At 36.0% G+C, this 113,353-nt stretch carries 142 protein-coding genes, 1 pseudogene and 1 other annotated feature (2 of these 144 running past the window's edge); of the genes and pseudogenes, 88 read left to right on the top strand and 55 right to left on the bottom strand.

Translation table 11 applies throughout. The features are described from left to right. From serS to guaB, 3 genes are all read right to left on the bottom strand, one after another. Positions 1-313: the 5' portion of a serine--tRNA ligase gene (serS, locus tag BN999_RS13735; protein WP_096272263.1), read on the bottom strand. Its footprint begins 962 nt before the window's first position; the window shows 313 of its 1,275 coding nt (coding positions 1-313); its start codon is at positions 311-313; the stop codon falls past the left edge of the window. Positions 314-363: 50 nt separating this feature from the next. Continuing rightward, positions 364-579: a binding site (T-box leader), on the bottom strand. Between the two features lie 408 nt (positions 580-987). Further along, the gene (locus tag BN999_RS13730) at positions 988-2,322 is read right to left on the bottom strand and encodes a D-alanyl-D-alanine carboxypeptidase family protein (protein WP_096272261.1); all 1,335 of its coding nucleotides are present in this window, start codon (positions 2,320-2,322) and stop codon (positions 988-990) included. A gap of 131 nt (positions 2,323-2,453) precedes the next feature. Continuing rightward, positions 2,454-3,932, bottom strand: coding sequence for an IMP dehydrogenase (gene guaB / locus BN999_RS13725; protein ID WP_096272259.1), 1,479 nt, complete (start codon positions 3,930-3,932; stop codon positions 2,454-2,456). 188 nt (positions 3,933-4,120) lie between these two features. Here guaB and BN999_RS13720 point away from each other — a divergent pair, with 188 nt between their 5' ends. Further along, positions 4,121-5,083: a YaaC family protein gene (locus BN999_RS13720; protein ID WP_096272257.1), complete on the top strand. Its 963-nt coding sequence runs from the start codon at positions 4,121-4,123 to the stop codon at positions 5,081-5,083. A gap of 11 nt (positions 5,084-5,094) precedes the next feature. On the opposite strand, the gene BN999_RS13715 is transcribed toward BN999_RS13720, so the two are convergent. The 8 genes from BN999_RS13715 to dnaA all read right to left on the bottom strand — a co-directional run bounded on the left by BN999_RS13715 (position 5,095) and on the right by dnaA (position 15,645). Further along, complete coding sequence (locus BN999_RS13715) at positions 5,095-6,192, bottom strand: HD-GYP domain-containing protein (protein ID WP_096272255.1); 1,098 nt, start codon at positions 6,190-6,192, stop codon at positions 5,095-5,097. Positions 6,193-6,266: 74 nt separating this feature from the next. Beyond that, a complete protein-coding gene (gene gyrA / locus BN999_RS13710; RefSeq protein ID WP_096272253.1) occupies positions 6,267-8,795 on the bottom strand; it encodes a DNA gyrase subunit A in 2,529 nt (842 codons plus the stop codon). Positions 8,796-8,905: 110 nt separating this feature from the next. Continuing rightward, positions 8,906-10,825, bottom strand: a complete 1,920-nt coding sequence (gene gyrB / locus BN999_RS13705) for a DNA topoisomerase (ATP-hydrolyzing) subunit B (protein ID WP_217988484.1) — start codon at positions 10,823-10,825, stop codon at positions 8,906-8,908. Positions 10,826-10,855: 30 nt separating this feature from the next. Next, on the bottom strand, positions 10,856-11,134 hold the full coding sequence (remB, locus tag BN999_RS13700) for an extracellular matrix regulator RemB (RefSeq protein ID WP_096272250.1): 279 nt from the start codon (positions 11,132-11,134) through the stop codon (positions 10,856-10,858). Positions 11,135-11,163: 29 nt separating this feature from the next. Further along, positions 11,164-12,276 (bottom strand): DNA replication/repair protein RecF, encoded by a 1,113-nt coding sequence (gene recF / locus BN999_RS13695; RefSeq protein WP_096272249.1) that lies wholly within the window; start codon positions 12,274-12,276, stop codon positions 11,164-11,166. Between the two features lie 20 nt (positions 12,277-12,296). Continuing rightward, a complete protein-coding gene (gene yaaA, locus BN999_RS13690) occupies positions 12,297-12,518 on the bottom strand; it encodes a S4 domain-containing protein YaaA (RefSeq protein WP_096272247.1) in 222 nt (73 codons plus the stop codon). Between the two features lie 461 nt (positions 12,519-12,979). After that, the gene (gene dnaN / locus BN999_RS13685; RefSeq protein ID WP_096272245.1) at positions 12,980-14,116 is read right to left on the bottom strand and encodes a DNA polymerase III subunit beta; all 1,137 of its coding nucleotides are present in this window, start codon (positions 14,114-14,116) and stop codon (positions 12,980-12,982) included. A gap of 188 nt (positions 14,117-14,304) precedes the next feature. Next, positions 14,305-15,645 (bottom strand): chromosomal replication initiator protein DnaA, encoded by a 1,341-nt coding sequence (gene dnaA / locus BN999_RS13680; protein WP_096272243.1) that lies wholly within the window; start codon positions 15,643-15,645, stop codon positions 14,305-14,307. A gap of 1,192 nt (positions 15,646-16,837) precedes the next feature. Here dnaA and rpmH point away from each other — a divergent pair. The 14 genes from rpmH to BN999_RS13610 all read left to right on the top strand — a co-directional run bounded on the left by rpmH (position 16,838) and on the right by BN999_RS13610 (position 28,703). Then, positions 16,838-16,972: a 50S ribosomal protein L34 gene (rpmH, locus tag BN999_RS13675; RefSeq protein ID WP_026908473.1), complete on the top strand. Its 135-nt coding sequence runs from the start codon at positions 16,838-16,840 to the stop codon at positions 16,970-16,972. Positions 16,973-17,183: 211 nt separating this feature from the next. Then, entirely contained in the window at positions 17,184-17,528 is a 345-nt protein-coding gene (gene rnpA, locus BN999_RS13670) for a ribonuclease P protein component (protein ID WP_096272241.1), read from the top strand. Between the two features lie 110 nt (positions 17,529-17,638). After that, a complete protein-coding gene (spoIIIJ, locus tag BN999_RS13665; RefSeq protein WP_096272239.1) occupies positions 17,639-18,403 on the top strand; it encodes a YidC family membrane integrase SpoIIIJ in 765 nt (254 codons plus the stop codon). Next, positions 18,400-19,014: an RNA-binding cell elongation regulator Jag/EloR gene (gene jag / locus BN999_RS13660; protein ID WP_096272237.1), complete on the top strand. Its 615-nt coding sequence runs from the start codon at positions 18,400-18,402 to the stop codon at positions 19,012-19,014. Before spoIIIJ ends, jag begins: the two co-directional genes overlap by 4 nt. Positions 19,015-19,118: 104 nt before the next feature. After that, a complete protein-coding gene (locus BN999_RS13655; protein WP_096272235.1) occupies positions 19,119-19,370 on the top strand; it encodes a hypothetical protein in 252 nt (83 codons plus the stop codon). Between the two features lie 26 nt (positions 19,371-19,396). Beyond that, positions 19,397-19,621, top strand: coding sequence for a YozQ family protein (locus BN999_RS13650; RefSeq protein WP_096272233.1), 225 nt, complete (start codon positions 19,397-19,399; stop codon positions 19,619-19,621). Positions 19,622-19,744: 123 nt separating this feature from the next. Further along, entirely contained in the window at positions 19,745-20,350 is a 606-nt protein-coding gene (locus BN999_RS13645; RefSeq protein WP_096272231.1) for a hypothetical protein, read from the top strand. A gap of 345 nt (positions 20,351-20,695) precedes the next feature. After that, on the top strand, positions 20,696-22,075 hold the full coding sequence (mnmE, locus tag BN999_RS13640; protein WP_096272229.1) for a tRNA uridine-5-carboxymethylaminomethyl(34) synthesis GTPase MnmE: 1,380 nt from the start codon (positions 20,696-20,698) through the stop codon (positions 22,073-22,075). Between the two features lie 89 nt (positions 22,076-22,164). Further along, entirely contained in the window at positions 22,165-24,051 is a 1,887-nt protein-coding gene (gene mnmG / locus BN999_RS13635; protein ID WP_096272227.1) for a tRNA uridine-5-carboxymethylaminomethyl(34) synthesis enzyme MnmG, read from the top strand. A gap of 73 nt (positions 24,052-24,124) precedes the next feature. Continuing rightward, on the top strand, positions 24,125-24,841 hold the full coding sequence (rsmG, locus tag BN999_RS13630; protein ID WP_096272225.1) for a 16S rRNA (guanine(527)-N(7))-methyltransferase RsmG: 717 nt from the start codon (positions 24,125-24,127) through the stop codon (positions 24,839-24,841). A 299-nt stretch (positions 24,842-25,140) separates the two neighbouring features. Beyond that, positions 25,141-25,998, top strand: a complete 858-nt coding sequence (noc, locus tag BN999_RS13625; RefSeq protein WP_096272223.1) for a nucleoid occlusion protein — start codon at positions 25,141-25,143, stop codon at positions 25,996-25,998. A 168-nt stretch (positions 25,999-26,166) separates the two neighbouring features. Beyond that, positions 26,167-26,940 (top strand): ParA family protein, encoded by a 774-nt coding sequence (locus BN999_RS13620; RefSeq protein WP_096272221.1) that lies wholly within the window; start codon positions 26,167-26,169, stop codon positions 26,938-26,940. Beyond that, positions 26,921-27,757, top strand: a complete 837-nt coding sequence (locus tag BN999_RS13615; RefSeq protein WP_096272219.1) for a ParB/RepB/Spo0J family partition protein — start codon at positions 26,921-26,923, stop codon at positions 27,755-27,757. The genes BN999_RS13620 and BN999_RS13615 overlap by 20 nt, the downstream gene beginning before the upstream one ends. A gap of 241 nt (positions 27,758-27,998) precedes the next feature. Beyond that, positions 27,999-28,703: a DUF554 domain-containing protein gene (locus tag BN999_RS13610; RefSeq protein ID WP_096272217.1), complete on the top strand. Its 705-nt coding sequence runs from the start codon at positions 27,999-28,001 to the stop codon at positions 28,701-28,703. Between the two features lie 95 nt (positions 28,704-28,798). On the opposite strand, the gene yyaC is transcribed toward BN999_RS13610, so the two are convergent. Then, positions 28,799-29,416, bottom strand: a complete 618-nt coding sequence (gene yyaC / locus BN999_RS13605; protein WP_255247474.1) for a spore protease YyaC — start codon at positions 29,414-29,416, stop codon at positions 28,799-28,801. 162 nt (positions 29,417-29,578) lie between these two features. On the opposite strand from yyaC, the gene BN999_RS13600 reads away from it, so the two are divergent. The 6 genes from BN999_RS13600 to rpsR all read left to right on the top strand — a co-directional run bounded on the left by BN999_RS13600 (position 29,579) and on the right by rpsR (position 33,418). Further along, positions 29,579-30,595: a YkvI family membrane protein gene (locus BN999_RS13600; RefSeq protein WP_096272215.1), complete on the top strand. Its 1,017-nt coding sequence runs from the start codon at positions 29,579-29,581 to the stop codon at positions 30,593-30,595. Positions 30,596-30,674: 79 nt separating this feature from the next. Then, positions 30,675-30,872 (top strand): DUF951 domain-containing protein, encoded by a 198-nt coding sequence (locus tag BN999_RS13595; protein WP_096272214.1) that lies wholly within the window; start codon positions 30,675-30,677, stop codon positions 30,870-30,872. A 212-nt stretch (positions 30,873-31,084) separates the two neighbouring features. Further along, positions 31,085-32,185 carry a redox-regulated ATPase YchF gene (ychF, locus tag BN999_RS13590; RefSeq protein WP_096272212.1) on the top strand — a complete coding sequence of 367 codons (1,101 nt, stop codon included), beginning with the start codon at positions 31,085-31,087 and terminating at the stop codon, positions 32,183-32,185. 163 nt (positions 32,186-32,348) lie between these two features. Beyond that, positions 32,349-32,639, top strand: a complete 291-nt coding sequence (gene rpsF, locus BN999_RS13585) for a 30S ribosomal protein S6 (protein WP_096272211.1) — start codon at positions 32,349-32,351, stop codon at positions 32,637-32,639. 15 nt (positions 32,640-32,654) lie between these two features. Then, positions 32,655-33,134, top strand: coding sequence for a single-stranded DNA-binding protein (ssb, locus tag BN999_RS13580; protein WP_096272209.1), 480 nt, complete (start codon positions 32,655-32,657; stop codon positions 33,132-33,134). A gap of 50 nt (positions 33,135-33,184) precedes the next feature. Beyond that, positions 33,185-33,418 carry a 30S ribosomal protein S18 gene (gene rpsR / locus BN999_RS13575; RefSeq protein WP_026908452.1) on the top strand — a complete coding sequence of 78 codons (234 nt, stop codon included), beginning with the start codon at positions 33,185-33,187 and terminating at the stop codon, positions 33,416-33,418. Positions 33,419-33,629: 211 nt separating this feature from the next. On the opposite strand, the gene BN999_RS13570 is transcribed toward rpsR, so the two are convergent. Further along, complete coding sequence (locus BN999_RS13570) at positions 33,630-34,112, bottom strand: DUF1189 family protein (RefSeq protein WP_096272207.1); 483 nt, start codon at positions 34,110-34,112, stop codon at positions 33,630-33,632. 218 nt (positions 34,113-34,330) lie between these two features. Between BN999_RS13570 and BN999_RS13565 the strand changes: the two genes are divergently transcribed. From BN999_RS13565 to BN999_RS13510, 12 genes are all read left to right on the top strand, one after another. Beyond that, entirely contained in the window at positions 34,331-35,269 is a 939-nt protein-coding gene (locus BN999_RS13565; protein WP_096272206.1) for a YybS family protein, read from the top strand. A 48-nt stretch (positions 35,270-35,317) separates the two neighbouring features. Beyond that, positions 35,318-37,291, top strand: coding sequence for a DHH family phosphoesterase (locus BN999_RS13560; RefSeq protein WP_096272204.1), 1,974 nt, complete (start codon positions 35,318-35,320; stop codon positions 37,289-37,291). Then, on the top strand, positions 37,288-37,734 hold the full coding sequence (gene rplI / locus BN999_RS13555) for a 50S ribosomal protein L9 (RefSeq protein ID WP_096272203.1): 447 nt from the start codon (positions 37,288-37,290) through the stop codon (positions 37,732-37,734). The genes BN999_RS13560 and rplI overlap by 4 nt, the downstream gene beginning before the upstream one ends. Before the next feature lie 38 nt (positions 37,735-37,772). After that, entirely contained in the window at positions 37,773-39,143 is a 1,371-nt protein-coding gene (dnaB, locus tag BN999_RS13550; protein WP_096272201.1) for a replicative DNA helicase, read from the top strand. Positions 39,144-39,346: 203 nt separating this feature from the next. Next, positions 39,347-40,642 carry an adenylosuccinate synthase gene (locus BN999_RS13545; RefSeq protein ID WP_096272199.1) on the top strand — a complete coding sequence of 432 codons (1,296 nt, stop codon included), beginning with the start codon at positions 39,347-39,349 and terminating at the stop codon, positions 40,640-40,642. 721 nt (positions 40,643-41,363) lie between these two features. Beyond that, positions 41,364-42,839 carry a M23 family metallopeptidase gene (locus tag BN999_RS13540; RefSeq protein WP_096272197.1) on the top strand — a complete coding sequence of 492 codons (1,476 nt, stop codon included), beginning with the start codon at positions 41,364-41,366 and terminating at the stop codon, positions 42,837-42,839. 223 nt (positions 42,840-43,062) lie between these two features. Next, the gene (gene yycF, locus BN999_RS13535; RefSeq protein WP_096272195.1) at positions 43,063-43,767 is read left to right on the top strand and encodes a response regulator YycF; all 705 of its coding nucleotides are present in this window, start codon (positions 43,063-43,065) and stop codon (positions 43,765-43,767) included. Positions 43,768-43,773: 6 nt separating this feature from the next. Then, entirely contained in the window at positions 43,774-45,594 is a 1,821-nt protein-coding gene (gene walK, locus BN999_RS13530) for a cell wall metabolism sensor histidine kinase WalK (protein ID WP_096272194.1), read from the top strand. Then, on the top strand, positions 45,594-46,919 hold the full coding sequence (locus BN999_RS13525; protein WP_096272192.1) for a YycH family regulatory protein: 1,326 nt from the start codon (positions 45,594-45,596) through the stop codon (positions 46,917-46,919). Before walK ends, BN999_RS13525 begins: the two co-directional genes overlap by 1 nt. A 2-nt stretch (positions 46,920-46,921) precedes the next feature. Further along, complete coding sequence (locus tag BN999_RS13520) at positions 46,922-47,845, top strand: two-component system regulatory protein YycI (protein WP_096272190.1); 924 nt, start codon at positions 46,922-46,924, stop codon at positions 47,843-47,845. Next, on the top strand, positions 47,842-48,627 hold the full coding sequence (locus BN999_RS13515; protein ID WP_096272188.1) for an MBL fold metallo-hydrolase: 786 nt from the start codon (positions 47,842-47,844) through the stop codon (positions 48,625-48,627). The genes BN999_RS13520 and BN999_RS13515 overlap by 4 nt, the downstream gene beginning before the upstream one ends. Before the next feature lie 112 nt (positions 48,628-48,739). Further along, positions 48,740-49,114 (top strand): hypothetical protein, encoded by a 375-nt coding sequence (locus BN999_RS13510; protein WP_096272186.1) that lies wholly within the window; start codon positions 48,740-48,742, stop codon positions 49,112-49,114. Between the two features lie 57 nt (positions 49,115-49,171). Here the strand turns inward: BN999_RS13510 and BN999_RS13505 are convergent, their stop codons facing one another. Next, positions 49,172-50,074 carry a nuclease-related domain-containing protein gene (locus BN999_RS13505; RefSeq protein ID WP_096272185.1) on the bottom strand — a complete coding sequence of 301 codons (903 nt, stop codon included), beginning with the start codon at positions 50,072-50,074 and terminating at the stop codon, positions 49,172-49,174. Positions 50,075-50,209: 135 nt separating this feature from the next. Between BN999_RS13505 and BN999_RS13500 the strand changes: the two genes are divergently transcribed. After that, the gene (locus BN999_RS13500) at positions 50,210-51,400 is read left to right on the top strand and encodes a S1C family serine protease (RefSeq protein ID WP_096272184.1); all 1,191 of its coding nucleotides are present in this window, start codon (positions 50,210-50,212) and stop codon (positions 51,398-51,400) included. A 283-nt stretch (positions 51,401-51,683) separates the two neighbouring features. Here BN999_RS13500 and BN999_RS13495 read toward each other — a convergent pair whose 3' ends face one another. Then, a complete protein-coding gene (locus BN999_RS13495) occupies positions 51,684-52,058 on the bottom strand; it encodes a DoxX family protein (protein WP_096272182.1) in 375 nt (124 codons plus the stop codon). Between the two features lie 223 nt (positions 52,059-52,281). On the opposite strand from BN999_RS13495, the gene BN999_RS13490 reads away from it, so the two are divergent. Continuing rightward, positions 52,282-53,997: an ABC transporter ATP-binding protein gene (locus tag BN999_RS13490; protein WP_096272180.1), complete on the top strand. Its 1,716-nt coding sequence runs from the start codon at positions 52,282-52,284 to the stop codon at positions 53,995-53,997. Between the two features lie 50 nt (positions 53,998-54,047). Here BN999_RS13490 and BN999_RS13485 read toward each other — a convergent pair whose 3' ends face one another. From BN999_RS13485 to BN999_RS13470, 4 genes are all read right to left on the bottom strand, one after another. Further along, on the bottom strand, positions 54,048-54,881 hold the full coding sequence (locus BN999_RS13485; protein WP_096272178.1) for an alpha/beta fold hydrolase: 834 nt from the start codon (positions 54,879-54,881) through the stop codon (positions 54,048-54,050). A gap of 11 nt (positions 54,882-54,892) precedes the next feature. Beyond that, positions 54,893-55,351: a DinB family protein gene (locus BN999_RS13480; protein ID WP_096272176.1), complete on the bottom strand. Its 459-nt coding sequence runs from the start codon at positions 55,349-55,351 to the stop codon at positions 54,893-54,895. Between the two features lie 75 nt (positions 55,352-55,426). Further along, a complete protein-coding gene (locus BN999_RS13475; RefSeq protein WP_096272174.1) occupies positions 55,427-56,173 on the bottom strand; it encodes a class I SAM-dependent methyltransferase in 747 nt (248 codons plus the stop codon). A 2-nt stretch (positions 56,174-56,175) separates the two neighbouring features. Next, complete coding sequence (locus tag BN999_RS13470) at positions 56,176-57,165, bottom strand: phosphotransferase (RefSeq protein WP_096272172.1); 990 nt, start codon at positions 57,163-57,165, stop codon at positions 56,176-56,178. 270 nt (positions 57,166-57,435) lie between these two features. Between BN999_RS13470 and BN999_RS13465 the strand changes: the two genes are divergently transcribed. After that, positions 57,436-57,963, top strand: coding sequence for a GrpB family protein (locus BN999_RS13465; RefSeq protein WP_096272170.1), 528 nt, complete (start codon positions 57,436-57,438; stop codon positions 57,961-57,963). A 40-nt stretch (positions 57,964-58,003) separates the two neighbouring features. Here BN999_RS13465 and BN999_RS20690 read toward each other — a convergent pair whose 3' ends face one another. Then, positions 58,004-58,162 carry a hypothetical protein gene (locus tag BN999_RS20690; RefSeq protein ID WP_176481989.1) on the bottom strand — a complete coding sequence of 53 codons (159 nt, stop codon included), beginning with the start codon at positions 58,160-58,162 and terminating at the stop codon, positions 58,004-58,006. Between the two features lie 316 nt (positions 58,163-58,478). Between BN999_RS20690 and BN999_RS13460 the strand changes: the two genes are divergently transcribed. Continuing rightward, positions 58,479-59,327 (top strand): MBL fold metallo-hydrolase, encoded by an 849-nt coding sequence (locus BN999_RS13460; protein ID WP_096272168.1) that lies wholly within the window; start codon positions 58,479-58,481, stop codon positions 59,325-59,327. A gap of 96 nt (positions 59,328-59,423) precedes the next feature. Here BN999_RS13460 and BN999_RS13455 read toward each other — a convergent pair whose 3' ends face one another. From BN999_RS13455 to BN999_RS13425, 5 genes are all read right to left on the bottom strand, one after another. Beyond that, positions 59,424-59,717 (bottom strand): hypothetical protein, encoded by a 294-nt coding sequence (locus BN999_RS13455; protein WP_096272166.1) that lies wholly within the window; start codon positions 59,715-59,717, stop codon positions 59,424-59,426. A gap of 71 nt (positions 59,718-59,788) precedes the next feature. Continuing rightward, the gene (locus BN999_RS13450) at positions 59,789-59,974 is read right to left on the bottom strand and encodes a hypothetical protein (RefSeq protein WP_096272164.1); all 186 of its coding nucleotides are present in this window, start codon (positions 59,972-59,974) and stop codon (positions 59,789-59,791) included. A gap of 54 nt (positions 59,975-60,028) precedes the next feature. Then, entirely contained in the window at positions 60,029-60,283 is a 255-nt protein-coding gene (locus BN999_RS13445; protein ID WP_255247473.1) for a PF20097 family protein, read from the bottom strand. Positions 60,284-60,304: 21 nt separating this feature from the next. Continuing rightward, positions 60,305-60,577: a hypothetical protein gene (locus BN999_RS13440; protein ID WP_096272160.1), complete on the bottom strand. Its 273-nt coding sequence runs from the start codon at positions 60,575-60,577 to the stop codon at positions 60,305-60,307. A gap of 912 nt (positions 60,578-61,489) precedes the next feature. Further along, entirely contained in the window at positions 61,490-62,014 is a 525-nt protein-coding gene (locus BN999_RS13425) for a hypothetical protein (RefSeq protein WP_096272154.1), read from the bottom strand. A 209-nt stretch (positions 62,015-62,223) separates the two neighbouring features. Here BN999_RS13425 and BN999_RS13420 point away from each other — a divergent pair, with 209 nt between their 5' ends. The 23 genes from BN999_RS13420 to BN999_RS13330 all read left to right on the top strand — a co-directional run bounded on the left by BN999_RS13420 (position 62,224) and on the right by BN999_RS13330 (position 73,750). Beyond that, positions 62,224-63,174, top strand: a complete 951-nt coding sequence (locus BN999_RS13420; RefSeq protein WP_096272152.1) for a S41 family peptidase — start codon at positions 62,224-62,226, stop codon at positions 63,172-63,174. A gap of 236 nt (positions 63,175-63,410) precedes the next feature. Further along, on the top strand, positions 63,411-63,542 hold the full coding sequence (locus BN999_RS21060) for a hypothetical protein (protein WP_255247472.1): 132 nt from the start codon (positions 63,411-63,413) through the stop codon (positions 63,540-63,542). Positions 63,543-63,617: 75 nt separating this feature from the next. Continuing rightward, a complete protein-coding gene (locus BN999_RS20685) occupies positions 63,618-63,755 on the top strand; it encodes a hypothetical protein (protein ID WP_176481988.1) in 138 nt (45 codons plus the stop codon). Between the two features lie 74 nt (positions 63,756-63,829). After that, positions 63,830-64,264, top strand: a complete 435-nt coding sequence (locus tag BN999_RS13415) for a hypothetical protein (protein WP_096272150.1) — start codon at positions 63,830-63,832, stop codon at positions 64,262-64,264. An 11-nt stretch (positions 64,265-64,275) separates the two neighbouring features. Beyond that, entirely contained in the window at positions 64,276-64,770 is a 495-nt protein-coding gene (locus tag BN999_RS13410; protein ID WP_096272148.1) for a DinB family protein, read from the top strand. Positions 64,771-64,890: 120 nt separating this feature from the next. Beyond that, positions 64,891-65,094, top strand: a complete 204-nt coding sequence (locus tag BN999_RS13405) for a hypothetical protein (protein ID WP_096272146.1) — start codon at positions 64,891-64,893, stop codon at positions 65,092-65,094. Positions 65,095-65,207: 113 nt separating this feature from the next. After that, positions 65,208-65,492 (top strand): ArsR/SmtB family transcription factor, encoded by a 285-nt coding sequence (locus BN999_RS13400; protein ID WP_096272144.1) that lies wholly within the window; start codon positions 65,208-65,210, stop codon positions 65,490-65,492. 103 nt (positions 65,493-65,595) lie between these two features. Then, a complete protein-coding gene (locus tag BN999_RS13395) occupies positions 65,596-65,982 on the top strand; it encodes a VOC family protein (protein WP_096272143.1) in 387 nt (128 codons plus the stop codon). A gap of 190 nt (positions 65,983-66,172) precedes the next feature. Beyond that, complete coding sequence (locus BN999_RS13390; RefSeq protein ID WP_096272141.1) at positions 66,173-66,454, top strand: hypothetical protein; 282 nt, start codon at positions 66,173-66,175, stop codon at positions 66,452-66,454. A gap of 137 nt (positions 66,455-66,591) precedes the next feature. Then, a complete protein-coding gene (locus BN999_RS13385; protein WP_096272139.1) occupies positions 66,592-66,840 on the top strand; it encodes a PepSY domain-containing protein in 249 nt (82 codons plus the stop codon). 208 nt (positions 66,841-67,048) lie between these two features. Beyond that, a complete protein-coding gene (locus BN999_RS20680; protein WP_176481987.1) occupies positions 67,049-67,210 on the top strand; it encodes a hypothetical protein in 162 nt (53 codons plus the stop codon). Between the two features lie 60 nt (positions 67,211-67,270). Next, on the top strand, positions 67,271-67,759 hold the full coding sequence (locus BN999_RS13380) for a hypothetical protein (RefSeq protein WP_255247471.1): 489 nt from the start codon (positions 67,271-67,273) through the stop codon (positions 67,757-67,759). Positions 67,760-67,825: 66 nt separating this feature from the next. Further along, the gene (locus BN999_RS21055) at positions 67,826-68,017 is read left to right on the top strand and encodes a hypothetical protein (protein WP_255247470.1); all 192 of its coding nucleotides are present in this window, start codon (positions 67,826-67,828) and stop codon (positions 68,015-68,017) included. Between the two features lie 42 nt (positions 68,018-68,059). Continuing rightward, entirely contained in the window at positions 68,060-68,368 is a 309-nt protein-coding gene (locus BN999_RS21235; RefSeq protein ID WP_096272137.1) for a TIGR04104 family putative zinc finger protein, read from the top strand. A 72-nt stretch (positions 68,369-68,440) separates the two neighbouring features. Continuing rightward, positions 68,441-68,821: a hypothetical protein gene (locus BN999_RS13370; RefSeq protein WP_096272136.1), complete on the top strand. Its 381-nt coding sequence runs from the start codon at positions 68,441-68,443 to the stop codon at positions 68,819-68,821. Positions 68,822-68,884: 63 nt separating this feature from the next. Then, complete coding sequence (locus tag BN999_RS13365) at positions 68,885-69,349, top strand: NUDIX domain-containing protein (protein ID WP_096272134.1); 465 nt, start codon at positions 68,885-68,887, stop codon at positions 69,347-69,349. A 74-nt stretch (positions 69,350-69,423) separates the two neighbouring features. Then, positions 69,424-69,960, top strand: coding sequence for an ATP-binding protein (locus tag BN999_RS13360; protein ID WP_096272132.1), 537 nt, complete (start codon positions 69,424-69,426; stop codon positions 69,958-69,960). 95 nt (positions 69,961-70,055) lie between these two features. Beyond that, positions 70,056-70,553 carry an RDD family protein gene (locus BN999_RS13355; protein ID WP_096272130.1) on the top strand — a complete coding sequence of 166 codons (498 nt, stop codon included), beginning with the start codon at positions 70,056-70,058 and terminating at the stop codon, positions 70,551-70,553. A gap of 60 nt (positions 70,554-70,613) precedes the next feature. Further along, complete coding sequence (locus BN999_RS13350; RefSeq protein ID WP_096272128.1) at positions 70,614-70,895, top strand: hypothetical protein; 282 nt, start codon at positions 70,614-70,616, stop codon at positions 70,893-70,895. Between the two features lie 42 nt (positions 70,896-70,937). Continuing rightward, positions 70,938-71,585 (top strand): Type 1 glutamine amidotransferase-like domain-containing protein, encoded by a 648-nt coding sequence (locus tag BN999_RS13345; RefSeq protein WP_096272126.1) that lies wholly within the window; start codon positions 70,938-70,940, stop codon positions 71,583-71,585. 192 nt (positions 71,586-71,777) lie between these two features. After that, positions 71,778-72,482, top strand: coding sequence for a DUF5694 domain-containing protein (locus BN999_RS13340; RefSeq protein ID WP_096272125.1), 705 nt, complete (start codon positions 71,778-71,780; stop codon positions 72,480-72,482). A gap of 169 nt (positions 72,483-72,651) precedes the next feature. Continuing rightward, positions 72,652-72,816, top strand: coding sequence for a hypothetical protein (locus BN999_RS20675; RefSeq protein ID WP_176481986.1), 165 nt, complete (start codon positions 72,652-72,654; stop codon positions 72,814-72,816). A 556-nt stretch (positions 72,817-73,372) separates the two neighbouring features. Continuing rightward, the gene (locus BN999_RS13330) at positions 73,373-73,750 is read left to right on the top strand and encodes a hypothetical protein (RefSeq protein WP_096272123.1); all 378 of its coding nucleotides are present in this window, start codon (positions 73,373-73,375) and stop codon (positions 73,748-73,750) included. A gap of 44 nt (positions 73,751-73,794) precedes the next feature. On the opposite strand, the gene BN999_RS13325 is transcribed toward BN999_RS13330, so the two are convergent. From BN999_RS13325 to BN999_RS13305, 5 genes are all read right to left on the bottom strand, one after another. Further along, positions 73,795-74,301: a GNAT family N-acetyltransferase gene (locus BN999_RS13325; RefSeq protein WP_096272121.1), complete on the bottom strand. Its 507-nt coding sequence runs from the start codon at positions 74,299-74,301 to the stop codon at positions 73,795-73,797. A 54-nt stretch (positions 74,302-74,355) separates the two neighbouring features. Then, positions 74,356-74,760, bottom strand: coding sequence for a GNAT family N-acetyltransferase (locus BN999_RS13320; protein ID WP_096272119.1), 405 nt, complete (start codon positions 74,758-74,760; stop codon positions 74,356-74,358). Between the two features lie 81 nt (positions 74,761-74,841). After that, on the bottom strand, positions 74,842-75,423 hold the full coding sequence (locus BN999_RS13315; RefSeq protein WP_096272117.1) for a histidine phosphatase family protein: 582 nt from the start codon (positions 75,421-75,423) through the stop codon (positions 74,842-74,844). A 19-nt stretch (positions 75,424-75,442) separates the two neighbouring features. Continuing rightward, positions 75,443-75,658 carry a hypothetical protein gene (locus BN999_RS13310; RefSeq protein WP_255247469.1) on the bottom strand — a complete coding sequence of 72 codons (216 nt, stop codon included), beginning with the start codon at positions 75,656-75,658 and terminating at the stop codon, positions 75,443-75,445. A 108-nt stretch (positions 75,659-75,766) separates the two neighbouring features. Continuing rightward, a complete protein-coding gene (locus tag BN999_RS13305) occupies positions 75,767-76,324 on the bottom strand; it encodes a GNAT family N-acetyltransferase (protein WP_096272115.1) in 558 nt (185 codons plus the stop codon). A gap of 100 nt (positions 76,325-76,424) precedes the next feature. Here BN999_RS13305 and BN999_RS13300 point away from each other — a divergent pair, with 100 nt between their 5' ends. From BN999_RS13300 to BN999_RS13235, 14 genes and pseudogenes are all read left to right on the top strand, one after another. Further along, positions 76,425-76,724: a TIGR04104 family putative zinc finger protein gene (locus tag BN999_RS13300; RefSeq protein WP_096272113.1), complete on the top strand. Its 300-nt coding sequence runs from the start codon at positions 76,425-76,427 to the stop codon at positions 76,722-76,724. Positions 76,725-76,754: 30 nt separating this feature from the next. After that, entirely contained in the window at positions 76,755-77,255 is a 501-nt protein-coding gene (locus BN999_RS13295; RefSeq protein WP_096272111.1) for a DinB family protein, read from the top strand. Between the two features lie 66 nt (positions 77,256-77,321). Then, the gene (locus BN999_RS13290; RefSeq protein WP_096272109.1) at positions 77,322-77,978 is read left to right on the top strand and encodes a hypothetical protein; all 657 of its coding nucleotides are present in this window, start codon (positions 77,322-77,324) and stop codon (positions 77,976-77,978) included. A gap of 41 nt (positions 77,979-78,019) precedes the next feature. Continuing rightward, on the top strand, positions 78,020-78,553 hold the full coding sequence (locus BN999_RS13285) for an HAD-IIIA family hydrolase (protein WP_096272107.1): 534 nt from the start codon (positions 78,020-78,022) through the stop codon (positions 78,551-78,553). Positions 78,554-78,587: 34 nt separating this feature from the next. Continuing rightward, the gene (locus BN999_RS13280) at positions 78,588-79,145 is read left to right on the top strand and encodes a GNAT family N-acetyltransferase (RefSeq protein WP_096272105.1); all 558 of its coding nucleotides are present in this window, start codon (positions 78,588-78,590) and stop codon (positions 79,143-79,145) included. Positions 79,146-79,159: 14 nt separating this feature from the next. Continuing rightward, complete coding sequence (locus BN999_RS13275; protein ID WP_096272103.1) at positions 79,160-79,690, top strand: GNAT family N-acetyltransferase; 531 nt, start codon at positions 79,160-79,162, stop codon at positions 79,688-79,690. 9 nt (positions 79,691-79,699) lie between these two features. After that, positions 79,700-80,317: a protein kinase gene (locus BN999_RS13270; RefSeq protein ID WP_255247468.1), complete on the top strand. Its 618-nt coding sequence runs from the start codon at positions 79,700-79,702 to the stop codon at positions 80,315-80,317. 81 nt (positions 80,318-80,398) lie between these two features. Next, complete coding sequence (locus BN999_RS13265; RefSeq protein WP_096272102.1) at positions 80,399-80,884, top strand: hypothetical protein; 486 nt, start codon at positions 80,399-80,401, stop codon at positions 80,882-80,884. Positions 80,885-80,918: 34 nt separating this feature from the next. Continuing rightward, positions 80,919-81,461: a DJ-1/PfpI family protein gene (locus BN999_RS13260; protein WP_096272100.1), complete on the top strand. Its 543-nt coding sequence runs from the start codon at positions 80,919-80,921 to the stop codon at positions 81,459-81,461. A 40-nt stretch (positions 81,462-81,501) separates the two neighbouring features. After that, positions 81,502-82,110: a hypothetical protein gene (locus BN999_RS13255; protein ID WP_096272098.1), complete on the top strand. Its 609-nt coding sequence runs from the start codon at positions 81,502-81,504 to the stop codon at positions 82,108-82,110. Positions 82,111-82,151: 41 nt separating this feature from the next. Further along, a pseudogene (locus BN999_RS13250) lies at positions 82,152-82,877 on the top strand (DJ-1/PfpI family protein); the annotation flags it as partial. Position 82,878: 1 nt separating this feature from the next. Beyond that, the gene (locus BN999_RS13245) at positions 82,879-83,262 is read left to right on the top strand and encodes a VOC family protein (protein ID WP_096272096.1); all 384 of its coding nucleotides are present in this window, start codon (positions 82,879-82,881) and stop codon (positions 83,260-83,262) included. A gap of 181 nt (positions 83,263-83,443) precedes the next feature. Continuing rightward, positions 83,444-84,079, top strand: coding sequence for an MOSC domain-containing protein (locus BN999_RS13240; protein ID WP_096272408.1), 636 nt, complete (start codon positions 83,444-83,446; stop codon positions 84,077-84,079). Positions 84,080-84,125: 46 nt separating this feature from the next. Beyond that, positions 84,126-84,674 carry a flavodoxin family protein gene (locus tag BN999_RS13235; RefSeq protein ID WP_096272094.1) on the top strand — a complete coding sequence of 183 codons (549 nt, stop codon included), beginning with the start codon at positions 84,126-84,128 and terminating at the stop codon, positions 84,672-84,674. 272 nt (positions 84,675-84,946) lie between these two features. On the opposite strand, the gene BN999_RS13230 is transcribed toward BN999_RS13235, so the two are convergent. From BN999_RS13230 to BN999_RS13135, 20 genes are all read right to left on the bottom strand, one after another. After that, on the bottom strand, positions 84,947-86,383 hold the full coding sequence (locus tag BN999_RS13230) for an MFS transporter (RefSeq protein ID WP_096272092.1): 1,437 nt from the start codon (positions 86,381-86,383) through the stop codon (positions 84,947-84,949). Positions 86,384-86,786: 403 nt separating this feature from the next. Then, entirely contained in the window at positions 86,787-87,551 is a 765-nt protein-coding gene (locus BN999_RS13225) for a MerR family transcriptional regulator (protein ID WP_255247467.1), read from the bottom strand. A gap of 19 nt (positions 87,552-87,570) precedes the next feature. Further along, entirely contained in the window at positions 87,571-88,389 is an 819-nt protein-coding gene (locus tag BN999_RS13220; protein WP_096272090.1) for a VOC family protein, read from the bottom strand. A 206-nt stretch (positions 88,390-88,595) separates the two neighbouring features. After that, positions 88,596-89,075 (bottom strand): hypothetical protein, encoded by a 480-nt coding sequence (locus BN999_RS13215; protein ID WP_176481985.1) that lies wholly within the window; start codon positions 89,073-89,075, stop codon positions 88,596-88,598. 86 nt (positions 89,076-89,161) lie between these two features. Beyond that, positions 89,162-89,470 carry a hypothetical protein gene (locus BN999_RS13210; RefSeq protein ID WP_096272086.1) on the bottom strand — a complete coding sequence of 103 codons (309 nt, stop codon included), beginning with the start codon at positions 89,468-89,470 and terminating at the stop codon, positions 89,162-89,164. A 62-nt stretch (positions 89,471-89,532) separates the two neighbouring features. Continuing rightward, positions 89,533-89,874, bottom strand: coding sequence for a hypothetical protein (locus BN999_RS13205; protein ID WP_255247466.1), 342 nt, complete (start codon positions 89,872-89,874; stop codon positions 89,533-89,535). Between the two features lie 168 nt (positions 89,875-90,042). Next, on the bottom strand, positions 90,043-90,561 hold the full coding sequence (locus BN999_RS13200) for a Pr6Pr family membrane protein (RefSeq protein ID WP_141249070.1): 519 nt from the start codon (positions 90,559-90,561) through the stop codon (positions 90,043-90,045). A 190-nt stretch (positions 90,562-90,751) separates the two neighbouring features. Continuing rightward, positions 90,752-91,366 carry a cysteine peptidase family C39 domain-containing protein gene (locus BN999_RS13195; RefSeq protein ID WP_096272082.1) on the bottom strand — a complete coding sequence of 205 codons (615 nt, stop codon included), beginning with the start codon at positions 91,364-91,366 and terminating at the stop codon, positions 90,752-90,754. A 55-nt stretch (positions 91,367-91,421) separates the two neighbouring features. Beyond that, positions 91,422-91,790, bottom strand: coding sequence for a phosphoadenosine phosphosulfate sulfotransferase (locus BN999_RS13190; RefSeq protein ID WP_141249069.1), 369 nt, complete (start codon positions 91,788-91,790; stop codon positions 91,422-91,424). Between the two features lie 131 nt (positions 91,791-91,921). Further along, entirely contained in the window at positions 91,922-92,110 is a 189-nt protein-coding gene (locus BN999_RS13185) for a hypothetical protein (RefSeq protein ID WP_096272078.1), read from the bottom strand. A gap of 34 nt (positions 92,111-92,144) precedes the next feature. Further along, a complete protein-coding gene (locus tag BN999_RS13180) occupies positions 92,145-92,813 on the bottom strand; it encodes a DNA alkylation repair protein (protein ID WP_096272077.1) in 669 nt (222 codons plus the stop codon). A 103-nt stretch (positions 92,814-92,916) separates the two neighbouring features. Further along, a complete protein-coding gene (locus BN999_RS13175; RefSeq protein WP_096272075.1) occupies positions 92,917-93,222 on the bottom strand; it encodes a hypothetical protein in 306 nt (101 codons plus the stop codon). 71 nt (positions 93,223-93,293) lie between these two features. Next, a complete protein-coding gene (locus tag BN999_RS13170) occupies positions 93,294-93,770 on the bottom strand; it encodes a GyrI-like domain-containing protein (RefSeq protein WP_096272073.1) in 477 nt (158 codons plus the stop codon). 287 nt (positions 93,771-94,057) lie between these two features. After that, positions 94,058-94,222, bottom strand: coding sequence for a hypothetical protein (locus BN999_RS20670; protein WP_176481984.1), 165 nt, complete (start codon positions 94,220-94,222; stop codon positions 94,058-94,060). Positions 94,223-94,322: 100 nt separating this feature from the next. Beyond that, positions 94,323-94,529, bottom strand: a complete 207-nt coding sequence (locus BN999_RS13160; protein ID WP_096272069.1) for a hypothetical protein — start codon at positions 94,527-94,529, stop codon at positions 94,323-94,325. A 28-nt stretch (positions 94,530-94,557) separates the two neighbouring features. Further along, positions 94,558-94,923 carry an NIPSNAP family protein gene (locus BN999_RS13155; RefSeq protein ID WP_096272067.1) on the bottom strand — a complete coding sequence of 122 codons (366 nt, stop codon included), beginning with the start codon at positions 94,921-94,923 and terminating at the stop codon, positions 94,558-94,560. 14 nt (positions 94,924-94,937) lie between these two features. Further along, positions 94,938-95,387, bottom strand: coding sequence for an NUDIX hydrolase (locus tag BN999_RS13150; protein WP_096272065.1), 450 nt, complete (start codon positions 95,385-95,387; stop codon positions 94,938-94,940). Between the two features lie 18 nt (positions 95,388-95,405). Further along, entirely contained in the window at positions 95,406-96,056 is a 651-nt protein-coding gene (locus tag BN999_RS13145; protein WP_096272064.1) for a hypothetical protein, read from the bottom strand. Positions 96,057-96,107: 51 nt separating this feature from the next. Beyond that, positions 96,108-96,578, bottom strand: coding sequence for a GNAT family N-acetyltransferase (locus tag BN999_RS13140; RefSeq protein WP_096272062.1), 471 nt, complete (start codon positions 96,576-96,578; stop codon positions 96,108-96,110). Between the two features lie 22 nt (positions 96,579-96,600). Further along, positions 96,601-97,521 (bottom strand): DUF2268 domain-containing putative Zn-dependent protease, encoded by a 921-nt coding sequence (locus BN999_RS13135; protein WP_176481983.1) that lies wholly within the window; start codon positions 97,519-97,521, stop codon positions 96,601-96,603. Positions 97,522-97,827: 306 nt separating this feature from the next. Between BN999_RS13135 and BN999_RS13130 the strand changes: the two genes are divergently transcribed. The 3 genes from BN999_RS13130 to BN999_RS13120 all read left to right on the top strand — a co-directional run bounded on the left by BN999_RS13130 (position 97,828) and on the right by BN999_RS13120 (position 98,871). Next, positions 97,828-98,034 carry a helix-turn-helix transcriptional regulator gene (locus BN999_RS13130; RefSeq protein WP_096272059.1) on the top strand — a complete coding sequence of 69 codons (207 nt, stop codon included), beginning with the start codon at positions 97,828-97,830 and terminating at the stop codon, positions 98,032-98,034. Then, entirely contained in the window at positions 98,031-98,429 is a 399-nt protein-coding gene (locus tag BN999_RS13125; RefSeq protein ID WP_096272057.1) for a hypothetical protein, read from the top strand. The genes BN999_RS13130 and BN999_RS13125 overlap by 4 nt, the downstream gene beginning before the upstream one ends. A 250-nt stretch (positions 98,430-98,679) precedes the next feature. Continuing rightward, entirely contained in the window at positions 98,680-98,871 is a 192-nt protein-coding gene (locus BN999_RS13120; RefSeq protein ID WP_096272055.1) for a hypothetical protein, read from the top strand. A gap of 141 nt (positions 98,872-99,012) precedes the next feature. On the opposite strand, the gene BN999_RS13115 is transcribed toward BN999_RS13120, so the two are convergent. After that, the gene (locus BN999_RS13115; protein WP_096272053.1) at positions 99,013-100,248 is read right to left on the bottom strand and encodes an IS110 family transposase; all 1,236 of its coding nucleotides are present in this window, start codon (positions 100,246-100,248) and stop codon (positions 99,013-99,015) included. 333 nt (positions 100,249-100,581) lie between these two features. Here BN999_RS13115 and BN999_RS21230 point away from each other — a divergent pair, with 333 nt between their 5' ends. Continuing rightward, a complete protein-coding gene (locus BN999_RS21230; protein WP_096272051.1) occupies positions 100,582-100,899 on the top strand; it encodes a TIGR04104 family putative zinc finger protein in 318 nt (105 codons plus the stop codon). 244 nt (positions 100,900-101,143) lie between these two features. Further along, positions 101,144-101,767, top strand: a complete 624-nt coding sequence (locus BN999_RS13105; RefSeq protein WP_096272402.1) for a DUF3885 domain-containing protein — start codon at positions 101,144-101,146, stop codon at positions 101,765-101,767. Positions 101,768-102,276: 509 nt separating this feature from the next. On the opposite strand, the gene BN999_RS13100 is transcribed toward BN999_RS13105, so the two are convergent. Beyond that, on the bottom strand, positions 102,277-102,732 hold the full coding sequence (locus tag BN999_RS13100) for a DUF4279 domain-containing protein (RefSeq protein ID WP_096272049.1): 456 nt from the start codon (positions 102,730-102,732) through the stop codon (positions 102,277-102,279). Between the two features lie 138 nt (positions 102,733-102,870). Here BN999_RS13100 and BN999_RS13095 point away from each other — a divergent pair, with 138 nt between their 5' ends. Continuing rightward, on the top strand, positions 102,871-103,056 hold the full coding sequence (locus BN999_RS13095; protein WP_096272048.1) for a hypothetical protein: 186 nt from the start codon (positions 102,871-102,873) through the stop codon (positions 103,054-103,056). A 72-nt stretch (positions 103,057-103,128) separates the two neighbouring features. On the opposite strand, the gene BN999_RS13090 is transcribed toward BN999_RS13095, so the two are convergent. Further along, positions 103,129-103,557: a VOC family protein gene (locus BN999_RS13090; RefSeq protein WP_096272046.1), complete on the bottom strand. Its 429-nt coding sequence runs from the start codon at positions 103,555-103,557 to the stop codon at positions 103,129-103,131. A gap of 95 nt (positions 103,558-103,652) precedes the next feature. Here BN999_RS13090 and BN999_RS13085 point away from each other — a divergent pair, with 95 nt between their 5' ends. Then, complete coding sequence (locus BN999_RS13085; RefSeq protein WP_176481981.1) at positions 103,653-104,300, top strand: RNA polymerase sigma factor; 648 nt, start codon at positions 103,653-103,655, stop codon at positions 104,298-104,300. Positions 104,301-104,431: 131 nt separating this feature from the next. Then, positions 104,432-105,301, top strand: coding sequence for an AbaSI family restriction endonuclease (locus BN999_RS13080; protein ID WP_096272044.1), 870 nt, complete (start codon positions 104,432-104,434; stop codon positions 105,299-105,301). A gap of 129 nt (positions 105,302-105,430) precedes the next feature. On the opposite strand, the gene BN999_RS13075 is transcribed toward BN999_RS13080, so the two are convergent. Next, a complete protein-coding gene (locus BN999_RS13075) occupies positions 105,431-105,931 on the bottom strand; it encodes a DUF1697 domain-containing protein (RefSeq protein WP_096272042.1) in 501 nt (166 codons plus the stop codon). 396 nt (positions 105,932-106,327) lie between these two features. Between BN999_RS13075 and BN999_RS13065 the strand changes: the two genes are divergently transcribed. After that, entirely contained in the window at positions 106,328-106,951 is a 624-nt protein-coding gene (locus BN999_RS13065; RefSeq protein WP_096272038.1) for a DUF1062 domain-containing protein, read from the top strand. Between the two features lie 139 nt (positions 106,952-107,090). Here the strand turns inward: BN999_RS13065 and BN999_RS13060 are convergent, their stop codons facing one another. Continuing rightward, positions 107,091-107,681 (bottom strand): hypothetical protein, encoded by a 591-nt coding sequence (locus tag BN999_RS13060; protein WP_096272036.1) that lies wholly within the window; start codon positions 107,679-107,681, stop codon positions 107,091-107,093. 189 nt (positions 107,682-107,870) lie between these two features. On the opposite strand from BN999_RS13060, the gene BN999_RS13055 reads away from it, so the two are divergent. The 5 genes from BN999_RS13055 to BN999_RS13035 all read left to right on the top strand — a co-directional run. Then, on the top strand, positions 107,871-108,857 hold the full coding sequence (locus BN999_RS13055; RefSeq protein WP_255247465.1) for a GGDEF domain-containing protein: 987 nt from the start codon (positions 107,871-107,873) through the stop codon (positions 108,855-108,857). 25 nt (positions 108,858-108,882) lie between these two features. Next, positions 108,883-109,281: a nuclear transport factor 2 family protein gene (locus BN999_RS13050; protein WP_255247464.1), complete on the top strand. Its 399-nt coding sequence runs from the start codon at positions 108,883-108,885 to the stop codon at positions 109,279-109,281. Positions 109,282-109,551: 270 nt separating this feature from the next. Beyond that, positions 109,552-110,808 carry a hypothetical protein gene (locus BN999_RS13045; protein ID WP_096272032.1) on the top strand — a complete coding sequence of 419 codons (1,257 nt, stop codon included), beginning with the start codon at positions 109,552-109,554 and terminating at the stop codon, positions 110,806-110,808. 146 nt (positions 110,809-110,954) lie between these two features. Continuing rightward, complete coding sequence (locus BN999_RS13040; RefSeq protein WP_255247463.1) at positions 110,955-111,950, top strand: sensor domain-containing diguanylate cyclase; 996 nt, start codon at positions 110,955-110,957, stop codon at positions 111,948-111,950. 369 nt (positions 111,951-112,319) lie between these two features. Then, positions 112,320-113,353, top strand: partial view of a helix-turn-helix domain-containing protein gene (locus BN999_RS13035; protein WP_096272028.1) — the 5' portion only. The gene runs 181 nt beyond the window's last position; only the first 1,034 of its 1,215 coding nucleotides appear in the window; it begins with the start codon at positions 112,320-112,322; its stop codon lies off the right edge, out of view.

Genomic DNA, 113,353 nt, shown 5'->3' with positions numbered 1-113,353 from the left:
GAATAGATAACATGATGTTTTCAAGTTTAGCTTCAATTTCACGTAACTCATCATCATATTCTTTAATTTGGTCGCCTACTTCGCGCATTTCCTTAATAACCGCTTCTGCATCAAGACCCTCTTTTTTCGCTTTAGAAATTTGCTTAGAAACCTCATTCCGCTTTGCCTTTAGCACTTCTACTTTATTAATTAATTCACGACGACGGCTATCAATCTCACCAAAGTGATCTAGCTCTGATAAGTCTTCTCCACGATGTTGTAATTTTGCTTTTACTTCTTCAAAATTATTGCGTAGATACTTCATGTCTAACATGACAATTCCTCCTATTTATTATTGAATGCAAAAAACTCCCGTCCCTAAAAAATAGGGACGAGAGTTGATATTCCCGCGTTGCCACCCTTGTTGAAGAGTAATCTCTTCCGGCTTTAGACGTGTTAACGGTTCGTGACCGGGTTTACTTACTAGGTTTCGGTAAACCAGTTCAAGGATGGATTCACAATAGGTTTTCATCGATTTACACCGGCCATCGACTCTCTTTGGAAAACGATATTGTTACTATTTCCTATCATAACTGTTGGAAATTGATTTTTAATTATACATTATCATAGCTAATTTTTGTTTAAAGTGCAAGTTTTATTCTTTGAAATTTTGATTGAGGTGATTAACGGGAGTGCTTTGTATATCATATTGAGCTGAAATCTTGGTTGAAATGATGAATGAGGGTGCTTTGCGCATCATTTTGACATGAAATATTGGGAGAATTGATGAATGGGGGTTCCTTGCACATCATTTTGACATGAATAATTGGACGAAGTGATGCATAGGAGTGCCTTGTACATCATTTTGTACTGAATTCTTAGAAAAAATGATGAATGAGCATCCTCTATACATCATTTTGACCTGTGATCACGATTAATATGAATTAATACGCCAGATAAAAAAATACCACAGTGAAATTCACTGTGGTATAACTAGAAATTTAACTCTTAAGAAAACCAACCTTTAACGGTATCTACAATGGATGTAAAGATTCCACTGAAGAAGTCGCCGATTGCTCCTAGTGTTAGCATGAACCAGTTAGCTTTTTCTACTGTTTGGTCTGCTACTAGGTCAACGGTTTGGGTTTTGCTGTTGAAGATATAGCCATAGTCGTTTTCACCAGTGTAAACTAGTGTTGCCGTACCAATTTTATCGCCTTTTTTAATAGGAGCCACTATTTCTCCATCTTTATTTAGATTATCTTTATTGATATTGTATTCTACTTTATATAGTTCTTCTTCACCTTTTTTAATTGGGACAGTGAAGGCTTCGTTAATTGAGATTTCTACTGCATCTTCTTTACCTTTTGCAACTGGGATTGTATCCTGCTTTTCCAATTGGAAACCTTTTGCAAACAGTTCTTTCTGTTCAAATTGACCGAATCCATAATCAAATAATCTTGCTGTTTGTTCAAAACGAGCAGCCTTACTTTCTGTACGCATGACAACAGAGATTAAACGATTTCCGTTACGCTCTGCAGTACCTGTAAACGTATATTGAGCTAGTCCAGTGTAGCCTGTTTTAAGACCGTCTACCCCTTCATAGTAAAACTGTTTTAGATAGCTTGCTTCATGTGGTAACATCCAGTTTAAATTCTCTACTGTATACCCTTCAAAATCATCTTCGATTCGGCTTGAGATATCAAGTGCATGTGGAAAATCATTAATCAGATTATATGCTAAAAGCGCAAGTGCTCTAGCAGACAATAGATTTGTTCCATTTGGATCTGTACCTTCTGGATGATTGTCACCTAAAGTTTCATTATCCAGTCCAGTAGAGTTTACAAATTCAGCGTCAGTAAGACCCATTTCCTCTGCCTTTTGGTTCATTTTTTTCACAAATTCCCCTTCGGAACCTGCAATCAATTCTGCAAGTGCGATGGATGTACCATTATCAGAGAAAATTGCCATTGCTTCATATAATTCTTTAACTGAATAGCCCTTATCTTGGGTTAAACCGATACCAGAAAAGTTCGGATTAGCAGAAATGCTATACGCATAATCACTTATTTGGGTTGTTGTTTCCCATGTGATTTCCCCGTTTTCAATTGCTTCCAAAACAAGGTATTCCGTCATCATCTTCGTCATACTTGCTGGTGGAAGTGCCATATCAGGGTTTTTAGCAAATAAAACCTTTCCTGTTTCTGCATCAACTAATATAGCTGACTCAGCATCTAATTCTAATTCAGCTGCATGTATATTCTTTGGTTGTGTTACAAATGATGTTGATGCCAATAGGACAACAAGGACCATCATCATTATTTTTGAATAGATCTGTTTCACTTTTTTACCTCCACCCTAAGTAGTTAGTTTTTTATTTTATTTTGCGAACACCTTAAGTATTTTAACATATATTAAACTAAAAAAATAGACAGGCATATAGTGCCCATCTATTTTGTAATGTTTTGTAATATTTACCCTTTTAAAGAGTAATTTGGTGCTTCTTTTGTAATCTGTACGTCATGTGGGTGACTTTCTTGTAATCCTGCATTCGTGATTCGGATAAACTGCCCCTCAGTTCTTAAAGACTCAATGGTAGAAGTTCCACAGTATCCCATTCCTGAACGTAATCCACCAAGTAATTGGTGAACCGTATCAGCAAGTGGCCCCTTATATGCAACTCTACCTTCAATTCCCTCTGGAACAAGCTTCTTGGTTTCCGCTTCTCCGTCTTGGAAGTAACGGTCTTTGGAACCCGCTTTCATCGCGCCTACAGATCCCATTCCACGATAAACTTTATATCTTCTACCTTGATAAATTTCCGTTTCTCCAGGGCTTTCAGATACACCTGCAAACATACTTCCTAGCATGACAGCATGTGCTCCTGCAGCAAGTGCTTTAACAATATCTCCCGAATACTTAATACCACCATCTGCAATAACTGGTACACCATATTCAGCTGCAACCACTGCACAATCATAAACAGCGGTAATTTGTGGAACACCTACACCAGCCACTACTCTAGTTGTGCAAATAGAACCAGGTCCGATTCCCACTTTAACAACCGTAGCACCAGCTTCGATAAGGTCTTTCGTTGCCTCTCCAGTTGCTACATTACCAGCAATGATATCTAGGTCGGGATATGCTGCACGAATTTTCTTCAGTTGTTCTAATACACCCTGTGAATGTCCATGTGCCGTATCAATCACAATAACATCTACACCAGCATTTACTAAAGCTTCAATACGAGACATGGAATCACCAGTAACCCCAACAGCTGCACCTACTAGTAATCTACCTTGTGCATCTTTAGCAGCCTGAGGGAACTCAATCACCTTTTCAATATCCTTAATGGTAATGAGACCTTTTAGTACTTGATTTTCATCTACTAAAGGTAATTTCTCAATTTTATATTGTTGTAGAATATGTTCAGCTTCTTCTAATGTTGTTCCAACAGGTGCAGTAACCAGATCCTCACTTGTCATCACATCGGAAATCAACATAGAATAATCTTGAATAAAACGTAAATCACGATTCGTAATAATACCTACAAGCTTTTGCTCTTCTTCATTATTTACAATTGGTACTCCTGAGATTCGGTACTTACTCATCAAATGTTCGGCAGCAAATACTTGATGCTCTGGAGTTAAGAAAAATGGATTGGTAATAACCCCACTCTCAGAACGTTTTACCCGGTCAACCTGTTCAGCCTGTTCTTCAATGGACATATTTTTATGAATGATTCCAAGACCACCTTGTCTTGCCATCGCAATAGCCATGCCAGCTTCTGTAACAGTATCCATTCCAGCACTTATTAATGGAGCATTTAGTTTTAAGTTAGGGCTTAAGGTAGTACTTAGATCAACCTCACGTGGTAAGACCTCAGATTTTGCAGGTATTAATAATACATCATCAAAAGTTAATCCTTCTTTCGCAAACTTATCCTTTCTCACAATAAATCCTCCCTTATTAGAATGTTAGAACTTGGTAATAGAATAATAAAATAATGACTTGGAAAAGCTAATACGTATATCTATTGTTATTTACAATACGCCAACTAAAGATTATTTTCAATAACTGTTTTACTGTAAAATAAAGTTCATATATTCTAACTTTTCTATTAAATAAAAAGGACGTTATTATGCATTTCCAAGAAGAGATTCAATCATTTTATACGTATTTACAATCACAACAAACTGCTCAGAATTATTTGCTACAATGCTATAAACAAATTGACAAGATAGATGCAGAAAGAAAAAGCTATGAGAATTGCAATGTCTTTATGTATTGTCTTCATCATGGGAGAGAATACTACCGAGCTGGTGAAAAGCTAGATACTGTATTAAAACCTGTTATGTATTTCTATGGAATGGCACATTTGTTAAAAGCATGCTTACTCACGAAACGACCAGAGTATCCAGAATCCACTTCCGTTCTGGCACATGGTGTCTCCACTAGAAAACGAAAAAAGAAGGATTATAGCTTTTTAGAGGATGAGGTGAAGGTCCAACATAAAGGGCTATTTCCCTATTTCTCTGAACATCTATTTGGAATTAATAAGGTACCATTTGAAAAAGTAACGATGAAATCATTATTTCAATTAATACCTGAACTAATTACTTTCTTTACCTACGAACAAGAACATAGTTTAGTAAAAATTGGTCACCTTGATGACCTGACGATAACCGTGCCAAAAACAATCTGTGATGATTACCACATGACGGAAAATGCCCTTATTAAACGATTGGAAAGTTATTTGCCGAAAGTTTTAGTAAAAGAAGAGAACTCAAAAAGCATTATGTTGAATCTAAATGAACCTATTACCAGTGATGTAGGTCCATTTCAAATAAACCTGAATTCAGAGGTATATCTCCCAACGAATAGAGACTTTTTTATCCCTATATCAGAGGTGATGGTTCACTACTTGCTCTTATACAATCTAAGTATGTTATCTCGATACGAGGCTGAATGGTGGGGAGAACTTCTCGCAACAAAACCAGATGCAGATTATCCATTTATCTCAAGATTCCTCGATATCACACAAGAAAAAATTCCGTTGATGATGGGGAAATACCTATATAAAAAAATGGAGGGGCAGTCATAGACTACTGCCCCTCATAGTATCTCACTTATATGTAAATCCTGATGATTGCTTAAAGTAACGATTTCACCATTTTCAAGTCGCAAAATCGGTCTGGTTGGCATTTTCGGATCAATAAAGACAATCTCACCTGCTTGGTTATTAGAAAGCAATACCTTTGTACCAATGGAAAAATTGGCTATCGAATCAATAAAAACTTGTACAATTCGAATATCCAGTTTACTATATTGTTCTTTTTGTAATTCTTCAATCACGCTAAAAGGCGATTGCTTCTTGCGATATACTCTTTCACTAGTCATCGCATGATAGATATCACAAACCGCTATGATCCTTGCATAGCTATGTATTTTCTCTTGTGATAACCCTAATGGGTAGCCGCTTCCATCCATTCGCTCATGATGCTGTAGAACTGCTAATTTAACCGTATATGGAATAGATTTAACATGCTCCACCATCCGGTAAGAGTAAGTTGGATGATTCCTGATTTCCATTCTTTCCTCATTGTTTAATATTTCTTTATGAAAGACAGAATCCCCAAGTCTTGCCATACCAGCATCACTTAATAAGCCTGCCAGACCAATCTGAAACCATTCCCCTTTTTGGTATCCAAGTTTTTTACCTAAATAAGCACTTAAAATCGAAACAGAAACACTATGATGATAAAAGTAATCCTTCTTATTAGCGAATTTGTGTAGCTTATACACGGCTGATCCTATATCATCCATACGATTAATTAGAGGTAAGATTAGATTACGAACTGCTAGATTATCAATAGGTAATTGATTTTGCCAAGATTCAAACAACCTTTTATATTGTTCAACTACTAAATCATAATGGTCTCTAAAAGATAATTCTGCTAAATCGTTTACTTTCTCTTTAGGCTGGGTCGATTGTACAACTTTTTCTTCCTCATCAACAGTCTGAGGTTGAAAGAGTGTACCATTCTGAAGTCTTTCTGAAACATCGACATGTTCAATTAAAAATTTATGTAATACATTTATATGTTCAGCAGTTAAAACCGTCTTTTGTGGAATAATAGGTCGGCTTGTCTTTCCCTTTACTTCACGTAAAAGTACACATCCTGGAACTACTTGAGATGATGATACACGCATTTTGTCCCCTCCATATGATGAAGAAAAGGTGACGGTGAAAGAATATCTCTTTAAACCGTCACCTAGTATACTTCTTATTCCTCTTCTGATTCTACATCAGTTACTTCCGTTGATTCAGTTGAATCCATTGCTTCAGTCGATTCATCTACATTTGAAGTCTCTTCTTCCTCGTCTTCATGATCAATAATCGCGACTGTTGCCACTTCTTCATTTTCTTGAAGACGAATTAAGCGAACCCCTTGTGTATTTCTTCCTGTTTGAGAGATTCCCTCAACCGGAATACGGATTAAGACACCAGCTGCCGTAATTAGCATTAAGTCTTCATCGCCTTTTACAGCTTTAACAGAAACAACATGTCCTGTCTCTTCTGTTAACTTAGCAGTGAAGATACCTTTACCACCACGGTTTGTTATACGATATTGGTCTTCATCTGTTCGTTTTCCAAGACCTTTATTCGTAACGTGAAGGATTTGTACTCCACTATCTAATATTTCCATAGATACCACTTCATCATCATCTCGTAATGAGATACCACGTACACCTGCTGCAGTTCTACCCATCAATCTTACTTGATCCTCTGGGAAGCGAATTAGATAACCATTTTTCGTTGCAATCATAATGTCCTTAGTGCCATCAGTTAGACGCACGGACATTAGTTCATCATCTTCACGTAAACCAAGGGCAATTAAGCCACCCTTACGTATGTTGGCAAATTGTGCGAGACTTGTACGTTTAGAAATACCTCTTTTGGTCGTAAAGAAGAAATTCCAATCCTCACTAAATTCACTAACCGAGATGACGGCATTAATCCATTCACCCTTTTCAATCTGAAGTAGATTGATGATTGGCAGACCTTTAGCTGTCCGGCTGAATTCTGGTATTTCATACCCTTTAACCTTATAAACTTTCCCTTTATTCGTAAAGAACAGGATGGTATCATGAGTCGTTGTGGAAATAAGGTGCTCTACAAAGTCATCCTCATGGGTTCCCATTCCTTGGACACCACGTCCACCACGTTTTTGAACGCGATACGTGGAAGAAGGTAATCGTTTAATATACCCTTTATGTGTAAGCGTAATAACGATATTTTCTACTGGAATTAAGTCTTCATCTTCAAAGAAGTCCGCTCCACCAGCAGCAATTTCAGTACGTCTCTTATCGCCATATTTCTCTTTTATTTCTTCTAACTCTTCACGAATGATTTCTAGAACTTTTTCCTCATCAGCTAAGATTGCTTTTAATTCTTCAATTAACTTTTGAAGTTCGTTATATTCATTCTCAATCTTTTCACGCTCTAATCCTGTTAAGCGTTGTAATCTCATATCTAGGATTGCTTGCGCTTGTTTTTCGGATAGTTTAAAGCGAGTCATTAACCCGTCTCGAGCAATATCTGCGGTTTTGGAACCACGGATTAACGCGATAACTTCATCCAAGTGATCCAGTGCAATTCGTAAACCTTCTAAAATATGTGCTCTTGCTTCTGCTTTTTTCAATTCAAAAGCCGTACGACGTCGAATGATTACTTTTTGGTGGTCCAAATAATGTTTTAGACACTCTTTAATATTAAGTACTTTAGGAATACCGCCTACAAGTGCTAATGTATTAACACCGAATGTTGTCTGTAAGGATGTATATTTATATAAATTGTTTAATACGACATTTGCATTAGCATCTCGACGTAATTCCATGACAATACGCATACCATTTCGGTCTGATTCGTCACGTAAATCGGTGATTCCTTCCACACGCTTATCACGTACTAACTCAGCTATTTTTTCAATTAGTTTAGCCTTGTTAACCTGGTATGGTAATTCAGTTACTAGAATCATGGGTTTACCATTGGACTGTTCCTCAATCTCTACTCTCGCACGAACAGTAATGGATCCTCTACCAGTTTCATAGGCTCTACGGATACCGCTACGTCCTAGAATAATTCCGGCAGTAGGGAAATCTGGTCCTGGTAAATAATTTTCCATAATGTCATCAATCGTAATCTCAGGATCCTTACTTACTGCTAGTACGGCATCAATGGTTTCCCCTAAATTATGAGGAGGAATATTCGTAGCCATCCCAACAGCAATACCAGAAGCTCCGTTTACTAAAAGGTTAGGGAAACGGGCTGGGAATACAACTGGCTCTCTTTCAGAACCATCATAGTTATCTTGATAATCAATTGTGTCCTTGTTAATATCACGGAGTAATTCCATCGATATCTTGGACATTCTAGCTTCGGTATAACGCATCGCTGCTGCCGAGTCACCATCAACCGAACCAAAGTTACCATGTCCATCTACTAGTGGATTACGATAACTGAAGTCCTGTGCCATACGTACCATGGCTTCATAAACTGCAGAGTCACCATGTGGGTGATACTTACCGATTACTTCACCTACGATACGGGCTGACTTCTTATATGCTTTATCAGAATGCATACCTAAATCGTTCATTGCATATAATATTCTTCGATGTACAGGTTTCATACCATCCCTAACATCTGGTAATGCACGGGACACAATAACACTCATTGCATAGTCTAGAAAGGACGTACGCACTTCTTGGCTTATATTAATTTCTTGTACACTTCGACGTTCTTGTTCCGCCATAGATTTAAAACCTCCTGATTGTGTCAGGAGACTAACTTAAAAGTAAGTTAGCCGGACACATTTCCAAAAACGAGAAACGTTTTTCGTTATTCACTATATTTACCTTACCGTTAAATATCTAAGTTCTTAACATACTGGGCATTTTCTTCAATAAATTGACGACGAGGCTCAACCTTGTCACCCATTAACATGTCAAATACATGATCCGCTTCAATTGCATCAGATAAATCAACCTGTAGCAAGGTACGATTATCTGGGTCCATGGTTGTTTCCCAAAGCTGTTCCGCATTCATTTCCCCAAGACCTTTATAACGCTGTAAGCCAGGTTTCGGTGCTTGTGGTAATTTAGCTAGAATCTCATCAAGCTCTCTATCGTCGTATGCATAATGGACAGCTTTACCTTGCTGAACCTTATAAAGTGGTGGCTGAGCAATATAAACATAACCATGTTCAATTAATGGACGCATAAAACGGAAGAAGAATGTTAATAGTAATGTTCGAATGTGCGCACCATCTACATCGGCATCTGTCATAATAACGATCTTATGATATCTTGCCTTGGAAATATCAAAGTCATCACTAATACCTGTTCCAAGTGCGGTAATCATAGAACGCACTTCATTGTTAGAAAGAATACGATCTAAACGTGCTTTCTCTACATTTAGGATTTTACCTCTAAGTGGTAAAATCGCTTGGAAATGCCTGTCACGACCCTGTTTCGCAGAACCACCCGCTGAGTCACCCTCAACAATATACAGTTCACTAATGGATGCATCTTTGGATGAACAGTCTGCTAGTTTACCTGGAAGGTTGGAGATTTCCAGTACACCTTTTCTTCTCGTTAAATCACGAGCTTTCTTCGCAGCAGCACGTGCACGGGAAGCCATTAGACCTTTTTCTACAATGATTTTCCCTACTGAAGGATTCTCAAATAAGAATTTCCCAAACATTTCACTAAAAACAGAATCTGTGATAGCACGAACTTCACTATTTCCTAGTTTTGTTTTTGTTTGTCCTTCAAATTGTGGGTCTGGATGTTTAATAGATATAATCGCTGTAATCCCTTCACGAACATCATCACCAGTTAAGTTAGGTTCACTATCTTTTATTAAATTACTTTTACGTGCGTAATCATTGATCACTCGTGTTAAACCCGTCTTAAAGCCGGACTCATGGGTTCCGCCTTCATAGGTGTGAATATTATTCGCATAAGAAAAGATATTGCTATTAAAACCATCGTTATATTGAATAGCTACTTCAACCGCAATTCCTTGATCATCACCTTCTGCATAGAAAGGATCATGAAGAACTTCTTTATTACGATTGATGAACTCTACATATTCACTAATTCCACCCTCAAAGAAAAATGATTGAGGTTCTTCACCAGTACGTTTATCTTCAATAGAGATACGAATTCCTTTATTTAAGAATGCTAATTCACGAATACGTTGTACAAGTGTTTCTAGATTATAGGTTGTGGTTTCAGTGAAAATTTCAGGGTCTGGAGTAAAGTGTACAGTTGTTCCAGTACGGTCCGTTTCTCCAATAACTTCTAGGTCCTTGACCTTGTTACCACGTGAAAAGCCAATATGATGCACTTTTCCATCAAGGTGTACGTATACATCTAAGTTAGTAGACAATGCGTTTACAACAGAGGCACCTACACCATGTAGTCCACCGGAAACCTTATAACCGCCACCGCCGAATTTTCCTCCAGCGTGTAATACGGTCATAATTACTTCAACTGCAGGTTTACCAGTCTGCTTCTGAATATCTACTGGAATACCGCGCCCATTATCCTTAACTGTAATACTATTATCCTCTTCAATAATGACTTGAATGTGATCACAGTATCCTGCTAGTGCTTCGTCAATACTATTATCCACGATTTCCCATACTAAGTGATGAAGTCCCTTTTCACTTGTGGAACCAATATACATACCAGGTCTTTTACGGACCGCTTCTAACCCTTCCAATACCTGTATCTGATCGGCATTATATGACTCTTGTGTTTTAATGTTTTCATCCATTGCCATTTTCCCACCTACATTCCACTTGAATTATTCAAGCTCAAGTTCGTCTGAATAATCATCAAGTTTACTTATTGTTGACATCATACTTGCCCGTTTTTTAAGTGTTGCTACAGACAACGTACTCAAATATAAATGATCATTCGTAATCACTACTGATTTTGCATCTTCGACTGGCCCAATAATGATATCTTGATTAGCCGTCATCATCTCATCCATAATGGTGGATGATGAAATAATATTATAGTCAATAATGGAAACTATATCTTTTGACCGGATAACATTTTCATTCCCAATGTGAATAAACAAGTCTTACTCCCCCACCTAATGGAACTCCTCTAAGAGGTGACCATCCCATTTTGCACTCTGAACATTTCCGCCTTTTCCAAGGTAGCATGATGAATACCATCTACACTCGTAGTAGAAACAAAGGTTTGAACTTTTCCTTGGATTGTATTTAACAGATGTGATTGTCTATAGTCATCTAACTCACTTAACACATCGTCTAAGAGGAGGATTGGATATTCTCCTACTTCACTGTAAATGAGATCAATTTCAGCTAGCTTTATCGATAAAGCTGTTGTACGTTGCTGGCCTTGAGATCCATATGTTTGGACATTTTTCCCATTTACATAAAAAAGGATGTCATCCCGATGAGGTCCATAAAGCGTAGTTCCACGTTCAATCTCTTTCTCTATAGATTGATGAAACTTCTCTTGAAAACTACTTTCTATTTTCTCCTTAGATGCACCTTCTAATACTTCGATCGTTGACTGGTATTCAATCTCAAGTTCTTCTACTTCATGGCTTATTCCATGATGAATGGGCTTTGCCCATTTCCTTAGCAATTCTAAGAAGGCAAAGCGTCGTTCTAAAATAGTGCTTGCATGTTCAATTAGTTGATCGGTTAAGACCTGGAGCATCATACGATTTATACTTCGGTCTCTTTGCATTTGCTTTAACAAATGATTCCGTTGCTTTAACACCTTTTGAAACTGCCCAAGATGGTAAATATATCGTGGTTGAATTTGACCAAGTTCCATATCAATAAATCGTCTACGTATATTCGGAGGTCCTTTGACTAAGGTTAAGTCCTCAGGGGCAAACATCACGACATTTAGATTACCTATATAATCACTTAATCTTCTTTGCTCTAAATGATTTAGCTTCGCTTTTTTTCCTTTTCCGGATATTACTATTTCTAACGGAATGGAATGTATTCGCTTTTCGACTCTACCTTCTATTTTAGCATAATCCTCGTCCCAACGGATTAATTCTTTTTCTTTTGAGGTACGGTGAGACTTTGTAAATGCTAGAAGATAGATGGCCTCCATGAGATTTGTTTTTCCTTGAGCATTTTCACCAATGATGACATTTACTTTGTCGTCAAATTCGATACGTAAATTTTTATAATTTCGGTAATTTGTTAAATTTAATTCTTTTATATGCATGTGTATGCCTCATTTAGGAACTAATCTTTTTTTACAACTACAAAAGATCCAGCACCTTCGATTTCAACAACGTCATTCGGGTAGAGTTTTCTTCCCCTGCGATGTTCTAATACTCCATTAACAACTGCTCCTACATCTTGTAAGTATGTTTTTACCATACCACCTGATTCTAAGACGTTGGTTAATTTTACAAATTGACCCAGTGTAATATAGTCGGTGTTAATTTCGATAGTTGTATGCAATTTAATCACCAATTCCTGATTGTTTTTTAAAATAATCACTTATAACTATTTTACTAAAGTTTTTGCTTGAAGGAAAGGTAAGACCCTTGAAATGAGGTTAAAACGTTTGTATGGGGTTAAAAATGCTTTTTATTGGTATGAAAAATGACTTTTATCGTTTAGATTTGTGATAAAAGTCATTTTTTCTTTCTGGCCAAGTCCGCGGCGGGAATACACTGCGCTTTCCATGGGCGGCTGGTGAGCCTCGGGCCAACAGGATGTTGGTCACAAAGGCGTTGCCTCAGGATGAGGTGTTCTTAGCCTTTGAACCCCTATCTCGCACTGAGGGGTCTCACCTATGCCTGTCCTCCCATAGGAGTCTCCGTGTATTCCCGCCGCTCTGAGCAGTATTATTAGTATTTCCATAAAAAGTTAATAGCCAAAAAACAATATTGCTTTTTTACCAAACTTACATTCTAATCCTAATAAGTTCGTACTGGTAGGATTAGTTGTAGCATGGATGGGTCGTTTATTGGGCGGATGATGAATGGTCTCATGGCGCCTGTGAAGTCGATTTTTACTTCGTCTACATCCATTACTTTAAGTGCGTCTAGCATGTATTTTGAACTAAAGGAAATTTTAAGGTCTTCACCTTCGATGGATTGAACAGCTAATTCTTCTGATACATGTCCAACTTCCGGTGAGTTACTTGTGATTTCTAGAATATTATTGTCTAGTGTTGTTAATTTAACGACATTATTTCTTTCTTCTCTTGCAAGTAGGGATGCACGATCAATACTACTACTCAAGTCTTTAGTTTTTACGTGGAGTACTGTTTTACTTTGTTCCGGAATTAGTCTAGATGTTTCTGGATAATTCCCATCTAAAATTCGAGATAAGAAATTTAGGTGTTTGGTACGGAACAGGATTTGATTATTTGTCACACTAATTTCTACTGTTTCTTCCGTATCATCAAGAATTTTATTTAATTCATTTAAACTCTTACCTGGAACCACGATACTTGGAAATTGAACATTGGACGATGGTACTGGTACTTCTCTAGCTGCTAAACGGTGACTATCTGTTGCTGTAAACGTTAATTTGTTATCCACAAGAGAAAGATTTACACCCGTTAAAATTGGGCGAGTTTCCATAGAAGATACAGCGAACACCGTTTGTTTAATTAAGCTTTTTAATAAATCTGTTGGAAGTTCAAAGCTATCATCTGTTTGTAATTTTGGTAACTGTGGATACTCATCTGCATCCTGACCATTTAAACTAAATTCAGCTTTTCCTGAACGAATGGTTACCTTTAAATTTTCATCAGCTACAATTTCCACGTGTTGTTCTGGTAATTTACGAACAATATCAGGGAAGTATTTAGCTTGTAAAACAATGCTACCTTCTTCAATATCCTCGACATTTACCATGCCATTTTCTTCTGCAGGAATATAAGACTCAATGGAAATATCTGAATCACTACCTGTTAACGTAATTCCGTGTTGTTTTGCTTCTATTTTCATTCCAGTTAGGATTGGAATTGCTGTTCTTGAAGATATTGCTTTCATAACATCTTGTACACTATCAATTAATTGATCACGTTGAATCGTAAATTTCATGAAAAAATCCTCCAATGGAAGTTCTATATATTTATTATTTTTATAAAGATTTTATAGTAATAATAGTAATAGGGGCTGTGATTATGTGGATAACCGTATCAAACACAGATAACATATAGTTATCCACATGTGAATAAAATGTTTGTAAGTTTGTACTCTCTATCCACGTTATTAACAGGTGGATAAGGTTATAAAGATTTCAGTTCTTGCTTAATTTCTTCAATTTCTCTTGCTAGTAGAGAATCATTTTCTATTAGTTTAGCGATTTTTTCGTGTGCATGAATAACGGTTGTATGATCGCGTCCACCAAATTCCTCACCAATCTTAGGTAGCGATAAATCTGTCATTTCTCTCGATAAGTACATCGCTATTTGGCGTGGGAATGCGATAGATTTTGTTCGTTTTTTAGCTAGAAAGTCATCCTTTTTAACACTATATTTCTCCCCAACAACTTCCATAATGGTAGGAATAGTAATAACTCGAGGTTTATTATTAGGAATAATGTCTTTTAAAGCATCAGCTGCAAGGGAAGCATCAATATCTTGATTAACAAGAGATGAGTAGGCTACGACACGAATTAGCGCACCCTCAAGCTCACGGATATTCGTATCAATTTGATTTGCAATATAGAGCATGACTTCACTTGGAATATCTAGCCCTTCTGCTTTTGCTTTTTTAGTTAGAATGGCAATCCTTGTTTCTAAATCCGGTGGTGTAATGTCAGTTATGAGACCCCATTCGAATCTAGAACGTAACCGGTCTTCAAGAGTCGGTATTTCCTTAGGTGGTCGGTCACTTGAGATGATAATTTGTTTATTTTCCTCATGTAGTGCATTAAATGTATGGAAAAATTCTTCCTGTGTTGATTCTTTACCAGCAATGAATTGGATATCATCGATTAGGAGGACATCTACATTGCGGTATTTATTACGGAAGTTAGCTGTTTTATTCTCCATAATGGCATCAATAAATTCATTCGTGAACTTCTCAGATGAAATATAGACCACTTTGGCATTTTTATTATGTTCTAAGACATAGTGCCCAATCGCATGCATTAAGTGTGTTTTTCCTAATCCAACTCCACCATAAATAAATAGAGGATTATATGCTTTAGCTGGTGCTTCCGCTACTGCAAGTGAAGCGGCATGGGCAAATCGGTTACCAGATCCAATAACGAACGTATCGAATGTGTACTTTGGATTTAGCATGGTTTTTCCATCATGAACGTCATTAATTGGTGGTTTCGGTTTTGGTCTAGGCTTGTTAACCTCTTCAATCACGGTATCTAGAACGATTAATTTTAATTGTAATTTAGAGCCCGTTACTTCAAGTAACACCTTTTGAATGAGTTGGGAGTATTGCTCTTCTAACCAGTCCCTGGCAAATTCATTAGGTGCTGTAATGGTTAACGTGCTACCATCTAAAGATTCTGCTTTCGTATCTTTCAGCCATGTATCAAAGCTTGGTTTACTTATTTTTTCCTCTATCTTTTCAAGTGTGGCTTTCCATAGATCATGGATATTTTCCAATTCATTCCCCCCCTTCAATTCAGATAATAGATTTTCCTAAAGTTAAGAATAAAAAACCTCTCTCTATCTTTTGACTATGTTAGAAACAAGTAGTCATTTTTAGCATAAATCTGCTTTTTTCTTCATAAAGATGGAAAGGTAAGTAATCTAGTATTTAATTTTTTGCTAGGCTGCTTTTAGCCAAGCGTAGAAAAACAAACACATTCGGTAAATAGAAGGTGCGTTTTACTAATAACTATAGATAATAGTTAAGAACGGTTGTGGATAATTTAGGCTAAATCTACTAAGTGTTTAAGTGAGTTATGCGCAGATTAGATAATTTTGTGGATAAGATATAAAAACAGGGTGTGAATTAATGTCCACAGGATATCCACAGTTTGTGTATAACTTTTTATGGTTAGATACTTGTTAACATGTTAAAACACAACTATGATACCAAAAAAAAAGCAGGTTTGCAATGCTTTTTCGACACTTATCCACAATATCCATCTGTTGTAGACAATTATTATTCACACCACCATATTTTGTGATTAACCTGTCGACAAATGCTGTGGATATTTATTTTGGGTATAAAAGATAGTGAACAGGGTATGTGGATAAAATAAAATAGTGTGTTTGATGCTGGAAAAAGTGAAAAAGTTTTAGTTAGTTTGGCTTACATAAATTTTTGTATGTGAATAAGTTGGAGTGGATTTTGGAGGAGAAGATGGGCTGTTTTAAAAAACGAATGTTGCTTTTCACTTGGTTGTTATAGGAAGTGGTTTAATAGGATCGAGTTGTTTATCATTTTGATAAGAAATTCGGGTTGAATAGAAAAGTGAGGTCCTGTTGTGAATCCTTTTAAAAGGAATTCTAGTTGAAAAGTAGAAATGAAACCTTGCTTCATCTTTTTTAAGTGTTGATAATAGAAAATTTATATAAACGATGTATTATAAGCATCCGATACCTTTTCCTAAGAAAGAGTTTAACTATCTTTACCATTATCCCAAGTAGAATTTTTTCTAAATCAAGTTGACGATAAAAAATTTTTTCTGTATAATGACAAAGACTGTCTAAGGATTAGTTGTTTATATTATTGAGAATTAAAATCTTTTCCGCTTGCAAATAGTGTGAGCTTTGACATTCGCTTTTAAAAGCTTGGGTATGTGCCCTAGTTTTCTAAAATAGATCCCCCCTAGGAGGTGCAGCATAAATGAAAAGAACGTTTCAACCTAATAACCGTAAACGTAGTAAAGTACATGGCTTTCGCGCACGTATGAGCACTAAAAACGGCCGTAAAGTTTTAGCTCGTCGTCGTCGTAAAGGAAGAAAAGTATTATCTGCATAGGCCACTGAAACCATCAGTGGTCTTTTTTCACGCTAGGATACTAAAAACGGTGAAAATAGATAAAAAATATATAGTTAGAATAAACTTGAAAGCAGTGGTTCAAAATGGTTAAAGGGCCATTGCTTTTTGTTTTACATAAAGGATAGAATTACTAATCTTGCTAAACATAGAAGAATGGTAAAACACGGGTAATTGCGATAGGTGATCAGTAATGAAGAAAGAATATCGAGTGAAAGATAATAAGGATTTCCAGGTTATATTTAAACAAGGAAAGTCCTTTGCAAATAGACAGCTAGTTATTTACTATAGGAAGAAAGAAGATCAAAGCCATTTTAGGGTTGGTCTGTCAGTGGGAAAAAAAATCGGTAATGCTGTGGTTAGAAATAGAATTAAACGATACCTTCGTCAAGCATTCCATGAATTAGAAAAAGAAATTAAACCTTCCTATGATTTTATTATTATTGCTAGGCAGCCTACTAAAGAGATGGAATTCTTTGAAGTAAAAAAGAGCTTAACGCATTTACTGTCGAAAGAAAAACTATTAAAGAATAAGTAAAGTTTTAGATAAGAATAGAATCTGGAGCTTGTTTATTGTAAAATATGTGTTATACGTTGTCTTAAAGTGAAAGCGATTTTTTTCGTATGGACTAGTTAGGAGGAAAAGATTTGCGTAAGAAGTTATTTTTAATAGCATTACTAATAGGATTAGTTGTTTTCCTATCAGGTTGTACCGAAATAAATGAACCAATTACACCAGATAGTGAAGGAATTTGGAATACTTATTTCGTTTATCCGTTATCATGGTTGATTATTTACTTTGCTGATTTATTTAATGAAAACTTTGGTCTAGCTATTATTTTAGTGACAGTAATCATTCGTACGGCATTACTTCCACTAAATATTAAACAATTAAGAAGTTCAAAGGCAATGCAAGATATACAGCCAGAATTAAAAGAATTACAACAGAAATATAGCTCCAAAGATGCGAACACACAGCAAAAACTCCAACAGGAGACAATGGCATTATTCCAGAAACACGGTGTTAATCCACTTGCAGGATGTTTACCGATTTTCGTACAAATGCCGATTCTTTTAGCTATTTATCACGCAATTATGCGTACAGATGCAATTGATGGACATTCATTCTTATGGTTCCCATTAGATGAAAAGGATTTTATCCTTCCATTTATTGCAGGGATCACAACATTCTTACAACAGAAATTAATGATGGCAGGTAGTCCTGCAGCTGGTAACCCACAAATGACAGTAATGCTTTACATGATGCCAATTATGATTACTGTATTTGCATTTATGTTCCCTGCAGCTTTAGCACTATACTGGGTTATTGGTAACTTATTCATGATTGCTCAAACAATTTTCATTCGTAAACCAATGATGAAAGATTCCAATACTGGAGGAGACAAAAAGTGAGAGAAGTAACTGCTACCGGACAAACAGTTGATGAAGCGGTCCAATCAGCACTAGAGCAGTTAAACACATCCAGGGACCAAGTTCAAGTTACGATTATTGATGAAGGTAAAAAAGGAATACTAGGTGTATTTGGAGCAAAGAGAGCTATTGTAAAGGTGACGCTTGCTAATAATCCAATTCAGGAAGCGGAAAAGTATATTAAAGGTGTCGTAAAAAACATGAACGTAGATGTTAACGTAACAGCTACTGTAGAGGACAATCATGTAACCTTTGATTTATCTGGGGAAAAGATTGCGTTACTAATTGGAAAACGTGGCCAAACATTAAATGCACTACAGTACCTTACCCATCTAGTAGTCAATAAAGAAGGTAATAAGTATCATACCGTTACCATCGATGCAGAAGGCTACCGCGGCCGTCGTAAAGAAACGCTAGAAGGCCTAGCACTACGTATGGCAGACAAGGCGAAGCGAATGAATAAGAAAGTAGCCTTAGAACCTATGCCTGCATATGAAAGAAAAATAATTCATAGTGTATTACAGGATAAAGATGATGTTTCGACCTATTCAGATGGTGTAGAACCACATCGTCATGTAGTCATTAAACCATAATGAAAATGGAGAACCTCTGGTTATGTTAACCAGAGGTTTTTTTGTATGTTTTTAACAGGGAGTTACATACTAACTAATAATGTGCATGTAAAGGAGAATGTGTTGTGGAACAGTTTAGTGGGGCAGTATTTCAAGGTGAGATGGATCAAAAAAGTTTTTACTTAACCCAAGTCAAACAAATTTCCACAGCATCATCATTGTCACTAGAGCAACTAATGAAAATGGTAGCATACTTAGGTGCACAGGAGGATTCATGTACCATTACGGTAAACGATCAAATACCATTATTGTTAAGTAAAGAGGACATTACATTACTTCTGCAAGATCTAGAGGCTATATTAAGAAAAGTACATTAACAACAATCGTAGAAGGGGTTTCTGAGATGAGTAAAGATAAAAACAAAATGACAAATTCAAATGAAGTAGCAGAAAAAAATTACGATGTTTCCGGTTATACCAGTAGTAATCAAGTAGAAAAAGGGTTAGCAACTACTCATGAACAAGCAACAGATGCTTATACAGAAGGCACAGTTGATGCAAAGATTGACCAGTTGGATGAGCAAGGTGAGTTAAAGAATTATGATGGTGAGGATATAAAAAATAACTAATTGAAAGAAAGTACAAGTCATGCAATATACATGGCTTGTTTTTTTATTGCCCGCAAAAGTTAATCATAACAATATGTCATGATAATCCTGACTAGAGTAATACAATGACATAGGGGTGGTAGAATGAAATATGTTAAAAGCTTATTGATTGTTTTACTAATAGTTTCGATGTTAGTCAATATTTACATCTATAGCGAATTAAATAAAGTTATGAAATATCAAGAAGCCCATAATGAAATTAATACACAGTATTTCTATCGTGATTTGTACCTTATGGAAGTGGGATTAGATACTGTACTGAAGGAGCAAGAAAAATCTGAGCCAGATATCGTGAAAGTAGGAAGAAATATTACAGAAATAAAAGCCTCTATTCGGCAAGCAAATGAGCATTTAACAGAGATGAAAGGCTATAATGATCCGGAATCTGAGCTAGCTTATGCCAAAATAACGGATTATCTATTTTCCATGTACTTTGAAAATCGCTTTCAACATTTAGAAACAGCATTTCATGAGCAAAATGTAGAGAATCTATTTGAAATTGCCAAGGAGATGGAGAGAGAAATCTCAACAGTTTTAAAAAAACTCCCGATATATGACTCAAAATATATGGAGCTTTCTGAGGAGGAAAAGAGTAATATTTGGATTGATATTGTAAACCAATTACCCGAATCGGAGACGTTAGATCAGTTTAAACGGTTTATTTCTTTTGATAGAATTAGTGGGCAGTAGGGATATTTAATAATTTATTACCATAACCGGTAACAACTATATTTAAAAGCATGTATTTTAACTTGTATAGAAAACACTTGGATAAAATACCAAGTGTTTTTTAGTTGATGTAGAAAAACTATTGTGTATAACTAAAAGTGTTTACTTAAACTAACTTATCCACATGTGAATAAGTTAGAAACTGAGTTAGTTTATGAAAAAATATTCTTGTGGATAACTTTATTTTTAGTTAATATTATGTTATTCTATTAAGTTAGTGACGATAAAAAATTGTCGCTAATATTATTGTGGATAAAATTAGTGTTTATATATATAAATGATAAATGTGTTGTGGAGGTGAAAAGAATGTTTGAGACAGATACCATTACGGCAATATCTACTCCAATAGGTGAGGGAGCAATTTCAATTGTTCGATTGAGTGGACGTGATGCTATAGAAATAACGTCAAGAATCTATAAAGGAAAAGATTTGCATGAGGTAGAGTCGCATACGATTCATTACGGGAAGATAATTGATCCAGAGACTAATGAAGTAGCGGAAGAAGTAATGGTTACGGTAATGCGTGGGCCAAAGACATTTACACGTGAAGAGGTGGTAGAAATAAACTGTCATGGAGGACTTGTATCTGTAAATCGCGTACTTGAAATTGTGTTGAATCAAGGTGCACGTTTAGCAGAGCCGGGTGAGTTTACCAAACGTGCCTTTTTAAATGGACGGATTGATTTATCACAAGCAGAAGCGGTGATGGATTTAATCCGTGCGAAGACAGATAAAGCAATGAATGTTGCTTTAAAGCAAATGGACGGAAGGTTATCCAATTTAATTAAAAAGTACCGTCAATCATTACTAGAAACAGTTGCCCATGTAGAGGTTAATATCGATTACCCAGAGTATGATGATGTAGAAGAAATGTCAAATGAAATGATGCGTGTCAAAACGAAAGAAGTTCATTCTGAAATCGAGGAACTGCTAAGTGTTGCCAAGCAAGGTAAGATATTACGTGAGGGAATTGCAACTGCGATTATTGGTCGTCCAAACGTTGGGAAATCTTCCTTATTGAATGCATTAGTTCAAGAGAATAAAGCAATTGTGACAGATATACCGGGTACAACAAGGGATATTATCGAGGAATACGTAAATGTACGAGGTATTCCATTACGCCTTATTGATACAGCTGGTATACGTGAAACGGAAGATATCGTAGAGCGAATCGGGGTAGAACGTTCTCGACAAGCATTGAAAGAAGCAGATCTCATTTTGCTTGTTTTAAATTATAATGAAGAGCTCACAGAAGAGGATTTAAGATTATTTGAGGTTGTTAAAGGCCTTGAATTTATTGTTATCATTAATAAAACAGATCTTGACCAAAAATTAGATATTGAAAAAGTAAAAGAATTAGTGGAAGATAGAAGAATCGTTTCTACTTCTTTATTAAAAGAAGAGGGAATTGATGTATTAGAATCGGCTATTGCGGATTCATTCTTTGCTGGAGATATAGATTCTGGTGATTTAACGTATGTTTCTAATGCGAGACATATTCAATTATTAAATCAAGCTAAGAAGGCTTTAGAAGATGCGATGGATTCTCTTGAGATGGGAATGCCACTTGATATTGTACAAATAGATGTAACTAGAACGTGGGAATTTTTAGGTGAGATTATTGGTGATACTGCTAGTGATAGTTTAATCGACCAGTTGTTCTCGCAGTTTTGTTTGGGTAAATAATGAGACTTCTGGCCCGCTCAGAGAATTGATTATATATTTTCCCTAAAAAAACTATTTTATAAAACCAAAATTACGAAAGGATGAATGTTATGGTATATGATGCAGGGCGTTATGATACGATTGTTATTGGTGCGGGTCATGCTGGTGTTGAAGCTGGTCTTGCTGCTGCGAGAATGGGTGTTAAGACATTAATGCTTAGCTTAAACCTAGATATGATCGCGTTTATGCCATGTAATCCATCAATTGGTGGTCCGGCTAAAGGTATTGTTGTTCGTGAAATTGATGCCTTAGGTGGGGAAATGGCTAAGACAATCGATAAATCATATATTCAAATGCGTATGTTAAACACAGGAAAAGGCCCTGCTGTTCAAGCATTACGTGCACAAGCAGATAAGCCTATTTATATAAAAGAAATGAAACAAACATTAGAAAATCAAGAAAATCTTACGCTTCGTCAAGGTATGGTAGATGAATTAATTGTCGAAGATGGTGTATGTAAAGGTGTTATTACAGAAACTGGAGCAGCATACCGTGCGGAAACAGTCATTATTACAACAGGGACATTTATGCGTGGTAAAGTTCTTATGGGGGACTTGGAGTATGAAAGCGGACCGAATAACCAACGTCCATCATTAAAACTCTCTGAAAACCTTGAAGCACTAGGTATTGAATTAATTCGTTTCAAAACTGGGACACCACCACGAGTGAATAGCCATACAATTGATTATTCTAAAACAGAAATTCAACCAGGAGACGATAAACCACAAGGATTTTCTTATGAAACGACTGAATTCATTTTAGACCAAATCCCTTGTTGGTTAACGTATACTAATGAATTTACCCATCAGGTTATTAATGATAACTTAGGACTATCAGCAATGTATTCTGGTGCAAAACGTGGTACTGGACCACGCTATTGTCCGTCAATTGAGGATAAGATTGTTCGTTTCCATGATAAGCCTCGTCACCAGGTCTTCCTTGAACCTGAAGGAAGAGATACGGAAGAAGTATATGTACAGGGCTTGTCCACTTCATTACCTGAATCTGTTCAGCATGAAATTGTTCGTTCTGTACCAGGATTAGAAAATGCCGAAATCATGCGCCCTGGTTATGCGATTGAGTATGATTCAATTGTTCCAACGCAACTTTGGCCTACATTAGAATTGAAAAACATTCCTGGATTATTTAGTGCTGGTCAAATCAATGGTACGTCAGGGTATGAAGAAGCGGCAGCACAAGGAATCATGGCAGGTATTAATGCTGCAGCAAAAGTACTTGGTAAAGATCCGGTTATTTTAGACCGCTCGCAAGCTTATATTGGTGTTTTAATAGATGACCTAGTAACAAAAGGAACAAAAGAGCCTTATCGTCTATTAACATCCCGTGCAGAATACCGTTTATTATTACGTCATGATAATGCAGACTTACGCTTAACAGATATCGGTTATGAATTGGGATTAATTTCGGATGAACGTTATAAAAAATTCGAAATGAAGAAACAGCAGGTAGAAGAAGAGAAAAAACGCCTACGTAAAATCTCAATTAAACCGACTCCTGAAGTGCAAAGTATGCTTGAGGCAGCAAATGCAACACCTTTAAAAGAGCCTATGAAAGCTTATGATTTATTAAAGCGCCCGGAATTACATTATGATTCAATTGATTCTGTAATCGAGTCAAATGAAAGTCTTTCTACTGATGTAAAAGAACAAGTAGAAATACAAATTAAGTATGAAGGGTATATTAAAAAGGCAAATGAACAAGTAGAGCGTATGAAGAAGATGGAAGATAAGAAGATCCCAGAAGATATTGACTATGATGCAATTAGTGGTCTTGCAACTGAAGCAAGACAAAAATTGAAATTAGTTCAACCGTTATCTGTAGGGCAAGCTTCTCGAATCTCAGGCGTTAATCCGGCCGATATTTCTATCTTATTAGTGTATATCGAACATGGAAGAATTGCTAAACTAGCAAATTAATTATTAAAATATAAGGGCCAGTCTCCTTAAGGGGTCTGGCCTTCTGTACATAATGTATAAAGGAGTTTTCTCTATGAATCCTACCCAATTTGTTGAAAACCTTGAAAAACAGGGAATTACCTTAACGGAAAAGCAAATTCAACAATTCGATATTTATTTTAAGACGTTAGTTGAATGGAATGAAAAAATAAACTTAACAGCATTAACAGATGAAGAAGATGTGTATTTAAAGCATTTCTATGATTCCATATCTGCTGCTTTTTACCATGATTTTACGAAGGAACAGCATATCTGTGATGTTGGAGCTGGTGCAGGATTTCCAAGTATACCTCTAAAAATATGCTTTCCAACTATAAAAGTAACGATTGTGGATTCCTTGCAGAAGCGGATTGGTTTTCTAAACCATCTTGCTGCTGAGTTAGAATTAACAGATGTTGCTTTCTATCATGATCGAGCAGAAACATTTGGGAAAAACAGCAAGTTCCGAGAGTCATTTGATACTGTGATGGCGAGAGCGGTAGCTAGAATGTCTGTTTTAAGCGAACTATGTATACCTTTAGTGAAGAAGAATGGTGTCTTTATTGCCATGAAAGGTGCACAGGCTACAGAAGAACTTGAAACTGGAAAAACAGCGATAGAGGTACTTGGTGGCGAAATAGAATCTACTAACTCATTTATCTTACCAGAAGAAAATAGTGAACGTTCCATTGTGGTGGTAAGAAAGAAAAGGCAAACACCAAAGAAATTCCCAAGAAAGCCGGGTACTCCTAACAAGGAGCCAATTGAGTAAAAATACAAATCTCACCAATATAAATAATTAAATAGACCAATTAGAAACAGGAATTTATCATATTTCCTGTTTTTTTGTCGATTTAGTAATTAGTCCATGTCCAAGTGCATCAGATTGTGATAAAATAGGCTTAGTGCCAATTCTGTGGTAAACTATACGTACCATTGATATGAAGCTAGTATACATATCATTTTTAAAATGTTTCACGTGAAACATTAATTTTTTAATAGAGATATTCATAGATTTGAAGAGAGAAAAACTATCAATCTATCTTATTATAATAAAGGTGGTGTCTGCTGATGGTAAGTCCATTTAACCGGATATTTGGAATCGGAGAAAAGGATAACGAAGTAGTTGAAGAGGAGACCTATCATCCAGATGAAGTGATGCAACTTCCAGTAAAACAAATTCAACCAAATAGGTATCAGCCAAGGTCTGTATTTAATGAAGAAAAGATAGAAGAACTTGCAAAGACCATCAATACGCATGGTATTATTCAACCTATCGTTGTTCGTAAGGCAGAAGACGGTAAGTTTGAAATTATTGCAGGGGAACGTAGATGGCGTGCTGTACAACTACTAGGTTGGGAGAATGTTTCTGCAATCATCCGTGAGATGAATGATGCTCAGACTGCCTCAGTTGCTCTTATTGAGAACTTACAACGTGAAGAACTAACAGTTATTGAGGAAGCTGTAGCATATGCAAAATTATTAGAACTTCAAGGACTAACCCAGGAAGCTTTAGCGCAGCGTTTAGGGAAGAATCAATCTACTATTGCGAACAAGCTCCGGTTATTAAAGCTACCGGAACAAGTACAAGAAGCGTTATTACAGAAGCATATTACGGAAAGGCATGCCCGTGCATTAATTAAACTAAAAGATGAAGAAGTTCAAATAAAACTACTTCAAGAGATTGTTGAACATGAACTGAATGTCAAACAGACAGAAGAACGAATCAACAAACTATTAAATGATCAAGAAAAACCGAAGAAAAGAAAACCTAAACTAAAAGGTGTTAATAAAGATATTCGGATTGCGATGAATACAATTAGACAATCATTAAGCATGGTTTCTGATACTGGTATTGATATAGAGTCAGATGAGCAAGATTTAGATGATTATTATCAAATCACGATAAAAATACCAAAAAAGAAATAACGGCTTCCCCCATCTCGTGAAAGGTGGGGATTTTTATGTGCAAAAAGTCAATTTCTATTATAAATAAGGTTATAAATATTTCATTTTAATAAAAAAGATAAATTTAATAGTTTTTATAACAGAAATAGTGATAAAATAAATAGTATATTGTTTTAGGTAGGTGAAATCATGGGGAAGATTATGTCTATTGCCAACCAAAAGGGTGGCGTAGGAAAAACGACTTCATCAGTTAATCTAAGTGCCTGCTTAGCATACTTAGGAAACAAAGTATTGTTAGTAGACATAGACCCACAAGGTAATGCAACTAGTGGGGTTGGTATAAATAAGGCAGATATGAATCAATGTGTATATAATGTATTAGTAGAAGATCTACCAGCTCGTGAGGTATGTGTACCAACAAATGTTGATAATCTCGATATAATTCCTGCAACTATTCAACTTGCTGGAGCAGAAATCGAATTGGTACCAACTATCTCTCGTGAAATTAGACTTAAAAAGGCTTTAGATGAACTGAGAGATTACTATGACTACATTATTATAGATTGTCCGCCTTCACTTGGTCTTTTAACTCTTAACGCGTTAACCGCTTCAGATACCGTTCTAATCCCAGTACAATGTGAATACTACGCACTTGAAGGACTTAGTCAGTTACTGAATACAATCCGTCTAGTGCAAAAACATTTGAATAAGGAATTAATGATAGAGGGAGTACTTCTTACCATGCTAGATGCTAGAACTAATCTAGGCTTGCAAGTAATAGAAGAAGTGAAGAAATACTTCCAAGATAAAGTCTATAATTCTATTATTCCTAGAAACATTCGATTAGGTGAAGCACCAAGTCATGGGCAACCAATAATCACATATGATCCAAAGTCTAAAGGTGCAGAAGTATATCTTGAATTGGCGAAGGAAGTGATGGCTAATGGCACGAGGGTTGGGTAGAGGTTTAGATGCATTTTTTCCTGAAATAAAGGAAAAAGATGATGATGTTGTTCAACAATTGCCGATTAAGGAGTGTAGACCGAATCCTTATCAGCCTAGAAAGACTTTTAACACTGATTCTATCGAAGAATTAAAAGAATCTATTTTAGAATTCGGTATAATTCAACCATTAATTGTTCGTAAAAGCATTAAAGGCTTTGAAATTGTTGTTGGAGAGAGACGTTTCCGTGCAGCAAAGGAAGCTGGTTTAACCGAAGTTCCTGCTATTGTAAAGGAACTAACCGATGAGAAAATGATGGAATTAGCATTACTTGAGAACCTTCAACGTGAGGATCTGTCTCCAATAGAAGAGGGACAAGCATATGCTAACCTAATGAAAGAATTAAATATTACACAAGAAGAATTATCTAAACGTCTTGGTAAGAGCCGTTCTCATATCGCCAATATGGTACGTCTTCTCGGACTACCAGACCAAGTTATATCCTACATCAATAATGGAGAACTCTCCATGGGACATGGGCGTGCATTACTTGGTTTAAAGGATAAGGATAAAATCATACCACTAGTAACGAAGATCCGTAATGAAAAGTTGAATGTTAGACAGGTTGAAAAACTGATCATTATTCTTAATGAGAAACCAGTAAAAAAGAAGTTAAAACCTAAAAAAGATATCTTTTTACAAGAAAGAGAGTCTGTACTTCGAGAAAAATTAGGTACTGCTGTTTCCATTCAACGTGGAAAACGAAAAGGTAAGATTGAAATTGAATTTTATACGGATGACGATTTAGATCGCATTATTGAAACGTTAGAGCGATAAATCAACATCTCTATTTCATGAACTGTGGGATACTAACTCCCCAGTTCATTTTTGTTTAGTTTAGTAGTGTATGAGGGGATTACTCTCATTATTTGCAGGATACATAGTTAAGATATTTGCCTTATAGACAAAAGACAGATACAAATAGTATTATTAGTTATTAATAACAATGTTTCACGTGAAACATTATCAAAAATAGAATAGTTTAGTAGAGTTTCAGCTAGAGAAAGAGGGTAATAGAATGGCATTATTCGGAACACTAGTAAATGGGGGATTAATAATTATTGGTAGTATTTTGGGTCTGTTATTCACCAAAATACCAGAACGCTATAAAGAAACAGTAATGCATGGTATAGGACTTGCTGTAGTATTAATAGGGTTACAAATGGCATTTTCTACACAAGTGATTATTGTAGTACTATTAAGCTTATTATCTGGTGCCATTATCGGTGAACTGTTAGATGTGGAAAGTAAGCTCAACCAGTTCGGGAACTGGGTTGGAAGTAGAATTAAGACAAATTCTAATGAAGAATCCTTCTCGCAGGGTTTTGTGACAGCATCACTTATCTTTGTCGTAGGGGCAATGGCAATTATCGGTTCTTTAGACAGTGGAATCCGTGGCGACCATGAAGTGCTAATTACAAAAGGGATACTAGACGGCTTTACTGCATTAGTATTAACCACTACATTAGGATTTGGAGTAGCACTGTCTGTCGTTCCTGTCCTGCTCTATCAAGGTACTATTACATTACTAGCAACACAGATAGAACAATGGGTCCCAGAGGCTTTCCTACATGGTTTAATCGTTGAATTAACCGCGGTAGGTGGATTGCTAATTGTCGCAATCGGGCTAAATATGTTGAAGGTTGTCCAAATAAGAATTGGAAATCTACTACCCTCTATCTTAACGGTAGGATTTGTTTATTATATCTATCAATTGATTTAACGGCATTACCTTAGCTACACGCAGAAATTGGTGTGTTTTAGTAGTAAATGTAAAGAGAGCCAATATAAAAAGGACTGATTACAACTCAGTCCTTTTTATATTGGCTTCTTCCTTGACTTAGTCATCAAAACAGCAGGCGTAACATAACTAGCTGTTAATTGTTGATCAATGTTATCTATTATACTGGCAATGTTCTTTGCCATCTCCACCACAATAGAGAGTCTTGTGTTTTGCAAAACAGAATACTCCATGAACCCACTTATATTAACAACCCCTGTCACATGAATATTTCCAATCGGTGGTAAAGGCTTCTTTAAGGCCGCGCCAGGCTTCAGAGCACCAACACAGGCAATGACTTGACCAACCGAACTAGTTTTGCCTAGACAGGCGTCTACGGCAATTATAAACGCATTCTTATGCTGCATATTAATTAATTGAATATAATCTTCCAGATTTGTTGCGTGAACAGGGTCATGTAAAGTTCCATATACGGTCATATGCCTCAGTCTTTTATCTTGCAAGTAAGAACCGATTAAAGGTCCAAGGGCATCACCAGTAGAACGATCTGTTCCGACACACACAACAACATATTCTTTTGGTATTTTTGGCAACCAGGAGATAATTTGTTCACTCATTGTGTCGCATAGGTTTGGGTCTGTATGTAACATCCGAATGGATTCGTTATTTTGGTTCAAACGATTCTTTAGATTCATAGGTTCTCCTCCGCAAACATATTGTTATTAGTATACGGACTAGTTGGACGTTTTATACTTCAGCTGCCATTAAAAACTTTTGTAAAAAGAAGTAGGGACCGCAATCAATCGGTAAAAGTAGTCGTTCATATACTGAGATATACATAAAATGGGGGAGAAGATATGTGGAAATCAGGATTTAAATGGATGTTTTTAATCATTGGGACAACCATTGGGGCAGGATATGCATCAGGGAGAGAATTGTGGGAGTTTTTTGGCCATGGAAGTGGACTGGCTATTACGTTATTCGTGATCTTTTTTATTGTTTCACTTTATGTCATCATGTCTATTAGTTATGAAAAAGCAACCACGGAGTATCGACCAGTATTAAAAGATATAGTAGGTGTGAAACTATCAAAGATTTATGATGTGATGATATTTTTCTATCTCTATACAACAACAGTAGTCATGATGTCAGGAAGTGGTGCGACTGGACAGGCATTTAATCTGCCGTATTGGTGGGGAGTGGCTTTTATTGCAATCATGCTTTTTATATTATTTTTAAAAGATATTAGTGGCTTACTTGTCATTAACCAGTTCATCTTACCAATCTTGATTGTCGGTTTATTGTATGTGCTACTAACATTTATAGTTGATCAGAATCTGCATTTATTTGCCCATTGGCGAGAACAGCATAACTGGACAGCTGCTTTTCCATTTACTGCCCTTAATATCCTTCCTCTAATTGCAGTATTAGGAGCAGTTGGTGATAAAATAAATTCTAAAGGTGAGATTTGGGTGGCAAGCATTGGGAGTGGGCTAATACTTGGTGTTGTAACATATATTTATAATAATAGCTTAATACAGATTGCAGAAGAAATACTCGTATTTGAAATTCCGCTCTTTGCAATACTAAGTAACTATCCTTTTCACATGGTACTCTTTATGACGGTATTATTATGGTTTGCAATTTTCACCACAGCGGCATCTGGCGTACTAGGGCTAACAACAAGGGTTGCAGGTTACTTTAACATACCATTTTGGTTGCTAGTCATCATTATTTTAGCTACAATGATACCATTAACAACACTTGGATTTTCAACGTTAGTTAGTGTTTTATACCCACTATATGGTTTATTAAACTTATATGTTTTAACTAGACTATTACTATTTCCTTTGTGGTATAAAACAGACAAATAATGGACTTTTCTGTTAACTCTCATAAGCAGATGAAGTAACGATTATGGTTCGTTGAGAAAAGAAAAAAGGGGAAGTACAAATGGTGGAAAAAGAATTTGAATTACATGATGTTGTACAAATGAAAAAACCCCACCCATGTGGTGAAAATCGATGGAAAATAATCCGTATGGGTATGGATATTCGGATAAAGTGTATGGGGTGTGACCACAGCGTCATGATTCCAAGAAAAGATTTTGCTAAAAAAATGAAAAAGGTGTTAGAAAAGGCTTCAAATTAACTTTTCCAAATGGACTATTTTACTGCAAACTGGTAAAATATGTTCATAGATAGATAGAGAAATATAAAAATAATAGGGTAAAAACGCAAAAGTAGGCTTCATCTTGAGGCCTATTTTTGCGTTTTGCTAGCTTGTCTTTTTTATAACCTAAATCTATAATTAAAATAATGAACGCGTTCTAGATGAATGGAATCCTTAAGGAGTGGAAACAAATGGCTTTAACAGCAGGAATCGTCGGACTTCCCAACGTAGGAAAATCTACATTATTCAATGCAATAACACAAGCTGGGGCAGAAGCAGCAAACTACCCATTTGCGACAATAGACCCGAATGTAGGTATGGTGGAAGTGCCTGATGAGCGTCTAAATAAATTAACAGAACTAGTAAAACCGAAGAAAACAGTTCCAACAACGTTTGAATTTACGGATATTGCAGGGATTGTAAAGGGTGCAAGTAAAGGTGAAGGTTTAGGGAATCAATTCTTATCTCACATCCGTCAAGTTGATGCAATTTGCCAAGTGGTACGTTGCTTTGTTGATGAAAACATTACCCATGTTTCTGGTAAAGTTGATCCAATTGATGATATTGAAATCATTAACTTAGAGCTTATACTTGCGGACTTAGAATCCATTAATAAACGATTTCAACGTGTAGAAAAGTTAGCAAGACAAAAGGATAAGGATGCATTAGTAGAGTATGAATTACTTTCTAAGATTAAGACAGGCTTAGAAGACGAGAAACCTGTCCGTGCATTAGACTTTACTGAGGAACAACAAAAGATGGTTAAAGGATTACATCTACTAACAAGTAAGCCAATGCTCTATGTGGCCAATGTCGGTGAAGATGAAGTAGCAGATCCAGATTCTAACCCCAATGTAATCAAAGTAAAAGAGTATGCATCTAATGAAGGTGCAGAGGTTATTGTCATTTGTGCCCGAATTGAAGAAGAAATATCAGAACTAGATCAAGATGAAAAAGAAATGTTTTTAGAAGAGTTAGGTATCACAGAATCTGGTCTTGATAAATTAATTAAAGCTTCTTACAGCTTATTAGGACTAGCAACCTACTTTACAGCTGGAGAGCAAGAAGTACGTGCTTGGACCTTCCGCAAAGGAACGAAAGCACCACAAGCAGCCGGAATTATTCATACTGATTTTGAAAGAGGATTTATCCGTGCCGAGACAGTTTCATACCTTGACCTGGTAGAAGCTGGATCGATGGGACATGCTCGTGAAAAAGGGAAAGTGCGCTTAGAAGGAAAAGAATACATTGTCCAAGATGGCGATGTAATCCATTTCCGATTTAATGTGTAATGTAAGAGTTTAAACTCGTGTTAACGTAAAAAAGGATCTCTCGAAGACTTGTTAATTCATATATTTTTTGGTATAATACACTATTGTGAGTAATGAAAGTAAATTACTCCTTGCTCTTATTGGAATAAATAAGGGCCGCTAAGACCAAAAGGAGGTGTAACGGATGAGAAAATATGAAATCATGTACATCATCCGCCCAGACATGGAAGAGGAAGCGCAAAAAGCTTTAATCGAGCGTTTCAACAGTATCTTAACTGATAATGGGGCGGAGATTGAAAAAGTTAAAGAAGTAGGCAAAAAACGCCTAGCATATGAAATTAACGATTACCGTGATGGATACTATGTTCTAATTAACTTCTCTGGCGATGAAAAATCAGTAAATGAATTTGATCGTTTAGCTAAGTTCTCTGAAGACATTATTCGTCATATCGCAATTCGAGAAGATGATAAATAATAAGGAGTGGTTCTGATGTTAAATCGTGTCGTACTTGTCGGCAGGTTAACGAAGGATCCTGATTTACGTTATACACAGAGTGGAACTGCAGTTGCTAACTTTACTATTGCAGTAAATCGCCCTTTTTCCAACCAACAAGGAAATAGAGAAGCAGATTTCATCAACTGTGTTATTTGGAGAAGACCAGCAGAAAACCTTGCTAACTTCATGAAAAAAGGTAGTATGATTGGCGTAGATGGACGAATTCAAACTCGTTCATTCGAAGGTCAAGATGGAAAAATGGTTTATATCACAGAAGTTGTCGCGGATAGTGTACAATTCTTAGAATCTAAAGGTTCTTCTCAAGGTGGAGGAGGACAAGGTTCGTATTCTTCACCAGGATTCCAGCCAAATCAGAACCAAAATCCAAATAGAAATCAGAATCAATATGATAATGACCCATTTAAAGATAATGGTGAGCCAATTGATATTTCTGATGATGATTTACCATTCTAATAAAATTTTATGTGAATGATATATAACCAATTATTAAGGGAGGGTTATCAATGGCAGCTCGTCGTGGACGCGGTGGTAAGCGCCGTAAAGTGTGTTTCTTCACAGCGAACGGTATTACAAACATCGATTACAAAGACGTTGATCTTCTAAAGCGTTTCATTTCTGAACGTGGAAAAATTCTTCCTCGTCGTGTAACTGGAACTTCTGCAAAATATCAACGTAAACTTACAATTGCAATTAAACGTGCTCGTCAAATGGCTTTATTGCCATATGTCGGTGAGTAATAAAAAAAGACCTTTATAGGATTTCCTATAGAGGTTTTTTTATTAAGGCTGTATTAACAAGATATGTTCTGTCTATAAGTGCTGTAAACCTCACCAGCCGCCCGCGGCAAGGTAGACACTGCGATGGTTCTTTCGAGCAGATGTCGTCCCTGTGCTGGCAGTAAAAGCGGAGTGTATTTCCGAAGCGGGTACGGTGCTCTATCCAAAATGCTTACTTTTTACGCCTCGGATAAACAGTAATAATCTTAAACAAAAGTACAAAAGTATACACCATAGACAGTAGCAAGTAAGAGTCACTAATAGGAATAATAAGGGCAATTACCGTATATAGAATGAATGGTATGGTTGTAGAATAAGCTATCATTTTCCAAAAAATCTGCAGTTTAAGCTTACGGTGCATGCTTTTAGCAATCCAAGTAAACATATAAGCAATCAAGGTAATCAATAAGAAAACCATAATGGTTAATGGTAAATAATAAAACATAAAGAAATAAATTAGCTTAAACACAATATTCATATCAGAACCAATACTAGAAGTTTCGGTTAACCGGTCTATTAAAGAGGGTATAGAAACAATAAAAAGCATAATAAACATATAGAAAACGGTAATATCCATCGGTATCCGATTAAGTCTAAATACGGATTGTTTTGTAGGTAACTGTAAGCTGTATAAGAACGTCTTCCATAAAATCATGTATTTTTCAATCCTTTAATTATGTATTCCTTTATATTATAATGGAAGTTGTCAATTAAAGCTTGAACAATAACGTAACTTATCTTCTTGAAACTTCTAGTATTTGCCCCTCATTTGTATCAATCACTATTAAAGTACTCATTCTAATACCATATAGGTTTTTATTCATGTTATCATATTACAATAAACTTTCTAATAAAATATGAGGTGCATACTGGATGAATAAATCGAAACAACTGACAGATGGAGCGCTACTCTCAAGTATTTTTATTGTACTGTTACTCATTACCGTGTTTGTTCCAGTACTATCATTTTTCACTACTTTTTTACTAGCAGTTCCATTTGTTATTTTTGCGGCAAAGTATGATTGGAAACCATCTTTAATCATGCTTTTTGTTGTTATAGTATTAACTATACTTTTTGCAACAATCATGTCATTACCATTACCAATTTTAGCGGGATTTGGTGGTATTATGATTGGTACGGCAATCTATCGTGAACGTTCACCATACGAAACATGGGCTAGAGGGACTATTGGATTCGCAGCTGGAATTGTAATCATCTTTGTGTTTGCTTTCTTAGTTCTTCGAATTAATATAATAGAAGAATTTAATTTGATTGTTAATGAATCGATGGAAATGAGTAAGGATATGATTGGCTCTCTCGGAATGAGAGAATTGACGGAAGACCAATTTAATTTATTAGAGCAACAAATTAATCTTTACAAACAATTAATTCCTGTATTCATTGTATTCTCTTCTGTCACACTTGCCCTGGTTAATCAATGGGTAGGTTATAAATTACTAAATCGAATCGAACGTAAGGAATTACGTTTTCCAAAGTTTAGAAATCTACAATTCCCAACATCGATCATTTGGATTCATTTATTGGCCATTATAGGAACATTACTCCAAACAGATCCGAATGGGACATTTTTCATTGCATTACAAAACATCATGATGCTAACAGGTTTCCTGATGATATTACAAGGGTTTTCGTTCATATTCTATTATTCACACTATAAAAACCTTTCGAAGGCAATACCAATTATTACTATTGTATTGGCGGTTCTTTTTGCACCATTATTTCTACCGCTGGTCCGAATCTTAGGTATAATAGATTTAGGGTTTGGCTTAAGAAAACGTATGGTAAAATAGTAATAGCTTGAATGAAAACGAGTTGCTCATTAATAGGAGCTGAAAATAATGTCAGATGTTAAGAAACGACCGAAGCTAAGTAATCATCTATGGCTCATTTATGCCGTATCTGTTATTTTGCTTGGGTTTATATGGTACTACGAATGGATATTAGGGAGTATAATGACCGTATTTTTGGTATTGTCATTTTACTATTCTATTCGTGTGGAAAGAAAGATATCCGATGAAACAAATAAATATATCTCCACCTTATCATATCGGGTTAAAAAGGTTGGAGAAGAAGCTTTATTAGAGATGCCTATTGGAATTATTTTATTTAGTGATGAGTATACCGTGGAATGGACAAACCACTATATGCATCAATTTACAGAAGAAGATAGCATTGTAGGAGAATCACTGAATTTAATTTCAGAAGATCTAATTCCTATCATTAGAGAAAATCAAGAGGATGCACGTATTCAACTTGGTGATTTTGAATTTCAAACGATTGTGAAGCGAGAAGAGCGATTAATTTATTTATTCGATCGTACGGAACAAGCCGAGCTTGAGTCGTTATATCATAATGAACAATCAGTATTATTCTTCATTTTCCTTGATAACTATGATGAAATTTCACAGAACATGGAAGATACGACAAAAAGTCAGCTGAATTCGGAAGTGACGTCCTTTTTAAATCAGTGGTCACATTCTTTTGGATTATATTTAAAACGAACATCACAGGATCGTTTCTTAGCAGTTGGAACGAAGGAAATCTTAGATCGTTTAGAAAAGACTAAGTTTGATATTTTAGATGACATGCATGAGTTAAACTCCGAACTAGATATACCTATTACATTGAGTATTGGAGTAGGAGTAGGAAATGCAACCTTGCCGGAATTAGGTCAATTGGCACAATCAAGCCTTGACTTAGCACTTGGACGTGGTGGTGACCAAGTTGCCATTAAAGATGATAGTGGTAAGGTAAGATTTTACGGTGGAAAATCAAATCCAATGGAAAAGCGTACGCGAGTTAGGGCTAGAGTTATCTCACATGCATTACGGGATCTAGTTAAGGCTAGTGATCGTGTCATTATCATGGGACATCAGGCACCAGATATGGATTCTATTGGTTCAGCTATAGGAATATTAAACATTGCTCGAACAAATGGAGTGGATGGTTATATTGTATTTGACCCGGATGATGTGAGTACAGGGGTGTACCGATTAGTCGAAGCTATCAAGGCGGAACCTAATCTGTGGCAGCACTTTATTGATCCTGATGCTGCAGAAGACTTAGTTACTAGTCGCAGCTTAATTGTTGTTGTTGATACACATAAACCTTCCATGGTAGTTAGTAAGCGTCTATTAAGTAAATCAGAGTATAAAGTTGTAATTGACCACCATCGACGTGCGGAAGAGTTTATTGAAAATACGACATTGGTTTATATGGAACCATACGCATCCTCAACTGCTGAGTTGGTAACCGAACTTTTAGAGTATCAACCAAAAGGTGAAAAGTTAAAAATGCTTGAAGCAACCGCATTACTTTCCGGAATTATTGTAGATACCAAGAGTTTCACGTTAAGAACGGGCTCAAGAACATTTGATGCAGCGTCTTACTTACGTGCAAAAGGTGCAGACACAGTACTTGTTCAACAATTTTTAAAAGAGGACTTGGAATTATACGTGAAGCGCAGTAAACTGATTGAGCGGGCAAAAATCTATCGAGGCTCCATTGCCATTGTTAGAGCTGATCATGGTGATGCGTATGGGCCAGTATTAATAGCCCAAACAGCAGATACCTTATTAACGATGACAGGGATATCCGCATCATTTGTTATAGCGGAACGTAAAGACGGTAAGATTGGGATTAGTGCTCGTTCATTAGGGGAAATAAATGTTCAAATCATTATGGAAAAAATGAATGGTGGCGGACATTTAACAAACGCAGCCACACAATTAGAAGATACAACAGTTGAAGAAGTAGAAGCTCAATTAAAAGATATATTAGATGAATATTATGAGGGGAGCGATTCTGAATGAGAGTAATATTTTTACAAGATGTGAAGGGTAAAGGTAAAAAAGGTGAAGTTAAAAATGTTTCTGATGGTTATGCAAGAAACTATTTACTGAAAAATAACCTTGCAGAAGAAGCAACTTCTGGTAATATAAAAGCTTTAGAAGCGCAAAAACGTAAATCAAAGCAATTAGAACAACAAGAAAAAGAGAATGCAGAACAACTCAAGAAAAAGATTGAAAGTCTAGAAGTAACCATAAAAGCTAAATCCGGTGATGGTGGTAGACTATTCGGCTCTATTACTAGTAAACAAATCGCGGATGCATTAAATAAAGATCATGGTATTAAAACCGATAAACGTAAATTAGAATTAGATCAACCAATTCGTGCTTTAGGCTTCACCAATGTTCCGATTAAACTTCATCCTGAAGTGACAGGGACGGTTAAAGTACATGTTGTTGAACAATAAGATATCATGCGTCTCAAGGTTAAAGGGGGAAACTAATCATGAGTGAATGGAATGACAGAACTCCACCACATAATATTGAAGCGGAACAAGCCGTTATCGGTGCCATCTTTCTTGAACCAGAGGCATTTTCAACAGCATCTGAACTACTAATGCCTGGAGACTTTTATCGTGCAAGTCACCAACGAATCTTTGAAACCATGTTGAGACTTGGAGATAAGGGAGAACCGATTGACTTAGTTACCGTTACAACCGCTCTTTCCAATGCTCAACAATTAGAAGAAGCAGGCGGTGTTTCTTATCTAACACAGTTAGCAGAAAGTGTACCGACTGCAGCGAATATAGAATACTATGCAAAAATAGTGGAAGAAAAAGCAATCCTTCGCCGTTTAATTCGTACGGCAACCGATATTGTTACCACTACCTTTCAACGAGAAGATGAGGTAGAAGATGTTTTAAACGAAGCGGAAAAGAGCATCTTAGATGTTTCTGGAAGAAAGAATACGGGAAGTTTCAAAGTCATTAAAGATGTCTTAATTGAAGTTTATGACAAGATTGAAACCCTTCATCGTAGTAATGGTGATGTTACGGGTGTACCAACTGGTTATCGTGAATTAGATAAGATGACATCTGGATTCCAACGAAATGATTTAATTATCATTGCTGCACGTCCATCGGTTGGTAAAACCGCGTTTGCCTTAAATATTGCACAAAATGTAGCAACCAAAACAGATGAAAATGTAGCCATCTTTAGTTTGGAGATGGGTGCAGACCAATTAGTTCAACGTATTCTTTGTGCAGAAGGAAATATCGATGCAACCCGTCTTCGTAACGGTAAGCTTGAGGCAGACGACTGGAGTAAACTGACCATGGCAATGGGTAGCTTATCTAATGCAGGAATCTACATTGATGATACACCTGGTATTCGTGTAAGTGAAATTCGTTCTAAATGTCGCCGTTTAAAACAGGAACATGGCCTTGGCATGATCTTAATCGATTACCTACAGCTAATTGCTGGTAGTGGTAAACCAGGCGAAAACCGTCAACAAGAGGTTTCTGAGATTTCTCGTTCCTTAAAAGGACTAGCTCGTGAGTTAAATGTTCCTTTAATCGCATTATCACAGCTTTCCCGTGGTGTAGAACAACGTCAGGACAAACGTCCAATGATGTCTGACCTTCGTGAATCAGGAAGTATTGAGCAGGATGCCGATATCGTAGGCTTCCTATACCGTGATGATTACTATGATAAGGAATCAGAGAAACAAAATATTATTGAAATCATTCTTGCTAAACAACGTAACGGTCCTGTTGGTACAGTTGAACTAGCATTCGTAAAAGAATATAACAAGTTCGTTGACTTGGATCATCGCTATCAAGCTAGTGATATTCCACCAGAACCAATCCTTGCATAACAGCCTTTTAGAAAGGCTGTTTTTTTTATTTACATAGACTTCCAACTTGGTTTACAATATATTTTTTCCTAAAACACGAACAATTATAACTTAAATATGCATATTGTTCGCGTTAATTATTGTGTACGAAACAATATATTGGTAAAATAATGAAGTAAGGTAATAAAATCCAAACATTATAGTGAACTAAACGGAGGTGCATCATGTCGTCAGTAGTTGTTGTTGGAACCCAATGGGGAGATGAAGGAAAAGGGAAAATTACAGACTATTTATCACAACATGCAGAAGTTGTGGCTAGATATCAAGGTGGTAATAATGCGGGTCACACCATTAAATTTGATGGGATAACATATAAACTCCATTTAATACCATCCGGAATCTTCTTTAAAGATAAGTTATGTGTATTAGGAAATGGTATGGTTATTGATCCTAAGGCATTCCTAGATGAGATATCCTATTTACATGAGCATCATGTTTCTACTGACAATTTAAGAATAAGTAATCGAGCACATGTTATTTTGCCCTACCATATTAGGTTAGATCATTTACAAGAAGAAGCAAAAGGCGAAGATAAAATTGGTACAACTAGAAAAGGTATTGGTCCAGCCTATATGGATAAAGCAGCAAGGACTGGTATACGCATAGCGGACCTCCTTGATAAAGAGAGTTTCCGTATAAAGTTAGAACAAAACTTAATGGAAAAGAACCGTATCTTTGAAAAGCTATATGAAGTAGAACCTCTCCATATAGAAGAGATTTTTGAGGAATACTATGAGTATGGACAAAGAATCGCAAAGTATGTTTGTGATACATCGGTTATCTTAAATGATTCTCTTGATGGAGGAAAACGGGTGTTATTCGAGGGAGCCCAAGGTGTCATGCTAGACATTGACCAAGGAACCTATCCTTTTGTTACATCTTCTAATCCAACTGCAGGTGGTGTAACAATAGGGTCAGGTGTCGGCCCAACTAAAATTAAACATGTTGTCGGAGTATCCAAGGCATATACCACCCGTGTTGGGGATGGACCATTTCCAACAGAGCTTAACAATGAGATCGGTAATCAAATAAGAGAGGTCGGCCGTGAGTACGGTACAACAACAGGTAGGCCCCGTCGAGTAGGTTGGTTTGACAGTGTTGTAGTAAGACATGCAAGAAGAGTAAGTGGTATAACCGACTTATCATTAAATTCAATAGATGTGTTAACTGGTATTGAAACCTTAAAGATCTGTGTTGCCTATCAATACAAAGGAAAAGTAATGGAAGAGTTCCCAGCAAGTTTAAGCATACTGGCAGACTGTGAACCCATTTATGAAGAAATGCCCGGTTGGAGTGAGGATATAACAGGAGTAAAAAGCCTAGATGAACTACCAATCAATGCACGACGCTATCTGGAAAAAATCACAGAACTAACTCAGATACCGTTAACAATCTTTTCCGTAGGACCTGATCGGACTCAGACTAATGTAGTTCGTGATGTTTATGGGGAGTTGAGTTAGAGAGTGTGTAATGTATTGCATAGTATATTAGTGACTGTGCGGTAAAATAAGCATTTTGGATAGAGCAACATACCCGCTACGGAAATACACTCCGCTTTCCGCGGGCGGCTGGTGAGCCTCCTCGTGCTATCGCACTGCGGGGTCTCACCGATGCCTATCCTCCCGCAGGAGTCTCCGTGTATTTCCTACGCTAGTGTTCAGTGAAATAAATTAAAAGCACTCAAAATTATACAAAAGTCATTTACTACCTTAAATTAGAAAGCTTACCTAGCGCAGGCAGAATACGGAGACTCCTACGGGAATAGCACGTGTCCGAAGACCCTGCAGCGGTGAACTTTCCGCGAGGAGGCTGAGGCCGTTCCCGTAAAAAGCGGAGTATTCTGCCGGAGCGGTATGTTACCACTACGCCCATTAATGACAGTCGTAGCCGCGCAGTTCTATCAACTTCTCTTTTTACGAAATATTACAGCTTGTTACATGTTTGTAAAATAAATGTATAAAAATGGTGAAAACGCCAAGAATTTTACAAAATTTTAGGTAAAATTACTGCTTTTTTACAAAACTTTGTTACATATTATACATTTTCATTACAAAAGCACGGATATTGTTCCTTCCCCTATTAAAGTGTGATAGATTAGTAGAGTAAATAAATAGGTCTTTTAATCTATATAAAATATCACACGATTTAATATATAAAAATGAAGTAATAGGGGGAAAACTGGTGTTCTTTGGAAAAGGTGACGAGCAAAAGCAAAAGAGAAGTCTGCTTAAAAGATCCATCATTGCAACTGGCCTCGTAACGGTGTTAGCAACCGGAATAGTCTTTGCAGAAGACTCAAATCAATTAGAAACAGTACATCACGTATATGTAGACGGAAAGCATATCGGACAGATTAGTGATCAGGAGATTGTTAACCAGATTACTCAAAACAAACTTCAACAAGCAGAAGAAACTTATGAGGATATCGACCTAGCAATTGGCGAAAATGTCAAACTCATCTCCGAGTTAGTATTTAATCCAACATATAATAATTCATCGATTGCAGATTACTTAGAAGAGACTCTTACGGTAAAGGCCCAAGCGGTAGAATTAAAAATAGGTGAAGATGTTGTAGGTTATTTCGAAGACGAACTTGACGCGTTGAAGGTAGTAGAAGATTACAAGCTGAAATATGTAGATGACGAAACATTAGAATTAATAGAATCTGCAAAGGCTGCTGAAAAGGAGTCAGAAGGTCCCCAAATCTCTGATGCTCCTGTAGAACCAACAGACCTTGCAGTTGGTGAATCTACTATATTAGACGTAATTCTATCAGAAGAAGTTTCATATTCTTCAAAAAAAGTTACACCGAATGAAGTTTTATCTGTTAAGGATGGACTTGAACTATTAGAAAAGGGTACGCTTAAAGAGGAAAAACATACGATTCAAGAAGGGGAAGTATTAGGAGCAATTGCTTCAAAATATGATTTATCCCTAGAAACGTTACTTAAGTTAAACCCTTCAATCAAGGAAGATTCTTTAATTCAAATTGGACAAGAGTTAAACGTAACGGAGTTGAAGCCATTCGTTGATGTTGTTGTTCTAAAGCAAGAAAAGAAGGAAGAAACAATTGCTCACCAAACAGAAGTAGTCGAGTCGGATGAATTATTCAAAGGCGACGAAAAAGTAAGAGAGCAAGGTTCTGACGGTAAGAAAGTTGTTCAATATGCAATTGAAATTCGTAACGGCAATGTTGTGAAGCGTGATGTGTTAGAAGAAGAAGTTACGAAAGAACCTGTAAACAAGGTTATTGTTAAGGGTACAAAAGTTGTCCCATCACGAGGAACTGGAAACCTAGCTTGGCCAACTGTTGGAGGTTATATCTCAAGTAATGTTGGATATCGCTGGGGTTCATACCATAAGGGTATTGACATTGCTAGACCATCTAATCGCTCTATCTTAGCAGCGGATAATGGAACCGTAGTTTCTGCAGGTTATTCAGGCGGATTTGGTAACAAGATTGAAATCAACCATAATAATGGAATGAAAACAATCTACGCACATCTATCATCAATCAATGTAAGTGTCGGACAAACGGTTCAAAGAGGCCAACAAATTGGTATTATGGGATCGACTGGTAATTCCACTGGTGTCCACCTTCACTTTGAAGTATATAAGAATGGTGCATTACAAAACCCATTGAATTATTTAAACTAATTAAATAAAGCATAGAAAGCTGACTCATGATATATATTATGAGCCAGCTTTTTTGATAAGGCTGGAGCAATTCTACTACAATGTCTACATGAACCGGCTTTCTCTATATAAGCCTTAAGTGACAAGACATTTCAATAAAAGTAAGTTAAAATAGAGAAAATACAATTAATCAATACGTATAAATGAATATATATAAATAATTAACCAAAAAGGAAGTGTTAGAATGGCACAGAAGATTTTAGTTGTAGATGATGAACAACCAATTGCAGATATATTGAAATTTAACTTAGAAAAAGAAGGCTATGAAGTAGTGGTAGCAAATGATGGAGATGAAGCAATTAAATTAGCCGAATCAGAAAATCCGGATCTTATCTTATTAGACATCATGTTACCGAATAAAGATGGTAATGAAGTATGCCGAGAAATCCGCAAAACAAAAACAATGCCAATTATTATGTTAACCGCAAAGGATTCAGAAATTGATAAGGTACTTGGTCTTGAATTAGGTGCAGATGATTATGTTACTAAACCCTTTAGCAACCGTGAATTAATTGCCCGGGTTAAAGCAAATTTGAGAAGACAACAACATGTACCAGAAGAGCCAGGAAAAGAAAACAAGGATATTTCAATTGGGTCTCTAACGATTCATCCAGATGCTTATACGGTGTCAAGAGATGGCAAGGAAATTGAATTAACCCATCGTGAGTTTGAATTACTACATTATTTAGCACGTCATATTGGCCAAGTCATGACAAGAGAACATTTATTAGAAACCGTATGGGGATATGACTATTTCGGTGATGTTCGAACAGTAGATGTGACCGTGAGAAGACTTCGTGAAAAAATAGAGGAGAATCCTAGTAATCCAACATGGATCGTAACCCGTCGTGGTGTTGGTTACTATTTACGTAATCCTGATCAGGAGTAGGTTTTTATGCATAAAGTCGGTTTTTTCCGCTCAGTTCAATTAAAATTTATCTTAATTTATATTTTATTATTATTAGTTGCGATTCAAATTATTGGATCTTATTTCACGACCTCTCTTGAAAAGGAGTTAACCAGTAACTTTAAAAGCTCGATTAATGGAAGAGTTGATGTGTTAAGTCATTATTTGGAGAGTGCCTTTAATCAAGAGCGGACAGAGGACTCAGAGACGACGCTTCAGCAAGACTTACAGGCAATTGTCCGGGATATCGATACGAACAGTACCTGGAATGTTTGGGTAGTGGATAATCAGTTTCGAGTGCAAGCTGTAAATAATTTTAATGATCAAGATACAGTTGGGAAAAAGGTTACATTCGATATAGTACAAAAAGTGCTGGTTACAGGGATCGAGAATTCTGATGAAAGAAGTGTCAATAATAAACCTATTTATAGACAGGCTACGCCAATCATAGATGATGAAGAAAATGTAGTCGGTGTTATATATGTGGAAGCACCTTTTCAAGAAATTTATAAACAATTAGCCGATATTAATCAGATATTTTTTAATGGTTCTTTACTCGCGATATTAGTGTCGGCTATTTTAGGAATATTGGTTGCACGTGCCATAACAAAACCAATTATGGAAATGCGTAGGCAAGCCCAAATTATGGGTAAGGGAGACTTTACACAAAAGGTAAATGTCTATGGTACGGATGAAATTGGCCAATTAGCCATTGCCTTTAATGACTTGAATGACCAGTTAAAACATTCCAATGCAAAAACAGAAGAAGAAACAAGGAAATTAAATTCCGTACTAGCCAATATGTCTGATGGAGTTATTGCGACCGATGAGACTGGTGCGGTGACCCTAATGAATGAAGCAGCAGGGATTCTTCTTGGAATAGATCCAGAGGAAGGTATTGGAGAACTTATTATTGATGTATTAAAGCTAGATGAAAAAGTGGTAGATTTGTCTGAACTACAAGAGAGTGGATCGATGATTATCGATTTTAGTGATGACGATGAAATCTTCCTCATTCGTTCAAACTTTTCAACGGTTACAGATGATGATGATGAGATTACGGGCTTCATTACTGTGATCAGTGATGTTACAGAACAAGAGAAAATTGAGCAAGAGCGCCGTGAGTTTGTTTCCAATGTTTCACATGAACTTAGGACTCCGTTAACAACCATGAAAAGCTATATTGAGGCTTTACTGGATGGAGAATGGAAGAATGAAGCTATTGCACCAAGGTTCCTGGAAGTAACTCAAAATGAAACAGAACGCATGATTCGAATGGTTAATGACTTACTACAGCTTTCTAAAATAGATAATAAGGAACACCAACTACAAAAGGAACGCTTAGAATTTATTGATTTGTTCCACCATATTATTGATCGATTCGAGATGAACATTCCGGAACATATTGAAATCGTAAGAGAATTACCAAATGATAAGCTTTATGTTTATATTGATAGGGATAGGCTTATGCAGGTCGTAGATAATATTATTTCCAATGCGATTAAATACTCTCCAGAGGGTGGTAAAATAATCTGTCGTGTTGTAAAACAAAGATATCAAATCCTTGTTTCGGTAACAGACCAAGGTATGGGCATTGCTTATGACAAGTTGGAAAAGATCTTTGAACGTTTCTATCGTGTCGATAAAGCACGTAATAGAAAATTAGGGGGAACAGGATTAGGACTAGCGATATCCAAAGAATTAGTTGAAGCACACCACGGAAAGATTTGGGCAAAAAGTTCTGAGGGTAAAGGCACCACGATATTATTCACTCTCCCGCTAATGGGCAAGAAGCGGAGGATTAACTAATGAAACTAGAGGTTATTAAATCATATACATTAGCAATTTTAGTAGGCATTAGTTTAATACTGTCTTTTAGCTTGTGGAGCTACCAACCAAAAGAAGACGACGAAAAGTCCATATTAGATGAAAAAGAGGAACTACTAAATGAGGAACAGATTAATCTAGGTGGAACAGAGGAAACAAAAAAATCATTAGTACAACCTACGCAACTTATTTTTGAACAAGATAATAATTACTATGGGTTTTCAAATGCAGTTAATAGGCAGAATCTGTATGAGGATATGACTTCTTGGGTTCTTTATAATTTCCGTATCAGTGATGCAAATGGACGTCCCAATGTAAACAGACAAGTAGAGATTATATACCCAGATGAATTACCAATGAACATCATTCCGAATTTATTTACGGTTAATAATAGTGAACAGGTATATAATCTAGCTGAAAATTTTTCCTTTCAGAGATTGTATATTACGTTTAAGTCGGACCATAGCCTTACTTTTAATTTCTTATCAACAGATGGAAAGACCCAAATAAGTGCAGATGTCAATAATGCACAGAAACATGACCAACTATTAAATTATTTGACCACATTAGAGGGGTTAGAGAAGTATGTCATGCTGGAAGAAAAGGAGTTTCCTATATATCTTCCTGTTAATCCCATCCAGGCAATAGGTTACAAAGGCTCGATGTCTAAGCTGGATCCAGAAATTCTAAAGAATGCATTATTTCAAGACCCACTAGAGGTACACTCCAATGTATCAGATGATATGGAAATTTGGTATCAAGATAGTGTTAGGTTAATGCAAGTATTCGAAGATAGGCTTAATATGACATTTATCCATCCACAGGAAACATTGAGTTATAATCCAATCACCTTCATAGAATTACTGGATCAAAGTATCGCCACAATAAATGGCTATAAAGGATGGGTACAGGATTATAATTTGGAAAGTATTAATACAATGAACATCCGTTATCAAATGTATTACCGAGGATATCCCGTATTTAACCATGAGGGCTTATCAATCATTGAACAAAAATGGGTAAATAAAGAGCTGGAAGAACACAGGCAACCACTATTTAAAATTATAAATACGGTTCCAGAACCGTATACATTGGACCCAGGTAAGGACATCATTTCGTATATAAAAGAAAGTTCCAATTATAAGATTAGTGAGATTGAAGATATACAAGTAGGTTTTCGGTTAGGGTATAGTATAGAAACAGAGGAGTTTATCAGATTATCCTTAACTCCTGATTGGTATGTTAAAATCAATGGACAGTGGGAACCAATTGTAATGGATGAAGAACATAGAAAAGGAGTGAGCTGAGGATGCAATGGGGTCAAATAAAAACATTATTTATCCTCTGCTTCTTACTTCTTGATATATACTTATTATCGATCGTCCTAGAACAGAAAGAAAACGAGGAATATGGGTATACTGGTGACCAACAGCAGCAAGTGGAGCAGACACTTGAATCAGAAAATATTACGGTACCCGATGAATTACCAGAGCCGTTACCGGATGAAGAATTAATCACCATGAAGCAAAAAACATTTAACGAGGACGAACTAAAGGTCATCAAATCAAAAGAAGACCAAGAAATTGAAGTAATCAATAATAGTTCCATCCTCTCCTTAGTGAAAAAATCGGAAGCAATTCCAGAAAATGCTACCGATAATGATATAGAACAACTAGTAGCTTCTAAGGTATACTTAGGGAATGAGTATGCTTTTGAAAACTGGGATAAAGATCGAAACATTTTAATATTTTTCCAAACAAAGAATGACAGACCCATTTACTATAATCAAAATGGTGTCCTGTTTGTTTATCTAAATGACAAAAATGAAATAGTCGCTTATACACAATCCTTTCTTGGTGCCCCAGAAGCAGGAAGCGATAAAAAAAGCTTAATTAAGCCACATGATGCCATCATGAAGCTGATAAATAGTAACTTATTATATCCAAATAATGAAGTCACAGAAGTGGAAGTTGGCTATTATACCACATATCCATTAGATAGTGGTGGGCAAGTACTAGCTCCAACTTGGAAGATATCCATTAAAGATAGTCGTCCTAGATTTGTTAATGCTATCCAGCAATACGTTGTTCCACTAAACGAAAAGTTTGTGGAAGAAGTGATAGAATCAAGTATAGAGAATCTAAGTTTACTCAAGGGCAAAGAGGAATTTAAAAGAGGTATGCTAGATATTCTAACTAGCAAGCAAAAGATTAATCGGAGTGAATCAGCATGACGTTACGTTTTAGTGTCTTAGCATCCGGGAGTACGGGAAATGCTTTCTATATTGAATCGAATAAAGAGAAACTACTGGTAGATGCTGGACTAAGCGGTAAACAAATGGACAAGCTATTTGATGAGGTCCAGGTTTCCCCAGCGGATTTATCCGGAATACTAGTAACCCACGAGCATAGCGACCATATCAAGGGACTTGGTATCATTGCTCGTAAATATAATCTACCAATCTATGCAAACCAAAAAACATGGAATGCCATGGAAGGATCCATTGGAAAACTATCACTAGACCAGAAGTTTGTTTTTAACATGGAAGAAGTAAAGACATTTGGTGATATTGACGTAGAATCCTTTGGAGTCTCCCATGATGCAGCAGAACCAATGTTTTACGTGTTCCGACATGGCGGAAAGAAAGTTGCCTTAGTAACCGACCTAGGCTATGTATCCGAGCGAATTAAGAAAACAATCGAAGGCGCAGATGCCTATGTCTTCGAATCCAACCACGACGTTGGCATGCTCCGCATGGGAAGATACCCCTGGAGCGTCAAACGCCGCATCCTAGGAGACTCCGGCCACGTCTCCAACGAAGATTGTGGTTTGGCTCTAACCGATGTAATTGATAACAACACCAAGCGAATATATCTCGCACACTTAAGTAAAGATAATAACATGAAAGACCTAGCACGCATGTCCGTAGACAACATCCTACGAGAGCGCGGGATTGAAGTGGAGCTACATGACACCGACCCACTAATGCCAACCGGGATGTATGAGGTTGGGTAGGGATAGTGTGCAGGACTTTGGAATTGAGGATTTAGGGGAGCGACTGGGGTCGCTCTTTTTTTGTTGGGGTTTTGGGGTGGCTGGCTTTTCGGAAACAATTGTGGTGGATTAGGTGCATGTTTGCCTATATGCGAGGTTCTATAAGACAGAATTAGTGCGTAAGGCAAGATTCTGTCTTATAGGAGCAGTTCTAAAAGCCAAAGTTAATGAAAAGGGTGCAGGTTTGTCTAATAGAACAGTTCTAAAAGCCAAAGTTAATGAAAAGAGTGTAAGTTTGTCTAATAGAATGGTTCTAAAAGCCAAAGTTAATGAAAAGGGTGCAGGTTTGTCTAATAGAATGGTTCTAAAGGACAAAGTTAATGAAAAGAGTGCAAGTTTGTCTAATAGAACGGTTCTAAAGGACAAAGTTAATGAAAAGAGCGAAACTCTGTCTAATAGATTAGATCTAAAAGACAGAGTGAATGGAAAACCCCACAACTCTGTCTAATAGATTCTAATATAATGCTTAATAGTGATATCTTATAGCATATCTTACCCCTGCCACTTACTCAAAATATGTCCACCTTCTATTTCCGAGCTTATTAAAATTCTTCTCAAGTACTCTTGAAAATGTTCTCAGGGAAGCTATACCTCCACACCAATCGTAAATTTCTTTTGTCGTTAATTTTCTATTAGGGAAAAGCAGCTTGAATTCTTGTATGCTACGTAATACGGTTTCTTCAAAATCAACTACTTTATTACAATGCATACAGATACAATTGGTCCATTTATTAATCATATTCCACGACCCACAACCCCGACAAACCACACCCTTCCGCAACTCCCCATAACTATAATCCGGCAATCTCTTAAAAGGTGACTCGGTCAAATGCATAGAAACCAACTTATCAGCAAATGCTTTATGTTTTTTCGTGATGCGGGAGTTGAGTGAATTGAGTTGTTTCATGTGGCGGTTGACTTGAGTTGGGAGGATGAATGGTTTATCGAGTGGGGCCTGGTAAAGGGTGAAGGCTGGATTGATGAATACGACTGAGGAGTTAATTTGTGTGGTAACACTGAGGGTTTGGAGTAGTTGTCTTAGTAGGGATTCGGAGCGGCTTATCTGGTTCATGGGGTTTGTGATTTCGTAATTTGTCTTAGTTAATATTCGGTCGTTTTCAAAATAGAAGTCTCCTTCGTGATTTTTAACTTCGAAAAGGTATAGCATATCGGCGATGAGGAGGGTGTCGATTTGGAAGGTGGTGCTGCCGACTTGGAGTAATAAGTCATTTAACGCTAAACAATCACAACGTAAGTTCCTAGTTAATTCATCAAATGCCAGTTCACCTTCATACCCCTTTTTCAATTTATAAAGATGTTGCTTGTCCTTTTCGGATAACTGCATTCGAGCATCCAAGACTTCTAACACTTCTAACTCTGTTGGTTTCTCTCTTTTCTTGTATTCCATTAACAAACTTCCTTCCTTTCCTAAATTTTTATAATTATACTATCACTCTATTATATATTGATAGCCATTGCAAAAATGTTTAATCCAATTGAAAAGGAACATAATAATCCTACATAATAAAAAGGAGATTTACATATGGGCTATTATAATCAAAATTACCCACCGAATCCTCATCGAAAGAAAGGGAATAGTTGGGTTCCATTAGTGTTGGGGATTGTGATTGGTGCTTTACTTGTATCGATTGCTGTTCCGAGATTTTTAGAAATGAGTGAACAGGCGAAAACGAGATCGGCCAGGAATAATTCTAATGATATCAATACACAAGAGGTAGTGTCGCTGGATGTATCGACTCGAATAACAGAAGTAGTGGAGGTTGTTACGCCGACTGTAGTTGGGATTACGAATATTGTGCATCGTGCCGATTTTTTAGAGCAGCAGCAGGAAAGTGAAGCAGGGACTGGATCTGGCGTTATTTATAAAAAGGATAATCGTTATGCATATATTGTTACGAATCATCATGTTATTGAAGGAGCAGATGAAATTGAAGTATTGCTAAGTGATGATACGGTGCTTGAAGCACGGCTCCTTGGTACTGATTTATTTTCTGATCTAGCGGTTCTAAGAGTGGATGGTGGTGCTATCGACCGTACGATTGAGTTGGGGAGTTCTGAAAATCTCAAGGTTGGGGAGCCGGTCATTGCTATTGGCAATCCGCTGGGCCATATGTTTTCTGGCTCGGTAACACAAGGGATTATTAGTGGGACGCAGCGAACAATACCGCAGGATTTCAATTTGGATGGAAGGGCGGATTGGCAGGCTGAGGTTATCCAGACCGATGCTGCGATTAACCCAGGGAATAGTGGTGGTGCATTGATCAATATGGATGCACAACTGATTGGTATTAATTCGATGAAAATTAATCAGGAAGCGGTTGAAGGGATTGGTTTCTCCATTCCAGTTGATTCCGCTTGGCCCATTATAGATGAGTTAGAAAAAACTGGGGAGGTCAAGCGTCCATATATAGGGGTGGAAATTTACTCATTAGAAGAAGTTCCACGTCTGGAGTGGGATGAAACCTTGAATTTACCTAAGGATATTGAGGGTGGCGTATACGTCTGGAGTGTAGAGCCGTTATCTCCTGCAGATAAGGCAGGACTTGACCGATTGGATGTCATTACCCATTTAGATGATAAGCAAATTATGAATATGATTGATTTGAGAAAAATCTTGTATCAGGAAAAAGATATTGGGGATGAAGTAGAAATTACGTACTATCGAGATGGTGAAAGAAGAACGACAACTATAGTGTTGGGCGTTCAACGATAAAAGGAAAAACTGTACGAAAGGGAGGTTGATGTCTAACCTCCGATAGCGTGCAGTTTTTTTATTCACTGATAAGAAATTAGTAGGAATGTATAAAGACCCACAAATTATCCCCATTTGCGAAAAGTTATTCACAATTTGTGTATATAAATTTAGTCGCCATCTATATTTTGTGTCGAAATAAATCGAAAACACAAAATAGCTACGAACATTTGTGCATATGTGGATAAAAATGTGGATAACTAGATAAAAACTAGTTGATAATCTGTTAATATCTGAAAATCATCTAAAACTTCTTTCCAGGTACATGTTTAAATAATAAAAGTAAAAGAATGATAACAACAATATCAAGACGTGCTTGGAAAGCAAAGACAAAGAATCCTTGTGTAATGAGGATTGGTAGTTTGGAAAAGTATAGGGCACCTGCCATAATGACGAGTAATGGGATGGTGGCTTTTTTAACATACATTCCCGCAGCTATTAGAGCACCACATCCAACTTCCACAATTGCTACCAGAAAAAGCGTGGACTCTGCAAATGGCACCCCAAGTTCATGAAAGTGTGAACGGAAACCCATTGAATCGGTTAATAGTAACTTCACTATACCCGATGCAATAAACACATATCCAACAGCATAGCAAAGCCAAGTTGCCATATTCATGTTCAGCCTAATGATAATCTCCTCCTGCCATCTAGTTCTGTTCCCTAATATGTATGCAGGATTGAGGACAATCTTGACAAGCTTTCAAGAAATATTTGTCCAAACCTTGAAAAATAAACGTAATATTTCCTTTCTTCAAAACAAAAATGTATAGTATAAAAAGAGATCATTTTGAGAAACGCTTATGATAAGGCGTTATTGAAGACAGAAGGAAGTGCAATACATGTTAAGACGTTTTTTCTCATACTATAAGCCTCATAAAAGGCTTTTTATCATTGATTTTACCTGTGCTGTTTTTGTAGCATTCCTAGAATTAGCTTTTCCGATTGCGGTACAGGAGTTTATCGACGAATTACTGCCAGATCAGAACTGGAGCTTGATTGTACTTGCCAGTGTTTTACTTTTAGCTGTGTATTTACTAAGTACCTTTATGCAATATGTCGTGACATACTGGGGTCATAAATTAGGGGTAAATATTGAGACAGACATGCGTCAGGACCTGTTTCAGCATACACAAAGACAGTCTTTTCGATTTTTTGATAATACCAAAACTGGCCATATTATGAGTCGAATCACTAATGACTTATTTGATATTGGGGAATTCGCCCATCATGGACCAGAGGATATGTTTATTGCTTTCATGACATTTGTGGGTGCATTTGCATTAATGTTCAATATCAATTTCCATCTATCAGTGATAATTCTAATTATCGTGCCGATCCTCATTTTCCTTATTACGTATAGTAATATCAAAATGAATAAAGCATGGAAATCCATGTATGAAGAAATCGCAGAAGTGAATGGACGAGTGGAAGATGCCGTATCGGGTGTCCGAGTGGTCCAGTCCTTTACGAATGAAGATTACGAAATGAAACGTTTCACAAGGGATAACTATAACTTTAGAAAAGCAAAAATTAGTGCTTATAAGGTGATGGCGTTTGTTCATTCCAATATTTATATGATGATGCGTCTAATCGTCCTGATCGTTTTAGTCTATGGTGCTTGGTTGACCTTTAATGATCGAATGACTTATGGAGAACTTGTGAGTTTTATTCTATTTACAAATGTTCTTTTTAATCCAATTAACAAAATTAGTGCACTACTTGAAATGTATCCAAAAGGAATGGCTGGGTTTAAGCGATTTACTGAAATTCTGGATACCGTGCCAGATGTACAAGACAGAAAAAATGCTCAAACTGTAAAAGACTTACAAGGATTTGTTTCCTTCCATAAAGTAACGTTTGGTTACGAGAAAACACAAGGTCCAGTCGTCAAAGCCATGAGCTTTAATATTAATGCTGGAGAAACAGTTGCTTTTGTTGGACCATCGGGGGCTGGAAAAACTACGATATCTTCCTTGATTCCACGTTTCTATGATGTAGACAGTGGGCAAATTACAATTGATGGTATTGATATTCGGGATATGACGAAGCGATCCTTACGCGAGCATATTGGTATTGTTCAACAGGATGTTTTCCTATTCACTGGAACCCTTCGTGAAAACATCGCTTATGGAAAATTAGATGCTACAGAAGAGGAAATTCGTGAAGCGGCAAGAAGAGCACATATGGAAGAATTTATTAATGAATTACCAGATGGCTATGAAACGCAAGTTGGGGAAAGAGGACTTAAGCTTTCCGGTGGTCAAAAGCAACGAATTGCAATCGCAAGGATGTTCTTAAAGAATCCACCAATCTTAATTCTAGATGAAGCAACTTCAGCGCTTGATACAGAAACAGAAATGATTATTCAACAAGCTTTAAATGAGTTAGCGAAAGACCGGACAACAATCATCATTGCTCACCGACTTGCGACCATTCGTAATGCGGATCGAATTATGGTGGTGACGAAAAAGGGAATTGAAGAAGAAGGAAGCCATGAAGAACTACTAAGAAGAAATGGTATCTTCGCCAATCTCCATAAAGTCCAGATGCAATAGCCTATAAAAAGAAGATTTGACTCTTAAGACGAGCAAATCTTCTTTTTTGTTTATGACGCCAAAAATTCAACTATTATATTATTAAATAGGATAGGATTTTCCAAGTATGGATGATGTCCACTGTCCAATACCTTATAAACAGCATTGGAAAAGTGGAAGCTTTCGTGATGTTTTGGCCCTATCGCATAATCGTATTTCCCAGACAATACTAATACCGGCACCCTAACACCAACAGTAAGTTTTCTAAAGTCTTGAAAATATGCTTCAGATGAAAATACATATTGTTGAAAATCAGGTTTCACCTGAATATCTGCATCTATCCTATCCATTTTTTCCTTATGGGATAGAGACTGAAACTGCAGCTTGTGAAATAAGTCCTTTTCCATAAGTAACTGCACTGTTTCATAAAATGCATTCAAGATATTAGGAATGTCATCACGGGAAATCTCAAAAGAATCTAATCCTAATAACGCTCTGCCTTTCTTAATTTGATACCCAAATGACTCTTTCATTTCTAATGTCACATTGGATAAAATTAACCCCTTAACTCGTTCAGGAAAGCGCTCCGCATATTGGACGGCAAGAATTCCACCGAAAGAATGTCCCATGACATTCCATTGTTCAAAACCAAAATGTTTTCGTACCTCTTCTAAATCTTGCAACAAACGTTCTAGTGAATAATCACCATGAGAAGAAATCTCAGAACGTCCACAGCCTCTTTGATCCAAGTAAATCATTTCTAGATTCTCTGCGAGTAGATCACCAGTAGTTTCTTGAAACGATTTGCTCCAGTACCCTGGCCCACCGTGAAGGAAAATACATGGTAAACCCGTCCCCTCTTTTTCTAGGAACAAGGAAACACCATCACTTGTCTTTATGTACATGTTTAATCCCCCTAAAACAAACCTCTAAAGATTACATTCGCAGAGACGGGTTTACGATCCAATTCCCTAGCCCAGACAGAAAGCTGACCAATGTGATGAATTTCATGAGCAATGATATGATGGAGTATCTCTTCTTTCATGAAGTTACCCTCAATCCATGACGCATTAACTAATTTATCAGAGCTAACTCTATCATTCAGAAGAAAATAACTAATCTCCTTACGATATTGATTCGATAACTCCCGGACTGTCTCTACGTCAGTAAATGTATTAAAATCAACCACGATATCTTCTCTCCCCTGAATGGCACAAATCCAACTATACTCTACATCAATAATATGTACTAGTGTATGAAGGATATTTCCTACCCCTCCTGTACGGACTTTCAAAAGCTCTTCAGGTGGTAGTTGTTCACACCAGTCTAACCATTCATCTCGAACTTGCCAGTTATATTGAAAAAAATGATACATAATTCACTCTCCTCACCTATTGAATCGACAGGAACCAACGAATCCATGTCGATATTTCCCGGGAAATGTAAAATCCTAGTCCTTCTTTTGTAAAACATAAATCATCTCCAAACTGTCATTTGAAAGTGGCGACTCCTGCCAATCACGGAACATATGTAAAATGCTAAATCCATTAGCCTCGGCTAGTCGCTGCATTTCTTGCGGATAAACATATCGTAAACTAATTCCAGTTCTATTTTCCGATCCACCCTGAGCTTTTCGAATAGTGGTATAGTGTTGAATTTGCTTTAGGGCATCATACTCACTAATGGTATAAACATCTACTTTTTCCCCAGATGAAGGATCGGTGTAACTCCTCCAATACTCCTCTTCAGCAGGTTGCAGAAGTTCTTCTCCACTCGGAAATCTAGTATTGAAAATAAAAACACCATTTACTTCTAAATGATCATGTACTGCACGTAACAGTTGATCCTGTTCGAGATTGGTATGGAAATGTTGAAAGGAGTTGCCCACCATATAAATTAGTTTACTTGTAACTCCAAGTTCCAACGAAGTACAATCTTGTTGCACCCACTTAACGGGAAGATTACTAGATTTATTCTTTGCTTGCTCTAACATCCCTGCGTGAATATCGACGCCAATCATCGGGTGACCTTTCTCAGCAAACGGTATGGTCGCCCTTCCAGTTCCACAGGCGAGATCGATAATCGTTCCATTTACTTGCTCTGCCCACTTTAATAGAAAAGAAACGTCATCCTTATATCCATCATTTTCAAAGTCATAAAGATCAGGATTATCATATTCTTCTAAGTTTGTTTTCATAGTTATAGTCCCCCTAATATGTCATCTAGTTCTACCAAATGGTCCGATAGCCAGATCATTTCCTGTACAAATCGTTTCGGTGGCCCCTTTCGTTCATCCATCATTACGTCAAGCCACCATTCACTTTCTAAATACCATAATAAAGTTAAAGCATTCGTTAGGAAGCGATTTCCTGTCTCCTGATGTGACTGATACCCTTTTAAAAAAGCAATAACTGGAGGAATCTGCAATCCATCCTCATTCAATGCACCAGAAATAACAGCTCTACCAACGTCTAATGATAAATAATCCATTTTCATTCGGTCAAAATCAAGAATGGCAGAAAGCTGGTCACCATCAAATAGAATATTGTCTACCCATAAATCTCGATGTGCCCAACCTTTCCGGCTAACCTTTAATTTATTAACATCAACAATCTCCATCAGTTCAAGCTGCTTGTCTATTACTGGAAGGAGATCATATTTAGTAGTTTGATAGATTTCATTATATACGCTTTTCCAATAAGCAATTCGTTCTTTTCGGTCTGGTAGTATAAATCCTGGATTATCCTTCGTTGGTAAACTACCATCATTTAGTAGAGCGTGCATTCTTCCTGCATGAACCCCAAGCTGGTACATTTGATCCTCTGATAGCGTTCCTGGTTTGATAATTGCTCCAGATTTATATTCCATAACAATAAACTGTTCTCCACCAGGTGAATGCAAGAAACATTCTCCTTGATCCATTAGAATATTAGGACATGGAAAACCAAGATGATGTAGCCGATTTTGTTGATTAAACACACATTTCAATTCTTCAATAGAATATTTTTTTAATCGCTCTTTATTGTACTGTTTAACAAGGTATATTCCTAAATCCGTTTCAATCTTCCATTTTAAATTAAGCCACCCACGTTTGATTGGTTCTATATGATAGATTTCCAGGCCAAACCGTGAAGATACTTCCTGAAGAATGTCCTCAAGAATAGCTTCTTCGGTAAACACAGTTTTCATGGTAACACCACTTTTCAGAATTGTCCTATAATAAGAATAACCTAGATGGATTAGAAATACAAGAATGTATGTTCTGGTTAAGTGTGATTTCTAAACTTAATAAGGTTAATTGCTATTTTGTGATACATTAATAATAGAATTAAAGTACAGAGATTGGAAGAATGGGATTAAACCCTTCCCCAGGCAGTATATTAAACTAAAAAGATAAAGTTCTAAATGGTAATAACTATTTTTGTTTATAGTGAAAAATTTAAAAGGTGAGGTATCTATATGAGATTAGGATTAAAACGAGATGAGGTAAGGTTAGAAACCTTTACCGATGAGTGGCAGAAGAACTTCTTCAACATTAAACAGGACATACTGAAATCAACTCCTCTTCAAGAAGAGCGGATTGAACATATTGGTAGCACCGCGATTAAAGGGACTGTTGCCAAACCAATTATAGATATAGTTGTCGGTGTTGATGATTTAGAGGAAGTTGATCAGGCAATCTTTGAGGGGTTAAAGAAAGTGGGCTTTTTAAGACTTCGTGTGGAACGTCCGAACGAGATAGTGCTTGCTAAGTTTACAGATGAAACATACGAGGAGAAAACACATTATATTCATCTAGTGGAATATAATGGTGACCTTTGGAAGAATCTAATCTTTTTTAGAGATTACCTAAACTCAAACGATTCAGTAAGACAACAATACCAAGACCTCAAACTAAAATTCCTTAAAGAAAAGAATGGTGGAATCAAAGAATACACCGATTATAAGGAGCAATTTGTAAAAGGAATCTATGAGAAGAGAATATAGACCTGCTCCGGTCAGAGTTTAGAAGTTCCACCTCTTACTTCTAAACTCTCTTTTCAACAAATAGCAAAATGAGTGTTGCCAATGGGCCTAATACGAGAGATAGCAAGAACCAGTTCAATCCTGTTCTATTCTTCCCTTGTGCAAGTCCGGCATTGATTAATGCCAGTGTACCCCACCCTACAAAATATTGTTCGTCCATGATCTAGCCTCCCAGAAAACGTATTTTTTCTTTGCTTATCTATTGTCCCTAAATACATCCGTATTGTTTCATCTATTTAAATACTAACATATTAGGAGAAGACTAAAATAAGAAATAACTGCCATGGTATTTTGAAGTTTAAAAAATTCATAATGTGTAGCTTGAATTATGCTATACTGTTCCATAATAAAACAAGGAGGTACCAGTCCAAGGGTAAAACAATCATAAGAGAAAGTCTTATATTATTTTAATAACATTAGAATAAACATGTAGATTTTCTCCTATCGAACGAGTATACAATAGAGAGGAAAATACCATGTTAGATAAAATAAGTGATACTATTTATTATTTATCCAACCAAGATGATAAAGAACGACCAACTCTAGGACTGGTATGTGGTGATCGGTACAGCCTTATAATAGATTCTGGGAATTCTCCACAGCATGCTCAGGAATTTCTATTAGAAATAGAGAATTTAAATGTACCACCAATTAAATATGTTGTGATTACCCATGCCCATTGGGATCATTTCCTTGGAATGAATGAATTTGATGCAACGGTTATCGTGAATAGTGAAACAAACGAAAGAATAAAAGATTGGCAAGGTTTGTCTTATGACGATCATTCACTACAAAAGTATGTGGGTACTAAACAAATCAGTCCTATCTGTATGGAGGTTATACAAACTGAAATTCCAAACAGGGATAATTTTAAGTTAAGGTCTCCGGATGTCATATTTGAGAATTCATTAACTATTGATCTAGGTAATAAACTTTGCATCCTCGATAGAATTAATAGCACCCATACTGATGACTCTACTATTATTTATATACCAGATGAAAAAGTAATATTTCTAGGGGATAGTGGGTATGGGACAACGACAAATTCATTATTTCATTACAAGCAGTCATTGTTACTCCCAATGATGAAAGATATTCAAAAATATGATGCGGAAATGTTTCTACTTGGTCATGAATCGATATGTGACTTAAATGAAATGAATCTATATTGGGAAGAGTTAACAGCAGCAAGTGAAGTTGTGAAGTCCTCCTCGCTAGAAGATGCGATAGCCCTGTTTAAGACAGAACATAAAAGGGACCCTAATGAAAATGAATTATTTTTTATACAAGCTCTTGTGAATGACCATATAATCCAGTCCCGATAATACAATTAAATAAATTATTCAAAGGTAATCAAAAGCCATCTCATAATAATTGAAATGAGATGGTTTTTATTGCTTAATTAAGGTTCTAAATACAATTTACGAAAAGAAAAATGTAAAAGGATAGAAAATGTAATAATCATCTACATGATAAACTAAGAGGTTCCATAACGGGTATGTTACAGCGGCGATAACAATAGAAGTGAGGATGGGTATTACATAATAGTTTTGTTTCTTATATAAACCAAGATTTACTGCCATTCCGATCATCAAAACAAAGATAGCAGGTAATAATATATATAACCCAATTGAAAAGGATCCAAGAAAACTGACTAGATATAGAAACAGTCCGAAGATATAAAAGCCAAGTGCTACCCTATTCTTCAGTTTCATGTCCACTATCCCCCTTTCCTTAATGTTCAACTAGAGTACTTATAAAAATAAAAGATAGGAATCGCCAAAGATTATATTTCTGTAGAATCCTTTGAACCTGATTTATAAGAGAGTAAGTAATAAGCCATTAAAAGAGTAATTAGTCCTCCCAATCCAGAGGTTATGATAGAAGACTCTTCTGGATATTGCCATTTAAGAAATCCTAAAATGCCGACCAGGATCCATCCGATTGTACGAATTTTTGTTTGTTTTTTCAATGTTTCAATCCTCCGCAACTCAAGATATTTCACTTTTAACTAATCTGCAGTTATTTATTTGTATTTAAAAATAACTACAGTACAATCTTCGCATCTTAGTGCTGGTATTTTACCTATTTTAATAAATGCATTATTTATTAAGACTTCACTTCCAAAGTCAGAAAGAACTGGGTCAGGCGATTCTGACCAACTAATTCTACGCGGAGAAAAAATATACCCTCGCTTTAGCTCATTACTGCATTCAGGACATTTTAAAGCATCGTTCATATTAGTTAAACCACCTTCAATTACTATTTTCTTTTTTGACACTGACCTTTTCTTTAAAAATACTTACTGATCCTTCAAAAAATGCATTTTTACAAAATAAGTTAGGATAAGAGTAAAAAGTCCTAAGCCGAAAAGTATACCACCAGAAACAACAAAGTTAGTTATATAACTTTCTACCCTAATATGATACATAGCAGTATCAACACCACCCTGATTAACTAGCCAATTTTCAGCTAAGGATGTACCAAAGTGAGTGCTGAAGAACAAAAGTATAAATCCTATTATAGATAATATAGCCCCAATCGTTATAAATAGATTAAAATTATCCTTTGTCATATAGCACCTCCAATTTTTCACTTATTCTTCATTGATCGCTGCATGGAACGCTGTAAACGTAAACCTTTTAAATGAGGTTTGCTATTCAAATACACAAGTAAAAAGGATACGACGATAAATAATAAATATTTCACATTACCCCTCCTATTACTGATATCAAAAATTAACCGACATATTGTAGTATTAACAAATATAATGCTATGGAAAATCCTAATATACTAGCTTTCATTTTAGCTGGATGGTTCCTCTTGCTACGAAACAAGTATAAGAAAACGGCTATAAATCCTAAGGGAAGCCATAACTGAAAGACACCTTCCCTTGTGCCATGAGAATAGATGGGGGTAATGTAGATGCTAATCAAAAAGTAGAAGAATATTGTAAAGCGGCGAGTTTCTAATTGCTTGCTCCACCTTACTAATAGAAAGATAAATATTATTGCAATAAGTGTAATGTGTAAGGGAGGTAGAACAATAGAGAAATAGCCAAAATTAAATTCCATTCTACATTCCCCCATTAAAAAATAGCTTATCCGCTAATAAAGTTACAGCATATACAAGAAAACTAGGAGCTAAAATATTAAACATAGATTGCTTAAAGGACTTGGGGCTTTTAGAGCTATACCATCTTATTACTTCAAACAATGCAAATATAGATATAATGAAAATAAGACTCTCTTTGTAAAGCATAGCAATCGCCCCTTCAGTTTTACTACGGTCAATCTATTAGGGAATTCCCTTTTAAACAATAATATTTCATATATAAATCCTGCATCTATAAATACATTTTAATAATTTCAACTGCGAAATTGACTACAAAAATAGTAAGCAAGCACAGTAGAAACAATTTCCACCACTTCATATGTTACTCCTTTAAAATATATTTGAATTTAATATTCTCACTAACTTGAGCTAGTTAGTCGATGTCTTTTAAGGTTATTTCATATGTATCTCCGCATAATTCTAATACTACATGATTATCCCAATTTAGAAATTCATCACAACGAATTAATAATTTATTGCTCACCCAACCAAGAAATTCAATTTTGTCCATTTTAATTGGACTATTTATTGGAGATTTAACTTTTAGTGTAGATTCTATTTTTTGAATGTCGTAATAATCTGCAATGATGAAATCGCCAGACGGGGTTACGGTTAAACATTGATATGGAGTTTGAGACTCATAATCAAATAGTTCTCTGCTATAACAGTCAACTTGAAATAAATGATCAGATGTGAGAACAAGGACCTTATTATACTTTTTGGAAAGTGCCACTGCCCTTGGATAACCTCTAAACACTCCACACCATTCATGATAATCTTCATCTTCAAACTTTACCCAAGTCCAATTTTGGGAATTCCAAGGGGTTGATATGTCATAAATCTTCTCCTTGAATTGACCAGAATAAGGTTGGTTAATGATTTCTGCTTTAATAATCACATTTTTATCCTCCGAAAGTGAGAGTAACTTCGGCTAATTATAACATTCCCTTATCAAGATATTCCCAACTAGTTTAATAAGAGATACAGCGTCTTATTAAATATTAGCCTCTCTCTCTATTATAACATGGATAATTATGAATTTTCAGTCTGTTATTTAGAATTATTTTAAATTATGCTAGAAAGAGCCTAATAATAAGGAGGAAGCCAATGCAAGTACAATCTGTTAGTCCCCTATCTACACTCGATCATAATCTTCAACAAGAAGTCATCATGCGAATGCTCCATTTAATAAAAGAATCTTTCGTGTTTCCTGAGGTTGCAAAGGAGATAGAACAAGAGATTCTAAGAAAACTACAAGAGCAGCAATATGCAGAATTACTGGATCCAACCCAGTTTAGCCTACAAATTACGAAAGACTTACAAGTTGTAAGTAAGGATAAGCATCTTGGTTTAAAGTATTTTGACGTGCCAAAAGGAAATAGTGAAGCGGATAAGAGACAAGAAGCTGAAAATAGGAAAAGGCTATTAAGCCTGCACAACTACGGTTTCGAAAAGGTGGAACGGTTACCTGGAAATATTGGGTATCATAAAACATTAAAGTTCTTTGAAACAAATCTGGCTGGTGAGGTAGCTATTGCACCCCTTCAATATTTGGCAAATACGAGTGCTATCATCTTTGACTTACGGGATAACACCGGTGGTTCAGCTGATATGGTTGCGTTAATCTGTAGTTATTTGTTCAAAGGTAGAATACATTTGAATAATTTCCATTGGAGAAAAGACAATCGAGTGGAGCAAATATGGACCAATTCACATATCCAAGGTACCTCTCTTCAGGATAAAGAAGTATTCATTCTAACAAGTAAACGTACATTCTCAGGAGCGGAGGATTTTGCTTACTCTCTAAAAGTGCTAAACCGTGCAACCATAGTTGGAGAGAGAACGAGTGGAGGTGCCCATCCTGGTGGTTTCCAAAGAATTAATGATCACTTTTTTATCAATATACCAATAGGAAGAGCGGTCAATCCGATTACGAATGAAAACTGGGAAATTAATGGTGTCACGCCAAATGTAGAAGTCCAAGAAGAACACTCCCTACCTGTGGCCCAATATATGATACTGACAAACTTAATAAAGAAGAGCTTGAGAATACTTTAAAAGCTGCTGGTATCAGTGTGGAAAGTCTATTGAACCAGTGATATTTGAAGGTTATCATTATCAATGGGTGCAAAGTTAATTAAGGTGATCGAAGTTAGGGTCACCTTTTTTTGTGTGATTTAAATTTTAAGATAAGTTTTTTGAATATTATGTTAGTATTAAGGTAGAGGTTGTGGAGCTAAAGGGAATCAAGAGTAAAAACGTGTGGATGTTATTTGTGAAATGAGGTTATCTCTATGGATTTGGTTATTATTTTTGGTGTTGTAGTAATAGCTATAAGTTGCTTATCAATAGATGGTAAGTTGAAGAAAACCAATGAACAAAACAAAGAAATTATAGAATTATTAAAGAACGTTAAAGAAAAGTAGGCTATGTTTGTTTCTTACTGAAATGTACTTTAGAACAAAAAGTGGGAGCAGATGCGATTACAGGGGGAATTTATCATGGAATTAATTATAGGAATCATGATTTTCGCAGGTTTATATTCAATTCATGATGCTTTAAGAAAAATAAATAATAATATAATGGATCAGACAGAAGAGATTATAAAACTTCAGAAAGAATTAAAGAGAGAAAAATAATATACTCAGTCAAATTTTTCTTGTAGAGATGAAGGGCCAGTAGATTGCATAACTAGAGGAGGGAGATTGGATAGTTGTTTTATAAAGCGAAGACCATCTGGTGGTTACAGGTTATTTCATTATTATTAATTTTATTGTTATTTTTTTCAGTTGCTAATCTATGGATGCTATATTATCTTATTCCACTTGCATTTTTTATATTTTCAACAATCTTTATGGACTTTAAGTTGGTGATATCCGATGGGTTATTGACGTTTCAGATACGTGTTTTTACATTAACTATTTACAAAAAAACGGTTAGTCATAAACAAGTTGAGAAATTGGTATTTAAACGAGTTGGTTGGGGAAATAGATGTGTGATTGTAAAAAAACAAAAAGGCATTCATTTTCGTATCATCAATTTCAGCCCAAAGAGCATTTATCATGATTTAATAGAGTTTGCCAATCGTTATGATATTCCAATTCATAAAACGAAGGATTACTTAATCTTAGAAGGAATGAATAAATAGGAGTGTTGCTTATGGTTCATGCAAAAGATGTTTTATTGGATCAGTTGTTGGCAAATGCGAATGATCCTAGTTGGTACGTACCTTTTACCCATTCAATAAAGAGATTGTCTGAGGAACAAGCATTTTGGAAGCCAAACGAGGAAAGTAATAGCATTGCTGAAATTGTGCAGCATCTACTCTATTGGAATCAAACATGGCAAACAAGGTATCTAAAATCACATGTTGATGCTGTTCCTTCCATAGAAAATAATAACAACAGCTTTATAGTCCCTGAAAATCATACATTTGCACGCTTAACAGACCAATTATTAGAGGTATTATTGCTTTGGCAAACATTATTAGAGGAAGAAAAGGTGGAGAGTAAAGTAAATGGTTTTTCTGAAGATGTGAAATGGTGGCAAGTGCTTGGAAATGTGTCTACTCATAACGCATATCATATAGGACAGATTATTTATATCAGAAAGTTGCAAAACAGTTGGAAACTAGATGTAGAAGAAAATGAATAAATGGAGGCATAAGTCTTTATAAATAGGTTATTAAGGAGAAGTTTATTTGTAATTAACAGAATGTTTAAATTATAAAATTAATTAACCTGTCAACAAACTAAAGGAACTGGAGGTGTTGATATGTCTTTATGGATAATTCTGCTGATTTTATTTGGCGGATTACTGATAATCGGACTATTATTCGATTGGGTAGCAAAGAAAAGGAATATTAAAACGGACTTTCAAGAAGGTGTCAAACATGCTAGTGAGTCAGAAAGAATTTATACAGAAAAAGCATTGGATGATGTAAGGCATAAAATAGGCGATGATAGCAATCATATGTAAAGGGTAGAAATTTCCGAGGACATCTTAAATAAAGGTGACCTCGTTTGTATTTTGTGCAACCTTTTAGTTGCTTATTGTTGACTTGCAACTAAAAGGTTGCGTATAATAAGATCATGAAACAGGAAAAAGAAAGAGACGCTATATTTAAAGCGCTAGCTGATTCAACTCGAAGACTAATATTGGACGAACTATCCGAACGCAATGAGATGACGTTGTTTGAACTTACGTCAAGGCTTATTATGAATCATAATTTAACTATTTCTCGTCAAGGGATTGCGAAACATCTTTCTGTTTTGGAAGAGGCAGGCCTACTAATATCAAAGCGAAAGGGGAAATATCGAGTACTTTTGTTCAACAACGAACCACTTAGGAACTTATTAAAAGAGTGGATGGAGTAATTTATAAGAAACTCGAGATGAGGTTACTTTATGTGATTCGAATAGTTCAGTAGTTACAACAGACTATGCACAACAAAACATAACATTATTGGAGGAAAAATATATGAACATTATTGTTACCAGTTTATTTGTAGACGACCAAGAAAAGGCTTTGAAGTTTTATTCAGAAACGCTTGGTTTCATAAAAAAACACGATATTCCAGTTGGTGAATTTAGGTGGATATCGCTTGTTTCGCCTGACAACCAAGACGGTACGGAGCTTATACTCGAACCAAATGACAACCCAGTTGCCAAAGAATATCAAAGTAAATTACTTGAGCAAGGTATCCCAGCTACCATGTTCGGTGTTACAGATATTCATAAAGAGTATGAACGATTAGTAAAACATGGTGTAGAGTTTACGATGGAGCCGACAAAGATGGGAGATAACACAGTAGCTGTCTTCAATGATACATGTGGTAATCTTATTCAGATTATAGAGTTTAATTAATTCATGTTAACCATATCCAACTTGTTGGACATGGTTTTCTATTTTTACGGTTTCATTTTCCTTATGGTTCAATTGTTCATATAATGATTGGTATAGTATGGTAGTGTTTAGTAGCTAACGATACAGCTGTCTTGAACCTCCAGCGGTCATTGAACAAGATCAATACCTAGGTGCGGAAAGGGTGAAGTTTATGTTTAAAATTGCGGTGATAGTTGTGCACGGATTGATATTTCTATTAGCAACTTTTATTGGGTTGGGAGCAGTGGTATTTAACATCTCTGAGCCAGATCCGTCTAGAACAGATTGGGTTTGGTTAGCGGCTTTTGCTATTTTTAATTTACTTGTCATCATATCTAGTTTTGTACATTTAAAGTTAAGAAAAGTATGGGTGCTTTTATTTACAGTCATTGGCTTGCTTGTTTTATTTTGGTTTTTACCATATATAGTGTATTACGTGGAAGTTATGATTTAACAAAAGAAAGTTTAAAGACTCATGTTTGTACTAGCAGTTTCGTCTAACTTAAAAAGTAAATTCTCATGTTGCACCTATCATATGCCCAATACATATAGATAAATGAGTTAACCTTTTTAAGAAGGAGGAAATGTTACATGTATGAAAATTATTATCAAAACAACCCTACACCAAATTACAGACAAAGGGTGACGATGCAACAAGCTCAGGAAATTGCCCTTAAACGCGTGCCTGGGAATGTTGTGCACGTCGATCTGGATTTAGAAAACGGGGTATTAGTTTATGAAGTATTCATTCTAACCGCTGATAATAGAATAGTTGAGGTTGAGATTGTGGCAAGGTCTGGAAGGATATTAAAAATCGAACAAGAAAATGATTTAGACTAATTGATCTGTTATTACAGTAAATGGTGCGATGTTTATCAAGACATCGCTTTTTTTGTTTAAGTTCGCACCTTATTTTTTGAATATTATGTTAGTATTTAGATGAAAGCATTAAACTACGTACTTCAAGTCAGAAGATTAGGTTTTTAATATATGTAGCCATTCTATCGCTAAAAGGTGCAATGATAAAAGCTCACTAAGGAGGATTACAATGGAGAAGATTATTCAACAGAACCAAGACGACATTTTATTAAAATATATGGTTGTTACTCTTTTATCACTTCTGACTTTAAAAAAGTTAAAAAGAGTGGAGAAATTAAGAAGTGAATTGAAAAAGAAGCGAGAGCAAGAAAATGATAGTTATAAAGTCTAAGGTTTTTTCTTCACTAACGGGTCAATTGTTCAATAATGTATATGCTAGGAGGTTATCTTTATGGAGAGGTATACTGTTGTAACGTTAAAACAACGTCCAGATTTAGAAAATGAATTAAATAAGTTACATCATATAGGGTGGACAGATTTTATGAGAGAGGATCCCATAGCAGATAAGTATTGGGGTAAATTACTGGCATGGTTTCCTGAATACCAATTTATACTCTTAAATGAAGAATCAAAGCCAGTTGCTTGTGGTAATGCCATTCCTTTTGAGTGGGATGGTAATGATGATAGCTTACCATCTGGATGGGATGGTGTATTTGAAAAAGGAATATTGGATTACGAACATCATAAACAGTCAAATTCATTGTCGGCTTTAGCTATAGTTATCCATCCAGAATATAGATGCGAAGGTCTTAGTGACAGGATGGTTAAGGAAATGAAAAGTTTAGGCATCCAAGGGCATTTGAAAAATATGGTAGCACCTGTACGGCCATCATTAAAGTGTAACTACCCCCTTATTCCTATGGAAGATTATATTAGTTAGATAAGAGAGAATGGGATTCCTTTTGACCCTTGGATTAGAACACATGCGAAGAACGGTGCAACGGTAATGAAAGTGGCAGAGGAATCAATGGTAATCCCAGCAACGATAGAAGAGTGGGAAGAGTGGACTGGCATGAGGTTACCTTCTTCGGGAGGTTATATCATTAAGGAAGGATTAGTGCCACTGGAGATAGATAAGACAATGAATAAGGGTGTTTATGTGGAACCTAATGTATGGATGAGGCATTATTTGGATTAACATTCTTACTGACGTGCTAAATTGAAGTGACAGGAGGTTAATATGAAGACACCAAAATGTAAATCTTGTAATCATCATCTTGAGTGGAAAAAAGTCTTTACATCACTATGGTTTCCTCAAAAAACAGCAACATGTAGTCAATGCATGTCTCATCACGAAATAACTACTCCTTTATATATATCAATACTCACTGTGGTACTAACTAACCAATTAGCTCTGTTGATTAACAATTTCTTGTCATGGTCATCAATATGGATGAGTATTGCTGTTGTAATAGCATTAATAATCTCGCTGATTATATTATTTTCAATATTTATACCTTATTTTGCAAGATGTAGGTTAGTAGATTAGAAGTTTATTCTACCTATGAAATTATAGGAGATGCTAAGGGAGCAGAAAAGTTAGAGGTGAAAGGAATAGAAAATGGTCAAAAAGAAAAAGTCGATTAGAAATTGGGTTACTTTTATAGCATTTGCTTTATTGATAGTTGGTGGGTCTCTGTTTTATATGTATGTCTTTACACCTAAAAATTCAGTAGAACTATACCAAGAGCTGAGATTTGCAGACAATTTTGAGGCAGTGCAGAAGCATATTTTAGATGGTTATGATAATAAGTTCAAAGAAGAAGACTTTAAGTATATTCAAAATAACTCAGCAGATTGGGTGGGACAATTTACTCTATTTGATTATGGTGATAAATCTTACGTAGTAATGACATCTCCAGGAACAGAGCGATTAAAAATACTTGCAGTAGAGGAATTACCAGAAGATATAAGGGCATTCTTTGTGGAACTATCAGAATAAATCCTTTCTAAGCTAACGGAGTATTGAGTGGGAGAAAAATAATACTTGATGGGGAGAAGAATCATGCAAATAAGAAGTTCAGTACAAGCTGTTATTATAAAAAATGAAAAAATCCTAACCGTTAAGAAAGTGGCTTATGATAACAAGATTATGTACATATTGCCTGGAGGTGGCCAGGAACATGGTGAAACATTAAAAGAAGCAGTTGTAAGGAAATGTTTGGAAGAAAGTGGTTTACAAGTAGAGGCTAAGGAACTCCTACATGTATCGGAATATATCGGTAAAAATCATCAACATGCGGAATGGGATTCTCATATTCATGTAGTCGTACATCATTTTCTCTGTTCTATAAAAGATGAGAGTGGTTTCAATAAAGGTGTTGAAACCGATCCGGAACAAGTAGCTTTAGAATGGCTACCTTTAGGAGAATTAAGTAGCTATCCGTTTTATCCATCGAAAATCATCCCTCACTTAATAAATGATATTCATCATGCAAAGACTCAAGTATATGTTGGTGATATGGGGTAATTAGGTTAAGTGGAATAGAAAATATAAGAAAGCCTGTTAGTCATATAAAGTAGCCTTTACATGGGGGGTAAACAGTGAAAGAAAAAATACACATAATGGGAGCTTCAGGGGCTGGAACTTCAACACTTGGTTCTTCATTATCTAAGGTTTTGCCTCATACATATCTTGATACCGATGACTACTTTTGGACAACTAAATTCACTAAACAACGAGCAGTACCTGAAAGAAGACAGATGCTTGGAAAAGATTTATTGTGTAATGAAAATTATATTCTTTCTGGTGCAGTATGTGGTTGGGGTGATAATTTTAAAAGTTATTTTGACCTTGTTATATTTCTATGGGTTCCACAAGATATTAGGCTTGAAAGATTAAAACAAAGGGAATTTCAGCGATATGGAAATGAAATTTTAGTTGGTGGTAGTAAGCATGAACAATCGAAAACATTTTTAGAGTGGGCTTCATTATACGATCATGCAGGAATGGAAGTTAGAAGTAGAACTCTACATGAGTATTGGATGGCTGACTTATCTTGTCCAGTGTTAAGAATTGAGGGAGATTACTCTGTAAAAGAGAGAATGGATATTGTTTTAGAATATCTTAATCATAATTGAGCGAAGATTAAACTACTCTCTTACTTTTACTAACCTAATCCACCTACAATTAGGTTGTTTATAGAAAAAGGTCAAAAAACTAGGCGAGGTGTCGCATGAATAATATACCGTTTCAAATAAGATTGAAAGAATTGTTCATTGATTATCTAGTCATACTTGCTTATTTACTCATCTTGATGATTGTTAATCTTGGAATCACCTTTCTCATTTTGGACGGAATTCTAGAATATACAGAAATACAAACCCAGCTGATAGCCACATTTACGTCCGTAATACCAATCATCCTAATATTTTGCTATTTAGATTACTATAAAAATGGATCTGTAGGGAAAAGAGTATCTGGGCTAAAGTTAATATATAAAAGGCGTAGATACCGTTCAAGTTTAACAAGAAATGTCATCAAGTTCTTACCATGGCAGCTAGGACATATAGGTGTTATTCATGGGATGTATAGTGATTTCTCGATAACGGCTATTGTGATTATGAATAGTGGTATCCTACTTGGACTAATATTGCTGAGTATGGGATTATCCAGAAAAGATAAACGCCATTTGGGAGATATGATAGCGGGCACAAAGGTATTGTTACATTAAGCTTTACTTGTGTAAATGAGTAATTATCAAAACTATGAGGGTAAAATGAGGAGGCTTACTATGAAACTAGTTATCTATTTCGGATTAATAATTGTTTCATTGATTACTTCTGTGCTTTTAGGTCGAGTTCAAATGAAACGAAGTAATAAATTTTGGTTAGCCTTTCTAACGGCGTTTTTACTAAATGTTGCTATTTTAGGACTAGGGAGTATTTGGTGGTTTCTAACGGAAACAGATGGAATAAGCCAGGGCCTAGGAGTATTAATCTATTGTATCAGCATGGGTGTCATAGGCATTGTTGATTTAATTGTATTATCAGTTATGAAGGAGAAATACAAATAATAATTTTTAAGTTTTATCTTTTATTTACCTGAGGGGGTACATATGAAAACTCACTATTATTTAGGTTGGTTTGAACAATACTTTCCAGAGAATCTAGCTAACGTGTTACAGGAGGATATAAAGGATAGAAAATCACTTGCTATGATTAGTTCGAATCCATCTGTTTATGAAGATGATGGTGCTACTGAACGCTCGTGGCTTGATCAGGCGGGGATTAAGTTTGATGAGTATCATTTAATTAATTACCGCGTACAGAAGGAAGATGCCCAAACGATAATTCAAAATGCTTCCGTAATTTTCTTGTTGGGTGGCAGTATTCTTAATCAACATCGTTTTCTGAAGGAGTATGAATTATCCGATTCGATTAGAAAAGGCAGTGCCGTTGTAATGGGAGCAAGCGCTGGAGCAATCAATATGTCCGCTAAATGGTTATCCTCGAAAAAACTTGGAGATGAATTGGAAACTAGTCATGTTTATGATGGAATCGGCCTTGACAATTTTTCCGTCATGTCTCATTTTGACCTGGAAAATAACATGGCACTGGTTCAAAGCGAACTATCTCCCCTATCAGAAGAAATAAATATTTATGCATCGAACAAAGATTGCGCTGTACGTGTAAAAGGAGACAAAATCGATGTTATTGGCAATGTTTATTTAATTTCCAACTCAAAGATCCAGAAATTGGACTAGACGCTCTAGTTGTAGCGGGTCGTTAATGGCTAATAAGCATCGAGACCTATTTGAAAATAATCCCCAGGTCTAATACCAAAAATTCCCACATGGGGTAAGGTGATAATATCCAATAAGTTAGTCTGGTAGTTCAAGTAAGTGGGTTGGGAATTAGTGTATGAAAAATTGGCAGTTAATTAAGGGGGAATTTAATTGAAACAGGAAAAGGCGAAAGTTCTTGTGCTTGGAAGTTTTCATATGTCTGAATATGAGGGGCTAAATTCAGAAAAAAGACAAAGGGAAATAGTGGAATTAGTGTCCAAACTAGAAAAGTTTAAACCTACAAAAATTGCAGTTGAAATGGTGCCAGAAGATAGTGAATCTTGTAACGAGAAATTTAAACAATATAAACTAGGTACATACAAATTAGAAATGAATGAAATATATCAAGTTGCCTTTCGGTTAGGTGTAAAGATGAAACATAAACAGATTTATCCGACTGATTGGATGGGCGATACAGATATGGATTATTCAGAAGTTGAAAGTTGGGCTAAGGAGAATCAACCAGAACTTATAAATGAAATATACGACGGAATAGAGTTCCCTGTATTGACTGAAGACAAAAGTATAATAGACTACTACAAAGAAATAAACGATTCCACCATAGTTAACATGTTGCATAAAATTCATTTAAATATTGCGCGTATTGGCGATCTAAATAATTATGTTGGTATGAACTGGTTAAGTTGGTGGTATAAAAGGAATCTAATCATGTTTGCCAATTTAACCCGCCTTATTGATTCTGAGGATGAGCGTATTTTATTCATTGTCGGTGTTGGGCACTCTTCTATTGTTACAAATTTTATTGAAGAAAGTGAACTTTGGGAGGTTGTCCAACCACTTCATAATCTGTCTTAAATTTTTTGACGGATATACAAGAGTGGAGCATTATTCAAAGAATATATTATTCAGCAAGGTGATTCGAGTGAATCACCTTTTTCTTATGGTTAGAATTTTGTTTTTATTTTTGGAATATTATGTTAGTGTTTAGAAGAAAGTTTAAGATTACATAGTGAGGTGCTTTTAAATGAACGGCTGGTTATATAGTTTATATGCTCTAATCATAGCTATAATATCTATATTTACAGGGGAAATCGTAACATTTGTGATGCTTGGATTTATTTTAATAAGCCTTCAAAATATCCATTCGACTTTAAAGGAATTATTAAAAGTTAATAGAGAAAAGAATTGACAATGAATGAAGACATATTGAAAATAGAGTCCATCTTTGAGAAGCTCGCTACAGGGGCAGGTTAGTTTAATTTAAATTACACAACTATTATTTTGGGGAAGGAAAATAATGAATATTATAATGTATATCATAATTCCAGTAATAGCAGCTATAATTGTTGGTATAATAATGTCTCGAATTTTTAGGGATGAGGAAAAAAAGGATAAAGGTTTCGTCCTTCTCTACCATAAATTAACTTATAGAAGAAGGGTGTTACGGACTTTGTGGAACATTCCTATAATACTCCTTTTATACTTAGTTATATATTGGATCGGTGATTTAAACTCAAATGAAAATACAACCATTGGAATTATTTAATTGCTTATCGTTTTAATAGAATTCACCTACAATTATGTGAAATGGAAAAAGGTTGAAAAGAAAGTATAACCTATTATGAAGAAATATACTTAAAGTAGCGTGTGCCTTAGTTGAATAAAAACTTACAGTGTTGCTAACTATTCTAAATTCAACATCTGAGGATACGTAAAGGTCAACATGTACCAAGGGGGGAAGAATTTTGAACAAAATAGCAAGTCTATTAATCATCCTAGGCATTGTCCAGATTATCGTAGGACTTTTAATTGGAATTGCAACACATGAACTAATGTGGATATGGCTCGGGATCATAAGCGGCGTCATCATCCTTGGTCTAGCGGAAATGATAAATATCTTGCAGCAGAACCGAGATATCGCAAAAGAACAGTTAGGTGTGTTGAAAGGACAGTTCCTACCGGAAAATGAGAATTCGGCGAAAGATGCTGAATCGGAAGATGATGTGAATCAGGAAATAGATGACGGTTATGATGATTTGAGAAATGAACTGAAAGCACAAGGACACGAACGGGACTATATAGAAGCCACAGTAGCTATTAGGAAAAGATTGGATAAAAAATAAATAGCTATACAACATGTAAGAACCTGAACAAACAGGTTCTTTTTTTATGCAGAAGCCATCATCAATTGATATTGTATTAACTGACTCTTTATCCCTTTATAAGTTTCAAATCCAATTCGTGAAACTTCCTGAAACCCTAATTTTTCTAACATCTTCCGCGACCTCAGATTCGTCTCATGAGTTTCCGCATGAAAAACGGATATTCTATACTCTGCTGATGCATATGCCATAAATTGATTAGCAGCGAGAGAACCTAATCCCTTCCCCCATAACGTGCTATCGCCTATCGCAATCCCCAATTCTCCAGCGTTATCTTGGATATTGGCTAAGTCAGCATAACCAATCAATCTATCATTCCACTCAATCCCAAATCGAATGAAGTCTGTTGTATTCAGTTCCACACAATGTTTCCACCAATCATAGACTTTACGAGGATCTCTATGTAACTCCCACTCATTGGCAATACAAAAGGCATCGTCTGTACTCCACTTCAATACTTCTTCAAAGTCATCAATGGAGATAGGTCTAATCTTAACGGTATTAGAATCCATGAAAATCATTCTCCTCATAAAAAACTGCACCTCGACCAGAGGTGCAGTATAGTCTTAATTTCCAGCTTGTCGATCATAATTCCTGAGGATCATCCCAGTTCCTTTAAACATGCCAAACTTCTCATAGTATGGAACCAAATCCTCATCGCAGCAAAGGTCAATCATGTAAAGGTGGTCTAATTGTTTCAACATCCGACTAACCAGTTCCTTACCGATACCTTGATTCTTGTATTCTGGTAACACTTCTAGAAGCGGAATATAGGCAGATAGGACACCATCACTAGTTGCTGTAATAAACCCTACCACTCGGTTCACCTCTTCATCAATCGCCAAAACAATATAACTACTATTTTTGAGTAACTTTAGATGGGTTTCGGCACTTGGTGGATTTGGCCAGTCCACAAAGAACCCCTCCAACATATCTGCTGTAACCCCATCAAGTGAATTCTTAAATAACATGATATCAACTCCTAATCTCGATTTTTATTCTGTTATAGGTAGTTGATGTATCAAAAATAAAGTAACAACCTTAATGCCCCCTTAAGCTTGAATCTTATCTAAATGATCAACTCGATTATAATCCTGAATAACCCAATCTTGCTCTGTACGAGTGATCGTGGAGATACTTGTATTATCGATTTTCTTATCACCAAGGTCTAGTTTACCTTCCGAAATGATAGATAGAATTCGGAAAATAACCGCACCATGGGCTACGAGTAAAATTCGTTTTCCAGCATATTTCTGGTGAACCTGTTCCAGACCAGTCATAATTCTCTCAGAAAAGTCTTCCAATACTTCTTGGTTGGGATAATTACGGTCTGGATATAGCTGATTACGCTCATCATAGGTTAATCCTTCTGCATCTCCAAAAGATCGTTCGGCAAAGTCCTCCATTACAACAAATGGGAGCTCTAAAAAGCTATTCATCACCTCGGCTGTTTTATGAGCCCGCAGTAATTGACTCGAAATTACAACATCATAATCTTCCCGATGTAGTGCAGAACCACAAGCTTCAGCCTGTCTAAGCCCTGTTGAATTTAAAGGAATATCGGTTTGTCCTTGCATTCTTCTTTCCGCATTCCAGTCCGTTTCCCCGTGGCGTACCAGATAAATGGTCGTCATCGCTGTCTCTCCTATCTATCTATGAATATAGTTCTATCATATCACGTAAAAATGACTCTAGTTCCCCGTTAAAGCGCTCTACCCCATCAATATAATAGAAGGTAGTGGCAGTGATGGGATCCAATTTTTCACTCGAATAGATATGAATTTTCTTCCCTGAGGAGATGGCCATTCCTAGCTCTGTATGTGTTCCCTTCCCGCCAGGAAGTAGAATCAGTACAACGTCACTATCCAATACCGCATTTCTCTCATCTGTGCCAATTTCCGTGCCCTGCTTCTAGTAGGCTGTCACGAACCCATTGAACTTTTTCTTTATTATCTAATCCTGAGGCGATATAGAACTTCATGATAAGCTCCTCTCAAAATCCCACTCGGATGCAAGCATTCCATAGACAACAAGGTCAACATAATGGTCATATAACCACTCTCCTTGGCGAATCTGACCTTCTTGCATAAAGCCAAGTCTCTCCGGGATAGCCCTACTTTTTGTATTTTCAAAGGCTGCTCGTATTTCCATACGGTTTAATCCTAATTGGTGATAACCATAATCGATTAATCCCGTGACCGCCCTTGTCATAATCCCTTCCCCTTGAAAATTGCTACCAAGCCAGTAGCCAATCACGCCAATTCGGTTTGTCCAGTCGATAGTATTAAATCCGATAACCCCGGCCAATTTATCGTGAAGATAGATTCCTAAGGTTAGGCCCTGTCTTTTTTCATGTATTTTCGTACAAGTTTGGATAAATTGCTTTGAATCATGGACTGTCTTTGTCCTGTCAATCCAACCGAGCCACTCACGTAAATGATCCCGGGAGTAGTCTATAAGTTGAAATAATTCATCGGCATCGGTTTCCGTCAACAGTCTTAATGTTATCTCATCATCTACTTCAAATGTAAACAACCAGGATCATCTCCCATCTTTTTGTATTCCATCATACCATACTGTTTAAATTTTGTTATAATTAAAATAACTAACATAGTAAACTGTAGAGGGTGATGATATGCCAACTTGCCAGAATTGCGGTAAAGAGTGGAGCTGGAAACAGACATTCAAGAAAATGTGGACGTTTAGTATTACGATGAAATGTCCTCATTGTCAGGAACAACAATACTTAACAACAAAATCTAGAAAAAGAAGTAGTTTCAGCACCTTCTTAATACCATTCATCCTATTATTATCAATAGTTTTAGACCTTTCACCACCCACCACGCTGTTTACCATCATAGGGGTAGGTCTAGTAATCTTAGGTATCCATCCGTTTTTCACAGAACTTTCCAATGAAGAGGAGCCATTATGGTAAAACAGTTTTTATATAAAAGGAGTATAATAAATGAACGAGGAAATGTTATTAAAACAAATGAAATTCATTCGTTATCGTACAATCGCAGCCTTGGATGCAACATCGGAAGCAATAGCCGATGACATTCCAACAGGATTTAACAATAACCTACGCTGGAACTTCGGCCATATTATTGTGTCTCAAGAAAATATCATTACATACTTCCTAGGTGAAACTGGTAGTTTAGCAGATTTCTATCGTGAGCTATTTAATCGAGGAACATCCCCTAAAGATTGGAAAGAAGATCAAGTAGTACCTACATTGCGAGAGTTAAGGGTTGCACTAGAGGAGCAATATGAAAGAATGGTAGCGTTATGTTCTGGAAGAATCTCGGAGGTGGGCAAGAACCCGCTTAATTTTGGTCCAGAATATGAATTTAAAACACTTGGAGAAGCAATCGGCTTTACTAATTTTCATGAATCCCTTCACCAAGGAAATATTAATAGCTTGAAATTAGCGCTAGGTGTCAAAGATTTGTGGACAGTACAATAAAAAGACGGATTATAGAGGGTGAACTATGAACAGTAGTCAATCCTCTTTTCTACACAGGGGGAAATTATGAAAAGAGAGACAGTTTTATTTTGGATGTTTTTTGTGATGATGTTCTTTATTGGCATTTCCATCCTCGGATTTTTATTTCAATATCTCATCCCATATAACTCTTTTAATAATCTATTGGTCATTTTCTTGAGTGTCATTGTTGTTATTCCACTGTCCGCAATATTAGCGGAGAAATGTAAGAATCAGGCGCTTAGAAGAGGCTTAAAGCATAATAAGAACTTCAAGATTTTTATGACAAGTATCGTGGCCGTAATGATTCTTTTTATTTCTATCACTACATTTAACCATGTTAGAGAGCGTGACCTAGATGACTTGATTAGATACACTTCTATCGATTTTGATTCTCTTGGTTTCACAACGGATTGGGAGCATGTCCCGGAAAATAAAGGGTATGAATGGGTTGCAAATCAAAAAGAGACAGTAGATGAGTTATTAGTATTTCTAAGTCAGTATCGTGTAAAACGGCATGAAGCAGATAATATAAGCGGTAGGACTAGCTTTGAATTTATCATTAATCATAGGATCACGAACTCATCTATGGTGCATGTGTTGAATGAGAAGGATATTCGGATTAATCATGACCTATATGAAGTGGTCAATGGCCCGATTGATATGGAATGGATTAGGGATTTTAACCAGGCTAATAAGGAGTAATTCGGAAGTTGATGTAGCCAAGCATCGAGGGGGGACGATTGATGAAAGCTGTATTTATTGATAGAGATGGAACCATTGGAGGAAGTGACCAAGTAGAATACCCGGGTGAATTCGAGTTGTTTCCTCATGTGAGAGATTCGATAGACCAGTTAAAAAAGTCTGGGCTGTTGATTTGTTCCTTCACCAATCAGCCTGGGATTTCACGGGGAGAAGCTACGAAAGAAGATTTTGAAGTAGAACTTAAAGGATTTGGATTTGATAGCGTATATCTTTGCCCACACCAGCATAATGAGGGATGTAATTGCCGAAAGCCTTCAATCGGTATGTTGGAGCAAGCTGCAAAGGAAAATGGATTAAATTTAAAGGAATGTGTAGTTATCGGTGATCGGTGGACGGATATGATGGCTGCACAGAAAGTTGGTTGTAAGAAAGTATTAGTGAAAACAGGTGCTGGTGAGGCCTCATTTAGTAAGTATCAAAGTAATGAGTATTATGGTGAATGGGCAGAGGTTTCGCTGGATTATGTTGCTAGTGATTTTATTGAAGCGGCAGACTGGGTAAAAGCTAGTTTATGAGTAGTAAAGTGCTTGAAATTTAGGGGGCATGAAGATGAGAGAGGTTCAATTAGTTCCACACCATCAACAATACGCAAATACCATGTCAGCTCTAACCTCGTCTCCCCATGTGAAAGATGCTTTGGGGCTTAGTGATGAGCAGACTTCCCTAGAAGGAACAAAACAATTCATTGATTTCGTTCAAGCAGAAGAAAAACTAGGGAAGCAATATTCTAGGTGTATGTTAAATGAGCACGATGAACTTATTGGTGTGATTACTTTAAAAGATATCGATATGGATAACAAGACATGTCATATTGGAACCTGGATTGGCCATCCGTATTGGGGACAAGGTTATAACGAGTTAGCAAAAGCTAAAATACTACAAATAGCATTTCAAGAGTTTCAATTAGATTATGTTTTCGCAGGTGCTAAACGCTCTAATGTACGTTCACAGAAGGCTCAAGAGAAATTGCCTTATATTCGACTACATGTTGAAGCGGAATTTCCTGCAGAACATCAAAAACTCGGGAGTCAAGTGAAAGCAAGCTGTATACTAAACGTTATCGAAAGAGAAGATTTTTTAAACTGGTACAATCATAATTTTGACTGAAGGGTGGACTTACGTTGGGTGTAAGAGAAGCGGTAATGGCAGATGCACCAGGAATTGCAAAAGTACATGTGGATAGCTGGAGAACGACCTATCAAGGTATTTTACCAGATAGTTTCCTGGATAAAATTTCCTATGAACAACGTACAGAATTATGGCAGCGTAATCTTTCTAGAGAAGACAATTATGTCTATGTTGCTGAAAATGAAGTAGGAGAGATTGTAGGATTTGCGGACTGTGGTAAACGAGAGAGTAATACAATTGATCATTCTGGAGACCTTACGTCCATCTATATTCTAGAGGAATATCAGGGGAAAGGGATTGGAAAGCAGTTAATGAGTAAACTCTTTCAGAAATTCCAGGAACTCGGATACAATAGGGTTTTTGTTGAAGTGTTAGAGGATAATAAAACCCGTTACTTTTATGAGCATTATGGTGCAACGCTTATCGAAACAATGAAGATAAAAATGGCTGGTACAGAATTAGATCTATTAATCTATGAGTGGGATGATATTAGCCGAGTTTTAACTGAACATAGGGGAAGTTGAGGCAAATAGATGATAAATCAGGAGAGTATTATACTTCAAGATATCATAATTAATTGGGAACATTATTGCATTGAAGATAATTTTATAGGAATCGGTTCTACAAGAAAGGCTTTTCGTGTATCGAATTATGTAATAAAGGTTAATCTGCATTCACTAGGTCACGAGCAATCAAAAATAGAACAGGAAATATACCGTGAGATGGTAAAAAGAGGGTATGATGAGCTATTTGCACAAGTTTACTATACGGATAAGAATATAGCTGTTCAGAGATTCTATGAGCCAATGGAGTTAATCCAGAATCAGTCCTATGAAATTGACCCAGTAAAGCATGGGCATCTTATTCTAGAAAATTATTCGGATGTATTCCACATGCTAGATACGGAGTTTGATAGCTTTGACTTAAAAGACAGTAGTAATTATGGTTTAACTCATGAGAATAAACTGATTTTTATCGACTACGGAATGACAAAAAAACTGTATGAAAATGAATGGGTGCCACTTGCGGAAGCGGGAATTCTTCCGCAAATTGACTTCGATTATTGTCGTGTTTGTGGGGAAGAAAAAGAAATTCGAATCTATGGGGATGACGATACAGATAAACGATGTTATGCTTGTGGTAAGCAATAATACATAGTGAAACTAACATCTAAGAGGAAACCAATATGTTTATTTGGGTTTCCTTTTTTTATTTTATTGGGGGTAATTCGTGTGAAATGGTTAGGATTTCAGATCATAACCGTCATCTTTTTAGTTTGTTTAATGTGGCTTTTAGAACTTTTCAGTGATAAAAGAACCCACTTAATCACAGGACAGTTCAGTGCCGTTAACTCATCTTTTATAACGTTTCTAATTGTTGGGTTAGTGATCACTTGTTTCTATTTGATTTTCCTATTGGAGTCAAGGAAGAAAAGTAATTTTTTACAGAGTACTAAATGGAATATCATGCCAAAATTATGTGTTGGGTTTGGCGTTCTCTCGGTAATCCTTTTCCTAATTGGTGGAACAATGGGTCCATTGGGGACTTTGGTAGAACACTGGAGGTCACTTATCTATGTGTTCATGATCTATTTCCTTTTCTTAATTTATCTATTTATCTTTTCAATAGAGTTCAAGAAAGAAAAAAGTAACAAATCGATACATATATCTTATCTATGGACAATGATATTACTTTTCGTGATGTTTGTTATTTTTTAGTTTTATCGTAAAAAACAGAAGGCAGGAGATTTATATGAAAAAAACAGCAGTACTACTCTATCCGAATTTCAGTGAATACGAATTAACAACGGCATTATCAATCCTAATGCAAGGTGGGAAGCCAATTACCATTATCGGTCAAACAAAAGAGCCAATTAAGGGAGAAGCGGGAATGGTTTGTTTACCTGAACTGGCATTTAATGAAGTTAATATAGAGGATTATGACAGCCTGTTAATGACCGGTTGTATGGACATTTTAGAAGTGGCAGAATCGGATGACTACATTCAATTTATCAAAGAAATTACTTCACAAGAAGGGTTCGTTATCGCTAGTATTTCGAGCTCGCCATATTTATTAGCAAAAGCAGGGGTGCTGAAGGGTAAAAAATATACGGTAGGCTTATATGAGGAAGCAAGGAAATCATCTCCATATTTTGAAGAGGAAAACTTTGTGGGAGAGTTAGTAGTAGAAGATGGAAACGTCATTACCGCATGGGGTTCTGCTTTTATTGAATGGGGAGTACGATTTGGAAAGGCATTGGATTTGGAATTTGAACCTGCTTGGTATGGGAAGTAGTGTTAGAATAATGGAATTATCTTCTTAAGGAGGCTTATCTATGGAACTTTTTCATTACCACCACTGGACCAATCACCTAGAAGAGATAGAAAAGTTTTATGTAGAGAATGGTTTTCAGGTTGCAGGAAGATTTGCAAAGGTAAAGGACGGGATTAAGACCTATCATCCCCCGCTCGAGTGGGATGACTTCCGGGAGGAGAACCCTACATTTCGAATAATTGAGGTAAGAAAAGGGAAGGTCAATGTGTCATTTGGCGCAGGGAAGAAGACGATGTTTGATCATATTGGTTTTCTGGTTACGGAAGAGGAACATGATGATGTCTGCATGCTGGCTAAGCAGCTTGGATTTAATGTTAACGAAGGGGATAGAAGGACTTTCATAGGAACGCCATCCCGTCTTAGGATTGAACTCCAACAGCGAGAAGATGTGGTGGAAGAAGGTAATGACTATATTACCTCAATGGAAATAATGGTAAAGGACTCTAATCATATCCAGGATTTCTCGAGATTGTTAGGTGAATATGTATCGAACATTCAGTTTACGGTAGGAGATAATCTTCTGTTAAAGAAAGTAGTAATAGAAGGAAGAGATAGTAATAAATCTACGGACCCAAATGGAGTAGCGGTTGAATTAGTTGCTGATACATAGTTATGATGAGTAAAACCCTCAGGAGGACAATATGAAAATCGTTATATCTATATAACGGAGTCACTATGCTAGATGCTATAGGTCCTTATGAAGCCTTAAGACATATGGCAGGTGCTGAGGTATTATTTGTAGCGGAACAAAAAGGAGAAATAAAAGCAGATTCTGGATTCATTGATATCACCGCAAAATACAGTATTGATTTTGTAAGAGAAGCGGATATCCTAATAATCCCAGGTTCCACCATTGCCTTTATTAAGGAAATGAAAAACGAAAAGGTAAAACAGTGGATAAAAGATATGGATCAAACAACAAAATGGACGACAACCGTCTGTACAGGATCATTAATCCTTGCGTCAACCGGTTTACTCGAAGGATTGAAAGCAACGTCCCACTGGAAGCCTATTAATCTATTACGTGAATATGGCGCGGAGCCGTCAAGAGAACGAGTTGTAGAACAAGGGAAATATATCACAGCTGCTGGAGTATCGGCCGGAATAGATATGGCATTAATTCTAGCTAATAAGCTAGTTGGGGAAGAGGAAGCCAAAGCGATACAGCTAGCAATTGAATATGATCCAAAACCACTATTTCAATCGGGAAATTTTTCGAGTGCAGATGAAAAAGTGATAGAAATCGCGGATAATAAATTGTCCGATGGTGCTAAGAAAGGTTTAGGATTTCTTGGACTTTTGAAGCACTCTAAAAGTATTCTTAAAATGATGAAACCACGGGGACAGGTCCCTCGGTTGGATGAAAAGGAAGATTAGAATGAAACTAACCCATACAAGACTTCTAGTAAATAACTATAAAGAATGCTATCAATTCTACAAAGATGTTCTCGCCTTTACATGCACATGGGGAGATGAAAGCTCTAACTACGCCCAATTTGATACGGGAAATACGTATCTATCCATTTTTGATAAGAAACAAATGCTAGAGGATATTCAAGAGCCCTATGAGACAAAGAGTTCTTCCCCATTAAATGAGGTTGCCATTATTTTCGGGGTAGAAGATGTAGACGCTACATATGATTCTTTAAAGTCAAAAGTAGATTTTATTTCCGAGCCACATAATCGGGAAGATTGGGGAATTCGTGTTGCTCATTTTCGGGATCCGAATGGTACTTTAATAGAAATTAATCAACGGATTTAGCAGCCGCGGGGACAGGTTCCTTGGCTTTTGAACAAAGGGTCCTGTCCACAATAAAAGAAAAAGTTTAATCAAGGGACCTGACCCCATGGTTTTCAATTCAAATAGAAAGTAGGGACATGTTGCGTTGATAACTGGTAATAGTATCGAACTAAAGAATCTTTCAATCGGAAAACCTAAAACAATGAAGTACGGTAATAATAAGGAAATTGAGACAGGAATTTGCAAGCAAGCCATTGAAGAAGCTTTCTTAACAAAAGAGGGGTTTCAGGGGGATGGCGTTGCGGATTTACGGTATCACGGTGGTTCAGATCGCGCAGTATGTGTATACCCATATGAGCACTATTTACTTTGGGAAAATGAATTTGATACTAAATTACCATCCTCCACGTTCGGTGAAAATTTAACGGTGACCAATATGTTGGAAAAAGATGTTTATATTGGGGACATATATCGACTTGGAGAAGCGGTTATACAAATAACACAAGGTAGAATTCCGTGTAGCACCATTTCAAAGAGAACGGATAAACCTTTACTTCTTAAAAGGATGGTACAAACCGGTTTCACAGGGTTTCTATGTCGTGTTTTAGAAGAAGGAATTGTCCGAAGCAATTCAACCATTACCCTACTGGAATCCCATCCCAAAAAGGTTTCCGTTCTTTATGGAAATGAGGTCTATCTCCATAAGCAAAAGGATGTCGATGGAATCAATAGAATATTGGCTGTTGAGGAATTGGCTAGTGACTGGAAAGAAACGATGGAGAATCGACTAAAAAAAATCCGTGGGGACAGGTCCCTCGGTTCACAGGTTAAGATATAAAGCCGAGGTACCTGTCCCCACGGTTCAAAACAAAGGAGAGTATAACATGACGATAGCAGTAATCTATGGGGGCACCCGTCCCAACGGCAATTCGGAGTTGTTGACAGAGGAAGTCATCCAAGGCATAGAAACAGAGAAAATTTACTTGAGAGATTATCAGATTGATCCCATCATAGATGGTCGTCATTCTAAAGATGGTTTTCAAGACAGAAATGATGATTATTATTCTATTATTGATCGTATTCTCCCGCATGATATATTAATATTTTCTACACCAATATACTGGTTTAGCATGTCCGGAACCATGAAAAACTTCATCGACGGTTGGTCTCAAGCGATAAGGGATCCGAAATATCCTGACTTCAAGGAGAAGATGGCTTCTAAAAAGGCATATGTTATTGCGGTTGGAGGAGATGGCCCGTACATTAAAGGACTACCGATGATTCAACAGTTTCAGTATATTTTTGATTTCATTGGAATGGAATTTGCTGGGTATGTGATTGGAGATGGAAATAAGCCAGGAGGAATTCTGGAGGATAAGGCTGCATTTTTCAAAGCTACTCAACTTCGAGATGAACTGTTGAACAACAACTGAACTAAAAGATGGTAGGGTTCGGTAAAGAGATAGAAAAAAGTAAATACCACACTAAGTAGGGGTATGAATAGCATAGTGTCCCCTACTCCTATTTTTATTATGTATGCTACTGAGGGTCTTATAACATGAATATTTACTTTCTTCTTTAGCTAACGCACCCTTTAGTGAAAAAGCTGTTGAGTTCAAGATAAAAGGTTGTTCCAAATTTGGAACAACCTTTTAAAGTATTTATAATTATTTAGATAAAATCTAGTAAATGGTAAATTTATATTTTATGATTTGGGAGCCTTTGCTCGCCCTTGCTTTGGTGAGCGAATAAACAGAAGTGCCACAATAGCACCTAAAAACGCAACCATTCCACCCCATAAAAATGCTTGTTGATAGCCTTCATTAAGAGCTACCAAAGGGTTCCCTGCAGTGGCTGATGCTGTTGAAGCCGCAATTGATACCAAGATGGCTAAGCCAACTGCTGATCCCACTTGGTAAGTAGTGTTATATAAACCAGATGCAAGACCAGACTCTTCTGACTTAGCCTCCGATACCGCTGCAGTAGTTGCTGGAAGGTAGGCAAGTGCGTTTCCGAGGGCAGCCAGTAGAAGAGCGATGAACACATCACTCCAATAGTTACCATCAACTGTATTTCCGGAAAGGATCACCCCAGAAATACCGAGTATGATAAATCCGATGAACATCGTGACTTTCATACCGAACTTCGACATTACTTTTTCTGCTAGAACAATCATGAATATAGCCATCAGAACTGGTGCTGGTAACATTCCCATGGCTGCCATGAAAGGTTCAAATTTCAACACCTGCTGTAAATACAGGATAAGGAAGTAAACTAACGGAAACCAAGATGCTGATAACAAGATAAGCGAAACGTTCCCAGCTGCCAGGTTTGGTGTCCTAAAGATGCTAAGGGGCACCAGTGGTTCGTTTCTAAAAACTTGAATTAGGATAAATACAATGAATAAAATTGCTCCGATTGTCAAAGGCAATACAGTAGAAAGTGCTTGCCAGCCACTATGTTCTGCCGTTACAATGCCGTAAACAATCAATATCAATGCTGCTGTAACGGATATAGCCCCCGCAAAATCAATACGTCCATTTCTCCTCTTACCTTTCTCCAGGAGTTTTGGCGACAATATCAAAACAAGAATTCCAACAGGGACATAGAATAGTAGCGTCCACCGCCAACTTAGCAACTGGGTAAGTACCCCTCCAAGAACAATACCAAGGGAACCACCCGCGGCTCCGGAAAGACCCCAAAATGCTAGTGCTTTTCCCATTTCCTTCTTATCTGCACTAAACAAAAGCATAATAATGGAAAGTGCCGCTGGTGCGATCAAAGCTGAGCCAGCTCCTTGAATTGCTCTTGATATGTTAAGAGACATTTCATTCCAAGCCAAACCGGCAAATAAGGAAGCTACAGTTAAGATTGAAACTCCTAACATAAAAACTCGTCGGTGACCGAACAAATCGGATAATCTTCCTCCTAGAAGCAATAGTCCTCCAAACAATATGAGAAAGGCGTTCATTACCCATTGTAAGTTCGCCTTTGTATAGCCTAAGGATTCTTTGATAGATGGTAAGGCAACCTGGATTATAGCAGTATCCATCATTACAAGGAAGTTGGCAAAGCATAACAAAGCAAGTGCTTGCCAACGCTTCGGATTTGGTTGCGAGATCATCTGAGATCGTGTTGACATAATAAAATTCCCTCCAGTTTATGAGTATTAATACCCCCCAATACCAGGAAGGGGTAGGTTAGTAAGGAAACATTCTCCTTATAATTAAAAACCTTGTTCGCCTTTAAGGTATTACCATACCCCCGTAGGGTAATCAACATAAAAATAAAATTTGTATTTGATTGGAATGTAAACTTCTTTTTACTACAAAACTTTAAAAATACCTTTAAAGCTTTGTCTATATAAGCTTTTTAAGTAAATTCTTCCCCATAGATTATTATCTTTAGATAGGTAAACGGAAGCTGTGGGGACAGGTCCCTCGGTTCAAAGGTTAAGATATAAAGCCGAGGTACCTGTCCCCACGGTTCCCTTAAATTTAAAAATGGACGTTAATCTTTACAGAGCAACGTCCATTTTTGAAGAATCAAGAAGGATTCAATAGTGGAATCAAATAACTAAAAGTACTATCATCTGGTGACTCAAACTTTTCTAACTTTAAACCATTTGTCTTAAAACCAAAACGGTTGACTAACCTGATAAAGTTAAAACACATAAACTGATCGTACACATTACACTCCATAGTAGCGTATAGTACTGGTTCTTGTTGTTCTATATAACTTTCATCGCAAATCAAGTTTGATTGATAGCCTTTATTCAAGATGAATCCTATTTCGCCAACCATTGTATTTGCTTTAGATTCCAAAGTTCTTAGAAATATACCTGGTCTAACATCTAACCCCAATTTATTAATTTTTTCTAATTCTGATTTCATAACAGACTGAAACGGGTTCATTTTTCTTGGTACAGTATGTCTAAACCAAATGAATGTAATAGGTTTTTCCCATTTAACTAAGTTGATCTGTTGTTCTTTAGCACTCATACCAGATAAATATTGTTTTACGATTTTTAATGAAGAAATCTTCGAATCTACCTCACGCCTCCAATTTGAAATTAAGCGTTCCTTCTCTTCCGTTCCTGAATGCATAAAGTGATAAATGTCTTCAATGTTTATATCAGCCAAACGAAGAGAATGAATCATTAAGGCATGTGATACTTGCTCCTCTGTATAAATCCGATAGCCGTTCTCTAAACGTTGTTGGGGCTCTAATAATTTTTTTAAATCATAAAAACGAAGAGTACTCGGAGACAGTCCGGTACGTTCAGAAAATTCATGGATCTTCATTCCCATTTCGTTTCACTTCCTCATGCTATTGCGCAGGATAAGACCAAACATTTATGCGGTTTCCATCTAAATCAAAGAAATGAAAACCTGCCCAGCCATTACCGGGGTTGCCAGCAATTTCGGATGGTTCCAAACCTTTTTCCTTAAGTTTACTATAGGTTTCATAAAATAACTCTGGTCTGACGTCAAAATAATTTCGAACAGAAGGGTTTGCCTTTTCATAAGTTATTTCATCTAGCTTTTCTAATAGGATATTATCGTAAAAAACCTGAGAAAGCTGCATCCAGTCATATGCATCCTCTACTTGCAAGTGTGCATAATTGTCATGTTGTTCGACCAATTTAAGCCCAAGGTTCTCTTGATACCAAGTCACAGCTTTACTTATATTTTTAACACCTATTCTTACATTCACATCACTAAAACCCGTTACTTTCGCTTCTGGGAAATGTCCTTCCAAAGATTTGTTATGTATCACGGTAATTCTTGCATTATCAAAAGCATGGATATCAAAACTAACTTGTCCAGTAGGTAAGGTAATCATATTCGAAACCTCAATCCCTTCCTTTTCAAGGTAGGAGAGGGTTGCATCAAGATTTGCTACCTCAAATCCTACTCTTGTATGTCCTTCAAAATCTCCATCAGAACTAAAATGTTCAAAATCTCCTTCAAATGATTTTAACGTTACGACACCTAATCTCGGCATTTTTAAGAAAGCCTTTTTTCCAACAGGCGTAACAACGCTGTCTATACAAGTCCATCCAAAATGTTTAGTATACCATTCGATCCCTTCTTTAAATTTCTCCCAAGATACCATTATAAATCCACCATCCCAACGAAAAATCATTTGTTCAATCCCCTTCTTGTTAATAGTTTCGGTATGCTCTACCAATGTTTATTCTAAACGTTCAAGTAAGTTGAAGGTCAAGGGAAATTACAAATACTTCTTAATAATAGTCTTTAACTTGTGTAATTCCACCTTAAATCACTGATCCGTTAGTTAAATAACTTCAACAAAAAGGTGCATTAATCCTTCTTAGATCAACGCACCCGTTAGTTGAAGTTCTTTAATCGAGCGTTCAATGACATAATAATAAAGAATATTAAACTACCGGCAACACCATAAATACCTAACCATAGGAAATCAAATGACAATGAAAATGTTCCAAAACTTAATACCAAAGTAATCAAGCCTATAAGGTAACCACCTATTAAGTATAAGGGGAGTTTTACTATAAGTTTATCAACATATTTATCAATTAATATTGAAACGGGAATCCCACTGAGAATATATGGTACACCAGTTAGTATAATTAAAAACGGAATCGGGGAGAGAAATGAGCCGTATGAAGTGTCTGGGAGTCTTTCTGATACAGGAGTATAATTTATATAAGCTAAAATAAAACTAAATACAATTGTCGAAAACAGTGCAATAAATAATTTTCTTTTGAACAAATGCTTACCCCCCGGTCGTACAATATGTACTACAAAAATAGCGTTAATTCTTTCTTGAATTAACGCCCCCCATTTCATAACATCTTTACACCTTGATATCAAAACAATATTCCAAACAGTTGCCCCGAATAAAAAAACCATTTATTTATATGATTCCTAATTTACTATTCCACCCGTAAGTTGAATTTCTTTACATTAAAATAATAAAAAGTAAAACTAACAATTATTGTTAAAATAGCTGTCCCGAATACGATATAAACCCCATCCCAGTAATGAGAAGCACCAGTCATCACCCATACTTGGTAAGGAATAAGTATCATCGCTAAAATTATCAAGACACCCCACATAAGCGATATAACATTATTTTTAACATCTTTTAAGATGGATTCTTTAGATGAATATCTAATCTTAGAGACTTTTCGTAGGGAAAATAATAATACAGTTGTAGTGATAAATAGGAGTATAAAGTCCATCTAATACCCTCCTTGTAGCCGCAAACACCATATTTCTAACTTTAATCAATGCGCCCGTTAGTTTAATAATCAAATTGACGCAAATACAAAAGGAAGTCGTTTTCATCCCTTTTTTTAATACTATATTTACGAATTTTACTGTCGATCTTCTTTTTTTCTTTACTGTCCTTACTGAAAAGATTGATAATTTGATAGAAGATTTCTCCCCATAAGCTTGCTGTACCTCGGAAACCCAATTCCAATCCCATTAGTTCATTTTCCGTAAGCGACAGTTCTGTCGTTTCTAGAAATTCATTTTTATATTCTCTACTAATGATAATGTAAGGTTCCTTATTATTTAGTGCATAAAGCAATTCCTCAGAGTTATTTGCAGTAAAGTATGTTTCTTTCCCGTTCAAATCCATTAATGTTCCCCCTTCTTCTAGTAAGGATAAAATATTAAAACCCCTTAATATTACTACGTTTTCCCTCCTAATAAGTTTCAGTCATGTTCAACTAATCCGGCCCGTTAGTCCAATAAGAGGAAGAGTAATTATTTTCAATTAACACACTCGCTAAACTATGTACTTTGTTCATTTCACGTATAGAAATACTCTGTTTAATAAAATCAGTAAGTAACCCAGAATCATATAAACCAATAAGAAACTCGTAATGAAGAGTGCAACATTAGCATAACTGCCAACGCCTACTGGGATTTCCCCATTAGGGTTTAAGAAAAAGTAAGGATAAAAGCCATCTACTAATCCTCTCAAGATTGACACAACCGTATACAGTAAAGGATAAAACATCCAAAGAAAAATGAACTTTATGCTGTATTTCTTCTTGCTTTCAAAAAATATCCAATTTATGAAGACTAGTATCGGAATGAAGTAATGTAGCGTAAAGTTAGTAATAATCCGAACACCATCATATTCTCCACCACGTGCTAGAAGGAAGTGATAAGTAAGAATAACCATGAGCATATAAATGATGGAGCAGTTCTTCAAAAACTCCAGAATGGTTGTTTCATTCTTCTTTGATAATATGATGATAGTACTGAGTAAAAAGGTTAAGAAAACAATAAGGTTAGCGTGAATTGTAAGTTTTGTCATGGATATCAAAGGGTCAGGGGAATAAACGAGATGTAGTACAACGCTGATGAAACTAATTAACGAGATGAAGATATGAAAAACTAATTTAATTTTGAGCACCGTTTCTTTTTTATTCAACTTGATCTGCTCCCTTATAAAAAACTACTGGGTTGTTAGGATATAAGAAGGATTCCTAACTTTAACTTTAATTTTAGCTTTTTGCTTTGTCTACAGCGATGTAAGTATTGCTATAAAAAAGCATATAGATTCTCTTTACATTCCATAGTTTCTTAAATTCATCAATTGGAACTTTTCGATTATAGCTCTTGTGTTCATCACCGCAATTTACCAAGTGACTTAATGATTCAGAAAGGTAAATATACTCCTTGTCATAACCTATGGCAGGGACAAAATGCAAATGTTTACTATCCTTATTTACTTTAATAAAAACAATGACAGGAGTTCCTTTACTAATCTCGTACTTTAATGTATTGATATTTCCTTTATAATAGTTTGTTTTAAATCCTTTTTTTCTTAATACCGTACGGATTCCCTTTGGATATATATTCCCTGCCCTAGTTTTACTAGGAAAATTCGTATATAACGCATTAGCATCAGCCTCTATACCGAAGTGGCGCAATAGATAAGCTGTTGAAAATGCAGCACATTCCGTATTGTTTTGGAAATCTATTCGATTGTTTTGTTGAATGAGATAGTTAACTGGATAATTCCTTCTTCGTAAAACAGGTATAGGTAATGTCATTAAATATGCATTAATAATCGTTGATATAATTATCGATAAAATAACGGTTCTTACTATTACCATACTTCTTCCCCCATTGACTTCATGTCTATCTTGAAATAATAGTCTTTCATTTGCATTATTTGCTTTCTACTTCCAAAAATATTGTTTCAGATTTATTATCCCAATCAATTATTGCTTCAATTTCTGTTAGAGCATCAGGAACATGGCAGCCTATACATTTCCCCAGAATATATACTCCATTTTTATCCAGATGCACATTTCCACTTGTATCATAAATGGTAAATTCTATCCTCTCAGGAATTGGCTCGGTACCTATAAATCTAATGCTTCCTTTGGTTTCAGGATGTGTGTTATCTTTTAGTAACTCATATTGAACATCCCAATTTTCACTTTTCCCGGAGAATGTAATAATTTCCTGAGAACAAGCAGATAAAAAAAGCATGCAAATCAATAGGAAAAAGAATGTCATTTTACTGAACCTCATTCAAAAACACTCCATCCATCATCCAAATATTGTCACACACCTCAATACTAACATAATATTCAAAATAATTAACACAAAAATAAAGATCATCAATTTGATGATCTCTAATATTTATTCACAATCATTTCGTACTAGGAAACAACCTCACATTTCAAGGTGTTACGTTTGACGATGATATAGTTACCTGCTGTTTTATTCATGACTTGAGATACTTCCTTCGTATGGGTTATCTCTAGCCAATCATTTTGTATATCCGCCGATAATTCTAATTCTACATCAGCTTCTCCATTTTTGATGCCAGTATAAAGTAATTTTGTCATTGTTATAACCCTTTCCTTACTTTATCAATGGGAATTATTTTTTCTGTCGTTTGTTCACTTCCATCGTAATGAACTCTGGTAAATAGTTTGGGGTACATCCTTTTGATACCATTTCATCTTTGTAAAGACCTGTTTTTTCACCAATTTTAACACAACGAGCGCGTTTCTCTACGTCATAAACACCTATCCAGCCTGCGGTGAAATTCATGGCCCATTGCACTTCCGGTTCTTCCTCTACAATAGTAGATTCTATTGCTGATAGTAGCTCTTCGGTGTTATCAGGCGGTGTTTGTCCAGTCCATCTCAATCTCGCTTGATAATACCAGAAAGCTCGCCTTTGAAGAGGTGAAGGGCTATCTATCCAAGACTCCATCAATGCGATAGTCTTCTTTCCTTTGGTGAGTTGATTAGCCATTAGCCAATCCATTAAGTTATTTCGTTCTTCAAGCGCGTGAGTCTGCATATCCTTATCTAGCTCATTTAGCACATCTGATGTAAGAAGTTTTTTATCCATAATTAAGATTGCTAATAGTCTTGGCAAATACTCTCCAGATGACCAAAGCTCAATAGCGAGTTCGTGATCCTTTTTAATGTCCTTCGCGATCTTTCGTAAGTCTCCCAGCTTCGTATTACTATTAATCTGTGCTAGAATGTCTTCTGCTTTTGAAGCGCGTTGTATTACTGTGGCTTTGTTTTCACTCATTACATACAACTCCTTTACTTGAGCACTATTTCCATTATCGTATGAAAGCTTTCTCTACCTATAAGAGTAACCATCTTTACTATAATGAATAACATGTCCCTTGTTAATTCGCACCTAAATTGCCTGCCAGAAATGGTAAGATAACTCCAAAGAGAAGCAAAGCGAAGACAATGTATAGGATTGTTCCAGCTATTGGTAGAATCCATTTACCTTTTTTCTTGTATTGGAACCAGTAATTAATCCCCCAGATTAGCAACAGCGCAAAAATACTAACCAAAAACCCAACTGTTAAATTGGATACTGGGCTGATATTGACCACAGAAAAAAATGCAACAAAACCGATACATCCGAGTAAGAGCAAATTGACCGTATGCACGACCATATTATACATGCCAAAATTGTCTTTCATTGAATCTCCATCCCTTTTTATATGAATTTTAAACCACGGGGATAGGTTCCTTGGCTTTAAGTGGTTACCTTTCACTTAATCGTATCAAACAACGCTACATCTAGATTTTCAGGATCCTTCCAGCTATAGAATTTTTCTAAATGCCATTTATCTTTTAATCTTGAATAATTGTTATCAGCAATCCATTTATGTAATTCCTCATACCAATCCATAATCTGATAATTAGCCCCTATATGTCTCGATACAGCATATTTTTGGGGTGGGACTGTTAGTGTTACCATGTCAGAAGGAGTATCTTCATACTCTGTTACTTCAACACCAACCCAATAGCCATCTTCTTCAGCAGTTTGGTTCTCGACTACAAACGCACCATATTGTACTAACGGATTAACGACCTGTTTAATTTCATGGATACGTTCACTTAAACTAAGTGCTGCTTTTGGGATTTCTTCTAAGTATTGGTCACCAGGACATAGAACTCTAAAACCTACTAATTTCATTTCATTGCGTTCTTTAATAGTCTGTTTTACTTTCTTTGTTTCTTCCATGATAATCACACCTTTATTTTAAATCTTTTTCCTTTAAACATAATAGATAGGATAGCCAAAATAATAAATGTTATTGATAATGTGTTAGTAAAAGTCTCATGATCCAGTAGATACTTACCTACCATAAATGATAGTATTCCCATAAATAAATAGGATAGGAAATTAATAGTTTTAGTATCTTTAAGTTGTAATATGTGCTTAGTAATCTCGACAATGGCAATAATACCAATGAGAATCAACAAGTTAGTTAATACTACCCCATAAACACAACTCCATAACTGTTTTCTTTAATGACCAATGTTATCGTTGTCGTCATCAATTGGTTCGATAACTTTTCCGTTTTTATCCGTTATGATGGTGTCTTCTGTATTAGGTTCTTTCAAAATCAGAAAATAAACAAAGGCTCCAATCAAGGCAATGATTACCAATCCAATAATTATTTTTTTCTTCATAGGGACTCCTTTCGAACACTATTTAAAATTTAATTATCCTGTTAGCATGCTTGACAACAGTTAGTAAAAAAATGTGGAATCAGGTTTCATTCAGAAGTAATCAATCGCCACCGCCGCCACCATCTGAACCACTACTATCAAAACCGAAGTCACTACTGTTATAACTATTAGAATGCTTGTCATCATCATCGATTAATTCAGTAGATGCAGCTCCTAAGTGGAAAGCTCCACTATCTCCCCCGTTTTTGTTGTTTTTGTTATGATTTTGATAATTTTCTTGTATTCTCTTCTTAAACCAATTAATCATTGGCCTCTCTCCTTTTATTTTGTAAATACTATTTCTTTAAAGACAAGATTGTATTCTCATTAGGCACTGTGGACTCCAGAAAATCTTCATCAATTCTATGAAATACTTCTTTTAATTTTTCTCTTCCGCCCATTTTCTTAAACCAACTCTGCACGCGCTGCACATGTTCCATATCATTTCTAACATTGCTCTCTATTCTTTCATAATCTCCATAACTATCATATTGCCAGATAGCAAAGATCTCCACCCGATCATCGTTATTCTCCGTCATCCATCTTCCAACTAATCGGGACCCGTATTTAAGTTGTGTTGGTAATAACGTGTTATTAAAGTGATTATTGAATTCCTCTACAATACTTGTATCAACCTGGTATCTTTTTCTGCGATAAATCATCATTCTAATCCCCTCTACGACAATGTCTTATGTATGACTTTCCCACGAAGTATGTATGGAACAACGGAATGGTTCTCTATGACACCATCTACTTCTGCTGTTGGGACATAGGCATATTGTTTTGCAGTAGTAGCATCCATCCAGGTAGTCTCTTCGATTTCTTCCGGATACGCAATCGATAGTTCCCCACCGGTAATCCGCCCTTTAAAGGTGAAAAATATCGCGTGATGACCTCGTTCCTCCATGAATGCTTCACTCACGGCATAGATCCCTTCTAGCTCCACATTTAATCCCGTTTCTTCCTTTACTTCACGGATAGCAGCTTCTTCTAATGTTTCGCCATCTTCTACTGCACCACCGGGAAGTGTATAGTAAGAGGAATGCGCTCCTTTATTTTTTACCATCAATATATTTTCTTCCTTGCTATCATAAAGCAGTACATATGTAACATCGACTCGCTTCACAATCATCCCCCCGTCCAATCACGATTCTTTTTTCGAATTCCTTTTATATGAAACTGTTTTTAATATAAAATACCCAATTGGTGAGAAGATCAATGCCAAAATGATAGAGTATATAACATTGGCAAACATAACCCCACCCCAGTTATACTTGATCCCAACTCTACTAGCTTCCAAAGAGGAACCTATCGTAAAAATCCCTATGATGATTACAAACAGAATGATGAAACTATAGAGCTCATGTTTAAATTTACGAGAACTTGGCTCTTCGTAGTTCATTACGGGATTCTTGGTTAAAACTCGCCTCAGTAATTCATCAATTACCCAGAAGAAAAAGGCAAAAGTGGTTGCTCCAATAAACATGATCTTAAATTCAGAACTACTTAAAGACCCAAACAATCCAAATAACACTGGAAAAGCCATACCGGAAACTATATGAAACAGAAAAGCAAATAAAATCCGTTTAGTCCCAGTGAAGTGCCTGGTTACATAGTCAGATAAGAACGTGATAGGAACGCCATAAAATAGAATAAAAGGAGCAAACATCAAGGCAGAAAATAATAGGGTATTAAAAAAATCTAATCCTATGGGTTCACGAAAAAGAACAAATAGTAAAAAGAACATGGCAATGACAGTGGCTAATACCGTGGTTATGGTTTTCCTTATGATCATCAAATTCCTCCCAAGTTTAAAATGAGCAAAACCGAACAGGTAAAATCAATCTTAATTTAGTTGTTTTTCAAAGCTATAAAAAAGTTTATCTTCATAGACTCTCTCATCATATTTCTCAAATCCTAACGATTTCCAGAACGTTAACGCCTTTTTATTTACAGCGTGTACGGCGATTTGAATACTCTTAACTTGTTTGGACTTCATTTGTTTTTCATAAGCGAGGAAAGTTTCTTTTGCATATCCCCGTCCTTGGTACTGTTGGTCTATGATAAGTATACTTAACCAAGGTTTATTTGCACGGGGACTGGACATGCCATATTCAATAATTCCTATAGAACTTTCATTCTTTCTAACTATGTATCTTTTGGTTTTTAACTCCTCTGATTCCGTGTATTGATTTAATAGGTCTTGGTTTGTTAATTGCTTTTTATCATATGCTAGTATGTTATATTCTGTATTAGAATTGAAAATGCTTTTTTCCGTATCGATATGATGGATACCGCTTTCAAAAAATGTAATCATAGTCGTTCTCCTTTATTGGCTTTTAGAAAGGTGTTGGGAATTCAATGGCTTCATAGATTACATCTGCACGTATACCAAGCAAATCTGCTGGGGTCAAGTTTGGGTTTTCTTCTAGGTATAACTCTACTATTCTATTTCCAACGCTATATCCATACGCATAAGGTAATTCCCCGCCACCTCTTATAATTTCGATAGATCGATCAAGATCTACTTTGTACAAATCTGGTTCAATCTTCTCCCAGTCCGTCATGTTGTAGTAAGGATGGGTAGGAACAATGGAGCCTTCAGGATACACCAACTTTTCAAAAGCCACTGCTTTTCCTTCAAAGATGAGATTATCCAAGACCGTTATCGTATTCCCCGAACTAAAATATTTCTCTGTCCATACGCTATGGTGATATTCGTGCGCAATTAATGACTTTATCATGTTGTCTGTATAGTAATCTTGGTAGTAAGTGATTATCTTACCAGTACCAGCTGTAACCATAGAGGTTTGCTCATTACCAGTTGGAAATACACATACTGTGTTTTTATTTTCTGTCTGTAACCAATTGGAAGAGTGAATTAAAGCATCCTTGATCAGTTCATTTAGTTTATTTTTATCTATTTTTTTTAGTTGGTTGAGATAAGCAGATTCGTCTTCAGGTGGGTTATTTATTAAAGAATCAACTAAGTGCAGATATTCTCCACCCTCAAAACAGGCGTGATAAACAGGGTTCATAATAATATTTTGAAATAACTCTTTCTGATTCTTGTCTTGGTTCTTTGAAATCTCTTCAAAGTAATCCCGATATAGCTCATAAGCATGAACAATTTCAAAAGGCTGCCCAGTTTCGGGATGTTCAAAGGAAATGACTATACTATCCTTTTTTTCATCACACGCATTGAATAGAAAAAGAGCAACTATAATGATAAACACAAAATGTTTTATATTTCGTTTCAACAGTTGCACACTCCTATACGATACTTTTCTTAATGCGCTAACCTGCTGCTTCAATATCTGCCTCTTTAATACTAACATAATATTCAAAAAATATATTGAAAAATTTGGTATAAATCGAAATGGACAATGGCCGCTGTACTCCAACATTTTGCTGTACAATATAGTCTACAATTTATGGTTAATAAAGTTGGTAAAGCAAATTAAATAAATAAGGTGTCAAATATGTTTGATACCCTATTTGTCTTATTATAATATTAAAGTGTAAAGAATGTTTTACACCTTAATAAAACAGAAGGTGGCTCAGTGATGGAAAATAGAATTAAGGAATACAGGGAAAAGAAAGGTTTTTCACAAGGGAAATTAGGAGATTTGTGTAGTGTGACAAGGCAAACCATTAATGCGATTGAAAATAATAAATATGACCCCAGTCTAGAATTGGCGTTTAATTTATCCTACTTTTTAGGTGTTTCTATCGATGAGTTATTTATTTATGAAAGGAATGAGAAGAAATGATCACTGTAAAAAGAGTTAGTCTAATCTGTTCATTAGTTCTTATTACTGCAATTGGTGGCTACGGGATATATGAATGGTTTACAAAAGAAGTAATTAACGCTTCTACACTCATCTTTTTATTTTTAGGGATTGGATTTCTATTCCAATCTATTACATGGGGCGAAATGGAAGGAAAACACGAAGGGGACAAGGATGAGTTAGAGAAACATATCACTCTTTTAAGTTCAAAAATTAGTTATTATGTGTTACTTATATTGATGATTATCGTCTTAGTTGTTTCGGAAAGAGTTATTGCTATAAATGATATAAAGAATATCCCACTTGTCATTGTTATTGGATTGGCATGGATCACTATGCCAATTACTGAATTTGTCGTTTCGAAAAAGTACCGTTAATAATACTGTATTATAGATTGCGATATGTACTGAATCATACTATATAGTATGGAGTTGTAACGTTATTGTAGTAACGGGGCAGAATAGTTCAAGAAGATGTTGACTTTTCAACTTGTGAAATATATTGTTTCTATATACATAGAAAATCTATGTATATAGAATTACTTAAGACTAATATTACAAGAAAGATTGTTATACCTTTTTTACTAAAGGTAAAGTCAGATTTACAAATAAACAATGGGGTGATGTAATGGGATTTTATTATTTTATAATTCTTTTTATAGGAATCTTTGTTACTGTCGGTGCTAGCATACAGGCATTTAAGGCTGGTACGTTATTTAAAAAGAAAGTTATATTCCTAGGCATTGTTGGTATCTTGTTAATTGGTTCATCATTTTTTTATTTACACCAGGTAGTTCTGAAATTATCGCAGACCTATTGAAATTAAACTAAACCAGCTAATAGTTGTCAATATTTTTCTCTAAAAATTTAATTTAGCTTATGATATACTAAATTTGCGCATGCCAAATAACCCTCCTAATCTCTTTAATTGGAAGGTTTTGGAAAAATGATATTACTAAATTTATGCAATATCTTGGAAGGTAGTATTACTCTTTAATAATGCGTATATCCAATGCAATAACTTATTTGCACATGCTATTATGGCTACTTTATAAGGCTTTCCTTCTTCGCGCTTTTTATCATAAAAGGCTCGTAATTTCTTGTTACGAGGGATGACTTCATCCGTTGTTTTCTGTTTGCGAGAATCACGGATTGCTGAGCGAACTGCCATATATAAGGCGTGTCTTAACCGGCTAGATCCCCTTTTAGTGATTCGATTCACTGTTCCTTTGAATCGACCAGATTCATAAACTCTTGGATCTAAGCCTGCAAATGCCACTAGTTTTTTAGGGTTATCAAATAAATCTATCTCCCCAATCTCAGAAATAATCATTGCCGCGATTTTTTCACCGATACCAGGGATGGATTGGATAATCTTACATTCTTCTATTTCTTTTGCCAAAGCATCTATTTGCTTCTCAAGTTTAGATAGATGCTTTTGGTACTCAACCAACATCTTGATATACATTTCGATGCTTATAATATGACTCTGATAAAGTGTTTCTTGGAATGGATCACGAAGTGCTGCTTCTATTAGCTCATCAGCCTTTGAAGTTGCCCATCCCAACGAACGACTTGGACAGAATTCATGAATGCGCTCAGCTAATATGTCTTTATCTGTCTCTAAAACATCTTTAGATGTTGGATAGTTTAATAGAGTAAGTAAAGAAACCGAAGAATATAAATCCCCGAAAACCCCACGATACTCAGGGAATACCTGATCCAACACAGAATGAAATTGTAATTTTGTTTGTACATATAAACTTGTAATATTGTCATGTTGTCTTGTAAGATTACGTAAATTTAGTAGTTGTATTCCACGTTTCTTTTGTGGCTCCAGCTCTTCCTTATAGTACAGCTCGCAGAGATGTCTCGCGTCTATAATGTCTGTTTTAACCTTTCGTAAACTAGAACTCTTTGCCTTGTAAGGAATAAGTGGATTGACAATGATGGTTAAGTAGCCTTTTTTATCTAAATATTGAACAACTGGTGCTTGATAATGTCCAGTTGATTCTAGTACGACAGGAGGTCGTACCCCAGTATTATTTTCAATCTCGATTAAAAAGTGAAGCAATTTCTCTAGACCATCCAAGGTATGCGGTACTTTAAAACTAGTTTTATAAGGCTTCTTCTTATCTAGGAAACCTTGAATCTGACTTTCTCCTTTAGCTACATCCAGACCAACTACTGGATTCATTAATTATCTCCTCCTAAGAAGTATTTGCCGGTACCCCTAAGCTTCTTGTAGTATCACAGCTTCGCTTGTTATACGGGATCGTTGTCCCAACCAGCCTCAATCATGTTTCTACAAGTAGGGGGCGAACAGTTTAGTTGACGGGATCTATCTCCCACGGGCAGGGACGTTCTACCCCGGCTACAATGTAAATGATAAGACCTAATAAAATAAGGTCAACCAGTAATTTCTGGTTAACCTTATAATACGAACGGGTACATTAATGTTGAAAAAGGTGATACAATTGGGAGCACCTTTTTCTAATGGTTAATATCCTGACTTTATTTTTGGAAAATTATGTTAGTATTAAGTTGTAGAGTTATTAAAGTAACGGAGCAGGTTGGTTCAATAAGGGGGGATTGTTTGAAGTTACCGAAGTGTTGGTCTTGTAATTATGATTTTAAATGGAGAGATTTGATGTTTTTTACAAGACGGAAGAAGTGTCCTAATTGTAATGAAATTCAACACATTACTAAAGAAAGTAATTGGAAAATAAGTGTCATAGGTGTCCCTTTGCCATTTGTTCCAATCATATTAAACATTTTCAGTGTATCTTGGCTATGGATTTGTGTTATTTCTTTTCTAATTATTTTATTATTTTACCTTACCAGTTAAGGTTTACGGATGAGGAACAACCATTATTTTAAATTAAGGTTATTTCACTACCGGTTAAAAATAAAAAGTAAATTGGATTTATAAAACGAAAACCTCGGAAAAAGAAATAGAAAATATTAAGGGTAAATGATTTATATTCAACTTATGATCAACGTTTATTGTGCTAACGAGGCAGAATAGTTGAAGAAGCAACGGGGTATAAAGCTATGAGAAATGAGGTTTAGATGTGTTATTAGAAAGATATATTCAGGAAAAGTATCCTAATTTAGAACTTAGACCACCTCTATTTTATAATTGGGATATTGGTATTCGTTTTGAATTAGGTGTGGATTATGATGCTGAGTACGCTTATGAAAATAGTCCATACCTAAAAGGAGCTTATAAAAGAGCGATTACTTTATTTGAATCTTTACATTCACCAAGTGATGATATTTATATTGTTATAGATGTAAATGACTTTGCAGACGGCAAAACCTTCAAGCGTAAATTAAACATCTTTACTAAGTATGTAAAAGAGAAATCGGTTTTGTCCAAGTTACAACAGAATACAATTCCTTATATCTTTCCAGAAGATAATGAGGATGGAAAATATAGAACACATAGATTTAATCTTAAATGTAAAATAACTGACTTTCAATACACTCGTATGTTAAAAGCAATCTGTAATCAAGATATGGGAATAAACCCAAGTATTTTTCATAGGGTGTATTTCATAAATGTTAACAAGGATACTATATTTCACGTTTATGATGATAGGGGTTGTGATTTGTTGGCTACCTCTTCGGATACAATACGGAATATTTATAAAGATTATAATGATTGGATATTAGATTATGACAGAGATGAAATTGATAAAGTTTTTAAATAAGACTGTTAAGCTAAACCAGCTAATAGTTGTCAATATTTTTCTCTAAAAATCTAAAATAGCTTATGATATACTAAATTTGCGCATGCCAAATAACCCTCCTGTAATCTCGAGTAGGAAGGTTTTGGGGTATTTGGTTAATTTGTTTATTTAAGCAATATCTTGGAAGGTAGTATTACTTTTCAATAATGCGTAAATCCAATGTAATAACTTGTTTGCACATGCAATTATGGCTACTTTATAAAAATCCGAACGAACATGAAAAGCGCATAGACCCGCTCCGGAAATATACTACGCTTTTACTGTCAGCACAGGGGCGACATCTGTTCGAGAGTACCTCACAGTGTCTACCTTGCCACGGGCGGCTGGTGAGCCTCGTCAGAGCTAAAGCTCTGACGGGGTCTCACCGATGCCTATCCTCCCGTAGGAGTCTCCGTATATTTCCGGATCTGATGTGGTGTTTCGTTCAGGTTCTCAACTTATACTTTTAGTTATGTCCCAGCCTCAATGTATTATTCGTTATCGATTTCATTCTCTACAAATCCAGAAATAAAATCGTCAATTTCCAATTCAGCCCCTATGTTAATGGCAAATTGCATGACCTCAGACTCAATGAGGTATCCAGGAGATATTCCATCTTCTACATAAACAACTGCACATAATTTGGGTTCAAGTTGTAACTCTTGTTTTAACTCATTAATGGTGTCCACTTTATCTTTAAAAGTGTGGACGATTTGCTTAATCACCATCTCAAAATTATAAGTTTCAATTCTCCCTGTCCTATATTTCCATTGTGTATAACTATGCTTTCGTTTAGGTGGAGAGGACATATTAACCCACTCCCCCTTCTTTTTTGTTTTCGTTGGAAGAATCCCTAACCTATCTGTTACGGCGGATATTGCAAAATCGTAGTCAGGTTCATTTTTTTCTAAAGAAAAGTATGCTTCAATTGACGTCTTTTTAGGCATTGTTAACACTCCTAATCTGGAAGTGGGATATAGACGGATGGTCTGTAATAATTATAAGTAGTTTTATAAAAAAGGAGAATCAAAAAGTAGTGGTATAATTTAAGAACTAACAATAATTAAAGAGGAGTGTACTCACCTATGTTTACAAGAGTAGTATTTGCAGAAAACACGTATGACTTGGAAGAGAAAATGAACACTGAAATAGCTAACGAAGCTAAAAACGGCGCTACATTAAAAGACATCAAGTTTCAATCTGTTTCGCAAGGCGGTGCACTGGGAACGGTCTTAAATACAGCGATTCTCATCTTTGAGAAAATAGAATAGGCTGCTCATTAAATCTCTTTCCCAAAAAAAGAATTACCAATCTATTTGAATGGTAATTCTTTTTATAAACTATTATATTTTCCTTTTATCTCTTTCCTGCAATTCCCTAACATTATCAGAATGGTAAGGGGAGCCCTCCAATTCATTAACAACACTAAATGGATTACCATCCAGGTCAAAGAAATCGAAAAACTTCATTCCACCCAAATCATCGATTTCGGTAGTAGCGATGCCATTGCTATTAAAATGCTGATGGGCCGTTTCTATATCATCTACGACAAAGTTAAAATAGCAATTTTTCCTTTCACCTTTAATAGTAAACTCAGTTGGCTGAGGGGATTCCACTTTTACTAAAGCCATTTGTGCTGTCCCGTTTGGTAAATAAAATCCAGCCCCATCTTCCCAACGATCGATTATCTTGGCACCTAGAAACTTCTCATACCAATCAATAGACTTTTCCATATCTGTTACTGGAATAAAGATTCCACCTACTCTAAACATAATCTTCCTCCTTGAAATGAAATTCTTCCTTATAACGAATATAATAGGGTAAAAGTTACATGAATATATAATTTTTTTAAAAAAGGGGGTAAACCATGGTTTTTGAAGATTTAGAGTTAACGATTAATAAGCTTTATAAGTATTGCTTAACGTTATCAGGCTCTCCTTGGACTGCTGAGGATTTAGTGCAAGAAACGATAGTAAAGGTGTTTAAAATAAAAAAGTCTGAACCACAAAAAGAGTTTACATATTCCTATTTATGTACGGTAGCTAGAAATCACTTTATCGATGAGAAAAGGAAGTATAAAGAAAGTATATCATTTAATGAAGAACTATTAGGTGAAGAGTACGATTTTATAGATTATTATGGACTAATTGAAATTTTATTTACCACCTTACCGTTAAAACAGGCTATGCTGGTTACCTTGAAGGATGTATTTGGATACAGTTCAAAAGAAATAGCATCCATGTTAAGAGTAAGCAATGAGTCTATTAAAACAGCACTTCACCGTTCTAGAAAGAAACTAAAATTGATAAATAGTAATGTTGATATGGAAACTCTAACCCCTGATCACGAAATCTTGATAGCCCTCTCTAAGGCCATCCGGGAGTCTAAGCCGATGCGAATATTTTATTATTATCGATTATTAGAATCACGAAACTTTCAGGTGCGAAGAAGTTCTGTGCATTCTACATTCCATGTGATAGATCCGGATGGGAATATTTTAGAGATTGTATCTTAGTTGTTCGGTGGGCATATTGACTCGAATTGTTGAAGTGCCTCTTTGTACCTTATCTATTGTCACCCAAGAGATATTATTGGTAGTCTGATTGTAAGGAATCTAGGATAAAGAACTGACGGGGGATTGCAAGAATGTTGAAATATAAATATATTAAGGCTCAGCTAGCTAAGACGAATAAAAAGAACGATGAGAATTATGTGATTACTAGAATATGGAATAGATTAGACAATATCGATATTAAGTTTATCACGCAACAATACATAGTAAGAGAAGATGGCAAGTATGCCCTGACCGATATGTTTTTCCCACAATTGAATTTACATATTGAAATAGATGAAGGGTACCATCAATCACCAGAACAAGCCCAGAACGATTTAATTAGGGAGCAAGATATCATTAGTATTACAGGTCATGAAATTAAAAGAATCGATGTGACTAAAGATTTAATTACTGTTCATGAACAAATAGATGAAGTAGTTCACTATATTCATAGTAAGGTAGAAGAAATGGGATCGGACTTTATACCTTGGGAGGTAGAAAAAGAGATTTCTCCTGAAACGTATATAAAGAAAGGCGAGATTCATCTAAAGGATAATGTCGCATTCAGAACATGTGCCGATGCGGCGAATGTATTTGGTCACAGCTATAAGGGATTCCAAAGAGGCGGTACAACACATCCCTACCATGAAGAAACGATGATTTGGTTTCCAAAGTTATTTCCGAATGGAGAATGGGATAATTCCATATCAGCTGATGGGAAAGTAATTAGGGAAAAGAACGCCCATGAACATAAAGTTGACGATCATATACATGAAGTCATTCATCATCAGAAACACAGAAGAATTGTATTTGCAAAAGTAAAAGGGCCCCTGGGGCATATTATGTATAAGTTTAAGGGTGAGTTTGAACTGGATACGCAGATGTCAATGGAAGAAAGATGTTTAATTTGGAGGAGGATTTCAGAAACGGTGAAAACCTTCCCGCCTATTAAGAAAGCTTAACCTCGTTGCACTTAGCAAAAGATGAACGAGGGCTTTAACATATAGGTGTTAAACATTTCCCTATACATTAAAGCCATTTAATAAGTGAACCCTAGCCATTCTTAGTACGGCTAGGGTTCCATCTATCCCTTACATCTTCCCTAGAACCTTCTCCACTGTATTCCGATTACGAGCGGTCGAGTTCATTTGAAGCTTCCTTTCAAAAAAGGCATTGTTATATCGGGTTTGATGAAAATTCTTAGAGAGATGGATGATAATATTTTGATGATCAATTACGTCAAATTCATCATCAACGATTTCTTTCAGGAGTTCGAGTTGCTCGTTTGATATTGGTGTTTTTAGAAAAAGAAGGTATACATTGTCTTTCGTAAATAAGGGATGCTGGTGAATCTTTTCTAAATCTTCTTTAGCACGTATAGTCACAGGAATATCAAATCCAAATGTGTTCTTCAGTTGGGTTTCCATCTGCTGTTCGTCACAAATAGGTTCGTCAAACAAGACATTACCCGTTTGAATATAGGTCCGCACGTTTTGAAAGCCCATTTCCTCAAAGAGAGCCTTTAACGATTTCATATCTACTTTATTCCTTTTACCTAGGTTGATTCCTCTGAGTAATGCAACATAAGACATTCTTCGTTCCTCCTAGAAAATAGTGCTAGTTCTATTATATATAATATTTACATTCTTAGCTTACAATATTATAAATAGTCATAATATTTGGTGAGCAGTTGTTGACATCCAAAACAAATACTATATAATTTTAGATAGGAGAAATATGGAAGGTGGAATAGGATTTGCCAAATTACTTGTAATGGTTAAGCAATTAAATAGTACATTTCTTTTTGAACAGGACGGTTCAGGCGACGGGAGAAGTGTGCCTATTTTTAGCCATTACAGGGAACGCGGGATAATCTGTTGTTTACATTCCAAGCGGGATACCTATAAGGTGTTCTGCTTTTTTTATGGGAAAAAATTTCTCCCATCAGCATTATTTAGCGTTCCTCTGAAAAATAGGAGGAGCGAGTTATGAGTTTAAATCATGTTATTACGTATGAAATTATTGCACAGGAAACCCCTAAGGTCATACGAAATTGTAGGAATTGTAAGGGGAGCACCGAATACTATTGTAGTGATAAATTCAGGGTGAATGCGAATCAAAAATTGGTGGATATTTGGCTTATTTATAAGTGTGTGCATTGTGAAAATACATGGAATTACCCTATTTTCTCAAGAGTCCATGTAAACAAAATTGATTCCAAACTACTTCAAAAATATATGAATAATGATAAAGAAACAATCTGGCATCATGCTTTCCAAACGAGTAAATTACAAAAGCTATGTGATGCTGTGAATCAAGAGATTCATTATGAAATTAAAAAGGATAAATTTCACTTAGTTTCAAATGAAGTGACCATTCATATTAACTGTAAATATGAATTTGGTCTTCGAATCGATAAGTTACTTGCCGAAATACTGGGAATTTCACGGTCCCAGGTGAAGAAGTATGCGAAGGCAGGGATGTTGTTGCTTAGCCCGGGTGTTTCGATGAAAGACAAAGTGACCGATAAATTAGAAATAACGGTTAAAGGGAATGGGCATCAGAAAGCTGCTCCAGGTTCTTTAAGGGAATATGTGGAGAATATCTCTTAATAAATGCAAAATGAGTATTCAAAAAGGATTGGTAAGGTCAGTTTACCAATCCTTTTTTCTGTTCTTATCAGTCCGTTTATTCGACATTAGTCGACATATTTCGGGTGGTGCCAGGCACCGAAGAACCAATCTTTAGTAGCTAATCAGCGACTCTATCCACCTTAATAATCGTGTTAGTAGCATCCAAATAGGTAAATCGATATTTTTCACCTACATTACTAAAGTAGTTCTCCCAATGAAGTGACATTTCGCCTTCCTTAGTTTCAATCAGCACACCGGGTCCTGTGTGATAACCACCACGATAGACATCTGTGACAAGCATTTCCTTAACCTGCCATTCACCTTTGGAATAAGCCGACAGGTCAGTAGCACCCTTTGTGATTTCATTAAAGCTAAATCTTACTAAAAAGATGGTTAGGATTAACGTTATAATTCCGACAGATGCGAATGCGATGACCTTTTTCAATTTGACTCGTTGAGGATTTATAACCGTTATGGTAAAGCAAAGATACAGGATAAAGGAACAAAATAGTAGAGCTGCAGCATATAGAAAAGATTTACCTACTAAATCCAATACGAACGCTGTATAGAGATCGCCCTCAAAGAAATTGTATACGAGAACCGAGCTACCAATTAACACCGTAATCCCAATGATAATGAGCTTAACAAAAATGATTTTTTCTCGTTTTTTGTTTTGTTTTTCACTTGCCTTTTGTGATTTTCTTTTCAAAAGCATCTTCCCTTACTATAATGTGTGGTCTATTGTCTCAGATAAGCTTTACTATCATACGACTGAAGTCTTTTATAGTTTCATAGAAAGTCCAATTGGGTAAAAAAATTATAGAAAAATTAATTATTTTATTCTATCGTAAGTTATAATCATTGATATAGATAGATTTATTTTTTGCACATTCATCAGATGGGAAATGGTACAGCTATGATTAATCAGGAATTCTTTCATCGACGTAATGTAACACTAGTAACTTTAATTAGTGCCTATTTTATCATTCAAATTACTATTAATAGTTTCATTGAGGGGATAGCGAGTATTTTTCCACCAGCTTTTTTATTTGCTGGATTTTACTTAATTGTAATCCTTTTACTACATAAAAAAGTAAACCCGAAGCTGACGATGTATGTATTAGTTAGCTTCATGTATATTTATTTCTATGTTTTATTGACGGATTCTCCTTATCTAGTTAATTATCTTTTCATGTGGTTAGCACTCCCGTTAAGTGCTATCTATCAAAATATACGAGTGGTCTTGGTTGCGGGTGTTGCTTCCATTCTACTTACTGTCTATTCGTATATCTATCTACACCAAGAGATTTTTCCGAATGTCGGGAAGGAAGATTTTGTTTACCTGATCTTGTTTGGTATATTTATCACTAGTTTTCTGGTACTCTTCATCCAAAAAGTTAGACAAGCAAACGGGAAGCTGCAGGAGATTGCATATCGGGATCCTTTAACAGGGGCAGCAAACCGGTTATTACTGAAGGAGAAATTTAACCAGTTAAAAGATGAAAATGCTTCCTCTATTGCTATGTTGTTTATCGATTTAAATGGATTTAAAAGTGTAAACGATACGTATGGACATGAAGTTGGCGATCGATTGTTAGAGATGGTGGTAGCAAGGATAGATGGTGTCCTAAGAGGGACGGACTTGCTTTGTCGCTTAGGTGGGGATGAATTTGTGATTTTGTTATCCAATGTTAATCGCCCTGTTCCGGAAGCAATCGCAACACGGATTCACCATGCCCTAGAAGAGCCAATGGAAATAGATGAACAGCTGGTACATGTTACGGCAAGCATTGGTGGTTCCTTTACAACAGAAGTCATGCAAGCAGATTTGGAAACGATGATTAGAGAAGCGGATAAGGCGATGTATCAAGCAAAAGGTAAGTAAATATAAATTTGAAAGGCTGGTCATGATGACTACAGAAAATCAGATTAATTCAAGTCTCACCCAAAAAGAGAAAGCTGTATCATTTCTACAACTTGTCGCATCAGGGAAAGTTCGCAAAGCATATCAACAATACATAGGTCCAGACTTCTGCCACCATAATCCATATTTTCATGGTGATGCCGATTCACTGATGCAAGCGATGGAACAGGATGCAGCCGGTAATCCTCAGAAGGTGTTAGAGGTTAAGCTTGCTGTTGAAGAGAATGATTTGGTGACGGTTTACTCCCATGTGAGGCAAAAACCAGAGGATCTTGGATTTGCTGTGGTTCATATATTCCGTTTTGAGGATGGCAAAGTGGTTGAGTTGTGGGATGTGGGGCAGGCTGTACCGGAAGAGTCTCCTAATGAAAATGGGATATTTTAGAACCATGGGGACAGGTTCTTGGTTCTAAAATAAACTAGAAAGCTAACGCAATGATAACCACAAAAGTATTACAATAATAAGAAGCATAAACTATTAAGGACATCTGAGCGAAGATGTCCTTTTTTATGGAGTAGAAAAGAAAGATGCTGGTGGAAATTCTAGTGGTAAATCTTCATTTCTATTAATCCTTACATCCTGTTGTCTCTATGAATAAAATGGAAAATATTGTTTATATTAGGATAAGGCTATAGTTAAAGGAGCATATTTCCTATGCCGCACCAGAAGTTTGAGTCTAGCACCATAAAACCACGTTATTCTAAAGGTAGAATATCTATTTGGGGGACCAATTCGGTCTATCCCCGTCACCCTTGGATTGCAGCTTGGTGGTCTGCCGCCTTTCCAGGGTTTGGACATATGTTTTTGGGGAAGTATTTGCATGGCTTTATTCTAATTATTTGGGAACTAGTAGTAAATAACTTGTCTAATCTAAATATGGCGATTGCTTTATCCTTTCACGGTGAATTTGAGGAAGCAAAGGCAGTTTTAAATCAGGATTGGGTTTTACTATATTTGGCCGTGTATCTGTATTCCATATGGGACAGTTACCGATGTGCTGTGGAGATAAAGAAAAGTCATATTCTCTCTGAAATTGAGGATGCGCCTGTTACTCCTTCAGATGTTAGTTTTTTCGATGTTGTCACCTTAGAAAAGAGAAAGCCCTGGGTCGGATTTATCTGGTCGTTTTTTACACCTGGTTTGGGTCAATTATATGGGGGCAGTACGGTTGTTGGCGCGTTCATTTTGGCTTGGTGGATATTTGTTTGCTATAAGGCTGTCGCTATTCGTACTTGGCTTAATTCGTTCCTTGGAGATTTTGATAGTGCGCTTAAAATGGTGGATTGGCAGTGGTTTCTATTTTTACCTTCTATGTTTGCTTTTGCTATCTATCAAGCTTATGTATCGGTAACAGAAAGCAATATATTATTTGATATTGAACAAATACGGTTTCTGAGAGTGAGGGATGAAAACATGCCAAAACAAATGAGCATAGAGGAGGACTCTACTAAAGTAATTGCCACATTTGATCATTCTCCCTTTGTGGAAATCGTCATTCACGATATAGAAAAGCTGGGTGTGCCAAAGCAAAATATTGTGGCATTACCTGTGGAAAACCTTAGTTCCCAGACACATATTATCGATACCATCCATCGATCGGATGGTGAAAGTGTTCTTGATGGAGCAATGATGAGTGCAACTGTCTTTTCAGTATTGGGAACAATATACGGGTTCATATGGGATTGGGGCCCAATCATTTGGGGATTGATAGGATTAGTTGGAGGTTTCCTGCTGGGATTGCTTATTGAAGTTGTAATTAGAAAGAAGAAATTAAACTTAATAGCAAAGCGTAAAAGTGAGGTCATTATAGAGGTGACATGTAGTGCAACTCTTCAGGAACAACTGATAAAAGTGCTTAAAATGCGGAAGGCAATGGGATATGTTGTGATGCCTGAACGTAGTAAGTTATAGCATATACCGCGGGGACAGGTTCCTCGGCTCGTTTCTTCTGAGCCAAGGAACCTGTCCCCGCGGTCTTTTCGTTCTGAAAAAACAGAATCTAATGGTAGAATAAGAATGCTCACACCTCAAAACTAAAATGAGTAAAGTGGCTATCAATGAAAAAAGGTGGGACTGTGATGTGGATGGTTGGAGTAGTTATCATCTTAGCGCTTCTACTAATATTAACGAATCTATATAGAAAGAAACTAGAGCTCGAAAAACAAGTGAAATATTTAAAGCCGTTGGTAGAAACGGCAGAAAATGTACGTGATATTCTATATTACTGTGAAACAGTGCCTAAGTTGAACTATCTATATCTAAGCCCAACAGTAAATGATATCATTGGCCCTAATACATTAGAAGAACATACACAGAACCCTGAGAAAATATTTGAACTGGTACATCCAGAGGGTTCAGAGATACTCGAGCGAAAAAAGGTAGGACAATTGAACTTTTCCGAGCCTATTATGGTGCGACTTCGGAATAAAGAAGGGCAATACATTTGGTTTGAGGAATACGCGACACCGGTCTATAAAGATGGAGAATATGTTGCGGTACAGGGGATTTTACGTAATATCGATGAAAAAGTGGCGTTGCAGCAGGAGCTGGAATATAAATCAACCCACGATACACTAACTGATTTACATAATCGAGAATACTTTCAAAACAAAGTAAAACTTTACAATGAAACTTGTGATGTTCCAATGGCTATCATAATTGCAGACTTAGATGAGTTGAAAATTGTGAATGATCAATACGGTCATCAAATGGGAGACCGCTTAATTCAGGAAGTGGGCAAACAGTTGAAAAAGTATACTGATGAGGATACTGTTATAGCACGTATTGGTGGGGATGAATTTGCTATTCTAATGGCAAACGCAAGGGTAACTAAAGTGGAACTATTCATTCAAGAAATTCAAGAGGATATGCAAGGGAATAGAGAGGATAAACCATTTTATCCGATTAACATATCCATTGGTTATGCATACAGCCAGTCTTCTACTGGTATTATGGAGAAACTGCAAAGTGAAGCGGATGCTAAGATGTATTCTAATAAGAATGTTAAGAAGGAGCACCTTCGTATGGAGGGAGATAACCTTCTGTTAAAGTAGAATAAGCTTCATTTGAACAAGGAAAGGGGCACCTCATAATTATTATTATGCTCCCCCAAAGATAACAGATTTAAAATGAAAATCTGTTATCTTTGGGGGAGCTTTTTGTGTCCTATAAATCTCATTCTTATGATATTAATGGAAAAAAATAATGGCTTAACAGTGAAGAACACACAGTGGAAGGCAACTGGTCTTTAACTGCCTTAGTCCTATAGAATAGAAAGCTAAAGTGGAATAATACCATTAAATACTGGACAAGGAGCAGATCAAAATATCAGATAACAGTAAAATTATTACAATAATATTATAATTGGGTATAATTGACTAAGGATTATAATTTATAATTCGTTAGTTGGGAGGTAATTTATAATGAGGGTAGGGTCTCTAATTAAGTATTATAGACTAAAGCGTGGAATGAAACAGATTGAATTAGCGAGAGGAATTTGTTCAATTTCACACTTGAGTAAAATTGAAAATAACTCATATAACGGAAATGAAGAAACAATAAATTTATTAATAAAAAAATTAGGTATTAGTCTAGAAGAAAAAAATAACCATCACGAAAGATTTATTGAGGTTCTAGAAAACTTCTTCTTAGCAAATTTACATTGTAATGATAAATTAATAGAACAGATATATAAAGAATTCTTATCATACGAAAATTATGCTAACCTGACTACTTTAATTAATACCTATCATCTATATCATTATAAATATTATATTTATAAAAAGGATATGGAAAAGATAAGCTCAATGGAAAGTTTTTTACTGAAGTTTAAAAATTCCTTTTCGGCATCAGAAAAAAATTTATACAAAATTCTTACAGGAAACGCCTTACTCTTAAAAAATAATCCTTTCAAAGCGAAGAACACTCTACTTTCCCTTATGTCCAATCTTAAAACGGATGTTAATGTTGTTAACAGTGAGCTTTATTACCTGATAGGATTATCTTATAGTCATTTACGAGAATATGAAAAAGCAATTTTTTATTCTAAAAAGGCATTGGATTTTTTTCAACGCGAAAATAATTTTATAAGAATTTTACATACACAAATTGTTCTTTCAATAAACTATGTTCGAATTGGGTTGTTAGAAGAGGCAAAGTCTAATTACCAGAGTGTCATACAAAATGCACAGCTATTAAATCAACATGATTTATATAATCAAACCATATTTAATTTAGGGTTATTATATAAAAAGAAAAAGGAATATAGAAAGGCATTGGAATTATTTATAGAAAGTGAACAAAAGTTTGATACGAATAGTATTCCATACATTATATGTAAATTAGGGATAATTGAATTACTTTTCCATTTTGAAGCAGATGAGGAGGAAATAATAAAACATATCGATACAGCCTTAGCGGTTTCAGAAAAAAATAACCAACAAAAGTATTACTTGCA

Origin of the sequence: Paucisalibacillus globulus, from assembly GCF_900184735.1 — a bacterium.
GTDB classification, from domain to species: domain Bacteria; phylum Bacillota; class Bacilli; order Bacillales; family Amphibacillaceae; genus Ornithinibacillus; species Ornithinibacillus globulus_B.
This window is presented reverse-complemented; position numbering and strand designations above follow the sequence as displayed.

What these genes read in the sequence shown, in the direction of transcription:
- BN999_RS13480 (WP_096272176.1), bottom strand. Translation starts at nt 55,351, where the DNA reads ATGTATCATTTTTTTCAATATAACTGGCAAGTTCGAGATGAATGGTTA.
- BN999_RS13365 (WP_096272134.1), top strand. Translation starts at nt 68,885, where the DNA reads ATGCAAATAAGAAGTTCAGTACAAGCTGTTATTATAAAAAATGAAAAA.
- ychF (WP_096272212.1), top strand. Translation starts at nt 31,085, where the DNA reads ATGGCTTTAACAGCAGGAATCGTCGGACTTCCCAACGTAGGAAAATCT.
- rsmG (WP_096272225.1), top strand. Translation starts at nt 24,125, where the DNA reads ATGAATCCTACCCAATTTGTTGAAAACCTTGAAAAACAGGGAATTACC.
- BN999_RS13495 (WP_096272182.1), bottom strand. Translation starts at nt 52,058, where the DNA reads ATGAATATGGCAACTTGGCTTTGCTATGCTGTTGGATATGTGTTTATT.
- BN999_RS20690 (WP_176481989.1), bottom strand. Translation starts at nt 58,162, where the DNA reads ATGGACGAACAATATTTTGTAGGGTGGGGTACACTGGCATTAATCAAT.
- BN999_RS21230 (WP_096272051.1), top strand. Translation starts at nt 100,582, where the DNA reads ATGTTAGTATTAAGTTGTAGAGTTATTAAAGTAACGGAGCAGGTTGGT.
- BN999_RS13320 (WP_096272119.1), bottom strand. Translation starts at nt 74,760, where the DNA reads ATGTTATTTAAGAATTCACTTGATGGGGTTACAGCAGATATGTTGGAG.
- BN999_RS13050 (WP_255247464.1), top strand. Translation starts at nt 108,883, where the DNA reads ATGACTACAGAAAATCAGATTAATTCAAGTCTCACCCAAAAAGAGAAA.
- mnmG (WP_096272227.1), top strand. Translation starts at nt 22,165, where the DNA reads ATGGTATATGATGCAGGGCGTTATGATACGATTGTTATTGGTGCGGGT.
- BN999_RS13100 (WP_096272049.1), bottom strand. Translation starts at nt 102,732, where the DNA reads ATGCCTAAAAAGACGTCAATTGAAGCATACTTTTCTTTAGAAAAAAAT.
- BN999_RS20675 (WP_176481986.1), top strand. Translation starts at nt 72,652, where the DNA reads ATGAACGGCTGGTTATATAGTTTATATGCTCTAATCATAGCTATAATA.
- BN999_RS13175 (WP_096272075.1), bottom strand. Translation starts at nt 93,222, where the DNA reads ATGAAAGACAATTTTGGCATGTATAATATGGTCGTGCATACGGTCAAT.
- ssb (WP_096272209.1), top strand. Translation starts at nt 32,655, where the DNA reads ATGTTAAATCGTGTCGTACTTGTCGGCAGGTTAACGAAGGATCCTGAT.
- BN999_RS13255 (WP_096272098.1), top strand. Translation starts at nt 81,502, where the DNA reads ATGGAACTTTTTCATTACCACCACTGGACCAATCACCTAGAAGAGATA.
- BN999_RS13200 (WP_141249070.1), bottom strand. Translation starts at nt 90,561, where the DNA reads ATGACAAAACTTACAATTCACGCTAACCTTATTGTTTTCTTAACCTTT.
- BN999_RS13395 (WP_096272143.1), top strand. Translation starts at nt 65,596, where the DNA reads ATGAACATTATTGTTACCAGTTTATTTGTAGACGACCAAGAAAAGGCT.
- BN999_RS13615 (WP_096272219.1), top strand. Translation starts at nt 26,921, where the DNA reads ATGGCACGAGGGTTGGGTAGAGGTTTAGATGCATTTTTTCCTGAAATA.
- rpmH (WP_026908473.1), top strand. Translation starts at nt 16,838, where the DNA reads ATGAAAAGAACGTTTCAACCTAATAACCGTAAACGTAGTAAAGTACAT.
- rpsF (WP_096272211.1), top strand. Translation starts at nt 32,349, where the DNA reads ATGAGAAAATATGAAATCATGTACATCATCCGCCCAGACATGGAAGAG.
- BN999_RS13095 (WP_096272048.1), top strand. Translation starts at nt 102,871, where the DNA reads ATGTTTACAAGAGTAGTATTTGCAGAAAACACGTATGACTTGGAAGAG.
- BN999_RS13345 (WP_096272126.1), top strand. Translation starts at nt 70,938, where the DNA reads ATGAAAACTCACTATTATTTAGGTTGGTTTGAACAATACTTTCCAGAG.
- BN999_RS13380 (WP_255247471.1), top strand. Translation starts at nt 67,271, where the DNA reads ATGGAGAGGTATACTGTTGTAACGTTAAAACAACGTCCAGATTTAGAA.
- BN999_RS13545 (WP_096272199.1), top strand. Translation starts at nt 39,347, where the DNA reads ATGTCGTCAGTAGTTGTTGTTGGAACCCAATGGGGAGATGAAGGAAAA.
- BN999_RS13610 (WP_096272217.1), top strand. Translation starts at nt 27,999, where the DNA reads ATGGCATTATTCGGAACACTAGTAAATGGGGGATTAATAATTATTGGT.
- BN999_RS13085 (WP_176481981.1), top strand. Translation starts at nt 103,653, where the DNA reads ATGGTTTTTGAAGATTTAGAGTTAACGATTAATAAGCTTTATAAGTAT.
- BN999_RS21235 (WP_096272137.1), top strand. Translation starts at nt 68,060, where the DNA reads ATGAAGACACCAAAATGTAAATCTTGTAATCATCATCTTGAGTGGAAA.
- gyrA (WP_096272253.1), bottom strand. Translation starts at nt 8,795, where the DNA reads ATGGCGGAACAAGAACGTCGAAGTGTACAAGAAATTAATATAAGCCAA.
- BN999_RS13205 (WP_255247466.1), bottom strand. Translation starts at nt 89,874, where the DNA reads ATGGATTTGAACGGGAAAGAAACATACTTTACTGCAAATAACTCTGAG.
- BN999_RS13215 (WP_176481985.1), bottom strand. Translation starts at nt 89,075, where the DNA reads ATGAAATGGGGGGCGTTAATTCAAGAAAGAATTAACGCTATTTTTGTA.
- BN999_RS21055 (WP_255247470.1), top strand. Translation starts at nt 67,826, where the DNA reads ATGAAAGTGGCAGAGGAATCAATGGTAATCCCAGCAACGATAGAAGAG.
- BN999_RS13160 (WP_096272069.1), bottom strand. Translation starts at nt 94,529, where the DNA reads ATGATTAATTGGTTTAAGAAGAGAATACAAGAAAATTATCAAAATCAT.
- BN999_RS13370 (WP_096272136.1), top strand. Translation starts at nt 68,441, where the DNA reads ATGGTCAAAAAGAAAAAGTCGATTAGAAATTGGGTTACTTTTATAGCA.
- BN999_RS13500 (WP_096272184.1), top strand. Translation starts at nt 50,210, where the DNA reads ATGGGCTATTATAATCAAAATTACCCACCGAATCCTCATCGAAAGAAA.
- dnaN (WP_096272245.1), bottom strand. Translation starts at nt 14,116, where the DNA reads ATGAAATTTACGATTCAACGTGATCAATTAATTGATAGTGTACAAGAT.
- BN999_RS13140 (WP_096272062.1), bottom strand. Translation starts at nt 96,578, where the DNA reads ATGATTACATTTTTTGAAAGCGGTATCCATCATATCGATACGGAAAAA.
- yyaC (WP_255247474.1), bottom strand. Translation starts at nt 29,416, where the DNA reads ATGAATCTAAAGAATCGTTTGAACCAAAATAACGAATCCATTCGGATG.
- BN999_RS13285 (WP_096272107.1), top strand. Translation starts at nt 78,020, where the DNA reads ATGAAAGCTGTATTTATTGATAGAGATGGAACCATTGGAGGAAGTGAC.
- BN999_RS13155 (WP_096272067.1), bottom strand. Translation starts at nt 94,923, where the DNA reads ATGATTTATCGCAGAAAAAGATACCAGGTTGATACAAGTATTGTAGAG.
- BN999_RS13290 (WP_096272109.1), top strand. Translation starts at nt 77,322, where the DNA reads ATGAAAAGAGAGACAGTTTTATTTTGGATGTTTTTTGTGATGATGTTC.
- BN999_RS13235 (WP_096272094.1), top strand. Translation starts at nt 84,126, where the DNA reads ATGACGATAGCAGTAATCTATGGGGGCACCCGTCCCAACGGCAATTCG.
- BN999_RS13170 (WP_096272073.1), bottom strand. Translation starts at nt 93,770, where the DNA reads ATGGAAGAAACAAAGAAAGTAAAACAGACTATTAAAGAACGCAATGAA.
- BN999_RS13455 (WP_096272166.1), bottom strand. Translation starts at nt 59,717, where the DNA reads ATGAAACTGAAGAATAGGGTAGCACTTGGCTTTTATATCTTCGGACTG.
- BN999_RS13315 (WP_096272117.1), bottom strand. Translation starts at nt 75,423, where the DNA reads ATGACGACCATTTATCTGGTACGCCACGGGGAAACGGACTGGAATGCG.
- BN999_RS13650 (WP_096272233.1), top strand. Translation starts at nt 19,397, where the DNA reads ATGAGTAAAGATAAAAACAAAATGACAAATTCAAATGAAGTAGCAGAA.
- BN999_RS13385 (WP_096272139.1), top strand. Translation starts at nt 66,592, where the DNA reads ATGTATGAAAATTATTATCAAAACAACCCTACACCAAATTACAGACAA.
- BN999_RS13525 (WP_096272192.1), top strand. Translation starts at nt 45,594, where the DNA reads ATGAAACTAGAGGTTATTAAATCATATACATTAGCAATTTTAGTAGGC.
- BN999_RS13195 (WP_096272082.1), bottom strand. Translation starts at nt 91,366, where the DNA reads ATGGTAATAGTAAGAACCGTTATTTTATCGATAATTATATCAACGATT.
- BN999_RS13260 (WP_096272100.1), top strand. Translation starts at nt 80,919, where the DNA reads ATGAAAAAAACAGCAGTACTACTCTATCCGAATTTCAGTGAATACGAA.
- BN999_RS13490 (WP_096272180.1), top strand. Translation starts at nt 52,282, where the DNA reads ATGTTAAGACGTTTTTTCTCATACTATAAGCCTCATAAAAGGCTTTTT.
- dnaB (WP_096272201.1), top strand. Translation starts at nt 37,773, where the DNA reads ATGAGTGAATGGAATGACAGAACTCCACCACATAATATTGAAGCGGAA.
- BN999_RS13040 (WP_255247463.1), top strand. Translation starts at nt 110,955, where the DNA reads ATGAAAAAAGGTGGGACTGTGATGTGGATGGTTGGAGTAGTTATCATC.
- BN999_RS13420 (WP_096272152.1), top strand. Translation starts at nt 62,224, where the DNA reads ATGCAAGTACAATCTGTTAGTCCCCTATCTACACTCGATCATAATCTT.
- BN999_RS13645 (WP_096272231.1), top strand. Translation starts at nt 19,745, where the DNA reads ATGAAATATGTTAAAAGCTTATTGATTGTTTTACTAATAGTTTCGATG.
- BN999_RS13300 (WP_096272113.1), top strand. Translation starts at nt 76,425, where the DNA reads ATGCCAACTTGCCAGAATTGCGGTAAAGAGTGGAGCTGGAAACAGACA.
- BN999_RS13210 (WP_096272086.1), bottom strand. Translation starts at nt 89,470, where the DNA reads ATGGACTTTATACTCCTATTTATCACTACAACTGTATTATTATTTTCC.
- BN999_RS13075 (WP_096272042.1), bottom strand. Translation starts at nt 105,931, where the DNA reads ATGTCTTATGTTGCATTACTCAGAGGAATCAACCTAGGTAAAAGGAAT.
- BN999_RS13280 (WP_096272105.1), top strand. Translation starts at nt 78,588, where the DNA reads ATGAGAGAGGTTCAATTAGTTCCACACCATCAACAATACGCAAATACC.
- BN999_RS13570 (WP_096272207.1), bottom strand. Translation starts at nt 34,112, where the DNA reads ATGATTTTATGGAAGACGTTCTTATACAGCTTACAGTTACCTACAAAA.
- BN999_RS13355 (WP_096272130.1), top strand. Translation starts at nt 70,056, where the DNA reads ATGAATAATATACCGTTTCAAATAAGATTGAAAGAATTGTTCATTGAT.
- BN999_RS13720 (WP_096272257.1), top strand. Translation starts at nt 4,121, where the DNA reads ATGCATTTCCAAGAAGAGATTCAATCATTTTATACGTATTTACAATCA.
- BN999_RS13620 (WP_096272221.1), top strand. Translation starts at nt 26,167, where the DNA reads ATGGGGAAGATTATGTCTATTGCCAACCAAAAGGGTGGCGTAGGAAAA.
- BN999_RS13440 (WP_096272160.1), bottom strand. Translation starts at nt 60,577, where the DNA reads ATGACAAAGGATAATTTTAATCTATTTATAACGATTGGGGCTATATTA.
- BN999_RS13600 (WP_096272215.1), top strand. Translation starts at nt 29,579, where the DNA reads ATGTGGAAATCAGGATTTAAATGGATGTTTTTAATCATTGGGACAACC.
- BN999_RS20670 (WP_176481984.1), bottom strand. Translation starts at nt 94,222, where the DNA reads ATGAAGAAAAAAATAATTATTGGATTGGTAATCATTGCCTTGATTGGA.
- BN999_RS13515 (WP_096272188.1), top strand. Translation starts at nt 47,842, where the DNA reads ATGACGTTACGTTTTAGTGTCTTAGCATCCGGGAGTACGGGAAATGCT.
- BN999_RS13350 (WP_096272128.1), top strand. Translation starts at nt 70,614, where the DNA reads ATGAAACTAGTTATCTATTTCGGATTAATAATTGTTTCATTGATTACT.
- BN999_RS13390 (WP_096272141.1), top strand. Translation starts at nt 66,173, where the DNA reads ATGTTTAAAATTGCGGTGATAGTTGTGCACGGATTGATATTTCTATTA.
- yycF (WP_096272195.1), top strand. Translation starts at nt 43,063, where the DNA reads ATGGCACAGAAGATTTTAGTTGTAGATGATGAACAACCAATTGCAGAT.
- BN999_RS13120 (WP_096272055.1), top strand. Translation starts at nt 98,680, where the DNA reads ATGGGATTTTATTATTTTATAATTCTTTTTATAGGAATCTTTGTTACT.
- BN999_RS13460 (WP_096272168.1), top strand. Translation starts at nt 58,479, where the DNA reads ATGTTAGATAAAATAAGTGATACTATTTATTATTTATCCAACCAAGAT.
- BN999_RS13045 (WP_096272032.1), top strand. Translation starts at nt 109,552, where the DNA reads ATGCCGCACCAGAAGTTTGAGTCTAGCACCATAAAACCACGTTATTCT.
- BN999_RS13520 (WP_096272190.1), top strand. Translation starts at nt 46,922, where the DNA reads ATGCAATGGGGTCAAATAAAAACATTATTTATCCTCTGCTTCTTACTT.
- BN999_RS13560 (WP_096272204.1), top strand. Translation starts at nt 35,318, where the DNA reads ATGTCAGATGTTAAGAAACGACCGAAGCTAAGTAATCATCTATGGCTC.
- BN999_RS13055 (WP_255247465.1), top strand. Translation starts at nt 107,871, where the DNA reads ATGGGAAATGGTACAGCTATGATTAATCAGGAATTCTTTCATCGACGT.
- BN999_RS13090 (WP_096272046.1), bottom strand. Translation starts at nt 103,557, where the DNA reads ATGTTTAGAGTAGGTGGAATCTTTATTCCAGTAACAGATATGGAAAAG.
- BN999_RS13410 (WP_096272148.1), top strand. Translation starts at nt 64,276, where the DNA reads ATGGTTCATGCAAAAGATGTTTTATTGGATCAGTTGTTGGCAAATGCG.
- rpsR (WP_026908452.1), top strand. Translation starts at nt 33,185, where the DNA reads ATGGCAGCTCGTCGTGGACGCGGTGGTAAGCGCCGTAAAGTGTGTTTC.
- BN999_RS13145 (WP_096272064.1), bottom strand. Translation starts at nt 96,056, where the DNA reads ATGATCATAAGGAAAACCATAACCACGGTATTAGCCACTGTCATTGCC.
- BN999_RS13475 (WP_096272174.1), bottom strand. Translation starts at nt 56,173, where the DNA reads ATGAAAACAAACTTAGAAGAATATGATAATCCTGATCTTTATGACTTT.
- BN999_RS13115 (WP_096272053.1), bottom strand. Translation starts at nt 100,248, where the DNA reads ATGAATCCAGTAGTTGGTCTGGATGTAGCTAAAGGAGAAAGTCAGATT.
- walK (WP_096272194.1), top strand. Translation starts at nt 43,774, where the DNA reads ATGCATAAAGTCGGTTTTTTCCGCTCAGTTCAATTAAAATTTATCTTA.
- BN999_RS13270 (WP_255247468.1), top strand. Translation starts at nt 79,700, where the DNA reads ATGATAAATCAGGAGAGTATTATACTTCAAGATATCATAATTAATTGG.
- BN999_RS13715 (WP_096272255.1), bottom strand. Translation starts at nt 6,192, where the DNA reads ATGCGTGTATCATCATCTCAAGTAGTTCCAGGATGTGTACTTTTACGT.
- BN999_RS13405 (WP_096272146.1), top strand. Translation starts at nt 64,891, where the DNA reads ATGTCTTTATGGATAATTCTGCTGATTTTATTTGGCGGATTACTGATA.
- BN999_RS13400 (WP_096272144.1), top strand. Translation starts at nt 65,208, where the DNA reads ATGAAACAGGAAAAAGAAAGAGACGCTATATTTAAAGCGCTAGCTGAT.
- BN999_RS13190 (WP_141249069.1), bottom strand. Translation starts at nt 91,790, where the DNA reads ATGAGGTTCAGTAAAATGACATTCTTTTTCCTATTGATTTGCATGCTT.
- rplI (WP_096272203.1), top strand. Translation starts at nt 37,288, where the DNA reads ATGAGAGTAATATTTTTACAAGATGTGAAGGGTAAAGGTAAAAAAGGT.
- BN999_RS13065 (WP_096272038.1), top strand. Translation starts at nt 106,328, where the DNA reads ATGAGTTTAAATCATGTTATTACGTATGAAATTATTGCACAGGAAACC.
- BN999_RS21060 (WP_255247472.1), top strand. Translation starts at nt 63,411, where the DNA reads ATGGATTTGGTTATTATTTTTGGTGTTGTAGTAATAGCTATAAGTTGC.
- BN999_RS13080 (WP_096272044.1), top strand. Translation starts at nt 104,432, where the DNA reads ATGTTGAAATATAAATATATTAAGGCTCAGCTAGCTAAGACGAATAAA.
- noc (WP_096272223.1), top strand. Translation starts at nt 25,141, where the DNA reads ATGGTAAGTCCATTTAACCGGATATTTGGAATCGGAGAAAAGGATAAC.
- BN999_RS13230 (WP_096272092.1), bottom strand. Translation starts at nt 86,383, where the DNA reads ATGTCAACACGATCTCAGATGATCTCGCAACCAAATCCGAAGCGTTGG.
- BN999_RS13325 (WP_096272121.1), bottom strand. Translation starts at nt 74,301, where the DNA reads ATGGATTCTAATACCGTTAAGATTAGACCTATCTCCATTGATGACTTT.
- BN999_RS13470 (WP_096272172.1), bottom strand. Translation starts at nt 57,165, where the DNA reads ATGAAAACTGTGTTTACCGAAGAAGCTATTCTTGAGGACATTCTTCAG.
- BN999_RS13565 (WP_096272206.1), top strand. Translation starts at nt 34,331, where the DNA reads ATGAATAAATCGAAACAACTGACAGATGGAGCGCTACTCTCAAGTATT.
- BN999_RS13245 (WP_096272096.1), top strand. Translation starts at nt 82,879, where the DNA reads ATGAAACTAACCCATACAAGACTTCTAGTAAATAACTATAAAGAATGC.
- BN999_RS13595 (WP_096272214.1), top strand. Translation starts at nt 30,675, where the DNA reads ATGGTGGAAAAAGAATTTGAATTACATGATGTTGTACAAATGAAAAAA.
- BN999_RS13485 (WP_096272178.1), bottom strand. Translation starts at nt 54,881, where the DNA reads ATGTACATAAAGACAAGTGATGGTGTTTCCTTGTTCCTAGAAAAAGAG.
- BN999_RS13180 (WP_096272077.1), bottom strand. Translation starts at nt 92,813, where the DNA reads ATGAGTGAAAACAAAGCCACAGTAATACAACGCGCTTCAAAAGCAGAA.
- recF (WP_096272249.1), bottom strand. Translation starts at nt 12,276, where the DNA reads ATGCATATAAAAGAATTAAATTTAACAAATTACCGAAATTATAAAAAT.
- BN999_RS13240 (WP_096272408.1), top strand. Translation starts at nt 83,444, where the DNA reads ATGAAGTACGGTAATAATAAGGAAATTGAGACAGGAATTTGCAAGCAA.
- BN999_RS13185 (WP_096272078.1), bottom strand. Translation starts at nt 92,110, where the DNA reads ATGACAAAATTACTTTATACTGGCATCAAAAATGGAGAAGCTGATGTA.
- gyrB (WP_217988484.1), bottom strand. Translation starts at nt 10,825, where the DNA reads ATGGATGAAAACATTAAAACACAAGAGTCATATAATGCCGATCAGATA.
- BN999_RS13505 (WP_096272185.1), bottom strand. Translation starts at nt 50,074, where the DNA reads ATGGAATACAAGAAAAGAGAGAAACCAACAGAGTTAGAAGTGTTAGAA.
- BN999_RS20680 (WP_176481987.1), top strand. Translation starts at nt 67,049, where the DNA reads ATGGAGAAGATTATTCAACAGAACCAAGACGACATTTTATTAAAATAT.
- BN999_RS13225 (WP_255247467.1), bottom strand. Translation starts at nt 87,551, where the DNA reads ATGGGAATGAAGATCCATGAATTTTCTGAACGTACCGGACTGTCTCCG.
- BN999_RS13465 (WP_096272170.1), top strand. Translation starts at nt 57,436, where the DNA reads ATGAGATTAGGATTAAAACGAGATGAGGTAAGGTTAGAAACCTTTACC.
- BN999_RS13125 (WP_096272057.1), top strand. Translation starts at nt 98,031, where the DNA reads ATGATCACTGTAAAAAGAGTTAGTCTAATCTGTTCATTAGTTCTTATT.
- BN999_RS20685 (WP_176481988.1), top strand. Translation starts at nt 63,618, where the DNA reads ATGGAATTAATTATAGGAATCATGATTTTCGCAGGTTTATATTCAATT.
- rnpA (WP_096272241.1), top strand. Translation starts at nt 17,184, where the DNA reads ATGAAGAAAGAATATCGAGTGAAAGATAATAAGGATTTCCAGGTTATA.
- BN999_RS13295 (WP_096272111.1), top strand. Translation starts at nt 76,755, where the DNA reads ATGAACGAGGAAATGTTATTAAAACAAATGAAATTCATTCGTTATCGT.
- mnmE (WP_096272229.1), top strand. Translation starts at nt 20,696, where the DNA reads ATGTTTGAGACAGATACCATTACGGCAATATCTACTCCAATAGGTGAG.
- BN999_RS13220 (WP_096272090.1), bottom strand. Translation starts at nt 88,389, where the DNA reads ATGATTTTTCGTTGGGATGGTGGATTTATAATGGTATCTTGGGAGAAA.
- BN999_RS13130 (WP_096272059.1), top strand. Translation starts at nt 97,828, where the DNA reads ATGGAAAATAGAATTAAGGAATACAGGGAAAAGAAAGGTTTTTCACAA.